The organism is Streptomyces zaomyceticus, from assembly GCF_014656215.1.
In the GTDB taxonomy this organism is placed as follows: domain Bacteria; phylum Actinomycetota; class Actinomycetes; order Streptomycetales; family Streptomycetaceae; genus Streptomyces; species Streptomyces zaomyceticus.
This window is the reverse complement of record NZ_BNBZ01000019.1, coordinates 56,381-153,266: the sequence shown is the minus strand read 5'-3', so window position 1 is coordinate 153,266 and position 96,886 is coordinate 56,381. Positions and strand designations below refer to the sequence as shown.

The window sequence follows — 96,886 nt, the reverse complement described above, 5'->3', positions numbered from 1 at the left end:
GCCCCGTGCGCCCCTCGGGGCGCACGGGGCTCGCTCTCGCTCCCGGGTGCCGTGGGGCCGGTCGGCGCTACCTTCCCGCCGGCCGGACCACCATCGCCGACCCGCCACCCCTGCGGACCGTCTCCGCGGCGGCCACCCAGCGGCCGTCCGGCAGTCGCTGCACGCCGGTCGCCGCGCCGATCTCCGGGTTCTGCCGGAATCCGTGCCCGATGGCTTCGAGCTCCGCCCTGACCGGGCTGTTCCAGAGGCCGGGTTCGAGTTCGGTGGTCGTCTGGTTGCGCTGGCTGGCCCGCGGCGCGGCGATCGCGTCGACGAGCGGCAGCCCCCGGTCGACGACCCCGGTGAGGGTCTGCAGGACCGTGGTGATGATGGTCGCCCCGCCCGGGGAGCCGAGCGCGAGGACCGGCCGGTCGTGACCGTCGAGGACGATCGTCGGGGAGATCGACGAGCGCGGCCGCTTGCCGGGACCGGGCAGGTTCGGGTCGTGCACGGCCGGGTTCGCCGGGGCGAAGGAGAAGTCGGTCAGCTCGTTGTTGAGCAGGAAGCCCCGGCCGGGCACGGTGATTCCGCTGCCGCCGGTGGACTCGATGGTGAGGGTGTAGGCGACGACGTTGCCCCACTTGTCGGCCACCGTGAGGTGGGTCGTGTTCTCGCCCTCGAACGTGGTGGGGGCCGCCGTACCGCCGCTCGCGCACGGCACCGGGCTGCTCGGGTCGCCGGGCGGCAGGGGGCTGGTCAGGACGGCGTCGTCGCGGATCAGGCAGCCGCGCGAGTCGGCGTACCGCTGGGAGAGCAGACCGCGGGTCGGCACGGACTCGAAGGCCGGGTCGCCGACCCAGCGGCCCCGGTCGGCGAAGGCGATACGGCTGGCCTCGATGAAGCGGTGGAGGTAGCGGGCCCGGGAGGCGGCGGCCAGGTCGGTGCCCTCCAGGATGTTGAGCGCCTCGCCGACGCTCGTACCGCCGGACGAGGAGGGGGCCATGCCGTAGACGTCGAGCCCCCGGTACGAGACCTTCGTCGGCCTGCGGGACTCCGTGCGGTACGCGGCGAGATCGCGTTCCGTCAGATCGCCGGCCCGGACCTTGCGGGTGGCTCCCTCCCGGACCGGGGGCGTCCGGACGGTGTTCACGATGTCCCGGGCGATCGGCCCCCGGTAGAGCGCGCCGACGCCCTCGCGGCCGAGCGTCTTGTACGTACGGGCCAGGTCGGGGTTCTTGAAGACCGAGCCGACCACGGGCAGCTGCCCGCCCGGCAGGAAGAGCCGGGACGTATCCGGGAAGTCCCGGAACCGCGCCTCGTTGGCCGCGGTCTGGGCGCGGAAGGTGGGATCGACGGTGAAACCCTCGCGGGCGAGTCGCTCGGCGGGTTCGAGCAGGGTGCCGAGGCGCTTGCTGCCCCAGGCGTCCAGCGCGGCCCTCCAGGTCGCCGGGGTTCCGGGGGTGCCGACGCCGAGACCGCTGGTCATGCCCTCTTCGAACGGGATGGGCGCGCCGTTCTCCACGAACAGGTTCGTGCCGGCGGAGCGGGGCGCGGTCTCGCGCCCGTCGACGGTGTGCACCGTGCGGCTCTTCGCGTCGTAGTACACGAAGTAGCCACCGCCCCCGATGCCCGCCGAGTAGGGCTCGGTGACCCCGAGGGCGGCCGCGACGGCGACGGCGGCGTCCACGGCGTTGCCGCCCTTGCGGAGGACCTCGACCCCGGCGGCGGAGGCGTCGGCGTCGACACTGGCGACGGCGCCGCCGTACCCGACGGCGACGGGTTCCTTGACCGGGGGTGGCGGGGCGGTCGCCGGAGCCGAGGGCGGAGCGGCGGCCCCCATCGAGAGCACCGTCGCCGTGACGGCGAGAACGGAGACCTTCCCAGCGGTGGAGCGACGCATTCCCTACCTCCAGTCAATGACCGTCCGCGCAGCGTAACTTCCCCCGGCACCTCCCGTCAGGACCGCCTCGAACAGAGGGCCGTTTCCCCGCTAGCATGCGCGCCCATGAACGAAGACCTGCGGAACATCGCGCTCGGAGTGCTCGCGACGGGGCTCAGCGCCTCGTTCGGCTGGCTGGGCCGCACGTACTCCTGGCGTCGCAAGCTCCGCCGCAAGCGGGAGTTCTTCGGGCTCCCGGGGAGCTCCGAGTGCCTGCTCGTGGTCAACAAGGAGGCCGGCGGGAGCGGCGCCGTGCACCGCTTCGACGTCTTCGCCCTGCTCGAACTGTCGACGCTCATCAAGGAGTGCGGCGCGCACGCGCGCATACTGCCGCACGACCAGACGCACCAGGGCTTCGGCGACCGTACGGAGTTCTGCGTCGGCGGACCGGGGTCCAACCGTCGCACCGCGGCCCATCTGGCCACCCTGCTGCCGGGCCTGACGGTGAACGTGGAGACGGAACGGGGCCCCGACCAGGGGTCGTTCCTGATCGGCTCGGAGCGCTACCGGATGGACTCCGGCGTCGACGAGTACGTGATCCTGGCCCGGCTCACCGCAGGTGAGGGCCGCCGGCCCGTCTTCCTCGTCTGCGGTCAGCGCGCCATCACCAACCAGGCCGCGACCCGCTATCTCGCCCGCCACCACGAGGAGTTGGCGCGCCGCCACCGCTCCGGTTCCTTCGTACTGCTCCTGAAGGTGATCAACTCACAGGCGTACGGGCCCGATGTGGTGGAGCTGGTGGCCGATGTCACGCGCGTGGCGCGAACGGCTCCCGCAGCCGAACCGGCAACGACTTGACGCCGTTGATGAAGTTGGAGACGAGGCGCCGGGGCGGTCCGGCCAGTTCCAGGCCGGCGCAGGCCCCGCGCACCTCTTCGTGGAGCACCCTGAGCTGAAGCCGGGCGAAGTGGGCACCGAGGCAGACGTGCGGACCGCCACCGAAGGAGACGTGCGGGTTCGGGGTCCGGCCGAGGTCGAGGCGGTGCGGGTCGGGGAAGACGCGCTCGTCGTGGTTGGCGGAGGCGTGGAAGACGACCACCTTGTCGCCGCGCCGGATCTTCTGCCCGGCGAGCTCGGTGTCATGGGCGGCCGTGCGCCGGAAGGAGAGCACGGGCGGGTGTACGCGAAGGAGTTCGTCGACCGCCGTGTCGGTGCCGACCTCGCCGGTCCACAACCTCCGCTGCTCGTCCCGGTGTTCGGCGAGGGCGAGCAGGCCGCCGGGGGCGGCGCTGCGGACCGTGTCGTTCCCGGCGACGGTCAGGAGGAAGAAGAACATCTCCAGCTCGGCGTCGGCGAGTTCGGAGGCGGCGAGCGCGGTCATCACGTCGTCGGCGGGATGCGCGCGCTTGTGTGCGGCGAGTTCCTGCGCGTAGTCGAACATCTCGGCGAGCATCGCGGGCGAGCGTGGATTGAGCGGCCGCCCCTCGGCGTCCAGGACGGGCGGCTCGTCGGGGTCCTGGTACGCGATGACCCGCTCGGTCCAGGTGTGCAGCAGCCCCCGGTCGCTCGGGGGCACTCCGAGCAGATCGGTGAGGTTGAGCAGGGCGTAGTCGTCGGTGACGGCCCGGACGAGGTCCGGCTCGCCCCCGGCCTCGATCGCCCCGGCGAACAGACTCCGGGCCCGCTCCCGGGCGGTGACGGCGAACCGCTCGATCCGTCCCGGTGTGAAGGCCCTGCTGACGAGCCGCCGCAGCCGGCCGTGGTCCGGCGGGTCCTGATTGAGCATCATGCGCCGGATGAAGGGAAGATCGGCGGGGTCGGGGTCCCGGATCTGGGTGGCGCCGAGACAGGACGAGTACGTGGCGGAGTCCTTCAGCACCCGGACGACATCGGCATGCCGGGTGACGGCCCAGAACCCGGAACCCGCGGGCCAGCCCAGGATCTCGGGCTCCTCCTGCCGGGCGACGGGCGCGCGGTCGCGCAGGACCCGGAAACGGTCGTGCGGGATCCCGATCGCGTAGATCCGTGGATCGAAGACGTCCGGTACGCCGCCCGACTCCTGCACCGCGCCTCCCGGTCAGAGGTGAAGACGGACCCATCATGTCAGGCCCTGGACGGGGCCACGCGCCCACCAATCGTTACTCGCACGTAACATACCGACCGGTTACCACGGGTAAGCCGTCGCGGTTACCGTCGGGTCACTTTCACTGCCCCCCATCAGTGCCCGTACTGCCGCCCCAGCAGTACCCCAGTGAGGAGTGACCCGTGCGACGCACACCCCTGACCCTCGCCGTCTCGGCCGCCCTCGTGGCCGGGACGACCCTCGGGCTCGCACCCGCCGCCCAGGCCGCCGAAGCCGGAGAGACCGCCGGCACCGGCATCCGCTTCGTCGACATCGCCGGGGAGGGCGGCACCGTCCTCAAGGCCAACGTCGTCACCCCCGCCGGTTCCACCGACACCACCCGCCACCCCCTGATCGTGCTGCCCACCAGCTGGGCCATGCCCCAGATCGAGTACCTCGCGCAGGCCAAGAAGCTCGCCGACTCCGGCTACATCGTGGTGAGTTACAACTCGCGCGGCTTCTGGCAGTCCGGCGGGGAGATCGAGACCGCCGGCCCCAAGGACATCGCCGACGCCTCCAAGGTGATCGACTGGGCACTGGCCAACACCGGCGCCGACCCCGCCCACATCGGCATGGCGGGCGTCTCGTACGGAGCCGGGATCAGTCTCCTGGCGGCCGCCCACGACCCGCGGATCAAGGCCGTCGCGGCGCTCAGCGGCTGGGCCGACCTCATCGAGTCCATCTACAGCGGCCGCACCCAGCACCTCCAGGCGGCCGCCCTGCTCGGTGGCGCCGGTTACCTCACCGGCCGCCCCGGCCCCGAACTCCAGCAGATCCTGGGCGACTTCCTCTCCTCCAACCTGGACAAGGAGGAGGACATGATCGCCTGGGGCCGCAAGCGCTCCCCCGCCGAACAGCTGGACCGGATCAACGCCAACGGCGCCGCGATCATGCTCGGCAACGCCTGGGGCGACACCATCTTCCCGCCCAACCAGTACGCGAGCTTCTTCGAGAAGCTCACCGGTCCCAAGCGGCTGGAGTTCCGGCCCGGCGACCACGCCACCGCCGAGGCCACCGGCCTGTTCGGCCTGCCCAACGACACCTGGACCAGCGCCCACCGCTGGTTCGACCGCTATCTGAAGGGCGTCGACAACGGCATCGACCGCGAACAGCCGGTCCAGCTCAAGTCCCGTTCCGCCAACGGCTACGAGGGCTACGCGGACTGGAAGTCCGTCCACGCGAACCAGCGGAAGTTCGACCTCGGCGGTACGCAGCGGGTCTGGGCGAACATCGACTCCGGCGCCAACGGCGGCATCACCCTCCTCACCAACGCCCTCGACCAGTTCCTCCGCACCCCGCCCGTCGTCTCCGTCCCCCTGCTCCCCCGCGCCTTCGCCGGTGTCTGGCAGTCCGAGCGGTACGACACCCCGCAGCGGGTGCGCGGCACGGTGAAGGTGCACACCACGGTCTCCTCCACCAAGGAGAGCGGCACCCTCGTGGCGTACCTCTACGACGTGGGCCCGCTCGGCGTCGGCAAGCTGGTCGGCAACGCCCCGTACACCTTCCACGACCGGACCCCGGGGAAGCCGTTCGGCGTCGACCTGGAGCTGTTCTCCACGGCGTACGACGTACCGGCGGGCCACCGGCTCGCGCTGGTCGTCGACACCGTCGACCCGCTCTACATCGAGCACAACCCGACCGGCGCGCAGCTGACCTTCTCCTCCCCCTCGGCCGACCCGTCGTACGTGTCGGTACCACTGCGGAAGGAGTGATCACCGGCTGCTGCCGGGCGGGTGCGGCTCTCGCTCGCTACTGCGGTCCCGGCAGCAGCGTCTGGGGTTCGGCCGGAGCGACCTTCGCGGCCTTGGTCTTCGGGCTGCGGCGCTCTCTCCGGGCCACCCAGGTGGCGAACCAGGAGAGCAGCATGCACATCCCGATGTAGATCGGTGAGATCACCATGACGACCGGGATGAACGGCAGATCGTAGTCCAGGTTCGAGGCGATCAGCTTGCCCGCGTGCAGGAACTCCTCGTAGGTGATGAGGTATCCGAGCGAGGTGTCCTTGAGGGCCACCACCAGCTGGCTGATGATGGTCGGCAGCATGGCGCGGACGGCCTGCGGCGCCAGGACGTAGGTCATGACCTGCGTCTTGCGCATGCCGAGCGCGTACGCGGCCTCGCCCTGGCCGCGTGCCACGGAGTGAATGCCGGTGCGGAAGACCTCCGCGAGCACGGAGCCGTTGTAGAGGGTCAGCCCGGCGACGAGCGCGGGCAGCGCCTGCACCTTGAGCGCCACGAAGATGAAGAAGATCATCACGAGGACGGGCATGGCGCGGAAGAACTCGACGAGCACGGTCGAGATCCAGCGCGGCACCCGGTGTTCGGAGAGGCGCCCGGTGGCGAGCACCGCGCCGAGGGCGAGCGAGAGCACCGAGGCGTAGGCGAAGGCCTTGAGGGTGTTGCCGAGTCCTTCGAGCAGCAGCTCCTGAATGCCCTTGTAGAGGAAGGGCGACCACTTGGTGGAGGTGAACTGGTCGTTGTCGAAGAGGAGATAGAGGATCCAGCCGAGCAGCGCGAGGATCACCGCGGTGGAGGCGAGGCCGTAGAGGAGGTGACGCCGCCGGGCGTGCGGCCCGGGGATGTCGTAGAGGGCGGTGGACTCGGTCATCGGGCGACTCCCCAGCGCTTCTCCATGACGTGGAAGAGGGCGCTGATGGTGAGGGTGATGATGAGGTATCCGACGGCGATCCAGACGAAGGTCCAGACGATGTTGTAGCCGAGTTCGCTCAAGGTCTTGTAGGTGCCGAGGAGTTCGGTGACGCTGAACGCACCGGCGATCGCCGAGTTCTTGGCGAGGGCGATCAGGGTGGAGCCGATCGGTGGGATGACCGTGCGGAAGGCCTGCGGCAGGACGACCGTGCCGAGGGTCTGGGTGAAGGTCATGCCGAGACTGCGGGCCGCCTCGCCCTGGCCGCGCGGGACGGTGTTGATGCCGGAGCGGAGCGCCTCGCAGATGAACGCGGAGGTGTAGCAGCCGAGTGCGAGGACCGCGAACACCTCGAAGGGCAGCACGAGGCCGAACCGGGGCAGGCCCAGCATGACCGCGAAGAAGAGCAGGGTCAGCGGGGTGTTGCGCAGGACGGTGACCCAGACCGTGCCGAAGACCCGGAAGGAGCCCACGGGCGCGACCCGGAACGAGGCCATCAGGAAGCCCAGGACGAGGGCCAACGCGGAGGCGTAGACGGTGAGTTCCACGGTGCCGAGGAACCCTTCGCCGTAGAGCGAGAAGTTGTCGGTCAGGACGTCCATGTCGGGAGGTTCCTCCGGTCAGCTCGCCGGATAGCGGTCGATGGCGGGCGGCGTCGGGGCGGGGACCCCGGAGAGGCCGAGGGTGGCGTCGTAGGCCTTCTTCCAGTCGCCGTTCTTCTCGTGGGCGGCGAGGGCGTCGTCGAGCGCGAAGCGCAGGGCGTTGTCGTCGCGCGGGACGCCGATGCCGTACGGCTCCTCGGAGAACGGCTCGCCGACCACCTTGAGTTCGTCGGGGACCTTGGCGGCATAGCCCATCAGGATCGTGTCGTCGGTGGTGACCGCGTCGACCTGATAGGTCAGCAGGTTGTCCACACAGGCGGAGTAGGTGTCGTAGGAGACGAGTTCGGCCTCCGGGTGGTCCTTCTCGATCCGCTGGTACGGGGTGGAGCCCGCGGCCGAGCAGACTCGCTTGCCCGCCAGGTCCTGGGGGCCCTTGATGTCGTTCTCGTCGCTGCGGACCAGGAGGGACTGGCCGGCCAGGTAGTAGGGCCCGGCGAAACCGACGAGCTTCTTGCGGTTGTCGTTGATGGTGTACGTGCCGACGTAGTAGTCGATCTGGCCGTTCTGCAGGGCGGTCTCGCGGTTGGCCGAGGCGATCGTGCGGAAGGAGATGCCGGCCGGGTCGAAGCCGAGGGAGGCCGCCATCATCCTGGCGATCTCGATGTCGAAGCCGGAGTAGCGGTCGGTGGCCGGGTCCCGCTCCCCCATGTAGGGCTGGTCCTCCTTGGCGCCGACGACGAGGTGCCCGCGCTTCTTCGCCCGCTCCCAGGTGGGGGAATCGGGCAGGGAGAAGTCCTTGTCCACCTGGTAGACCGGGAGTTGGTCGGGCTGCGGGCCCTTGACGGGCGGGCTGCCCTCCCTTCCGCAGCCACCGAGCACGGCCGTCGTCGCGGCGAGCAGCAGGGCGAGCGCGGCCGGGGCGCGGTGCGTACGCTGCATGGTTCCCACCCCGCTCAGTGCTTGAGGATCTTGGAGAGGAAGTCCTTGGCGCGCTCGCTGCGCGGGGCGGTGAAGAAGTCCTCCGGCGCGCGGTCCTCGACGATCTTCCCGTCGGCCATGAAGACGACCCGGTTGGCGGCCGAGCGGGCGAAGCCCATCTCGTGGGTGACGACCACCATCGTCATTCCCTCGTGGGCGAGTTGCTGCATGACCTCCAGGACCTCGTTGATCATCTCGGGGTCGAGGGCCGAGGTCGGCTCGTCGAAGAGGAGCGCCTTGGGGTCCATGGCGAGGGCGCGGGCGATGGCCACGCGCTGCTGCTGTCCGCCGGAGAGCTGGGCCGGATACTTGTCGGAGTGCGCGGCGAGCCCGACCCGCTCCAGGAGTTCGCGCGAGCGCCGGTCCGCCTCGTCCTTCCTCCGCTTGCGGACCTTGATCTGCGCGAGGGAGACGTTGGCGAGGACGGTCTTGTGCGCGAAGAGGTTGAACGACTGGAAGACCATGCCGACCTCGGCGCGCAGTGCGGCGAGCGCCTTGCCCTCCTCGGGGAGGGGCCGTCCGTCGATGACGATCTCGCCCGACTCGACCCGCTCCAGTCGGTTCATCGCCCGGCAGAGGGTGGACTTGCCGGATCCCGACGGACCGATGACGACGACCACTTCGCCCCGGCCGACGGTCAGATCGATGGACTGGAGGACGTGCAACGTGCCGTAGTGCTTGTTGACGCCACGCAGTTCGATCAGCGGATCCACGACGGCCATACGCTGCCCTGCCCCATTTCTCAGCGGTGTCGAGTCAGCGCAAACTATCCACCAGAAAAGGGACTTCACGCCCGACACGCATGAAACAGGAATAAGCCGTATTTACTGCAAAAGGGTGGTGCGGAAGGTGATGCGGAAGGTGGTGCGCACCCGGCCGGAGGGGGGTCGCGGCCTCACTGCTCGGCGGCCTCCGCGTACACCTGGAAGAGCTCCGGGGCGCCCGTCATCGCCCAGTCGAGACCCGCTTCGACCACCTGGATCTCCCGGCCCGAGGCGAGCCGGACCACCGGGCCGCCGCCCGGCCACACCTGCCAGCGGGCACCCGGCACGTTCCGGACGACCACGGTGCCGAGGTAGAGCCCCGCGTCGTTCCCGATCCAGGGCAGCTCCTCCGGATCGTCGCGCCAGCGGGGCGGCAGCTGGTCGAGCTCCTGGAGGGAGCGCGGGGTGTCGTCGAGCGTCACCCCGGACTCCGCGACACGGGCGCGCAGCAGCTCGCACTCGGCGAGCAGCGCGGCCACTCCCTCGGGGTCACGGTCGAAAGCCGCCACCAGCGGGGAGCCGGCCGACTCGGGTTCGTGCCGCTTGCGCCAGTTGTCCAGAAACGGGATGTTCATCCGAACAGCCTCGCACCGCCACCTCCCGGTCGACCACCCGGCGCGCGGAGATCGTTTCCGCCGCCGGGGGTCCGGGCCGGGCGTCGCCGCCGGATCCGGACCCCAGGCCGGGGGCTACACGTCGAGGTCGACGACGACCGGCGCGTGGTCCGACGCGCCCTTGCCCTTGCGCTCCTCGCGGTCCACGAAGCTGTCACTGACCGCCTCGGCGAACGGCTTGTTGCCGTAGACCAGGTCGATGCGCATGCCCTTGTTCTTCGGGAAGCAGAGCTGGCGGTAGTCCCAGTACGTGAAGGGGTGGTCGTACTTGAGGGGGCGCGGGACGACATCGCCCAGACCGGTCTCACGGAGACCCGCGAGCGCGGCCCGCTCCGGATCCGTCACATGCGTGGCGCCCTCGAAGACGCCGATGTCCCACACGTCGTCGTCGGTCGGCGCGATGTTGTAGTCACCGAGGACCGCGAAGGGACGCTCCCCCGCCGCGTCCTCCGCGACGGCCGCCTTCAGGGCCTCCAGCCAGCGCAGCTTGTACGCGTAGTGCTCGTGGGCGACCTCCCGGCCGTTCGGCACGTAGACCGACCAGACGCGGACCGGGCCGCAGGTCGCGGAGATCGCCCGGGGCTCCTCGGCCCCGTCGTACTCCGGACCGCCGGGCAGACCGGTGACCACGTCCGCGAGACCGACGCGGGAGAGCAGTGCCACGCCGTTCCACCGGCCCGTGGCGTTGACCACGGACTCGTACCCGAGGGCGCGCAGCTCCTCGGTGGGGAACTGCTCGGCGGTGCACTTGGTCTCCTGGATGCACAGCACGTCCGTGCCGCTGCTCTCCAGCCAGGCGAGGAGTCGGGGCAGTCGGGCGGTGATGGAATTGACGTTCCAGGTGGCGATGCGCATGCTCGCCAGCCTACGTGCGGGGTCCGACAATCGGTGCCTCGCCGGGCTGCCGCCCCGTCCGGCTCAGAGCTCGGTGGAGGCCCCGGGGGCGAGCCGGCCGTGGTCCGTGCCGCCGAGCGCGCCGATCTGGCGGTCATAGATGGGCCGGGCGAGATCCGTCAGCAGGGCGTCGTGGATGTCGTAGGCCCGCCGCGGCTTGAGCTCGCGGACGTAGTCGATGACCTCGGAGATCTTGTTCCAGGGGGCCATGACGGGCAGCAGCAGCGTGTCCACGGGAGCGTCGGGCACCGTGAGCGCGTCGCCGGGGTGGAAGACGGCGCCGTCGACGAGATAGCCGACGTTGGTGATGCGCGGGATGTCCGGGTGGATCACCGCGTGCAGCTCGCCGTGCACCTGGACGTCGAAGCCGGCGGCCGTGAAGCGGTCGCCGTGCCCGACGGTGTGCACCCGTCCCGGGAAGGCCGCCGAGAGCTGGTCGGCGACGCTGCGCAGCGTCCAGATCTCGGCGGCCGGATTGGCCTCCAGGGCCGCCCGCAGCCGGCCCGCGTCGAAGTGGTCGGGGTGCTCGTGCGTGACGAGCAGGGCGTCGGCCCCCAGGACCGCGTCCTCCTCGGTGAACATCCCGGGGTCCAGGACGAGCGTCCGTCCGTCCTTCTCGAGACGCACACAGGCGTGGGACTTCTTCGTCAGCTTCACGGGCCCCAGATTACGCCGTCGGGCATCGACCAGGTCGTCTCTTCCGGCGCGGGCCGGACAAGATCCGGAAGAGACGGCCTAGGCCGGAGGAGTCGTCTCCTCCTCGACGACGCGGGCCACCACCCGCAGCGCGGTCTCGGCGGCGGGGAAGCCGACGTACACGCCCGCGTGGAGCACGATCTCGCGCAGTTCCTCGGCCGACAGACCGTTGCGGAGGGCCGCGCGGGTGTGGTCGGCGAGGGCCTCGCGGTGGCCGCCGGCGATGAGGGCGGTGAGGGTGACGACGCTGCGGGTACGCCGGTCGAGACCGTCCCGGCTCCAGACCTCGCCCCAGGCGTACCGGGTGACCAGGTCCTGGAAGGCCCCGCCCGGGTCACCGGCGAGGGCCTGGTCGACATGGGCGTCGCCGAGGACCTCGCGGCGCAGTCCGAGCCCCTTCTCGTACGGGTCGGGGCGACCGGCCTCGGTGGGTTCGGCGGCCGGCGCCGGCTCGGCGGCGGGCACCGGGGCCGCGGGCAGCGGCGGCACGGTCAGCGGGCCGCTGGTGTCCGGCGCGGTGCCGGCGAAGTGCTCGATGAGCAGGTCGGTGACGGCGGCGGGCTGCTCGACGGGGGCCAGGTGCGAGGCGCCGGGGACGACGGCGAGCCGGGCGTCGGCGATACCGGCGACCAGGGTGCGGGCCTCGGCGGGGCCGGTGACCTGGTCCTCCGAGCCGACGAGGACGAGGGCGGGGACGCCGATCCGGTCGAGGGCCTCCCGCACGTCGAACACGGCGAGGGCCTCGCAGGCGGCGATGTAGCAGGCGGGGTCGGTCGTCCGGACCATCTGGACGGCCCAGTCCACGATCGCGGGCTGGGCACCGGCGAACAGCGAGGTGAACCACTGCTCGGGGGCGGTGCGCGCCATCGGCTCCAGACCGTTGGCGCGGACGATGACACCGCGCTGGCGGAACTCGTCGGCGGTGCCGAACCGCGGAGAGGTGGCGACCAGGGCGAGGGAGGCGACCCGGTGGGGCGCGCGCAGGGCCAGGTCGAGGCCGACGGCCCCGCCGAGAGAGCAGCCCGCGTACCCGAAGCGCTGGACGCCGATCGCGTCGAGGGTGGCGAGCAGCCGGTCCCCGAGTTCGGCGACGGAGGTGAAGGGCTCGGCGGGGGCGCCGCCGTGCCCGGGAAGGTCGAAACGGACGATCCGCCAGTCCCGGGTGAGTTCGGGTATCTGCCGATCCCACATGTGCCAGGTCGTCCCCAGCGAGGGCCCCAGAACGAGGACCGGGGCGTCCTCGCGCCCGTCGAGTCGGTATTGCAGGGTGTTCGTCGGTGTCTCACTCACCCGCAAGACCCTCTCATCTCTCACCGCCGCGCCCGTGACCGGGGCGGCGGCCGTACGGGTCCGGCCGGGCGTCGGACCTCCCGGGCAGCGTATCGGCCGGGGCGGGTCCGGATCCCGGCCTCCTCGATACCTCCTCGGTCGGCGACTCGGGTGCGCGGGCGACGCACCCGGCGTACCCCGGCCGGCGGCCGTCCCCCCGGCCTTCCCTTGCGGACGGTAGCTGTCCGCAAGGGGTGTCAACGTGGGTGCGTGGCCGGAAGGACCGGCCGCGGACGGCGCGGGGAGACGGACATGACGATTCTGGTGGCGGGCGCGACCGGCACGGTCGGGCGACAGGTCGTGGCGGCGCTGCGGGAGGCCGGTGCGCCGGTGCGGGCACTGACCCGGCGGCCCGGGGCGGCGGCCCTCGGTCCGGGAGTGGAGGTCGTCGGGGGCGACCTCACCGACGCGGCGTCCCTGGAGTCCGCGCTGCACGGCGTGATCGCCGTGCATCTGATCAACTTCGGGGGCGACGGCTACGCGCCGCTGGAGAACGGCGCGGAGCTGACGGCGGCGATCGAAGCCGCGGGGGTGCGCCGGGTCACCATGCTGGCCGGCTGGTCGGAGTCGACACTGGAGCCGGCGGTGCGGGCCTCGGGCCTCGCGTGGACCGCGGTGGCGCCGACCGAGATCATGGCCAACGCCCTGGAGTGGGCGGACGAGGTGCGCGCGGGGCGGGTCGAGCGGCCGTACGGGGACTCCCGTACGGCGATGGTGCACGAGGGGGACATCGGCGCGGTGGCCGCGACGGCGTTGCTGCACGAGGGCCACGGGGGCGCGGAGTACCTGCTGACCGGTCCCGAGCGGATCTCGCTGCGGGAGAAGATCGCCGCACTGGGCGCCGCGGCCGGGCGGACGGTGGAGTTCGCGGAGCTGACACCGGACGAGGCGCGGGCGGCGATGCGGAAGCAGGGCGTGCCGGAACACATGATCGACTTCCAGCTGGAGGTCTTCGCCGACCCGCCGGCCGAGTACAACACCCCGAACGGAGTGATCGAGAAGGTGACGGGCCGCCCGGCGCACACGTTCGCGCGGTGGGCCCGGGAGAACGCGGCCGCGTTCCGCTGAGCACCCGGGTCCGAGGGCCCGCCGTCGGCGGCCGTCGCCGGTCGACTCCCCCTTCGCGCGAAGCCCACCGGAGCACACGCTCTCCGGTGGGGCTTCGGCGTCCGGCCGATGTCAGCCGGCGGCCACCTTCTCCGGGACGACGGCCGCGGGAGCCGGGGCCGGAGTCGTACGGGAGGCCGGGCGGCCTCGCAGGCCCAGACCCGCTATCGCCGCCACCAGCGCGAAGGCCGTGGCCCCGATCCAGAAGGTGAGGGTGAAGCCGGACTCGGCGGGGAGGGGCGGGACTCCGGCGGGGAGGTGCTCCAGGGTCTGCGAGGCGAGGATCGTGGTGACGACGGCGCTGCCGATCGCGCTGCCCGTGGAGCGGGAGATGGAGTTGATGCCGTTGGCGATGCCGCTCTGGTGGTGCGGGACGCTCGCCATGATGACGGCCGGCATGGCCGCGTAACCGAAGCTGACGGCCGCGCCGACGACGATGCCCGCGCCGATCACCGACGCCGTGTGGCCGTGGTCGAGGCCGAGCCAGGCGAAGCCCACGGCGCCGAGGGCGGCGGCCAGGGCGAGGGCCGTGCGGGGGCCGCGGTGGCGGACCAGCTGGCCGCCGATCGGGGAGGCGAGCAGCGAGACGATCGCGCCGGGCAGCAGGAACTGCACGGAGGCACGCAGGATGGACGCGTCGAAGCCGTAGCCGGTCAGGGCCTCCGGCATCTGGACGAGGTAGGAGACACCCAGGAAGTTCGCGAACATGCCGAAGCCGACGAGGATGCCGGCCAGGTTGGCCATGAGGACCGGCCGGTGCACGAACATCTTCATGTCGACGAGGGGTTCGCGGACCTTCCGCTCCACGAGGACCCAGACGACGGTCATGACGGCCGCGCCGGCGAAGCTGCCGAGCGTGCGGGCCGAGGTCCAGCCCCACTCGTGGCCCTGGGAGATGGGCAGCAGGAGCAGCAGCAGGGTGAGGCCGAGGGTCAGCGCGCCGAGGAAGTCGGTGCGGCCGCCGGTCTTGTGGCGGGTCGCGGGGACCAGGAGGACGACGGCGAGCAGGGCGAGCGCGGCGAAGCCGGTCGCCATCCAGAAGGCGCTGCGGTAGTCGGCGCCGGAGCCGGAGGTGAGCAGGCCGGTCGCGACGAGCGCGAGGCCGCTGCCGAAGGCGAGGGTGCCGCTGACCAGCGACATGGCGCCGGGCAGCTTCTGCGGCCGGACCTCCTCGCGCAGGACGGACAGGGCGAGCGGGAAGATCGCGGTGGCGGCGCCCTGGAGGACGCGGCCGAGGATCAGCAGGGGCAGCGAGGTGGCGAGGGCGGCGACGACGGAGCCGAGGACCATGACGCCGAGCACGGCGACGAGGGTGGGCTTCTTGCCGTGCTGGTCGCCGAAGCGGCCGAGCAGCGGGGTGAAGACGGCGGCGGAGAGCAGCGTGGCGGTGGTCACCCAGCTCACGTTGGCGGTCGAGGTGCCGAGGTCGGTGCGGATGAGGCCGAGGATCGGGACCGGCAGGGTCTGCATCATCGACACGACCATGGCGGCGAGGCTCAGGGCGAAGACGATGCGCGTCTCGCGCCGGGGATCGGCGGTGGGCGGCGCGGGGGTGTGGCTCATGACAGGGGAGGCCTTCTCAGTGCTTCGGCAACGTCGGCGCTTCGGAGCGTCACTGCTTCAGATCGTCGATGTTTGATGTCATCAAGTACTTCGCCGAAGGTAGACCCCGATACTTGAGGTGGTCAAGTAAACAATTGATAATGTCAAGTGTTCTGAGTAGGCTCGGCCCATGACCGCGACGACCTCCCCGGCCCCCACCAAGCTCCAGCTCATGGAGCTCCTCGCCGCGATCGGCACGGCCCAGTGGCGCGACTTCGCCGCCGCCGCGGCCCACCACGGCCTGACGTCCACCCAGGCCAAGGTCCTCGCTCAGCTCGACGGCCCGCTGCCGATGCGCGCCCTCGCCACCCTGCTCGTGTGCGACGCGTCCAACGTCACCGGCATCATCGACCGCCTGGAGGCCCGCGCCCTGGTCCGCCGCGAACCCGACCCCTCCGACCGTCGGGTCAAGAACGTCGTGGCGACCGACGAGGGCCGGGACGTCATCCGTCGCGTCCGCGAGGAGATGCAGGCCACCCGCGGGGCCCTCGACACCCTCGACGCGGACGAGAGCGCGACCCTCCACACCCTGCTCGCCCGGCTGCGGCCGGGCATGGAGAAGAGCGCCTGACCGTCGGGGGACGGCCGGCGCTCCTGCGGTCCCCCGGAAGCGGCGTCACGGAAGCGGCGTCGCCCGACCGGGAGGGACGGTCGACGCTCGCGCGGTCCCCCGGAAGCGGGACCCGGCGGGTCAGGGGCTGGTCGCCGAGACCGCGTACACCCGGGGGAAAGCCGGGTCGGTGAGGTCGACCGTCAGGTCGGTCGTCGGACGCGGCTCCTCGCGCTTCACCGTCGTGCCCGCCCAGGTCATGCCCTCGGCGAAGGTCCAGCCGGCGATGTCGGCATCGCGCTCGCCGATCGTGATCCGGCCCGGGGTGAGGGCCGCACGGCCGGTGCCGGACTCCGCCAGGAAGGCGTCGAGGCCGGTGGCGGTCGTCGTGAACTGCACGTACAGCCGGCTCGTCTTCCAGTTGCTGGTCTCGTAGTACGCGACGTCCCAGGCACCGCCCGGGATCGGGACCTCGAAGACCCGGCGCTTCATCAGCGAGGGCCAGTTGTCCTGGAGCCCGGCCGCCGAGGACTCGCGCTCCTTGTCACGGCCGCTGTCACGGCTCTGACCGGCGGAGATGACCAGATAGCCGGCCGGGATCCCCACGAGCAGCACGATGATGATCGCCGTCAGCCAGCGGCGGCGGATCATGTGCCGTCGGTCCTCGGGCATCTTGTCCTGCGGGGTGCGCGGAAGGGTGGGCTGGTGGGGCAGGGTCATGAAGGCGGGTCCTCGGGGGTACGGGCGGCCCGGCCCGAGGTCCCGTTGCGGAGGGCCTGGGCGTAACGCTCGTACCGTTCGTACCGCTCCACCCGGCGCCGGTTGGCGCGGCGGAAGCGGCGGGCGACGAGCCGGGCGAGGTCGGCGGCGCCGACCATCCCGGCCTCGGGGCCGAGCTGGGCACGGGTGATGCGGGCCTCGGGACGGTAGCCGCGGCCGGTGAGGTGGCGGCGGAAGGAGTCCCTCGCGGGGCCGATGAGCAGGTCGTCGGCGGCCGAGACGCCACCGCCGATGACGAAGCAGGAGGGGTCGAGGGCGGCGGCGAGGTTGGCGATGCCGACGCCGAGCCACTGGCCGATGTCCTGGAACAGCTCGACGCACATGGCGTCGCCCTCACGGGCCAGCTCGGTGATGAGCGGTCCGGTGATCTCCGGGACGTTCCCCTTGACCCGTTCGATGAGCCCGTACGCGACCGGGGAGTCGGCGGCGGCCAGCTCGCGGGCCTCACGGACCAGCGCGTTCCCGGAGCTGTACTGCTCCCAGCAGCCGCGGTTCCCGCAGGGGCAGCGGTGCCCGCCGGGGACGACCTGCATATGGCCGAACTCGCCGGCCACCCCGTACTTGCCGCGCTTGACCTGACCGCCCTCCAGGATGGCGCCGCCGATGCCCGTGCCGAGGGTGATCATGACGAGGTGGTCCTCGCCGCGTCCGGCGCCGAAGCGCCATTCGGCCCAGGCCGCGGTGTTCGCGTCGTTGTCCACCATGACGGGGACGGCGAGCCGGCCCTGGAGGGCGTCACGGAGGGGCTCGTTGCGCCAGGCCAGGTGCGGGGCGAACAGCACCGTGGCGCGCTCGGCGTCGACCCAGCCGGCCGCGCCGATGCCGACGGCGTGCACATCGTGCCGGTCGGAGAGGTCCAGGACCAGTTCGACGATGGTGTCCTCGACGACCTTGGGGCTCTTGGACTTGTCGGGGGTCTCCGTACGGAGCTTCTCCAGGATGTTGCCGTCGGCGTCGACGACGCCGGCCATCACCTTCGTACCGCCGATGTCGATGCCGACGGTCGGCACCCGGGGCGCCGTCAGATGGGAGCGCCGCTCCCGGGTGCCGACGGTCCGCAGCACGGTGCCGCGGGCGGAGCCCCGGTGCGCGAGGTCACGGTAGGTACTCATCGGCTCCGATTCTGCCAGGTCGGGTGTCAAGGGGCCGTTCGATCACGGCCGCGTCCGTCACGTCCCGGACGGCCGCTCCAGTTCGTGCCGGAGGTCCTCCAGCTCGGTGCCGCCGGCCATCTGCCGGGTCAACTCGTCGAGCGTGACGGAGTCCTTGGTGTGGCTGCCGGCCATCACTCCGCGCTTGAGCAGGACGAAACGGTCGCCGACGAGGTAGGCGTGGTGCGGGTTGTGGGTGATGAGGACCACGCCGAGACCCTGGTCCCGGGCGGCGGCCACGTACTTCAGGACGACGCCGGACTGCTTGACGCCGAGCGCGGCGGTCGGCTCGTCGAGGACGAGGACCTTCGCGCCGAAGTGGACCGCGCGGGCGATGGCCACGCACTGGCGCTCGCCGCCGGAGAGGGTGCCGATCGGCTGGTCGACGTCGCGCAGGTCGATGCCCATGCGGAGCAGCGCCTCACGCGTGGTGTCGCGCATCAGACCGACGTCGAGCCGCTTGAAGGGGCCGGAGCCCCTGGTGGGCTCGGAGCCGAGGAAGAAGTTCCGCCAGACCGGCATCAGGGGGACCACGGCGAGGTCCTGGTAGACGGTGGCGATGCCCCGGTCGAGGGCGTCGCGCGGATTGGCGAGGGTGACCTCCTCGCCCTCGATGCGGAAGGTGCCCGCGTCGTGCCGGTGCAGCCCGGCGACGATCTTGATGAGGGTGGACTTGCCGGCGCCGTTGTCGCCGAGTACGCAGGAGATCTCTCCGGAGCGGACCTCCAGGGACACCCCTTCGAGGGCGCGGATGTTGCCGTAGTACTTGCTGACGTCGTCGAGCTCGACGAGAGGAGCGGACTCGGTCTTCGTGGCCGTCGTCACTTGGTGGCCTCCACGCGCTTGCGGATCCAGGCGTTCAGCAGGGTCGCCAGGAGGAGCATCGCTCCCAGGAAGAACTTGAACCAGTCCGGGTTCCACTCGGCGTACACGATGCCCTTGCTGGTCATGCCGAAGATGAGGGCACCGACCGCCGAACCGATCGCGGAGCCGTATCCGCCGGTGATCAGACAGCCGCCGATGACGGCCGCGATGATGTAGATCAGTTCGTTGCCGACGCCTTCGCCCGACTGGACGACGTCGAAGGAGAAGAGCAGGTGCTGGCCGGAGATCCAGGCGCAGAACGCCACGCCCATGTAGAGGCCGATCTTCGTCCGGTACACGGGGACACCGACCGCGCGGGCCGCGTCGGAGCCACCGCCGACCGCGAAGATCCAGTTGCCGAAGCGGGTCCGGAGCAGGATCCAGGTGGCGAGCGCGACCAGGCCGAACCACCACAGGATGGTGACCTTGAACTCGACGCCGCCGATGGTCAGCTGCGAGGCGAAGAGCTTGCGGGCGGAGGAGAAGCCCTCCATGTCGGCGATGGTCTTGGTGGAGACGGTGCCGCTGATCAGCTTGGTGAGCCCCAGGTTCAGCCCCGTCAGCATCAGGAAGGTGCCGAGCGTGATGATGAAACTGGGCAGTCGGGTACGGGTCAGCATGAAGCCGTTGAAGACGCCGATCGCCAGGGTGACGAGCAGCGAGACACCGACGCCGACCCAGACGTTCGCCGTCATCTGGTAGCTGAACATCGACGAGATCAGGGCCGAGCTGGTGACCAGGACACCGGCGGACAGGTCGAACTCGCCGCCGATCATCAGCAGGGCGACGGGGACCGCCATGATGCCGATGGTGGAGGCCGCGTAGAGCACGGTCCCGAGGCTGGAGGGCTTCAGGAAGCTGTCGGCGACCACCGAGAAGAAGACGAAGACGGCGATCGCGCCGACGACCGAGCCGAGCTCGGGGCGGGCCAGGAGCTTCTTCAGCGGGGTGGTGCGCAGGAGCCGCTCGTCGACGTGGTCGATGCCGGACGGCCCGGACGCCGGGGCGGTGGAACTCATCGGGTGCCCCGCTCCGCGTACTCGACGAGCTTCGCGGCGTCGTCCTTGGTGATGATCTGCGGGCCGGTCAGGACCGGCTTGCCGCCGCCGAGGACGTTGGCGTTGTAGCGGTACAGCCAGATCAGGTCGACCGCCTCGTAGCCCTGGAGGTACGGCTGCTGGTCGACGGCGAAGCCGAGGGTGCCGTCCCGCAGGGAGGTCGCGACCTTGGCGTTGAGGTCGAAGGTGTCGACCTCGGCCTTGCTCCCGGCGCTCTTCGCGGCCTGGACGGCGGCGTCGGCGAAGGGCGCGCCGAGGGTGACGACGGCGTCCACGTCCTTGTCCGACTGGAGCTTGGCCTCGATGGACGCCTTCACGTCGGGCATGTTGGTGCCGTCGACGTAGAGGTTGACCAGCTCGCCGCCGAAGGTCTTCTTCGTCCCGGCGCAGCGCTGCTCGTGGCCGACGTTGCCCTGCTCGTGCAGGACGCAGAGCGCCTTCTTCTTCCCCCGCTTGTCGAGCTCCTCGCCGACGGCCTCACCGGCGACGGTCTCGTCCTGGCCGATGTGGGTGAGCGCCCCGTACGCCTTGGACTGCTCGGCGCCGGAGTTCACGGTGATGACCGGGATGCCCGCCTTGACGGCCTTCTCGACGGCGGCCTTCATGGCGTCGGGCTTGGCGAGGGTGACGATCAGACCGTCGACGCCCTTGGCGACGTACGAGTCGATCAGCTGCGCCTGCTGCTGTGCCTCGTCGCTGTGGGCGTAGAGGAAGTTGATGTTGTCCTTGACGGCGGCCTGCTTGGCGCCCTTCTGGACGATGTCCCAGAAGGTGTCGCCGTCACCCGAGTGGGTCACCATGGCGACGGTCCAGCGGGGGGTGTCGACGGCCGCCCTGCCCTGGGCCTCGGCGGCCTTGCGGGCGTCCTCCGCCCGCTTTCCGCCGGTGCTGCTGCACCCGGCGAGCGCCCCGGTGAGCGCGAGCGCGAGCACGGCGCCGACTGCGGCGCGTACCCCTCCTGTCCGAAGCCTGGTCACGAGGCCGTGCCCTCCTTTGTGTCCTTCTGCGTGCATTGCAGTCGTGCATTGCAGTATCGGTCATGCGGATCGTGGCGCTTGTCAGGGGGCGGGTGTCCGGCCACTTCGCCGGTGTGCACCGGCTACGGACGGACCATCAGCTGGAACTCGAAGGAGTAGCGGGCGGCCCGGTAGAGGTGTGAGCCGTACTCGACGGCACGGCCGGTGTCGTCGAAGGTGACGCGCTCCATCGTCAGCAGCGGGGCACCCTCCCGCTCGTCGAGCAGCGCCGCCTCCGCCGCGGTCGCGGCGCGGGCGCCGACGGCCTGACGGGCGCTGTGCAGGGTGAGCGCGGCGGAGCGGAGCATCCGGTAGAGACCGGTGGTCTCCAGGCGTTCGGTGTCGGGGTCCACGAGTCCGGCCGGCAGGTGGTTGCGCAGGTACGCCATGGGCTCGCCGTGCGCCGTGCGGAGCCGTTCCAGGTAGAGGACCTCGCTGCCCTCGGGTACGGCGAGGGCGGCGGCGACCGGTCCGGTGGCGGGTTCGACACGGTTGACCAGGACCCGGGTGGCGGGGAGCTGTCCGGCCGCGTCCAGGTCGTCGTAGAGGCTGCTCAGCTCCAGCGGCCGGCGGACCGTGCTGTGCACGACCTGGGTGCCGACGCCCCGGCGGCGGACCAGGAGGCCTTTGTCGACGAGGGTCTGGATGGCCTGGCGGACGGTGGGGCGGGAGAGTCCGAGACGGGTGGCGAGGTCGATCTCGTTGCCGAGGAGAGTGCCCGGGGTCAGTGTCCCGTTCTCCACGGCGCTCTCCAGCTGCTGGGCCAGCTGGTAGTAGAGCGGGACCGGGCTGGTGCGGTCCACGGAGAGCGGGGGCAGTGAGGAGCCGGACTGCTTGGACACGGGGGGAGCGTAGCCCGGTGCGCTCATGACGGGAAGTCGTGACGTCCGGTTGTCCTGACAAATCCTTGACACCGGTGACGGACGGCTCCACGGTGGGGCCATGCGCATCGGACTCATCGGTACGGGACGGATCGGGAGCTTCCACGCGGGTGTGCTGGCCCGCCACCCGGAGGTCGGGTCCCTGGTCGTGGCGGACATGGACGCCGGCCGGGCGGCCGGGGTCGCGGGAGCGCTCGGGGCGGAGGCGGCACCCGATGTGACGGCGCTGTTCGGACACGCCCTGGACGCCGTGGTGATCGCCTCGGCGACGGCCGCGCACGCGGAGCTCATCGCCCGCGCCGCGCGCTCCGGACTCCCGGCCTTCTGCGAGAAGCCGATCGCGCTGGACGTCCCGGGGACCAGGACCGCGCTCGCGGCGGTGGCCGAGGCGGGGACGGAGCTCCAGCTCGGGTTCATGCGGCGCTTCGACACGGGGTACCGGGCGGCACGGGAGGCCGTGCGCTCGGGGCGGCTCGGCCGGCTGCACACCGTGCGGGCGGCGACCTCCGACCCGGAACCGCCGCCGGCCGCGTACCTGCCGCTCTCCGGCGGTCTCTTCCGCGACTGCCTGGTGCACGACTTCGACATCGTGCGCTGGGTGACCGGGCGGGAGGTCGTGGAGGTGTACGCGACGGGTTCGGACGCCGGCCCCGCCATGTTCCGCGAGGCGGGGGACGTGTCCTCGGCCGCCGCGCTCCTCACCCTGGACGACGGCACGCTGGTCACGGCGACGGCGACCCGCTGCAACGGCGCCGGGTACGACGTCCGGATGGAGCTGGCGGGCGACCGGGACCAGATCACGGTGGGCCTGGACGACCGCACCCCGCTCACCTCGGTGGAACCGCAGGGGCCGGCCGCGCCGGGAAAGCCCTGGCCCGGGTTCCTGGAGCGGTTCGGCCCGGCGTACGAGGCGGAGCTCGACGCGTTCGTACGCCTGGTCCGCGGCGAGGCGGCCAACCCGTGCGACGGCCGGGAGGCCCTGGCGGCGCTGCGGATCGCCGACGCGTGCGAGACCTCGCGCCGGGAGCGGCGTCCGGTACGGCTGGACGGCGCCCCCTGAGAACGCGTCCGGTTCACCACCGGGCGGGTTCCCCTCCGGTTCGCCACCGGACCGTGCGCCGGTTCACCACCTGACCGGGAGGTGCCGGACTCCGCGCATCAGGAGGCCGGGGAGCCACTCCCAGGGCTCGCCCTCGGGGTCGAGCTCCAGACGGGGGAAGCGGTCCAGGAGCGTCCGGAGGGCGATCCGGCCCTCCAGCCGGGCCAGCGGGGCACCCAGGCAGTAGTGGACGCCGTGGCCGAAGGCGAGGTGGCCGCGGGTGTCCCGGCGGATGTCGAAGCGGTCGGGGTCGGGGAAGCGGGCCGGATCGCGGTCGAGCGCCCCGATGCCGACGAGGACGCTCTGCCCCGCCGGGATCTCGGTGCCGCCGAGGGTGACGGCCTCCCGGGTGAAGCGGAAGGTGCCCGTCTCCACCGGCCCGTCGTACCGCAGGGACTCCTCGATCGCCCCGTCCAGGAGGCCGGGGTCGGCGCGCAGCGCGGCGAGCTGATCGGGATGGGTGAGCAGGTTGCGGACGGTGTTGGCGATCAGGTTGACGGTCGTCTCGTGGCCCGCGATGAGCAGCAGATAGGCCATGGCCCGCAGTTCGGGACCGGAGAGCCGGTCGCCGTCCTCGGCGCGGGCGGCGATCAGGCCGGAGAGCAGATCGTCGGCGGGGCCCGCGGCCCGCTTGTCCTCGATGAGTTCGTCGAGGTATCCGGCGAAGCCCCGCATGGCCTCGGCCATGGTGTTCTCGTCGCCCGGGGTGACGAGCTCGGTCGACCAGCGGCGGAAGGTGTCGCGGTCCTCGGCGGGGACGCCGAGGAGCTCGCAGATGACGGTGATGGGCAGCGGGTACGCGTAGGCGTCGACGAGGTCGGCGCGGCCCGCCGGCTCCATCGCGTCGGCGAGCTCCGCGGTGAGCCGCTCGACGCGGGGGCGCAGGCTCTCCACCCGGCGGCCGGTGAACTCGCCCGTGACCAGGCGGCGCAGCCGGGTGTGGTCGGGCGCGTCGGCCCCGAGGAGGTGGACGCCGATGATGTCCTCCTCCGGCGGCCGGACGCCGATCACGGAGGGGGACTTGGCGAATCTCGGGTCGGCGAGCGCCGCGCGCCCCTCGTCGTGGCCGACGATCAGCCAGAACCGGTAACCGTCGGGCATCCGGGCCTCGTGGACGGGGCCTGACGCGCGGAACTTCGCGTAGTAGGGGTACGGGTTCGCGGTGAAGTCCGCGCCGTACTCCCCCAGTTCGATGACGGACATCGAGTCAGCGTAACCGACCTGCCCGAGGCCGACCCGGTGGGTCGGGGTCGGTTCGGCGGGTCGAGGTCGGTGCGTCGGGGCCCGTTCCGGTGGGTCGAGGTCGGTGGCGGGCGGCACGGGCGGTCCCGGGCGGCACGGACCGTGGTTCCGGGTTTCGCCCGGCCGGCCGGGCCGCACGGCGGTCAGTTCTGGTCGTCCTCCTCCAGGAGGCCGGCGTCGTGGACGAGGAGGGCGATCTGGACCCGGTTGTTGAGGCCGAGCTTGGCGAGGACGCGTGAGACATGGGTCTTGACCGTCGGCACGCTCATGTACAGCGCGGCGGCGATCTCCGCGTTGGACAGACCGCGGCCGACGGCGACCGCCACCTCCCGCTCACGGTCGGCGAGTTCGGCCAGACGACCGGCGGCCGCGGTGCGCGGGGGCTGTTCCGGCTGTCCGGCGACATGGCTCATGAGCTGACGGGTGACGGCCGGGGAGAGCACCGGGTCACCGGCGGCGACCCGGCGTACGGCCGCGACGATCTCGGCCGGTGGGGTGTCCTTGAGGACGAACCCGGCGGCGCCGGCGCGCAGGGCGCGCAGCACCTGCTCGTCGGCGTGGAAGGTGGTGAGGACGACGACCTCGGGGGCTCCGGGTTCGGCGCGGAGGCGTTCGGTGGCGGTGAGCCCGTCCACCTGGGGCATGCGGATGTCCATGAGGATGACGTCGGGGCTGAGACGGGCGACGAGTTCGGGGACCTCGCGGCCGTCGGCGCCCTCCCCGACGATCGCCAGTCCCTCGGCGCCGCCGAGCATGAGGGTGAGGCCCGCGCGGACCAGGGGGTCGTCGTCGACGATGAGCAGCCGGATGGTCATGGGGGCCACGGTAGCCAGGCGTGCAGCGCGAATCCGCCGTCGGGGGCCGGGCCGTGCTCCATTCGGCCACCGGCGAGGGCCGCGCGCTCGGTGAGTCCGATGAGGCCCTGGCCGGAGCCGGGGACGTGCGGGACCGCTCCGGCGGGCGCCGGGTTGTGGATGTCGACGGTGAGGCCCTCCCCGGGGCGGCCGCGCACGGTGACGGTGACGGTGGTGCCGGGGGCGTGCTTCCGGGCGTTGGTGAGGCCCTCCTGGGCGATGCGGTAGACGGTGCGGCCGGTGGCCGCGGGCACGGTGGACGGGTCGTCCACGGTGGTGTCGAGCACGACCTCCGCCCCGGCCTCGCGGGACTCGTCGATCAGCGCGCCGAGGGTGGCGAGGGTGGGCTGGGGGCGGTCTCCACCGTCGCCGTTCTCGCCGGGTGCGCGCAGGACTCCGATGATCTCGCGGAGGTCCTGGAGGGCTTCGTGGGCGCTGTCGCGGATGACCCCGGCGGCGCGGGCGACCTGCTCGGGCGGGGCGTCGGGCCGGAACTCCAGGGCGCCGGCGTGCACGCTGAGCAGGGTGAGCCGGTGGGCGAGGACGTCGTGCATCTCGCGGGCGATGGCCTCGCGGGCGAGCCGCTGCGCCTGGGCGGCGCGCAGTTCGGCCTCGGCCTCGGCGCGCCGGGCGCGTTCCCTGAGGGCCTCGACGAGCTGGCGGCGGGAGCGGACGAGCATGCCCCAGGCGGTGACGAGCAGGATGAGGATGAAGCCGATGCCGATCGACAGCCCGGTGTTGGTGGTGGGGTCGGGGCGGACGAAGGCCTGCACGGTGGAGGCGGCGACGGCGAGCGCCCCGATCCAGGCGACCTCGCGGAAGGGGCGGCGGACGGCGACGCTGAACAGGCTCGCGAGGAGGGCGCCCGCGGCGACCGGGGCCACGACGTTCAGCAGCGAGAGAGCGATGGCGAGTCCGGTGGGCCAGCGGCGGCGCAGCCAGAGGGCGCAGCAGGCGGCGGCGCCGAGAAGCTGGTCGACGAGGGTGACGGCCTCGCTGGTGTACTCCGCGCTGGTGTCGGCGGCGACGAGGCCGACGAAGGCCGCGAGAAGGAAGAGCGAGGTGTCCACGACCCAGTCGCGGACGGTACGGCGGGGCCGGGCCGCCCCGCTCCCGCCCGGTCCCGCCAGGTGGGAGGGGAGCAGCCAGCGCTGCCGGTCCGTGCGATTCATATCCGCAATGTACGCAGCCGGGGGCGCGGTGCAGGGCATGGTCGGACCGGGACGGTACCGAAGTCGCGGAGGTCGATACTTCGGTCGCGGGGACGGTGGACCGGCGGCGGACGCGACCGGCCGTCCGGCCGCGCCATGATCACTTCATGAAGAGGTTTCTGGAGGTCACCGGTTTTCTGCTCGCTCTCGTCGGCGTCGCCGGGGTGGTGCGCGAGCTGACGGACGGCTGGTTCCGCCTGCTCGGCGCGACCCGGTTCCTCACCGAGAACGTGTGGTTCCTGGAGGGCCGGGAGCTGTTCGCCAACATCGTGATCGCGGTCCTCGGCCTGGTCCTCATGATCGTGTCGGGCCGGGTGGCGAAGTCCTGAGCCGTCCGTCGCCGTGGCGGGCGGGCAGGCGCCCGTCCGCCACCGAGTCGGTCAGCCGCTCGCCGAGTCGAGACGGGTGACCTCGGCGAGGTGCTCGGCCATGCGGTGCGAGACGGCACCGCTGGTGTAGAGGGCGCCACCGACGACGGCGAAGGGGAGGGAGCCGCCGAGGAGCGCGACGAGTCCGGGCCAGTCGCGTGCCTCGACGCAGTCGTCGTCGTGGACGTACTCACTGGTGAGCAGCGAGGGGCAGGGGCTGCCGCCGCCGTCGCCGTCCTCGTACGGGGTGACGAGGAGGACGGCGAACCAGACCCAGAGCAGCCCGGCCACGGTCAGCAGGCCGAGGCCCCAGCCCTGGGTGCGCCGGGCACGCGCGCGGAACTCGTTGTCGTACGCAATTGAACGCATGATCGAAGAACCTACCGGGCGTCCCGGCCGGCGGCCCCCCGGCCCCAACTGGTGCCCGCCAGAACGAGGATCGCGCCCGCGAGCCCGAGGAGGCCCGGACGGTCACCGGCGATGGCGATCCCCGCGGCGGCGGCCCAGAGCGGTTCCGTACCGAGGAGGAGGCTGACCCGGGAAGGGGAGGTGCGGCGGACCGCCCACATCTGCACGAAGAAGGCGAAGAGCGTGCAGAAGACGGAGAGGAACAGGAGCCCGGCCCACTCGCGCGGACCGAAGTCGAGGGCCACCGCCCAGGGCGAGGCACCGGTGCCGGGGAAGGCCGCGATCACGGCGAAGACCGCGACGGCGGAGCCGAGCTGCACGGTGGTCAGGGAGAGCGAGTCGGCGGACCGGACCGCCTTGATCCGGGACATCGCCAGGACGTGGACGGTGCGGGCGAGGGCGGCGAGCAGCATGAGCAGGTCGCCGAGCGAGGGGGTGGTGAAGCCGCCGCCCTGGGTGAGGAGCACGACGCCCGCGACGGAGAGCGCGGCGGCGCCGAGGAACGCGCGGGGCGGTCCGACCCTGGTGACGGCGGCCTCGGCGAGCGGGGTGAAGATCATGGTGAGGCTGATGATCAGACCCGCGTTGGTGGCGGAGGTGTGGACGACGCCGTAGGTCTCCAGGAGGAAGATCCCGCCGAGGATCAGCCCGAGGGTGCCCGCGCCGCGCCACTGGGCCGCGCTCAGCGCCCGGAGCCTGGTCCAGCCGGCGACGACGAGGACGGGCAGGACCACCGCGAACCGCAGGACGAGCACCGCGATGACGGTGTGGGTGGTGGTGATGCCCTTGGCCGCGAGGTAGCTGGCACCCCAGACGACGGCGACGAGCAGCACGGGCAGGTCGGTGAGCCAGGCCCGGCGCGGGGCGCCTAGCGACACGGGGGTGGCAAAGGAGGACGAAGCTGCCATGGCGGGCCGGTCTCCAACTCTCGAAGCGGGGTGGAGACTTCGACGGCTCGCACACGGAGCGATCACGCTACCCGGACGGGCCCGTGGTGGCTACACCTTTCAGTGGACCGGGGTGGCGGAGCCGGCCGGCCCGGCCGCCGTGACGATGACACCCCTGCCGGCTGCCGCTACGCCCCGCGCCCCGCGCCAAGGATCCCGGTTCAGTCGCCGTAGCTGCCGTACCGGGGGCGGCCCTCCAGCTCGTACGTGTGGACGGCGACGCCCGCGCCCGTGGTGCGGGCGGCGGTCTGCCGGAAGGCGGTGGGACGCACTCCGTCGGAGAAGAGGCGGCGGCCGGCGCCGAGGACCACGGGGAAGACGAGCAGGTGCAGGGTGTCGATGAGGTCGTGGTCGAGGAGGGTGCGGGCGAGACCGGCGCTGCCGTGCATCTGGATCTCGCCGTCGGTGCGCTCCTTGAGGGCGGCGACCTCCTCGACGACATCGCCGCGGAGCAGGGTGGTCCCGGCCCAGTCGGCGGAGTCGAGGGTGGTGGTGGCGACGTACTTGGGGAGGGCGTTGAGCTTGGTGGCGACGGGATCGGCGGGGTCGGCGTGCTTCGGCCAGTAGCCGGCGAAGATCTCGTACGTACGGCGCCCGAGGAGGAAGGCGGTCGGCCGGGCGAAGACCTCGTCGACGAACCGTCCGAAGTCCTCGTCCCCGTACGGAACGGACCAGCCGCCGTGCTCGAATCCGCCGCTGCGGTCCTCGTCCGGGCCGCCGGGGGCCTGGTGGACGCCGTCGAGGGTCAGGAACTGGGTGAGGCTCAGCGTGGCCATGGTGGTGCCTTTCGTCTCCGGTCCATCGTGTCCCACGCGTGCAGACGGCACAGCTCGGCGGAACTCATCGGCGATCGGGGGCGCGGGTGATCGGGCACGGGACGGCGAGCGGGTCCCCGTCCGATTCCCGCCAGCTCCGGGGCGCCCCGGCGACTTTCATTGAACCCGCAACCACTTTTGGCTTCTCCCCACGGAGGTTTCGGGATGTCCACGATGAACGGCACGGCGGTTCTGGTGACGGGCGGCAGTCGCGGGATCGGCGCGGCCACGGCCGTGCGCCTCGCACGGGAGGGCGCCGACGTCGCCTTCACCTACGCCCGGGACGAGGCACGGGCCGAGGAGGTCGCCGCGCGGATCGCGGCGACCGGACGGAAGGCGCTGCCCCTGCGGGCCGACGCGGCCGACGCCGGGGACGCCGCGGGGGCGGTCGAATGGGCCGCGGACGCCCTGGGCCGGCTGGACGTCCTGGTCAACAACGCCGGTGTCGGGGTCCTCGGCCCGCTGGAGTCGCTGGCCCTCGCCGATGTGGACCGGGTCCTCGCGGTGAACGTCCGGGCGGCCTTCCTCGCCTCGCAGGCGGCGGCCGGGCGCCTGCCGGACGGCGGGCGGATCATCACGATCGGCAGCTGCATGGCCCTGCGGGTGCCGGGGCCCGGCGGATCCCTGTACGCGATGAGCAAGTCGGCCCTGACCGGCCTCACCAAGGCGCTCGCCCGGGACCTGGGCGGTCGCGGCATCACGGCGAATCTCGTCCACCCCGGCCCGATCGACACCGACATGAATCCCGCGGACGGGCCGTACGCGGAGGGCCAGGCGGCCCTGACGGCGCTGGGCCGCTTCGGCACCCCGGACGAGGTGGCCTCCCTGGTCGCCTTCCTGGCGGGACCGGAGGGGCGGTACGTGACGGGCGCCGAGTTCTCGGTGGACGGCGGGTACGCGGCGTGACCCCGGAAAGGGTTCGCGAGGGCGCACCGGTGCTGTCGTTCCGGTGCGCCCTCGCGGGCCGGGCGGGGTGTCGTACCCGCCCAGTTCTCGGGTGACCGGGAGCCCTGGGGGTCGGGCGGTGTCGGCCGCCCGACCCCGGAGTCCCGGGACGGCCGGGCGTACCCGGCCTGTCGGTGGTCCCGTCGGCGTCAGCCGCCCAGTTCCTGGTGGCGGGCGGTCAGACGGGCCGCGCCGGCCTCCGTGAGGGAGCCGAAGAGACGCAGGCGGGAGATGCCGCCGTCCGGGTAGATGTCGATCCGCACCCGGGAGCCGACCGCCGGCGTGCCGAGCACGAAGCGGTGGTTGGCGTCGGGCTGGAGGCGGGTCCGGGGCAGGATCTCGGTCCACTCCTCCGAGCCCTCGGCGGCGACGGAGAGCGCGGCCCAGCCGGCGCTGTTGCCCTTGAGGTAGGCGGTGTCGATCTCGACGGCGCGGATCTCGGACTCGGCGACCAGCTGGTAGCGGATCCAGTCGTTGCCCTTGTCGCGGCGGCGGCGGGTCTCCCAGCCGTCGTCCATCTTGCGGGAGCGGCCCGGCTGGATGGTGTTGGTGGCCGGGGAGTAGAAGCGGTCGGAGGCGTCCTCGACCTGGCCGCCGTTCTCCAGGGCCGCGAGGTCGAAGGTGCCGAGGACCCCGAGCCACGCCGGGTCGGGGGCGACCTCGCCGTAGACCCGGAGGCGGGCGATGCCGCCGTCGGGGTGCTGGTTGACGCGCAGGTGCGTGAAGCGCTGCTCGACGTCGACGGCGAAGCCGTTGGCGGCGTGACCGCCGACGGCGGTGCGCGGAACGAGCGTCGTCCACTTCACGTCGTCGGCGAGGAGCTCCTCGGGCGAGGGCGAGCCGGCGACGGAGGCGGCCTCGACGGAGACGGCCTGCGGGTAGTTGCCGCGGAAGTGGGCCGTGTCGAGGACGATGCCGCGGACGACACCGGGCGCGCCGAGCCGTACGAGGGCCCAGTCGTGGTCGTCCTCGGTGGGGTGCGGCTGCTGGGCCGAGACGCCGCGGCGGCGGCGGGTCTCCCAGCCGTCCATGATCTTGCCCTTGTGGCCGAAGTGCTCGGGGTCGAACTCGGCGGCCTCGGGCTTGAGCAGGTTCTCGCGCTCGGCGAAGAACTCGTCGTTGGCGGCGATCACGCCCGCGCCGAGGCGCCGGTCGGCGAGGTCGGCGTACTGGGTGAAGGGGAAGTCGGCCGTCCGGTAGTCGGCGTACGGGTCGCCGCCGCCGTAGGGGCTCGCGTCACCGGTGAAGCTGGGTATGGCGGACACGTCAGTTGTTCCTTTCGAGGAGGCGGCCGGAGGGCTCGGCGAGGGTGCCGTTGTCGGCGATCCGCTCTCCACGCAGCCAGGTGGAAGTGACGACGCCGTGGAGGGTCTTGCCCGCGTAGGCGGTGATGCGGTTGCGGTGCTGGAGGTCGGCCGGGTCGACCGTGAAGGTCGCCTCGGGAGCGAGGACGGCGAAGTCGGCGTCGCGGCCGGCCTCGATGGCGCCCTTGCGGGTGAGTCCGGCGAGCCGGGCAGGGCCCTCGGACATCCAGCGGACGACGTCCGTGAGGTCGAAGCCGCGGCGGCGGGCCTCGGTCCAGATCGCGGGCAGGCCGAGCTGGAGGGAGGAGATGCCGCCCCAGGCGGACGCGAAGTCGGGCGTCTTGAGGTCGGCCGTGGACGGGGAGTGGTCGGAGACGATGCAGTCGATCGTGCCGTCCGCGAGTCCCTGCCACAGCGCGTCCTGGTTGACGGCCTCACGGATGGGCGGGCAGCACTTGAACTCGGTGGCGCCGTCCGGGATCTCCTCGGCGGTGAGCGTGAGGAAGTGCGGACAGGACTCGACCGTGATCTTCACGCCCTCGGCCTTGGCGGCGGCGATGACCGGCAGCGCGTCCGAGGAGGAGAGGTGGAGGACGTGGACGCGGGCGTCGAGCCGGCGGGCCTGGTTGATCAGGTTCTCGATCGCCGTGTTCTCGGCGTCCCGGGGACGGGAGGCGAGGAAGTCGGCGTAGGCGCCGCCCGGGCGCTGGGGCGCTGCGGCGAGGTGGTGCGGGTCCTCGGCGTGCACGATCATCAGGCCGTCGAAGCCGGAGATCTCGGCGAGCGAGGTCGCCAGCCGCTCCTGGTCGAGCTCGGGGAACTCCTCGACGCCGGAGGGCGACAGGAAGCACTTGAAGCCGAAGACCCCGGCGTCGTGGAGCGGACGCAGGTCCTTGACGTTGTCGGGCAGGGCGCCGCCCCAGAAGCCGACGTCGACGTGGGCCTTGGCGCGGGCGACCTCCTGCTTGACCCGCAGGTTCTCCACCGTGGTGGTCGGCGGCAGCGAGTTGAGCGGCATGTCGAGGAGTGTGGTGATGCCACCGGCGGCGGCCGCGCGGGTGGCGGTCCAGAAGCCCTCCCACTCGGTGCGGCCGGGGTCGTTCACATGCACGTGGGTGTCGACGAGTCCGGGCAGGACGACGTCGTCGCCGACGTCCTCCAGCCGGGCACCGGCGGGTACCTCGGCCTCGTACGGCAGCACGGCCGCGATCGTCCCTCCGGAGACGGCGATCGACGCCGGGCGGGTCCCCTCGGGGGTGATGACACGCGTCGAGCGCAGGACCAGGTTGACGTCCACCCGTACCCCTTCTTCAAGTGCTTCGGCGAGGACCGGGTGCTTCGGCGAGGAACCACCCGGCAGGAAATTCAACGAACTGTTGAAGGAGTCTTCACTTCCGGACGACATGTCGTCAAGGGCACAATTCCAGGATCGCCCGTCGGCGAACCCTGCTTGGATGTTTCCACGAAGTGGAATGTAAATTTCGTACAGTAGAACGTAGCTCCACACAGGTGGGGCCGAGCCGGACCGCTCAGGACCGCCGCCGACACCGGACAAACAGGCCCTGACCGGCCCGGACGCCGACACCGGGACCATGTGCCCCGATCGACGGGCCGGTAGGCTGCTGACTTGCCCGCCTGCCCCGAAAGGACCGTTGCCGTGCCGACGTCCAGCGCCAGCACCACCGACGCCGCCAAGCCCGCCGCGAGCGGGGGCGTCCAGTCCCTTGAGCGTGCCTTCGACCTCCTCGAGCGGATGGCCGACGCCGGGGGCGAGGTCGGGCTGAGCGAGCTCTCCGCCAGCAGCGGACTCCCGCTCCCCACCATCCACCGCCTGATGCGCACCCTGGTCGCCTGCGGCTATGTGCGCCAGCAGCCCAACCGGCGGTACGCGCTCGGACCCCGGCTCATCCGGCTCGGCGAATCGGCCTCCCGCCTCCTCGGCACCTGGGCCCGCCCGTATCTGGCGCGCCTCGTCGAGGAGACCGGCGAGACCGCGAACATGGCCCTGCTCGACGGCGACGAGATCGTGTACGTCGCGCAGGTGCCGTCCAAGCACTCGATGCGCATGTTCACCGAGGTCGGCCGACGGGTGCTGCCGCACTCGACCGGCGTCGGCAAGGCGCTCCTCGCCCACACCCCGGCGGAGGAGGTCCGCGCGCTGCTCGCCCGTACCGGCATGCCGGCCGCGACGGAGAAGACCATCACCACGCCGGACGGCTTCCTCGACGCGCTCGTCGCGGTCCGCGAGACGGGCTACGCGGTCGACGACAACGAGCAGGAGATAGGAGTCCGCTGCCTCGCGGTGTCGGTACCGGACTCCCCCACCGCCGCGGCGATCTCGATCTCGGGCCCCGCGGGCCGGGTGACCGAGGCGGCCACGGAGAAGATCGTCCCGATCCTCCAGGAGGTCGCCCGGGAACTCTCGGCGGCGCTGGCGAACACCTCGGGCAACGGCGGGGCGTGACGCCCGGGCCGGACGCCTGATCCCCGGCCCGGGCTTCACATCCGGACGCCCGATCCACCGGCCCGGGCTTCACGTCCCGGGCCGGGGCCCTGGTCCGGGGATCAGACCCCGACGGTCCGTTCGGAGAGTCGTCCGTCGCGGACCTCGACCACGCGGTCCGCGCGGGCGACGTGCGTGCGGTCGTGGGTGACGAGGACCGTGGCCGTGCCACGCTCCCCCGTCAGGCCCGCCAGGAGCTCCACCACCGCGGCTCCCCGCTCGTGGTCGAGCGCGCTGGTGGGCTCGTCGACGAGGAGCACCGCGGGTTCGTTCACGAGGGCCCGCGCGATGTTGACGCGCTGCCGCTGCCCGCCGGACAGCTGGTGCGGCCTTCGCCCGGCCAGATCCGCGAGGCCCACCGCGTCCAGCAGTTCCAGGGCGCGGCTCCGGGCCTCCTTCGGGGCCCGGCCGGACAGGTGTGCCATCACCTGGAGCTGTTCGGCCGCCGTGAGCGAGGGCAGCAGATTGGGCTGCTGGAAGACGATCCCGATCCGCTCCCGCCGCAGTGCCGCCCGCCCTGCCGCGTCCAGCGCTCCCGTGTCCGTACCGGCGACGAGGACCCCGCCGCGGTCGGGGGTCACCAGGGTCGCGGCGACCGCGAGCAGGCTGGACTTGCCGGAGCCGGAGGGGCCGACGACGGCCGTGAGCGTACCGGCGGGTACGTCGAGGGAGACGGCGTCGAGGGCGGTGAGCCGGCCGTCCCCGTCGGGGTAGGTGAGGGTGACGGCGTCGAGGACGAGACTCATCGGGCGCTCCCGAGGGCGGTGAGGGGGTCGACGGCGGTGATCCGCCGGATGGACAGGGCCGCGCCGAGCACGCCGAGCACCACGATGACGGCCGCCGGCCCGAGGACGGTCAGCGGCTCCAGGACGAAGGGCACGTTCCCGCCGCTGACCAGCGCGCCGATGCCGACGGCGAGCGCCGTGCCGAGCAGGGTGCCCGCCGTGAGCATGAGCACGGCCTGCCCGAGGGCGTCCTTGAGGAGGTACGGGGTCGAGGCCCCGAGCGCCTTGAGGACGGCGACGTCGCCGCTGCGCTGGATGGTCCAGACGGTGAAGAAGGCTCCTATGACGAGGGCCGAGATGGCGAAGAGGAAGCCGCGCATCAGCTGGAGGGAGCCGTTCTCCGCCTGGTAGGACCCTATGGCGGTGAGGGCACCGTCGACGGTCCGCGCCTCGGTGCCGACGGCCTTGTCGCCGGCCGCCCAGTCGGTCTGCCCGTCGCCCCGGAGCGCGATGACGGTCGCCTGTTCCTCCACCGTGGTGCCGGTGTGGCCGAGCCGCTGCCAGTCGTCGAGCGAGGTCCACACCACCGGGGTGTGGCTGTACGAGGCGTCGCCCGCGACGGCCGCGACGGTGAGGTCGAGCGGGCCGAGGCGGACCGCGTCACCCGTCGAGACGCCCAGCTCCCGGGCCGCCGACTCGGAGAGGACGGCCTTCCCCCGGGCGGGTGCCACCGGAGCGAGTCCGGCCTCCGGCTCCGTACCGAAGGCGGAGACGGCGGCGGTACGGTCCCCGGCGGCGCCGTTGAGCGTACGGATGCCGAGGGGCGCCGCGGCCGTCACTCCGGGCCGATCCGCCCAGCGGCGCCACTGCTCCTCCGTCACCGTCGAGTTGGTGAAGGAGACCGACTGCCCCGACGGCGGCGCCGCGAAGGCCAGCCGGTCGGCGGACAGGCCGGTGACCGCGGAGATGTTCTCCCGCGCGAGCCCGGCGGTCAGCCCTGACAGCAGCCCCACGAGCAGGGTGATCAGGACGATCACGGTGCCCATGAGGGCGAATCGCCCCTTGGCGAATCTGAGGTCTCTCCATGCCACGAACATGCTGACCAGAGTGGTCCGGGCGAGGGCCGCCGGGCATCGCGCCACGGATGGCTCCGCAATCAAACTTTCGGTTGAGTCCGGATTGTCTGCCGCTGTCTAGGCTGGAGGGGACATGGATCTCCCCGCCTCCCTCCTCCACCCCGCCCGGGCTCCCCTCGCCCCCGCCCTGCGCGTGCTGCGCCTCTGTCTCCACCTCCTGATGGCGGGCCTGCTCGCCCTCGCCGCGCTGCGGGCCGATTCGGCCGCCGGAACGGTGCTGGCGCTGGTGACGGGCGCGGTCTACGCGGCCGGGTCGTACCTGCCGTCCGTACGGGAGTCGCAACGGGCCGCCGCCGTGTGGCTCGGCGCCCTCGGCGTCTCCTGGCTGGCGATGCTCTGCCTGACCCCGGAGGCGCTCTGGGTGGCCTTCCCGCTCTACTTCCTGCAGCTGCACCTGCTGCCCGTCCGCTGGTCGCTGCCCGCGGTGACGCTGACGGCGGTCGCGGCGATCCTCTCGTACGTGGGACACGGCGCCGCCCTCAACCCGGGGGTCTTCATCGGGCCGCTGCTCGGTGCGGCGGTCGCGGTGGCGACGGTCCTCGGCTACCAGGCGCTCTACCGGGAGAGCGAGCGGCGGCGCCGTCTCATCGAAGAGCTGATCGCGACGCGGGCGGAGCTGGCGGCGGCGGAACGGCACGCGGGGACGCTCGCCGAGCGGGAACGGCTCGCCCGCGAGATCCACGACACGCTGGCCCAGGGCCTCTCCTCGATCCAGCTGCTGCTGCGGGCGGCCGAGCGGGCCCTGCCGCCGGGTTCTCCGGCCGCCGGGCACATCGACCGGGCGCGGCAGGCGGCCCAGGACAACCTGGCGGAGGCGAGGCGCTTCGTACGGGCGCTGTCGCCGCCGGACCTGGAGCACGGTTCCCTCGCCGCGGCCCTGGAACGGCTGTGCGAGCCGGGGGTGGGTGACTACGGGCCGGCGGCGGGGCCGTACGGACCGGGGGCCGGGCCTCGGGTCCGGTTCTCGGTGAGCGGTACGCCGGTGGAGCTGCCGACCCCGTACGAGGTGGCGCTGCTGAGGATCGCGCAGTCGGCGCTCGCGAACACGGTGCGGCACGCGGCGGCCTCGCGGGCGGAGATCACGCTGTCCTTCATGGACGCCTCCGTGACCCTCGACGTCGTCGACGACGGTACGGGCTTCGAGCCGGTCTCCGTGCGCCCGTCGTCCGACGGCGGCTTCGGGCTTCCGGCGATGCGCTCGCGCGCGGAGTCGCTGGGCGGCACGTTCACCGTCGAGTCCGCCCCCGGCCAGGGCACGGCCGTCGCCGTCTCCCTCCCCCTTCCCGCAGGAGTCTGAAGCATGACCATCCACCTCCTCCTCGCCGACGACCACCCGGTGGTACGGGCCGGCCTGCGCGCGGTCCTGGACACCGAGCCGGACTTCACCGTCGTCGGGGAGGCGGCGACCGCCGAGCGCGCGGTGGAGCTGGCCGCCGCCGGGGGTGTGGACGTGGTCCTGATGGATCTGCAGTTCGGCTCCGGGATGCACGGTTCGGAGGCGACGGCGGCGATCACGGCGGCCCCCGGCGGGCCGAAGGTGCTCGTGCTGACGACGTACGACACGGACGCGGACATCCTGGCGGCGGTGGAGGCGGGCGCCTCCGGCTACCTCCTGAAGGACGCGCCGCCGGAGGAGCTGGCGGCGGCGGTGCGGACGGCGGCGGCCGGGCAGTCGGCGCTCGCCCCGGCGGTGGCGCACCGGCTGATGGACCGGATGCGGACGCCGGCGGAGGCGCTGACCAAGCGTGAGCTGGAGGTGCTCCAGCTGGTGGGCGAGGGCCTGTCGAACCAGCAGATCAGCAAGGTGCTGTTCCTGAGCCAGGCGACGGTGAAATCGCATCTGGTGCACATCTTCGCGAAGCTGGGCGTGGACTCGCGCACGGCGGCGGTGGCGACGGCGACGGCACGCCGGCTGATCCGGCGGTAGGTTCCGCTTCCGGCGCGGCCCCGGCGGCTCCGGCTCCCGGTTCCGGGGTCAGTCCAGGGGTTCCCTGGGCGGGGGCGGACCGAAGAGTTCCACCGCGCGCCGGACCCCTGCGAGGCCCTCGGCGAGGGCGCTGACGGAGCCGACGGAGCCCGCGACGATCAGCAGGGAGCGGCGCAGCCGCCGAACCTCGGGGGCGCCGCTGAGCGCCATGGCGTCGAGCGCGGCGAGTTCGCCCTCGGCTATGCCCCGATCGGCGAACTCGACCCGGTGGGCCGCCAGTTCGCGTCGGAGCCGGGACACGGCGGACCGCAGTTCGGCCACCCTGGGGTCCACACCCTCGCCGGTCACTCGCCTCTGCCCCACGCTTCGCAACATGGTTCTCCCCCTCGCACGACACTGTGCGCAGAACTCCACACTCCGAACACTCCGAGCCGACCCGTCGGACGATGGTCGGGCGCCGTGAGTCGCGGTCAGTTAACTCCTTCGCCACCCCGGCGCGCCACCCTCCGAGGGCGGAATTCAGGCGACCGTGTGATTCCGCCCGATGCGGTATGCAGTCCCCATGACAACTGCGCATGATCGAACCGATGTCCGCGCACCCGTGGTCGCGGGTCTCCTGCTCGCCGCCGGCGGCGGGCGGCGGCTCGGCGGACGGCCCAAGGCACTGCTCTCCCACCGCGGGCGCCCGCTCGTCGAGTACGCGGTGGGGGTGCTGCGCGCGGCCGGCTGCGAGGTGGTGCACGTGGTGCTCGGCGCGTCGGCCGGCGCCGTACGGGAGCGGGCGGAGCTGCCCGGGTGCGTGCTGGTGGACAACCCGGAGTGGGCCGAGGGGATGGGTTCCTCGCTGCGGGCCGGGCTCGCCTCGCTGGCCGCCGACGGGCGCGGGGTGGACGCGGCGCTGGTCCTGCTGGTGGACCAGCCGGGGATCGGGGCGGAGGCGGTGGGCCGGGTGCGGGCGGCGTACACGTCGCGCGATTCGCTGGCGGCCGCCTCGTACGACGGGCAGCGGGGGCATCCGGTGCTCTTCGGGGCCGGGCACTGGGCGGGGATCGCCGAGCTGGCGGTGGGCGACCGGGGCGCGCGGGACTATCTGGCGGCGCACCGGGATGCGATCACGCCGGTGGACTGTTCGGATGTGGCCGAGCCCTACGACATCGACACGGAGGCCGATCTGGCGCACCTGGAGTGAAGGCGATGGCACCCAGCGCCATGTTGTGTCGATCCGGAGAATCTCGACATCAACAAACCATTGAACTTCCACCATGAGGAAACTAGTATCCACTGTTCAGAAGCGCCTGCTAGTTCAGAGGGCGCTCGCGGCCGTATCTCGGCGCCTGCGGCACTCCGTGCCGTCCCGCGCGACGCCCGGCGGCCGCCTGGCACGCCCGTGAAGTCCGCTGAAGGAAGTGACAGTTCATGTCCGCACCAGCGCCGTCCCCCCTGGCCGTCGTCGATGCCGAGCCCCTGCCGCGTCAGGAAGAGGTGCTCACCGAGGCCGCCCTGGCCTTCGTCGCCGAACTGCACCGGCGGTTCACCCCGCGCCGGGACGAGCTCCTCGCCCGCCGAGCGGAGCGTCGCGCCGAGATCGCCCGCACCTCCACCCTGGACTTCCTCCCGGAGACCGCCGCGATCCGCGCCGACGACTCCTGGAAGGTCGCGCCGGCCCCGGCGGCCCTGAACGACCGCCGTGTCGAGATCACCGGCCCGACCGACCGCAAGATGACGATCAACGCGCTCAACTCCGGCGCGCGCGTCTGGCTCGCCGACTTCGAGGACGCCTCCGCGCCGACCTGGGAGAACGTGGTCCTGGGCCAGGTCAACCTGATCGACGCGTACGACCGGAAGATCGACTTCACGGACCCGCGCTCGGGCAAGTCGTACGCCCTCAAGCCCGCCGACGAGCTGGCCACGGTCGTCATGCGGCCCCGCGGCTGGCACCTGGAGGAGCGTCACCTCACCTTCGACGGCCGCCCGGTGCCGGGTGCGCTCGTCGACTTCGGGCTGTACTTCTTCCACAACGCCCAGCGTCTGATCGACCTCGGCAAGGGTCCGTACTTCTACCTGCCGAAGACGGAGTCCCACCTGGAGGCCCGCCTCTGGAACGAGATCTTCGTCTTCGCCCAGGACTACGTCGGCATCCCGCAGGGCACCGTCCGCGCCACGGTCCTCATCGAGACGATCACGGCCGCGTACGAGATGGAGGAGATCCTCTACGAGCTCCGCGACCACGCCGCCGGGCTCAACGCCGGCCGCTGGGACTACCTCTTCTCCATCGTCAAGAACTTCCGTGACGGCGGGCCCAAGTTCGTCCTGCCGGACCGCAACGCGGTCACGATGACGGCCCCGTTCATGCGCGCGTACACCGAACTCCTCGTGCGCACCTGCCACAAGCGCGGCGCGCACGCGATCGGCGGCATGGCGGCGTTCATCCCGTCCCGCAAGGACGCCGAGGTCAACAAGGTCGCCTTCGAGAAGGTCAAGGCCGACAAGGACCGCGAGGCCGGCGACGGCTTCGACGGCTCCTGGGTCGCCCACCCCGACCTGGTCCCGATCGCGATGGCCTCCTTCGACGCCGTCCTCGGCGAGAAGCCGAACCAGAAGGACCGCCTCCGCGAGGACGTGTCCGTCGCGGCCGGCGACCTCATCGCCATCGACTCGCTGGACGCCAGGCCCACCTATGCGGGCCTGGTGAGCGCCGTGCAGGTCGGCACGCGCTACATCGAGGCGTGGCTGCGCGGCCTCGGCGCCGTCGCCATCTTCAACCTGATGGAGGACGCGGCCACCGCCGAGATCTCGCGCTCGCAGATCTGGCAGTGGATCAACGCGGGTGTCGAATTCGAGCACGGCGGAAAGACCGTGAAGGCCACCCCGGAGCTGGCCCGCAAGGTCGCCGCCGAGGAACTGGACGCGATCCGCGCCGAGATCGGCGAGGAGGCCTTCGCGGCCGGCAAGTGGCAGCAGGCCCACGACCTGCTGCTGCACGTCTCGCTCGACGCGGACTACGCGGACTTCCTGACGCTGCCGGCGTACGAGCAGCTGGTCGGCTGACCTCGGAGGAGTACGGCTGACCCGGCAGCCCGCACAGCGGTCGGACAGCATCAGGACAGGGCTTCGTCCCCGGTGTCGCACAGCACCGGAGGCGGGGCCCTGTCTCCGTTCCCGGCCCGCTCCCCGCCCCCGTTCCCGGCCGCTCCCCCGCCCCCGCCCGGCCCGCTCCCCACCTCCGTTCCTGTGGGTCCACAGGGGACGTGACGGAACCGAGATATGCAGCTACCTAGCGGTAATAAGCCGGGGGGTGACAGATTCCGCCATGCCACCGGCCGGCGGCTGTCCCCCACGTCACTGCGTACCGCAGGAGCACAGCCATGCCTTCGACCCCCCACCGTGCGCTGCGCGCACTCCTGGCACTGTGTACCGCCGCCGGGCTCGCCTCCGTCGCCGCCCCCGCCGCCCACGCCTCCCCCGGCACGGGTCCCACCGCCGTCGTCACCATGGGCGACAGCTACATCTCCGGCGAGGCCGGCCGCTGGCTCGGCAACAGCCTGACCAACTCCGGCAGCCGCAACGGCACCGACCGGGCCTGGACGGGCAGCGCCTACGACCCGTCCCGGGTGTACGGCACCACCGCGGGCGGCTGTCACCGCTCGGACACCGCCGAGGTCAGGAGCGCCGGGCCGATCGCGAGCTCCCTGATCAACCTGGCCTGCTCCGGGGCGACCACGAAGAACGTCTTCCGCGCCTCGCAGGGTGGCCAGGCCTACCGCGGCGAGGCGCCCCAGGCCGACCAGCTGGCGGCCGTGGCCGCCTCCCACGACGTGGAGCTGATCGCGCTGTCCGTCGGCGGCAACGACCTCGGCTTCGCCGACATCATCAGAGCCTGCGCGACCGACTACATCGTCTGGTACTCGTACTGCCACGACGACCAGCAGGGTGAGGTCGACGCCAGGATCGACGGCGTCATGGCGGACGTCGGCCGCTCGGTCGACGAGATCCGCGCGGTCATGACGGGCGCCGGATACAGCGCCTCCGACTACCGGATCGTCCTCCAGTCGTACCCCTCCCCCATCCCGCGCTCCTCCGAGAACCGGTACGTCGAGAGCGGCTGGTCCCGTACCAACACGGGCGGCTGCCCCTTCTGGAACGCCGACTCCGACTGGGCCCGCGACTCCCTCGTCCCCCAGCTCGCCAACCGGCTGAAGGGCGTCGCGGCGGCCAAGGGCGTGCAGTTCATGGACCTGCGGGACGCCCTCCAGGGGCGTGAGGTGTGCGCCAGGGCGAGCCGTCAGGTGACCTCGACCGCGCCGGCGTCGGGGACGAGCAGCGAGTGGGCGCGCTGGATCGACAGCCAGAGCACGCAGGGACTCGTCCAGGAGTCCATGCACCCGAACGCCTACGGCCAGCAGGCCCTCGGCCGCTGTCTGGCGCTGGTCCACGCCCGCCCGACCGGAAACCACAGCTGCCGGAACACGGCGGGGGCGGGGCCGTCGGGGATGTACCTCACGACGGGCTGACGCACCTCGGTACAGGTGCCGACACGCGTCGGCACCTGTACCGGCCGGAGCGTCCCTCGGCGTACCCGGGTCTCAGTGCGGGACGAGACCGAGCGGGCCGAGCACCCGCTCCGTCTCATGCCGGTCGGCCGCGGCCATCGCCCGGACCAGGGCGGCGGAACCGCCCGGCCAGGACGCGGCCGCCGTGTCGAAGGCGGTACGGCGGGACTCCAGGGGCCCCTGCTTGGCCGGCAGCGCGTCGAGCAGGAACAGCGCCCGCGCCGAGATCCGTACCTGGATCAGGTCGGAGGGCTCGCCCCGCCCCCGCAGGGCCTGATGGGCGTACGCGCCGACCACCGGGTCGCGCAGGGCGCCCCGCAGGGCGTCGGGCGGGGCGGTGGAGGTGTCCAGGGCGGCGAAGAGCCCACGGACGGCGGCGGCGTCGGAGGTGCCGGCGTGGACGGTGCCGAGCGCGGCGAGCAGCTGGGACCAGGCGTCGGAGCCGTCCCCGCGCGCGTGGAGCCAGTCGGCGAGCACGCACGAGGCGACGGAGGCCGGCCAGCCACCGGCGGCGGCCACGACGTCGGGCGCGGCCCATCCCGTGACCTCGGTGACGTCGGGGGCGGCGATCCCCCGCACCCCGAGCAGATAGCGCACGACCCCGGCACCGCGCGGGGTGAGCCCGAAGGCGTCCCCGGCACGGAAGACCAGGCCGGTGGCGGCGAGCCGGTCCACGACGACGGCCAGGTCGCGGGCGGGTCCTTCGAGCCGGGCCCGGTCGGCCTCGGTCAGGTCCGCCGCGCCCACGAGTCGCACGAGCTCCGGCAGGGGCGGGGGCGTGTACGGCCCGGGCGGCACCTCGGCCGGTACGGGTACGGGCACGTCCTCCAGGTCCGGATCGACGGCCCAGTCCTCGTACTCGGCGGCCTTGCGGGCGACGGACTCGGCCGAACAGCCGCGCCGGTAGACCACGTACAGCAGATGCGGGGCCTCCCCGCCGTACGGCTCGAACTCCTCCTCCGTCAGCTCCTCGACGGCGGCGATGAGGGCGTCCGCGTCCGCCTCGAAGGGCCCGGCCTCGACGGCGGGCGGCGGGGGTACGGGGAGGGCGACGTCCCCGTAGTGGTCCAGGTGCTCGTCCAGAAGGGCGTCGGCCAGGACGAGGTGCGGAAAGGCGTCGGGCCCGGGCGCGAAGCGCGCGTACGGCCCGGCGAGCTGTTCGGCCAGCCCGGCGGCGGTCCACCGGTCCTGGAGGGCGGCGGCCACCTGCGCGATCCCGGTCGCGACGGCGTGGTCGGTGAGCAGCGGCCCGGCGGCGGGCGGCGCCTCGGCATCCCGTACGTACGCGCGTGTGAGGGCCTCGGAGAGCAGGACGTCCGCGAGCGCCGTCCGCCCCATCAGGTCGGCCCGGTGGACACCGTCGGGCAGCGGCGCCCCGTCGAGGGCTGCGAGGCGGCGCCGGACGTCCTCGGGGTCGGCGAGGTCGGCGCCGCAGGTGCGCAGCAGCGAGGCGTACCAGCGGTGCCAGGTGAGGTTCCCGGGGTCGGTCATGGCCCGCTCGAAGTCGCCGGTGGTCTCGCCGAGCGCGACGGCGACGCGCTCCCCCCGTTCTCCGTCGAAGCGCGCCGCGAGACGCCCGACGACGGCGGGGTAGGCGGCGAGCGTTCCGGGCGGGGCGTAGACGAACGTCGGCAGGTCCTCGACCAGGAGCTGTCGGACCAGACCGGGCGTGGGCTCGGGCACCCCGCTCTCCCGGTCGGCCCCTCGGAGGGCCAACAGGCCCAGCACCGCTTCGGCGGCACGCACGAAAACGGGATCGCGGCGCTCGGGTGCTCCGTCGAGGAAGCTGTCGAGCCCGGTGTTGGTGAGAACGGTCTCGGCCACGCTTCCCAGGGTAGTTCGGCGGGGACGAATCGGGCGTACGACGCAGGCGACGGGGCTGAATCAGGGGCGGAATCCCCCGGCGGGGAGACGGCGGGCCGAGATGTGACGGTCCGACGCCCCGGTCGAACACGTCAGCGCACCACCACCGTCCGGGGTGCCGAGAAGTCGCCCCAGGTGCCGTCGGGGAGCCGGGCGCGGAGGGTGACGGTGTAGCGGGTGCCCGGGGGGTCCTGGACCGGGAAGGTGTAGGTGGCGCGGCCGGGGGGCGGGGTGGTGCCCCAGATGATGGTGGTGGCGAAGCGGCCGTTGAGGTGGAGTTCGTGATGGGTCACCGGGGCGCCCGCGTCCGGTGGGGTCCAGGTGACGGTGATCTCGCTCCTGACCGCGGTGACGGCGAGGCGGGTGGGGGCCGTGTTCGCCGGTGCGCCCGGGGACGGGACGGTGGTGAGGTCGGCGGGGGCGCTGTCCGCGGAGGAGTTCTCGGCGGCGTCGCGGGCGCGGACGGTGAACGCGTAGGCGGTGCCGGGGCGCAGTCCGGTGACGTGGGCGGTGGTGGCGGTGCCGGGGACGGTGTGGATGCGGGTGTCGGCCTGGTAGATGTCGTAGGCGGTGACCCGGGTGTCGTCCTTGGAGGCGGACCAGCGGAGGGTGACGGCACGGCCGCCGTCGGGGGTGGCACGGAGCGCGGACGGCGTGGTGGGGGGTGTGCGGTCCTCGGCGGCGGCGCGGAGGGTGGTCGCGGTGACGGTGGCACTCGGGGGCGAGACGTTGCCGGCGGCGTCGTGGGCGCGGACCGTGAAGCGGTGGACGGTGGCGGGGGCGAGTCCGACGACGTCGGTCATGAGGGTGGTGGCGGGGAGCGTCCTGACCTTGCGTCCCTCGCTGTAGACCGCGTATCCGGTGACGGCGCGGTCGTCGGTGGCCGCGCTCCACATCACGTGGACGGTGCTCGCGCTGCCCGCGGTCGCGGTGACGCCGGTGGGAATGGTGGGGGCCCGGGTGTCCTCGACCTCGGGGGCGGCGGCGGCCGAGCACCCGGTGAGGGCGAGCGTGAGCAGGAGGGTGATCAACAGGCTTGCGGGGAGCGGGCGTTGTGGGGGGTGCACGATCCGGCCTCCGTCCGTCGGAAAGGTCTGGACCTATATCCCACAGGCGGGACGACCCCGGCAAGAGGGCGTTGTCAGTGGCGTGCGCTTCACTGAGAACATCACTCTCCGTAGTCGAATCTGGGGGAATCATGACGGACCGTACGACCTATGTGACGCTCGCCGGGGTTCGCCGCCGGGGCTGGACCGACACGATGGTCCGGGACCTGCTCGGCACGCCCGACGTCCAGGGCCGCGACCCGCGTCGCTGGTCCCTCGCGCCCCTGCGGCTCTACCTCCTGGCCCGGGTCGAAACGGTGGAGCGGACACCCGAGTTCGCGGAGACGTCGACGCTCTCCCCGGCCCGGTCCTCGGCCGCCGCGGCGTACGCCGAGCGGCGCCGTGGCGCCGTCCTGGCCGCGATCCGCGCGGAACCGATCGAGGTCCCCCGGCTTCCCGGGCCCGAACTGGAGCGCCGGGCGGTGCGCCATCGACAACTGCTGGGGGCGCGGAGCCCCGGGACGCCCGCCGGCGCGCCCCGGCCTGCCACGGAGGCGATGCCGAAGGGCGCCCGCGACGCGCCGCAGGTGGCCATCGCCGAGACGTCGGGGGCGCGCACCGGGGTGCCGCCGAAGGCTCGTACCGAGGCGCCGTCGAAGACCCCCGCCGAACTGCCCCGCGGGGCGCTCGCGCGGTGGCAGGTGAGCTATCTGCGCCATGCGCTGTCGCGTTACGAGGCGCTGCTCGACGGGCTGTACGGGGAGACGGGCCGCGGTGAGGCCGAGCGGCTGCTGCGGCGGCGGCTGTACGAGGCGATCGCCGCCGCGTACCCCGCGCTGGAGGGCGAGTGCCGGCGCCGGATCGCGGTGGAGGGGCGAGCGGGCGCGCGGCCGAGGACCTCTTCGCCCGCGCCGCCGGCCGTACCTCCGACACCCTCGGAACCCCCGGTGCCCGCGATGCCTCCGGTGCCTGCGATGCCTGCGGGCGTCAGCCGGACAGCCGACGGACGATCGCCCGGCATGCCGCCGGGATCGGGGCCACGATCCTGACCGCGCAGCGGGAGCGGAGCTCCTCCGCGGCCTCGCCGAGCGGGCCGCCGCCGATCACGACGGCGCGTGCCCCGTCGCGTTCCGCACAGGCGCGGACCGCCCGTTCGAGTGCGTCGAGGAGCAACTCGGGGTGGGCGGAGAGGTGTTCGGGGGTGCCCGGGGTGAGCCGCAGGCCCGTGTACCGGTCGGTGAGGCCGAGGGCCGTCACCTGGGCCGTGATGGAGTCGGCCAGAAGCGGTGTCGTGGTGGCGATGCCGAAGGGGGTCCCGCCCGCGGCCGCCTCGGTGAGGGCGGCCTCGCCGAGCCCGATGACGGGCAGGTCGGTCGCCCCGCGCAGCTCCGCGACGCCCGGGTCGCCGAAGGCGGCGACGAGGAGCGCGGCGCTGTCGCCGCCGGCCGCGGCGCGGAGGCCGGCGGCGAGGACCTCGGGGGCGGCGGCGCGCAGGGCCGCCGGGTCGGTGAGCATGCGCGGTCCACCGGACACGGTGACGCCCCGGACGGCGAGGGCCCGGCCCAGGGTGCGCCGGGCGACGGCGGTCATCATCGCGGTCGTGGCGGTGGAGGTGTTGGGGTTGATCAGCACCACGGCCCCGGGCCCCGCGGCGTGCGCGGGGACCGGGGCTGGCGGTGGGGCGACGGGGCGGTTCAGTGGACGTGCGCCGCCTTGGCCGAGTGGCTGCCCGAGATCTCGTCGCCGGGCTCCATCGGGGCGGTGACCTCGTCGTCGTCCCGGCCTCGGCCCAGGTGGTTGAAGACCACGTTGAGCAGGACCGCGGCGACGCAGCCGGTCGAGATGCCGGAGTCCAGGATGATCTTCGCCGTCTCGGGGAAGGCGTGGTAGAACTCCGGCGCGGTGATCGGGATGATGCCGACGGCGAGTGAGACGGCCACGATCAGCACGTTGTTGTCCTTCTCCAGACCGGCCTTGACGAGGGTCTGGATGCCGCTGGCGGCGACCGAGCCGAAGAGGACGACGCCCGCACCGCCCAGGACCGGCCGGGGGACGACCGAGATCAGGGAGGCGGCGACCGGCGAGAGGCCCATCAGGACCAGGAAGCCACCGCCGCAGGCGACGACGAAGCGGCTGCGGATCCGGGTCATCGCGACCAGGCCGATGTTCTGCGCGAAGGCGCTGCACATGAAGCCGTTGAAGAACGGGCTGATCGCGGAGCCGAGGGTGTCGGCGCGCAGTCCGGCCGCGATGGTCTTCTCGTCGGCGGGCCGTTCGACGATCTCGCCGAGCGCCAGCATGTCGGCGGTCGACTCGGTCATGGAGACCAGCATGACCACGCACATGGAGATGATCGCGGCGAGGGCGAACTGCGGGCCGCCGAAGTGGAACGGCGTCGGGAAGCCGACGATGTCCGCCTCGGTCACCGGGGAGAAGTCGGTGACGCCGAACGGGATGGCGATCAGCGTGCCGATGACGAGGCCGACGAGAACGGCGATCTGCTTGAGGAAGCCGCGGGTGAAGCGACGGATCAGCAGGACGACGACCAGGGTGATGCCTGCGAGGGAGAGGAACGTGGTCGAACCGTAGTCCTCGGCCGCGGGGTTGGGGCCCTGCGCCCAGCCGAAGGCGACCGGGAGGAGGGACACGCCTATCAGGGTGATCACGGTGCCGGTGACGACCGGTGGGAAGAACCGCACGAGGCGGGAGAACCACGGGGCGGCGAGGAAGCCGAGGAGTCCGGCCACGATGATCGCGCCGAAGATGACGGGGAGCGCGTCGGCCTTGTCGTCGGTGGTGTCGACGATGGCGAGCATCGGTGCGACGCCGGCGAAGGTGACGCCGTTGACGAACGGCAGCCGGGCGCCGATCTTCCAGACCCCGAGCGTCTGGAGGAAGGTGGCGAGACCCGCGGTGAAGAGGCTGGCGCCGGTCAGGAAGGTGAGTTCGGTGCCGGAGAGGCCGACGGCCGCTCCGACGATCAGGGGCGGGGCGACGACCCCGGCATACATGGCGGCCACGTGCTGGAGGCCGCTGGTGACCATCTTCAGTGGGGGCAACGTCTCGTCGACCGGATGTGTCTCGCGGTCGTCGGGGGCGGAGCCTGCGTCTTGTGCATTGCGAACCTGGGGCTTGGCGGCCACGGCGGTTCCTCCGGTCGGTTACACGTCGGCGGTGACGCGGGGTTCAGGGAGGTGGTGCGATGCGGTGCGGGGTGCAGGAGGTGCGGCTCGTTGCGGGGTGGTGCGGGGTGCGCGCGGGGAGTCGCGGCGCGGGACGGAATGCCCGGTGAGGGCGCCCGGTGGGGGCGCGGGCGCACATCACCGTTCCGGGAGGTGCCGAGGTCTTCTGCGCTCGGCACCTCCCGGTCGGGCTGCCGCGGACCCCGCTCGGGTCCGCGGCGACCGACCGAGGGCCGTCCCCCTCGGTCGGACTCCATGGGGAGGGTCAGCCCTGGGCCGCGATGCGGGCCAGACGCTGTGCCTCCGCGCGCGCTTCGCGCGCGATGGTGTCCTCATCGACGGTGAGCAGCCGGTCGTTCTCGACGATCTGCTTGCCGTTGACGAAGGAGGCCGTGACCGGGGCCGCCGCGCCGAAGACGATGGCGGTGACCGGGTCGGCGATGGTGGAGTGGCCGAGGCCGTCGATCTTCCACAGGACGAAGTCGGCGAGCTTGCCGGCCTCGAGGGAGCCGATGTTGTCGGCGCGGCCGAGGACCTGGGCTCCGCCGAAGGTGCCGAGGCGCAGGGCCTGGCGGGCGTTGAGCGCGGCCTCGCGGTGGGCGCCGAGCCGGTTGATGAGGAGCGCGTTGCGCAGCTCGGTGTGGAGCTCGCCGGACTCGTTGGAGGCGGTGCCGTCGACACCGAGGCCGACGGGTACGCCCGCCTTCAGCATGTCGGGGACGCGGGCGATGCCGGCGGCCAGACGCGCGTTGGAGGAGGGGCAGTGCGCCACACCGGTCTTGGTGCGGGCGAAGGCCGCGATGTCGGAGTCGTTCATGTGGACGCAGTGCGCCATCCACACGTCCTCGCCGAGGAAGCCGGTGGACTCGAAGTAGTCCGTCGGGCCCATGCCGAAGAGCTCGTGGCAGAACTTCTCCTCCTCCACGGTCTCCGAGCCGTGGGTGTGCATGCGCACGCCCAGACGACGGCCGAGCGCCGCGCCCTCCCGGAGGAGCTCGGTGGAGATGGAGAAGGGCGAACAGGGCGCCACGGCGATCTGGGTCATCGCGTCGAAGGAGGCGTCGTGGTACTTCTTCACCGTCTCCTCGGTCGCGGCGAGCGCGCCCTCGGTGGTCTCGACGGCGAAGTCCGGCGGCAGGCCGCCGTCCTTCTCGCTGCGGTCCATGGAGCCGCGGGCGAGGGTGAAGCGGACCCCCATCTCGGAGGCCGCGCCGATGATGGCGCCGGAGAGGTCGCCGGAGTTCACCGGGTACACGTAGTGGTGGTCCATCGCGGTGGTCACACCACCGCGGGCCATCATGGCCAGCGAACCCCGGGCGGCGGCACGCACCATCTGCTCGTCGATCCGCGCCCACGTCGGGTAGAGCGCGACCAGCCAGTTGAAGAGGTTGTGGTCGGTCGCCAGTCCCCGGGTGATCCACTGGTAGAAGTGGTGGTGGGTGTTGACGAGACCGGGCGTGACGAGGTGGCCGGTGGCGTCGATGCGCCGGACCACGTTCTCCAGGCCCTCGGGAGCCTTGCCGGCACCGATGGACTCGATCTTGTTGTCGGCGACGACGAGGTAGCCGGAGGCGTACTCGGTGTCGTTCGCGTCGACGGTCGCGATCGCCGCGTTCTCGATGACGATGCGCTGGGCTGCCGCAGGTGCTGCCATGGCGGTGGTTCCTTCATTCCTCTGGGGTGGAGTGGGCACGGCAGGACCCTAGGAGGATTTGAGTGCCGGGGCCGTGTGACGGCTCCGGGTGCCGAGATGGTGGAAGAACAGATTCAGCAGGACGGCGACGAGCGCGCCCGCGCTGATGCCGGAGCCGAGCACGGTCTGCGCCCAGGCGGGGAATTCGGCGTAGAAGGTGGGAGCGGCGAGCGGGATGATGCCCGCTCCGAGCGCGACGGCCACCAGGATGATGTTGGAGCTGTCGTCGAGTCCGGCTTCCGACAGGGTGCGGATGCCGCTGACCGCGATCGAGCCGAAGAGGACGATGCCTGCGCCGCCGAGGACGGGCATCGGGACCGTCGAGACGACCGCGCCGAGCACGGGGAAGGCGCCGAGGACCAGCAGGGCTCCGCCGGCGACGGCGACCACGTACCGGGAGCGCACCCGGGTCAGCGAGACGACGCCGACGTTCTGGGCGAAGGCCGAGGTCGGGAAGCCGCCGAAGACGGGGCCGAGCAGGGTGGCGATGCCGTCGGTGCGCAGTCCGCGGGTGATGGTCCGGCCGTCGCTGCGCCGCTCGCAGATCTCGCCGAGGGCGAGCATGCCGGCGCTGGACTCGGTCATGAGGACCAGCATGACGATGCACAGGGAGAGGATCGCGGCGGGCTGGAACTCGGGGGCGCCGAAGGCGAAGGGGGCGGGCAGGGCCGCGACGGGCGCCTCGCGCAGGGCGGTGAAGTCGGCCATCCCGAAGGGGATCGCGGCGAGGGTGCCGATGAAGAGGCCGAGCAGCAGGGCGATCTGCTTGACGAAGCCCTTGCCGAAGCGCTGGAAGAGCAGGATGACGACGAGGGTGAAGCCGGCGAGCGCCAGGTACTTCATGGCGCCGAAGTCGGCGGCGGTCCGGTCGCCGCCCTGCGCCCAGCCGACGGGCACGGGCATCAGGGTGACCCCGATGAGGGTGATCACGACGCCGGTGACGAGCGGCGGGAAGAAGCGCAGGAGCCTGCCGAAGAAGGGGCCGACGGCGAGGCAGAAGACTCCGGCGACCATCACCGCGCCGTAGATGGCGGGGAGTTGGTGGCCGGGGGCGCTGGTCTCGGCGATGGCGAGCATCGGCGCGATTCCGGCGGAGGAGGCGGCGTTGACGAACGGCAGCCGGTTGCCGGCGAAGCGGCGGATGCCGAGGGTCTGCAGGATGGTCGCGCAGCCGGCGATGAGCAGACTGGCGGCGATGAGCCGGGTCATCCCGGCCGCGTCCAGGCCGACGGCCTGGCCGATGATCAGCGGAGGGGTGACCACGCCGGCGTACATCGCGGCGATGTGCTGGAGCGCCGCGGGGACGAGCCGCGAGGCGGGAAGCTTTTCGTCCACCGGATGGACCTGCGGGGTGGTGTCCGGCGGGGTGGAACACGGGCCTTCGGCGTGCGCCGGCCCCTTTGCGGGCTGTGCCATGAGAATCCCTCCGGTCCGGTGCGGCCCCCGCCCGACTGCGGGCGGGCCGGGGGCCGCACTCAGATGCCGCTTAGAGGTTGGTCATGTCGACCGGGATCTGCGCCGTGGCTCCGTCGCGGAGGACGGTGGCCTCGATGAGGCCGTACATGCGGTCGGCGGCGTAGTAGACCTCGTTGTCGTTCTTGAGGCCGAAGGGCTCGAGGTCGACCAGGAAGTGGTGCTTGTTCGGGAGCGAGAAGCGGACTTCGTCGATCTCCGAGCGGTGGTTGATGATGCGCGTGGCCATCTGGTACAGCGTCTGCTGGAGGGAGTACGAGTACGTCTCCGAGAAGGCCTCGAGCATGTGCTTCCTGGTCTGCTCGTAGGACCGCTCCCAGTTGGGCATCCGCTGGTCGTCGTCGGTCCAGTTGAAGCGCCAGCGGGCGGACACCTGCGTGGCCAGGATGCGGTCGTACGCCTCCTGGAGCGTCGTGTACTGGTCCTTGATGTAGCCCCAGAACTCCGAGTTGGTGGAGTTCATGACGACGAGGTCCTTGAGGCCGGAGATGATCTCCCAGCGCTCGCCGTCGTAGGTGATCTGGGTGACCCGCGTCTCCTGGCCCTTGCGGGCGAAGGAGTGGTTGACCTCTTCGGCCCCGATGAACTTGGAGTTGGCCTCGGAGGACGCGATGCGCTCCCAGGAGTACTCCTCGATCCGGATGCGCGCCTTCTTGATCGGCTCCTGGCTCGTCACGAAGTGGCGGGCGAGGTGGATGCCGAACTGCTCGGCGGACTCGATGCCGTACTCCTTGGCGAACGCGAAGACGGTGTTCTTCGTCGTGTCGGTGGGGAGGCAGTGGGCGTTGGAGCCGGTGAGGTGGACGTCGTCGAGGTCGCCGGAGAGGGCGACGGAGACGTTCAGGTCCTTGATGTGGTGGGTGTCGCCGTCCCGCGTGATCTTGACGACGCGGTTCTCTGCTTTGCCGTACTGGTTCTGGCCGAGAATCGTGGGCATGTCTGCTAGCTCCCTCGGTATACGGAGTAGCCGAACGGGTTGAGCAGCAGCGGTACGTGGTAGTGCTCACCCGGGGTGACGGCGAACGTGATCGCCACCTCGGGGAAGAACGCACCGCTGTCCCTTACGCGGGGGGCGTCCTGCTGCGCCTCGGCTTGCTTCTTGGAGAAGTACGTCTCGACCTCGAAGTCGAGGCGTACGTGGGTGGTGCCCTCCGGCAGCGCCGGCAGGTCCTTGCAACGTCCGTCCGCGTCGGTGGCCGAACCTCCGAGCGCGACCCACTCCGCGTCGGAGCCGCTGCGGGCCGCGAGCGTGATGGAGACGCCCTCGGCAGGGCGGCCGACGCTGGTGTCCAGGATGTGGGTGGACACCGAGGCCGTGGTGTCGGTGCTCATGCGGAGCTCTCTTCCTCTACGAGTCGGTTCAGCCGGATGCGGTTGATCTTGCCCAGTTCGGTGCGGACGATCTCCCGCTCCTCCTCGGGCGAGTTGCCGATCCGCTGCCGGAGCGCGTCGCGCATCTGCTCGCCGGTCAGGCCGGTGGCACAGATGAGGAAGACGTGTCCGAACCGGTCCTGGTAGGCCAGGTTGAGTTCGAGCATCTCGGTCTTGAGCTCCGCGGAGGCGTCGGCCATCCCGCTCTGTTCGCGGGAGGAGGTCGGGTCCCCGGCCTTCGGACGACCGATCGGCGGGTGCCCCGCCATCGCTTCGGCAAGGTCCTCGGCGGTCAGTTCGGCCATGGCGGCGTCGCCTGCGAGGAAGAGAGCTTCGGCGGTGGTGTACGGGCGCTGGGCGAGGATCTTGCTCCCCCACGCCGAACTGGAACACACCTCGTGGAGCGCGGCGAGGGCCTCGCTGTCCGCCGAGGTGTTGAACCGGGTGAGGCCCGGTGTCGTACCTGAAGTCACGGGAAGCCTCCGTGGCTGTTTTTCGCTGTGCGTCGGACGGGCTGCGGATAGCTAACGCCCTCCGCAACACAACGTCAACACTTTGTTGAAAACTCGGCCACGCAAAAGCCGTCGTCCCGACATCCGGACGACGGCTTACGGTCACACATGATCAACTACTCGCCCTTGGCGGCCTTTTCCCTGCTCAGGGCGGTCTCCCTGTTGAGGTAGTTGTACACGGTGAAGCGGCTGACACCCAGTGCACCCGCCACCGTCTCCACTCCGTGGCGCACCGAGAAAGCCCCTCGGGCCTCCAGGAGCCGGACGGCTTCCTGCTTGGCCTTGCGGTCCAGCTCGGCCAGCGGCATCCCGTGCCGCCGCTCCATCGCCGCCAGGATGTGATCGAGGGATTCGGACAGCTGGGGCAGGCGTACGGCGAGCACGTCCTCGCCCTCCCAGGCCAGGACGACGTCGTCGGCCTCCGCCTGCGCGGGGACGAGGAGCTCGGCGCCCATGGCGTCGACCAGGGGCTTCACCGCGGCGACCAAGGGGTGCTCGTTCACTTCTCGCCCTCCCCGATCACGTTCACCTGGAGCGAGACACGGGTGGCCCCGGCGGCGAGCGACTCGCGCAGCAGCGCGTCGACGGCGGTGAGCACCTCGTCGGCGCCCCCTTCCGCCGTATTGCCGAAGGGGCCGACGTCGACCGCATCCAGCTCCGCCGACTGGATGACCTCACGGGCCACGACCGCGTGCGCCGGCGCCTCGTCGAGGTCGAACGGCTCGGTCGTGAACTCCACTCTCAAACGCACCATGGCCCCACGCTACGGCCCCACTCCCGCCTACGGGAGCCCCGGACCTGCGGGGACCTCTTGACAAGCACCTCGCCCTCCTTGCAACATTCCGTCAGACAGAAACTTACTTCCGCGATACGGAAGGAGCGCCGCCCCTCATGGGATTCACGGACCAGCGCTTCGATGTGAACCTGTCGATCCTCTTCACGGAACTCCCGCTCCTGGAGCGCCCCGCGGCCGCCGCCGCGGCGGGCTTCACCGCGGTCGAGCTGTGGTGGCCCTGGATCGACACCGCCACCCCCGAGCAGAGCGAGCTCGACGCCCTCAGGAAAGCCCTTGAGGACGCCGGCACCCAGCTGGTGGGCCTGAACTTCTACGCCGGGCAGCTCCCCGGCCCGGACCGCGGAGCCCTCTCCGTGCCCGGGGACGAGTCGGACCGCTTCCGCACCAACATCGAGGTGGCCGCCGACTTCGCCGCCTCGGTCGGCTGCAAGGCGCTCAACGCGCTCTACGGCAACCGCGTGGAGGGCGTCGACCCGCAGATCCAGGACACCCTCGCCCTGGAGAACCTGGTCCTGGCCGCCCGCGCGGCCGACCGGATCGGTGCGATCCTCCTCGTCGAGACCCTCAACAAGCCGGAGTCGCCGCTCTACCCGCTGGTGAGCGCCCCCTCCGCGATCGAGGTCGTCGACAAGGTCAACGCGGCGACCGGGCTCGGCAACGCCAAGTTCCTCCTCGACATCTACCACCTGTCGATGAACGGCGAGGACGTCGGCCAGGTCATCGCCCAGTACGCGGCGAAGACCGGCCACGTCCAGATCGCGGACAACCCGGGCCGCGGCGCGCCGGGCACCGGCGACCTGCCGCTCGAGCAGCTCCTCGACGAGCTGAAGAAGGCCGGGTACGAGGGCTGGATCGGCCTGGAGTACAAGGCCGCCGACGCCGCCGCGTCCTTCGAGTGGCTCCCGGCCGAGGCCCGCCCGGCCCGCTGACCGGCCGCCCCGCCGGACGGCCGCCCCGCTGACCGGCAGGCCGAGACCCTCCCCCGTACCACCTTGTTTTGAGAGGCACCCTCATGAGCAACCTCCCCAAGATCGCTTGGATCGGCCTCGGCATCATGGGCTCCCCCATGTCCGAGAACCTGATCAAGGCCGGTTACTCCGTCACCGGCTTCACACTGGAGCAGGACAAGCTGGACCGCCTCACCGCGGCCGGCGGCACCTCCGCCGCGTCGATCGCCGAGGCCGTCAAGGACGCCGACGTGATCATCACGATGGTGCCCGCCTCCCCGCAGGTCGAGGCCATCTCCTACGGCCCCGACGGCATCCTGGAGAACGCCAGGCAGGGCGCGCTGATCGTCGACATGTCCTCGATCACCCCGCAGACCTCGGTCGACCTGGCCAAGAACGCCAAGGAGAAGGGCATCCGCGTCATCGACGCGCCCGTCTCCGGCGGCGAGGCCGGCGCCATCGAGGCCGTCCTCTCGATCATGGTCGGTGGCGAGAAGGCCGACTTCGACGAGGCCCTCCCGATCCTCGAGGCCCTCGGCAAGACCATCGTCCTGTGCGGCCCGCACGGCTCCGGCCAGACGGTGAAGGCCGCCAACCAGCTGATCGTCGCGGTCAACATCCAGGCCTGCGCCGAGGCCGTGGTCTTCCTCGAGAAGTCCGGTGTGGACCTCGTGGCCGCCCTCGACGTCCTCAACGGCGGTCTGGCCGGCTCGACCGTGCTGACCCGCAAGAAGGACAACTTCCTGAACCGGGACTTCAAGCCCGGCTTCCGGATCGACCTGCACCACAAGGACATGGGCATCGTCACCGACGCCGCCCGCAATGTCGGTGCGGCCCTCCCGGTCGGCGCGGTCGTCGCCCAGCTCGTGGCCTCGCTGCGCGCCCAGGGTGACGGCGGCCTGGACCACTCGGCCCTGCTCCGCGCCGTCGAGCGTCTCTCCGGCCAGCAGGTCTGACCCGTCGCCCCCGTGAGCGGGGGCCCCAGATTTCCGGTCGGCGGCGGCGCTGACACCTGTCCTGTCGCGCCCAGGCGTCGCCGCCGACCGGAACACCACACTTCCTTTTCAACAAACTGTTGACGTCACGTTCGAGCCGAATTTACGCTCCTCGCACCGTCAGCAGAGCTCCCGTACGGAAGGTCACGATGTCGAAGCGCGTGCTTACGACCGAGTCCGGCGCCCCCGTCGCCGACAACCAGAACTCCGCCACCGCCGGCGTCGGTGGCCCTCTCCTCCTCCAGGACCAGCACCTGCTGGAGAAGCTCGCGCGCTTCAACCGTGAGCGGATCCCGGAGCGCGTGGTCCACGCCCGCGGCTCCGGCGCGTACGGCTACTTCGAGGTGACCGACGACGTCACCGGCTTCACCAAGGCGAACTTCCTCGGCGAGGTCGGCAGGAAGACCGAGACGTTCATCCGCTTCTCCACCGTCGCCGACTCGCTCGGTGGCGCGGACGCGGTCCGTGACCCGCGCGGCTTCGCGCTGAAGTTCTACACCGAAGAGGGCAACTACGACCTCGTCGGCAACAACACCCCGGTGTTCTTCATCAAGGACCCGATCAAGTTCCCCGACTTCATCCACTCCCAGAAGCGCGACCCCTTCACGGGCAAGCAGGAGGCGGACAACGTCTGGGACTTCTGGGCGCACGCCCCCGAGGCCACCCACCAGATCACCTGGCTCATGGGCGACCGCGGCATCCCGGCCTCGTACCGTCACATGAACGGCTACGGCTCGCACACCTACCAGTGGACCAACGAGGCGGGCGAGGCCTTCTTCGTCAAGTACCACTTCAAGACGAACCAGGGCATCCGCAGCCTCTCCGCCGACCAGGCCGCCGAGCTCGTCGGCAAGGACGCGAACTCGCACCAGACCGACCTGCTGCAGGCCATCGAGCGCGGTGTGAACCCCTCGTGGACCCTGTACGTACAGGTGATGCCGGCCGCCGAGGCCGTGGACTACCGCTTCAACCCCTTCGACCTCACCAAGGTGTGGCCGCACAGCGACTACCCGCTGCAGCGCGTGGGCCGGCTGGTCCTCGACCGCAACCCGGACAACGTCTTCGCCGAGGTCGAGCAGGCCGCGTTCTCCCCGAACAACTTCGTCCCGGGCATCGGCCCCTCGCCGGACAAGATGCTCCAGGGCCGTCTCTTCGCCTACGCGGACGCCCACCGCTACCGCCTCGGTGTCAACCACACCCAGCTCGCGGTGAACGCCCCCAAGGCGACCGTCGCGGAGAACTACGGCCGGGACGGCGCCATGGCCACCCGCCAGGGCTCGCGCCACGACAAGAACTACGAGCCCAACTCGTACCAGGGCCCGACCCAGACCGACGCGGCGCTCTCCGCCCCGCTCGCGATCCACGGCTGGACCGGCACCCACGAGGCGCCGCAGCACACCAAGGACGACGACTTCTTCCAGGCCGGTGAGCTCTACCGGCTGATGTCCGAGGACGAGAAGAAGCGCCTCGTCGCCAACATCGCGGGCGGTCTCTCCCAGGTGTCCCGCGAGGACGTCATCGAGAAGAACCTCGCGCACTTCGCCGCCGCCGACGCGGACTACGGCAAGCGCGTGGCCGAAGCCGTCAACGCCCTGCGCGAGGACTGACCGACCAGCAACACCCAGACTGCGTACGACACCTGACGGGAGGTCAGTGTCGTACGTGGTCCGGATCGCCGACCCGGATGAGGGGTGGCCGGTGATCCGGACAAGCGTGAGGACCGCGGCGGCGTCGAGCCAGTGCGGTGGTAAGGGCGCCGATCCCCCTTCTTGACCTGAAAGAAGGGGACCACCGGCCGCCCGTCGGCACCGCCGCGGTCCCAACGCCCCCTCCCCGGGGAGGCAGAGCACCACCCGAAGACTCCGCCCGGCGGCGCGAACGTCCTGTCGCGCCAGCCTCGTGCCGTCGGGCGGGTACAAGCCGGAGGGCGCGGAACCAGGTTTACGGTCCCTGGTTCCGCGCTCTTCTTGTGTGCGCGGGCCTGCCAGCGCATCGTTTCTGCGGTGAAGATCCGCACCCGCTCGGGCGATCGCACCGCGATTCGGGCCCACCGCGTCCCGCCGTGGGCGCTATCCACTCGTAGGTGATCAAGAACCTGTTGCGCGGGCTCACCCCGCTCGCCCTCATCCTGTCCCCGCTCGCCGCCCCCTCCCCCGCCCTCTCCGCGAACGTCGTGATGCTGCCCGACGCGCTCGCCGAGCTCACCGAGGCGGCCGAGGAGCCGGACGGCTTCCAGGCCGGCGCGTTCCCGCACTGGAACGCCGGTCTCGACGCGACGGACGGCTGCGACACCCGCTCCGAGGTCCTGCTCGCCGAGGCCGTCGACGCGCCGAAGACCGGCGAGGGCTGCACGCTGACCGGCGGCCGCTGGATCTCGTACTACGACGGCCAGAGCGTCTCCGACCCCGCCGCCCTCGGCGTCGACCACCTCGTCCCGCTCACCGAGGCCTGGGAGTCGGGGGCCTCCGGCTGGACGGCCGCCCGGCGCGAGAGGTTCGCCAACGACCAGGGCGCCACCGCGACCCTCGTCGCCGTCACCGCCCGCAGCAAGCAGGACAAGGCGGGGCGGGACCCGGCCGACTGGGTGCCCTCGGACGCCGCCCGGTACTGCCGTTACGTCGGAGAGTGGGTGTCCACCAAGCTGCGCTGGGGTCTGTCGGCCGACAAGGACGAGGTGGAGGCGCTCAAACTGTTCGCCGACGGTCCCTGCGAGGAGACGGTCGTGATCCGCTCGGCGGCACCGGAGTAGGGTCCTGCGCCCTCGCCTCGGCCCGGGCCAGCGAGAACGTCACGCCGAGCGAGGCGAGAGCGAGCAGCACCATCCCGGTGCGCGGCGACGTGTACTGGGCGAGGGTGCCGGCGAGCGCCGCGCTCACCCCCTGAAGGGCGAGCATCCCCGAGCTGTGCAGGCCGAGGGCGTGACCGCTCAGTTCCTCCGGCACCAGGGCCATCAGCCGCTCCTGGTGCAGGAGGCTCGCCCCGTACCCGATCGCCGAGACCGTCACCGCGAGCAGCGCGAGTGGCAGCGCCGGGTCCAGGGCGAAGACCAGGAACGGGGCCGCCAGCAGCGCCTGGAGCGGGAAACGGAGCCGGCCCCGCAGCCGCGCCGGTACGAAACGGCCGACCGCGGTGTCCCCGGCCAGCATCCCCAGCGCGGCGCAGGCGAAGAGGAGCCCGGCGCGCTCGGGGTCGTACGGCACGAAGAGCGACTCGCAGCCCACGATCAGGCCGTTCGGCACCCAGAGGGCGAGATAGGCGCGCCGCCGCGCCGGCGCGGACAGCAGCCTGCGGTTGGTGCGCCAGGTCTCGCCGACCGAGGCCCGGCCCGCGGCGCGGGGCGGCCGCACCCCGAGGCCGAGGCGGGCGAGGAGCGCGGCGGCGAGGTAGAGCCCGGCGCCCACGAGGACCGTGCCGCGTGGCGCGAGGACGGCGATCAGGACACCGCCGGCGGCGAAGCCGAGGATCTGGCAGACGCCGACGGACATGTTCGTCACCGAGCGCCCGAGCAGGTAGTCCTCGCGGGCGAGGATCTCGTTCAGGAGGCCGTGGCGCACCCCGCCGCCGAGCGAGGCCGCGAGCCCCTCGGCGAGGAGGACCGCGAAGACCGCCCAGGTGGGAAGCCCGGGGATCGCGAGGGCGGCGGTGCCGACGGAGAAGAACAGCGCGATCCCGGCGATGGCCGCGCGCGGCGGCAGCCGGTCGGCCGCCGAGAGCAGGGTCGTCGCCCCGAGCAGGTGGGCGAGGGAGGGCCCGAAGAGCGCGAGCGCGGAGAGGAGCGGGGAGCCGGTCGCGCGGAACACGAGCGTGGCGAGCCCGAGCCCGACGACCGTCTGGGCGGCGGTGTGGACGGCGCCGGTGAGGAAGAGCGGGGTGAATTCGGGGGTACGGAAGAGATCGCGGTAGCAGGGCATGCGGGGAGTCTCGGGGAGCGCCCCGACCGCCGGTACTGTTTCGCGGGGAGGCGAAACGTGGGCTGGTGGCAGATCGGTACGGACACCCTGGCGGGGAGCGGTTTCGTCTTCTCGCCGCTCGCCGAGACGGTCGCCTCGCTCAAGACCCTGCACGCGGGGGCGATGACGCACCCGGGCGAGCGCGCCTGGCTCGACCGGCACCTGTCCGCGTACCGGGAGCGGCTCGCGGCCGATCCGCTCGACGGGCTGCTGGTGCGGGCGGCCATCGGACCCACCTGGAACGCGGACTTCCTCACCCCCACCCCGACGGGCGACCGCGAGCGGAGCTTCGAGGAGGAGGTCGAGGCGGTCCTCGCGACCGGACCGGCGGATGCCGTCGACCAGTTGGCCGTGGCGATCGGCGGTCCGGTGCCGGAGCCGCTGCGCTCGGCCCGCGACCTGCCGCGGCGGCTCGCGGGCGTACTCGGCTGGGTGTGGCGGGAGACGGTGCTGCCGGAGTGGACACGGCGGCGACGCGTGCTGGAGGCCGATGTGACGGCACGGACGGCACGGCTGAGCCGCTCGGGCTGGGCGGCGGCGCTCGACGAGCTGTGCCCGGGGAAGACGCGCTGGCTCGGCGACGGCCGGCTCCAGGTCAACACCCGCGACTACCCCGCGCGTTCGTTCGTCGAGGGGCGGCTGCTGCTCGTACCGGTGACGCCGGCCACCGGCTGGGTGTCGTGGGAGGGGACGGAGCGGAGCGCGATCGTCTATCCCTGCGCGGGCGTTCTGGCCGACGTGGCGGGCCCTGCCGTGCCCGAGGCGCTCGGGACCCTGCTCGGGCAGGCACGCGCGGGGGTGCTGGTCCGGCTCGGATCACCGCTGTCCACCAGCCAGTTGGTGGCACTCACCGGTCAGGGACTCGGTTCGGTGGGACGCCATCTGAAGGTACTGCTCGACGCCGGGCTCGTACGGCGGGGACGGGCGGGCCGTTCGGTGCTGTACGAGTGGACGGAGGCGGGGGCGGTGCTGGTGGCGGCACAGGGAGACCCCCGCCCCGGTGCTCCTCGGGGCGGGGGTCGGTCCCTCTGACGAGGGGGACGATCAGACCGCGAGGGCCTTGATCGCGGTCGGCGCGTGGCCGGGCTCGGTGGCCAGCTCCTCGAACTCGGTGACATCGCTCATGTCGACCGTCTTGCTCATCGCGATGTTCGTGATGCGCTCCAGGATGGCCTCGACGACGACGGGGACCTGGTGCTCGACGGCCAGCTTCTTGGCCTCCTCGAACGCCTCGCCCAGCTTGTCGGGGTCGGTGACGCGGATCGCCTTGACGCCCAGGCCCTCGGCGACCTTGACGTGGTCGACGCCGTAGACGCCGATCTCCGGGGTGTTGATGTTCTCGAACTCGAGGTTGACCTCGAAGTTGATCCCCAGACCGCCCTGCGCCTGACGGATCAGGCCCAGGTAGGCGTTGTTCACCAGGACGTGGACGTAGGGGACCTTGTGCTGGGCGGCGACCGCCAGCTCCTCGATCATGAACTGGAAGTCGTAGTCGCCGGAGAGGGCGACGATCGGGGTCTCGGGGTCGGCGGTGGCGGCGCCGATGGCGGCCGGGATGGTCCAGCCGAGCGGGCCGGCCTGGCCGCAGTTGATCCAGTTGCGCGGCTTGTAGACGTGCAGGAACTGGGCCGCCGCGATCTGGGAGAGACCGATGGTGGTGACGTAGCGGGTCTCCGGGCCGAAGGCCTTGTTCATCTCCTCGTAGACGCGCTGCGGCTTCAGGGGGATGTTGTCGAAGTGCGTACGGCGCTGCAGGGTCGCCTTGCGCTCCTGCGCGGAGGCGGCCCAGGCGGAGAAGTCCGGGAGCCGGCCCGCGGCCTTGAGCTCCTTGGCGATCTCGACGAAGAGCTCCAGCGCGGCCTTGGCGTCGGAGGCGAAGCCGTAGTCCGGGGCGAAGATCTTCCCGATCTGGGTGGGCTCGATGTCCACGTGGACGAACTTGCGGCCCTTGGTGTACGCGTCCAGGTTGTAGCCGGTGTGGCGGTTGGCCCAGCGGTTGCCGATGCCGAGGACGAAGTCCGACTCCAGGAAGGTCGCGTTGCCGTAGCGGTGCGCGGTCTGGACACCGACCATGCCGGCGGCCAGCTCGTGGTCGTCCGGGATGGTGCCCCAGCCCATCAGGGTGGAGATGACCGGGATGCCGGTCACCTCGGCGAACTCGACCAGCAGGTCGGTGGCGTCGGCGTTGATGATGCCGCCGCCGGCGACGATCAGCGGGCGCTCGGACTCCAGGAGGAAGTTCAGCGCCTTCTCGGCCTGGGCGCGGGTGGCGCGCGGCTTGTAGACCGGCAGCGGCTCGTAGGCCTCCGGGTCGAACTCGATCTCGGTCAGCTGGACGTCGATCGGCAGGTCGATGAGGACCGGGCCCGGACGGCCGGAGCGCATCAGGTGGAAGGCCTCCTGGAAGACGCCCGGGACCTGCGCGGCCTCCAGGACCGTGGTGGCCTTCTTGGTGACGGGCTTGGCGATCGAGGCGATGTCGACGGCCTGGAAGTCCTCCTTGTGGAGCTTCGAGACCGGGGCCTGGCCCGTGATGCAGAGGATCGGGATCGAGTCGGCGATCGCCGAGTACAGGCCGGTGATCATGTCGGTGCCGGCCGGGCCGGACGTACCGATGCAGACACCGATGTTGCCGGCCTTGGCACGGGTGTAGCCCTCGGCCATGTGGGAGGCGCCCTCGACGTGGCGGGCCAGCGTGTGGCCGATGCCGCCGACGTTCTTGAGCTCGCGGTAGAAGGGGTTGATCGCCGCGCCGGGCACGCCGAACGCGGTGGTGACGCCTTCGCGCTTGAGGATCTCAACGGCCGCTGCGGCGGCGGTCATACGAGGCATGGGAGTGCTCCTGCTTCGGCCGGGCGGATCCAAGCCCACCGGTCGGCTCAGGACCCCGGGGCGGCTTGTTTCCGTAATGCGGAAATACTGTTCTGCTATACGGAAGCAATGTAGGTCGGGCTCCGGAGAGCCGTCAAGAGAAGTCCGCGCTGCGGGATCACGGAAGTGGCCGAACACCCTCCCCCGAGGCAGTCGATGGGTGGACGATGGGACCGAACGACAGGGGGTTGGTTGTGGGCGAGTCGGTACCGGTGCGCTGCCCGGAATGCCTGCGCACGCAGGCATACGCGGCACCCGTCTTCCCCTGCGCGTGCGGAAGCCCGGTGGCGCCACCGGTCACGGCGGGCGCGACGGCGGAACCCATCACCCACCGGAACTGGACGGACGAATGGGTCACCGTCCGCTGCGGTGCCTGCGGCCGCGAGGACGACTGGCCCCACCCGGAACTGGGCTGCAGCTGCGGAACGGTCCTGCGGGTGCCGGTCAGGGCGGTGGACGCGTCGGACGGGACGGAGGCGGTGGCCCGTACGGCGGGCGAGGCCGCGGGGCCGCCCTACCGGACGGGACCTCTCGGCACGACAGCCGAAACCGGACAGCCGGGCCGGGACACGGCACCGGGTGTCCCCGGCCGCCCCGGCGACCCGCCGTTCCACGTCCCCGGAGCGCGCGGTCCGGCCGGTGGCTCCGGCGGCTCGGGCGGAACCGCCGGGTCGTGGCCGGAAGCGGGTGCCGCCCCGACGGGAACGGGCGGCGGTACGGGAGCGGGTGCGGGTCCGGGCGCGCTCGGCGGGCCGGGCGTGAGCGGCAGCGGCACGGACGAGCGCGGTGCGAGCGGGACCGGCGGGGGCGGCCACGGCACGGAGGGGTCCTTCCCCGGCCGGCACCGAGCCGACTCGGGCGGGACGGCGGCCGGGGGCAGGGGTACGGGCGCCGGCGCGGACGCCACGAGCAGGGGCTTCGCGGGTGGGACCGGGGGCGGTTTCGACGGAGCCCGTGGGGCCGGCGGGGCCGGTGCCGAGGACGGTTCTTCCACAGGTCGGACGCCGTTCTCCCCTTCGGACCCGGACGCCGACCCCCTCTCGCCCTCCGGCCCGGCCGCCGCGGACGGGCCCCGCACGCCCGGTGCGGACGGCTCCGCCGATACGGCACACCACCGGGCCGTCGAGCCCGGCTCGGCGTGGTTCGGTACGGGCCCCTCGGGCGGGCGAGGTACCACCGCGTCCACCGGCCCGGGCACCGGCACCGGACACGGTGGCGGACTCGGTGGCGGGGAGACGGGTCTCGGGGCTGCGGATACGGGCCCCGGCAGCACGGATCCGGGGACCGGCAGCGCGGGGACGGGTCCCGGCAGCGCCGGGCGAGGGTCCGGTGTCCCCGGGGCCGGCTCCGCTCCCGGGTCCGCCGCACACCGGCGCCCCACGACGCCGCCCCGCACGGGCGGGCCCCGCACGTTCGCCGAGCGGTACCCCTCCCACATCCCGCTGCCCCCGACCGCCCCGCGCCCCGCCCCGGTGCGCGGGACGTTCCGGCCGCTGACGATCCGGACCGCGCGGGACGCGGTCGCCGCGGCGGCCGGGTACCTGCGCTGGCTGGGGTTCCGGGACGTCGTGCAGCCCGAGGAGCGCCCCGCGTCCGGGGTGGATCTGCGGGCTCCGGGTCTTGTCGCACAGGTCGACCCCAGCACCCGGCCCACCGGTTTGCGGGCCGTCGAGTGCCTGTGGCTGAACGGATTGAGCACCTCCGCGGTGAGCGTGTTCTTCTCGCTCGCCGGCTACACCCCTGAGGCCCGCTCGCGGGCCGCCGAGATCGGGCTCCCGCTCTTCGTCCTCGACCTGACCGGCACCCCGCAGCCGGTGAACACCGCCGCCGACGACCTGGCCTCGGGCGGCGCCTGAGGCACGGGGCGGCACGTCGGAGGGCGCCGGGGCCCGGAACCGTACCGCACACAACACCTCGGCATCCGAATCCGGCCATTCACGCGTGACGATCACGCTCCTCCGGGCACAACACCTTCGGGGGGTGGGCGTCATGCCGACAGGGATGTGGTGGTTCATCGGTGCGGCCTGCGGACAACTACTGTTCGCCGCCGTGCTGTTGCGAACCCGCAGCGAGGAAAGCGAAGAGACGGACCCGGACGGCGTGCCGCAGCCGCAGGCCCTGGCGCTGCTGCGGGGCGGGCGGCGGGCGGCCGTGACCGTGGCGCTCGTGGCGCTGCATCAGCGGGGCGCCGTCGCCGCGGGCCGCAAACATACGATTCGGGCCAACGGCGGACCGGGCCGCACCCGGGACCCCGTGCAGCTGGGAGTGCACGGGGCGCTGCACCGGGCCTTCGCGCTGCGCGACCTCACACTGCGCCCCGAGGCACGGCGGGCGGTGGACGCGCTGCGCGGGGACCTGCGCGGCGCGGGACTTCTGCGGCCGCCCGCACGGTGGTGGGCGGCCAGGGCGCTGCTGGGGTGCGTACCGCTGACGGTGGCGGTGGGGGCGTACGTGACGGGGGCGTCGGGTGCGGGGCTGGCGGGGACGCTGGCGGTGGGCGCCGTTCCGGTGCTCGTGGCGGTGGCGCTGCTGCGGCTGCCACCGGCCACGCGGACGGCGCGGCGGCTGCTCTCGGGGCTGCGGGAGCGGTACCCGCTGCCGGCGCATCGGCGCGAGGTGACGGACGGCCGGCTGGTCCAGCTGTACGTGGCGCTGTACGGCGATCCGGCGCTCGCCCTGTTCCTGCCCCGGTTCTCGCGGGACGGCGGGCTGCTGGACCGGCCGGGCGAGGTGGATCCGAACCGGCCGCCGCAGGAACGTGGTCCGGTGACGGGCGACGGCGCGGGGTGAGGCCGCGCCATACTGTCGTATGCGCATCAGAGCGGCCGCTCCGGCCGAACTCCCGCTGCTCCAGGACATCGAACGGGCGGCGGGCGAGCCGTTCCGCACGCTCGGCATGGCGGCGATCGCCGACGACGATCCGCTGCCGCTGGACGTCCTGGAGTCCTATCGCTGTGCGGGCCGGGCGTGGGTGGCGGTGGACGCCGCCGACCGCCCGGTCGCGTATCTGCTCACCGACACGGTCGACGGTGCCGCCCACATCGAGCAGGTCTCGGTGCATCCGGACGCCGCGCGCCGGGGCGTCGGCCGGGCGCTGATCGAGCATCTGGCGGCGTCGGCCGGGGAGCAGGGCCTGGCGGCGCTGACCCTGACGACGTTCACCGAGGTGCCGTGGAACGCCCCGTACTACGCGCGGCTCGGCTTCCGCCCGCTCACCGACTCCGACCCGGCGCTCACGGAGGGGCTGCGGGCGATCAGCCGCGCGGAGGCCGACCACGGCCTCTCGGTCTGGCCGCGGGTCTGCATGCGCCGGGAGGTGGGCGCCCCGTAGGGGCACCCGCGCCGCCCGGCGGGAACCGGAGGGGACGACTCAGCCCTGGTCCCCGTACCGCTGCCGCAGTTCCACCTTCCGCACCTTCCCGCTCACCGTCATCGGGAACTCCGCGAGGATCTCCACCCTGCGCGGGATCTTGTAGTGGGCGAGCCGGTCGCGGCAGAAGGCGGTGATGTCCTCCAGGGTGGGCGGGGCGGCCGGGTCGCGGGGGATGACGCAGGCCAGGATCTCCTCGCCGTAGCGTTCGTCGGGCACACCCACGACCTGGACGTCGGCGATGCCGGGGTGACCGTAGAGGAACTCCTCGATCTCGCGCGGGTACACGTTCTCCCCGCCCCTGATGATCATGTCCTTGATGCGGCCGACGATCTGGACGTAGCCGTCGTCCCGCATCACGGCCAGGTCGCCGGTGTGCATCCAGCGGCCGGCGTCGATCGCCTCCGCGGTCTTCTCCGGCTCGTCCCAGTAGCCGAGCATGACGCTGTAGCCGCGGGTGCACAGCTCTCCCGCCGTGCCGCGCCCGACGGTCAGCCCGGTCGCCGGGTCGACGACCTTCACCTCGACGTGCGGCATGACCCGTCCGACCGTGCCGGTCCGGCGCTCCAGGTCGTCGTCGCGGCGGGTCTGGGTGGAGACGGGAGAGGTCTCGGTCATGCCGTAACAGATCGACACCTCGGCCATGTTCATCTCGGCGACGACCCGCTTCATCACCTCCACCGGGCAGGGGGAGCCGGCCATGATGCCGGTGCGCAGGCTCGTCAGGTCGTAGGTGGCGAAGTCGGGAAGGTTGAGCTCCGCGATGAACATCGTCGGCACCCCGTAGAGCGAGGTGCAGCGCTCCTCCTGCACCGCCCTGAGCGTGGCCGCCGGGTCGAAGGAGGGCGCGGGGATCACCATGCAGGCGCCGTGCGAGGTGGCGGCCAGGTTTCCCATGACCATGCCGAAACAGTGGTAGAAGGGCACCGGGATGCAGATCCGGTCCTGCTCGGAGTAGGCGATCATCTCGCCCACGAAATAGCCGTTGTTGAGGATGTTGTGGTGGGAGAGGGTGGCCCCCTTGGGGAAGCCCGTCGTGCCCGAGGTGTACTGGATGTTGACGGGTTCGTCGCAGGAGAGCGGTTCGGGGCGCAGCTCGCCGGGCGTGCGGGCGAGGAACGCGTCCCAGCCCGGGTCCCCGAAGTAGACCGCCTCCCTCAAGTCAGGGCAGTCGTAACGGACTTGCTCGACCATCGCCCGGTAGTCGCTCGTCTTGTGGGCGAGCGAGGCGAAGAGCAGGGTGATCCCCGCCTGGTTGAGCACATACGCCAACTCGTGTGCGCGGTAGGCCGGGTTGATGTTCACCATGACGGCGCCGATGCGGGCGGTGGCGTACTGGACGAGGACCCACTCGGCGCAGTTGACCGCCCAGATGCCGACCCGGTCGCCCTTGCGGACCCCGCTGCCGAGCAGGGAACCGGCCAGCCGGTCGACGTCCGCGCCGAATCGGGCGTACGTCCAGCGCCGTCCGGTGGCAACGTCGACGAGCGCCTCGCGCTCGGGCCAGGCGGCGACGGCCCGGTCCAGGTTGGCGCCGATGGTGTCGCCGAGGAGGGCTGTGGCGGACACTCCGTGGGCGTACGAGATCTCCGTGGTCGCGTTCATGCGAGGTCCCCCTCCGTGTACTCCGTGCCGCCGCCCTCGGCGGTGAGCCGGCGCAGCTCCACCCGCCGGATCTTGCCCGACACCGTCTTGGGCAGCTCGGCGAACTCGATCCGCCGGACCCGCTTGTACGGGGCGAGGACCGCGCGCGAGTGGGCGAAGAGGAGCTTCGCCGTCTCCTCGCCGGGCTCCCAGCCCGCCGCGAGGACCACGTACGCCTTGGGGACGGCGAGCCGCAGCGGGTCGGGGGCCGGGACGACGGCCGCCTCGGCGACGGCCTCGTGCTCCAGGAGGGCGCTCTCCAGCTCGAAGGGGCTGATCTTGTAGTCGGAGGCCTTGAAGACGTCGTCGGCGCGCCCGATGTAGGTGAGGTACCCGTCCGCGTCCCGGGAGCCGATGTCGCCGGTGCGGTAGTAGCCGCCCGCCATCGCCTCCGCCGTGCGCTCGGGATCGCCGTGGTAGCCGGTCATCAGGCCCACCGGGTGGGTGGACAGGTCGAGACAGATCTCGCCCTCCTCCACGTCCGGCGTGCCGCTCACCGGGTCGACCAGGGTGACCCGGAAGCCGGGGCTCGGGCGCCCCATGGAGCCTTCCTTGAGCCGCTGACCGGGGCTGTTGGAGACCTGGACGGCGGTCTCGGTCTGGCCGAACCCGTCCCTGACCGTGACGCCCCAGGCGCGCCGCACCGACTCGATGACCTCGGGGTTGAGCGGTTCTCCGGCGGCGACCACCTCGCGCGGCGGGGTCTTCAGACGGGTCAGATCCGCCTGGATCAGCATCCGCCACACCGTCGGCGGGGCACAGAAGCCGGTGACGCCGTTCCGCTCCATCTCGTCCATCAGCCGGGCCGGGTCGAAGCGCGTGTAGTTGTGGATGAAGACGGTGGCCTCCGCGTTCCACGGGGCGAAGAGGTTGGACCAGGCGTGCTTGGCCCAGCCGGGCGAGGAGATGTTGAGGTGTACGTCACCGGGCTTGAGACCGATCCAGTACATCGTCGAGAGGTGCCCGACCGGGTACGAGGTGTGGGTCTGCTCGACGAGCTTGGGCCGGGCGGTCGTCCCGGAGGTGAAGTACAGCATCAGGGTGTCGTCGGCGAGCGTGACGCCCTCGGGCTCGAACACCTCCGACTCGCCGCGGGAGAGCTCGTACCCCAGCCAGCCCACTCCGTCGCCGCCGACCGCGATCCGGGTGTACTCCCCGGGGACGTCGTCGAACTTGCCGGTGTCCTCGGCGCGCACGATCACATGGCGGGCGTGGCCCCGGTCGACGCGGTCGCGCAGATCGGCGGGGCCGAGGAGCGGGGTGGCGGGGATGACGACGGCGCGCAGCTTCATCGCGGCGAGCACGGTCTCCCAGAGCTCGACCTGGTTGCCGAGCATCAGGATGATCCGGTCGCCCGGGCGCACGCCCTGGGACCGCAGCCAGTTCGCGACACGGTTCGAGCGGGCGGACATCTCGGCGAAGGACACCTTCGTCTCGGAGCCGTCCTCCTCGACGAGGTGGAGCGCCGTCCGGTCGTTGCCCTCGGCGATGACGTCGAACCATTCGAGCGCCCAGTTGAACCGGTCGGACCGGGGCCAGGCGAAGCCCTCGTAGGCCGTCTCGTAGTCCTCGCGATGCTGGAGCAGGAAGTCCCGGGCGGCCCGGAACCTCTCCGTCGCGCTGGTCGCGCTCGTCGCCGTCATACGTCCTCCTCGTTGCGGGACCGGTCCCGGACATCGTGTAATCAGTGACCCAGGTCTCACTACCCCCGTTCGGGGGTGAAGGCGGCAAGGATCCGTGGCGGGATCGACGAGAACCTCCCGGCGCGCGGTCGGCGAGAACCTCCCGGCGCGAGATCGGCCGGGAGAACGGCCGGAGATCGGCGGGAGAACGGCCGGAGCCTTCCGGCACGAGGGCGGCGAAGGAGGACACGGTGCGCGAGCAGGGCGAATCGGTGGAGCTGCGCGGCGCGCTGCTGCGGCTGCGGCGCACCACCGGCCTTCCGGTCGTGTTCGGCGGACTGCTGCACGAAGGGCGCGGGCTGCGGATCGGTGAACTGAACGGCGCCGTGACCCCGGCCCTCCACGGCCTCGCGATCTCGGCCGGCTCCGGCCTGGGCGGAAAGTGCCTGGCCCTGGCCCGGCCGTGCGCGGTGACCGACTACCCCTCGGCCCAGCACATCACCCACGAGTACGACCGCCCGGTCTCGGCGGAGGGGCTGCGCTCGGTGATCGCGGTACCGGTGGTCGTACGGCGGAAGGTGCGCGGAGTGCTGTACGGGGCACTGCGCGACGCCCTGCCGATCGGCGAGCGGATCTTCGACGCGGCGGTCGCGGCGGCCCGTGACGTCGAGCAGGCCCTGGCCGTACGGGAAGAGGTCCAGCAGCTCCTGACGCCGACGCCCTCGGGACCGTCCTGGGAGGAGGTCCGCCAGGCGTACGGGGAGCTGCGCGAACTGGCGCCCCGGGTCGCGGACCCGGAGCTGCGCGCACGGCTGCTCGCGGTCTGCGGCCGCCTGGAATCGGCCTCCGGCACCTCGGCCCCCGCCCCGGGGGTGACCCTGACCCCCCGGGAGACGGACGTCCTGGCGGCGGTCGCGTCCGGGGCGACGAACGCGACGGCGGCGGCGCGCCTCGGTCTGCGCCCCGAGACGGTGAAGGGCTATCTGCGCTCGGCGATGCGGAAGCTGGGCGCGCACACCCGTCTGGAGGCGGTGGTCGCGGCACGACGGGCGGGGGCGCTGCCGTAGCGGGCCGGGGCGCTCAGGACGCGGGCGCGCCGATCTCGATGTCGTACGGGGTGTCCGGCGAGGTCATGAGCCGGAGGGTCCGCTCGGCCTCCGCGGTGAGGGCGGCGCGCTGGGCGCGTGTCACGTGCCCGAAGGGCTCGACGGTGAGCCTGGTGCGGTCCTTCTGCTCGTCGAGCTGCCAGAGCCCGGCGAGGAAGCCGTCGAGCAGGAAGACGCGGTGGGCCTGGTTGCCGGTCCAGGTGCGGCCCCGGTGCTCGGTGGGCACGACGCGGGAGCGGTCGGCGTGCGACAGCAGGAGGTTGTCGAACTCGGGCAGGAGACGCGGCGGGGCCGGGGTGTCCTCGTCGGGGCGGGGCGCGTCGGGCAGGTCGAAGAGCTCGGTGCCGGCCTCGTCCTGGAAGACCAGGAGCCGGGACCGCAGCCGTTCGAAGGCGGGGCGGAGCCGGGTGAGGCCGCACCAGGTCTGCATGTCCTTGACGGAGGCGGGGCCGAAGGCGCCGAGGTAGCGCAGTACGGTCTCGTCGAGATCGGCGGCCTCCCGCTCCTGACCGGGGAACCATACGTCTGTGGTGGTGAGCGCGACCTGTCCGCTGCGGCCCCAGAGACCGCGGGGGGTGACCTGCACCATCACGAGCAGACAGCGGGCGGCGATGCCGAGCGACTGGGGGTCGGCGTCGGGCCACTCGCTCGAAAGGTGCTCGCGCAGCTCCTTCGGGGTGCGGGGCCGCTCCTCGACGAACGCGGTGGCGAGCGCGACGAGCCGGTCGAGGTCGACGCCGTCGAGCCCCTTGCGGAACATCTTGAGCTCCCGGTCGACGGCCCCGGCCTGGACGAGGCGGCGCAGGGCGTCGGCGTCACCGGCGGTGTGGGTGTGCACGGTGGAGCGCAGGGAGACGATCCGCGCGACCCGGCGGGACTCCATGAGCTCGGACAGGTCCTCGGGCCGGAAGCCGTCGAGGCGGGCGGCCAGGGCGTAGTACGGCGGCTTGGTGTTCTGCGCCTGGAGTCCGAGGAGGTGGCCGACGGCCTCCGTGACACCCATCGGGGAGGGCCGCAGGAGCAGCTGGCGGTCGAGGGTGGCACGGTTCAGGGCGCGGGGACCGAGCACGGGGTGGGTCGTCTTGAGGGCCATGAAAGGCACGCTACTCGGGCTTGCGGACAGATATGGTCCGCAAGGCCCGGAAGAGGCGTACGACGCACGGGGCGGAGCCCGCGCTGCAACCATTCACCCCATATATCCTGCCGTGGAACGCCCGCGACCCCGCAGACCACCGCCTCGCCCCACCGTCCACCACCCACCACCCCACGCTCGACCGCCCACGCCCCGCCCCACCGCCCAGCGTCCCGCCGGAGACCGAGGAGGCATGCGAGATGTCCGACCGACGCCCGCGCGCGGGGTGGCGCCGCCCTCCGGCCGAGCAGCCCGCGGCCACGCCCCCGGAACCGCCGGCCGAACCGCCGGCGGAGCGACCGGGTGTGGTGCAGGCCGGCCTGTACCGGGACGGCCGCCGGGTCTCGTCCCCCACGACACTCGCGGAGACGTTCCGGCAGCTGCGCGAGCATCCGGACGGCATGGCGTGGATCGGCCTCCAGCGGCCGACCGAGGAGGAACTCCACTCCCTGGCAGCGGAGTTCGACCTCCATGAGCTCGCCGTGGAGGACGCGATGGAGGCCCACCAGCGCCCGAAGCTGGAGAGATACGGCGACACCCTCTTCGTGGTCCTGCGGGCCGCCCGCTATCTGGACGCGCAGGAGGAGGTCGACTTCGGCGAACTCCATGTCTTCGTCGGCCCGGACTTCCTGATCACGGTCCGCCACGGAGCCGCCCCGGACCTGTCCACGGTCCGCCGCCGCATGGAGAAGGACCCCGAACTCCTCGCCCTGGGACCGGAAGCGGTCCTCTACGCGATCCTCGACGCGGTGGTCGACGGCTACGCCCCGGTGGTGGCGGGCGTCCAGAACGACATCGACGAGATCGAGACGGAGGTCTTCGGCGGCGACCCGGCGGTCTCCCGCCGCATCTACGAACTCTCCCGGGAAATGGTCGAGTTCCAGCGCGCGACCCGCCCCCTGGTGGGCATGCTCCACGGCCTGATGGCCGGCTTCGCGAAGTACGGCACGGACGAGGAACTCCAGCGCTACCTCCGCGACGTGGCCGACCACGTCACCCACACCAGCGAACGAGTGGACGGCTTCCGCCAGGCACTCGCGGACATCCTGACGGTCAACGCGACCCTGGTCACGCAACAACAGAACGCGGAGATGCGGGCGTTGGCAGAGGCGGGCTTCGAACAGAACGAGGAGATCAAGAAGATCTCCTCGTGGGCGGCAATCTTGTTTGCACCCACACTCGTGGGAACCATCTACGGCATGAACTTCGACAACATGCCGGAGCTGCACTGGGCGGGAGGCTATCCCTTCGCGGTGGTGCTGATGGCGGTGGTCTGCACGAGTCTGTACGTGGTCTTCAAGAAGCGGGACTGGCTGTAGCAGAACCGGACGCCGCCCACGCTCTCAGGACGACGTACACACCGGCTCAGAGCGACGCCTCGACTCCGAGGCTTCCGGCGCCGATGGCTCCCCTCAGCACGTGGGCGATCTCCTCGGGCTTGAGGTCGATGCCGTCGAGCCCCTCCAAGGTCAGTGGGACCTCCTCCAGCACGTATTCGCCGCGGCCCTCGGCACTGAACTCGGGGCCGGTGCGGTCGTCGAAGGACCAGGTCGCGATGCGGGCGAGGTAGAAGAGCTGGCGCTCGTCGTCGGTCTCCGTCGTGTGGAGGAGGCGGATGATGTCCGCCTTTCCCGCGATCTCCTCATGGATCTCCCGGTGGAGGGCGGCCTCCCGGGACGCGTCACTGGGTTCGACACCGCCGCCGGGCAGGACCCAGTACTCGGGGATGCCGGGCTTGGTTCGGCGGATGACCAGCATCGTGTCGTCGGCGGTGACGAGGACGGCGCGGACTCGCTCGATCATTTCGGTTCGTCTCCTTGCTTGTTGACGGTCTCATTGGAGCAGCCGGCCGCCGTCGACGCGGACGGACCACCCCGTGATGAACGAGGCGGAGGGGCCCACGAGGAGCGCCACCAGGGCCGCGACGTCCTCGGGCCGGTCACGGCGCGGGACGCGCCGGTCCGATGGGGGTCGACCGGCGCGTCGTCGGCGGGTCGGCGCCGTAGGGGGCGGTCATCCCACGATGGGGCGGACCACGGCGGTCCGCCGCTGCTCCCGCTCCCGACAGCCGATGGGAAGCCGCCCGTGCTGGACGCCCTGGGAATCACCGCGCCGCAGGAACAGCTCTACGAGGCCCTCCTGCGCCGGCCGGAACAGACGGCGGCCGCGCCGGCCGAGGCGAGCGGGCAGCCGCCCACGGCCGTACGGCGCAACCTCCAGGAGCTGCAGGGCCATGGACTGGTGGTCAGGACCCCCCACCCGGCCCTCGACTTTCCGCCCCGCGCCAGCGGACCTGGCGATCTCGGTCCTGGCGAGCAGCCTCCGCCAACGCACCGACGAGCCAAGCCGGCCGCCGCCGATCTCACCGACCTGTGGCAGCAGGGCCGCATCGAGTCCGAGGCGCGCTTCGCAGGCCCCTCACGGTCGCGTGGCCTTCGGCCGGCTCGTCGTTCGTATCGCGTCCCTGATCAGGTCGGCGACCCGGGTGGGCTCGGAGAGGACGACGGCGTGGGAGGCGTCCGGGAGTTCGACGACGGCGGCGGTCGCCCGTGCGGCGCCGAACCGTTGAACCTCGGGGTCTATCATGCGGTCCGCCCCGGCCACCAGGGCCCAGGACGGCTTGGTGCGCCACGCCGCGGCGGACGCCTTCTCGGTGAAGGCGGCTGTGGCGAGCGGGCGTTGGGACGCTGCCAGGGCGCCGGCGACGTCCTGGGGGAGGTCCGCCGCGAAGACGGAGGGAAAGGCGGCCTCCTCGATCGTGACCTCGACCGCCGAGTCGCCGTCGGGGAGCGGGTACGTCCACTCCTTCAGACGGCCCGTCGACGAGGCCCCGGGGAAGCCCTCTTGGAACTGGGCGAGGCTTTCGCTCTCGTCGGGCACGTAGGCGGCCACGTAGACGAGTGCGACGACGTTCTCCGCGGTGCCGGCCACGGTGATCGGCGCACCGCCGTAGTCGTGGCCGACGAGTACGACCGGGCCGTCGAGCTGCGCCAGGACGGAGGCGAGGTAGGCGGCGTCCGCTGTCAGGCCCCTCAGCGGGTTCGACGGAGCGATCACCGGGACACCGCTGCTCCGCAGTTCCGAGATGACTCCTATCCAGCCCGTCGCGTCGGCGAAGGCCCCGTGCACGAGGACGACGGTGGGATCGGTCATGCGAGTTCTCTTCTCGGTGTCGGGCCGCGTGTGGGGGGCGTCGTCACGACGGCCGGGGCGGACCGGGATTCGGCCGGAGGTCCGTGCGACGGTTGCTCACGGTAGGGCCGTGGCACCGGCGCCCCTTGTACGTGTACGCATCCGCGCTGTCATGGCGGCGCACACGCGGCTCAGCGTCTCGGCCCGTCCTGGGCGTCGGGAGCGGTCGGTGCGACGGCCGAGGTCGCCAGCGCCTGCCATTCGCTGGGGCTCATGCCGTAGGCCCCGCGGAACGTACGGCTGAAGTGCGAGGGGCTGCTGAAGCCCCATCGGTGGGCCACCGCCGCCATGGTGATTCTCCGGCGGGAGCGGCCCAGTTCGAGCCTGCAGAACTCGAGTCTGCGCCGACGCACCCACTGGCTCACCGTGCTGCGGTCGTTCTGGAAGAGCTTCTGCAGGTACCGGACGGAGATGTGGTGGGCGCGCGCGATCGACTCCGGTGAGAGGTCCGGGTCCATCAGGTGCTCCTCGATGTAGGCGTGGATGCGGGGCAGCATCTCGTGGACGGTCCCGGAGGCGTCGTCGGCCTCGTCCGTCGTGTCCGCTTCGAGGAGCTCCATGACCAGGACGGAGAGCAGGTGCACGGCCGTCCGGGCGCGCCGGTCCCCGATCGCGGACCGGCGGGACTCCGTCGTGGCGGCGAGCGCGGTCAGGAAGTCGGACACCAGCGCCCCGATCCCCTCGCCGCCGCGTACGGGTACGCCGAGCACCTGGTTCAGTTCCGGCTCCGTGACGCCCAGATACCAGCGGGGCACCCGGAAGAAGATCATCCGGCAGTCCTCGCCGAACTGCAGCAGGTGCCGTCGGGACGCGTCGCAGAAGACCAGGTCGTTGGGCTCCAGCAGGATCTGGGCGCGCTTGTGGACGACGGTGACGCGCCCATGGACGTGGACGCCGAGGTAGACGTGGTTCCGGTCGTTCGTGTCCGGCATCCCGGAGAGCATCTGGACCAGCCGCCCCGGGCGGGAGGAGGGCGGCGTCGGATCGGACGCCTGCCGGGGCACCCGTACGGGTGCACATGACGTCGGTGTGAGGGGCATGGGGATTCCTGGGTATAGGCGCGTGCGGGCGGAAGGCGGATTCACGCCGCGTTCGCCGGCTCCTCGGCCAGGAACTTCTCCACCACGGCGTTGAAGGCGGGTGGGTTCTCCAGGAAGGGGAAGTGCGAGTTCGCCACGTCGGAGGGGAAGACGTGCAGGCGTGCGCCGGGAATCCGCTCGGCGACGAAGCGCTGCGAATCGGGGTGCACATGGCTTCCCTCGCAGCCGATCACCAGGGTCGGCACGTCGATCCGGGGAAGCACGTCGCGCCAGTCCTGGGCACAGTGGTCGAACAGCAGCCGTACGCCGGCGTGGGCGGGTGTCGACCTGATCTCCTCGTCGACGAAGGCCAGCACCTCGGGGTCGGGCTCGCCGGAGAACATGCCGCGCACGAACTCGGCGCGGACCGTGTCGCCCTCCGGTCCCGAGAGGGCCGCGCCCAGGTACAGCAGCCCCGACACATCGAAGATGGCGCCGGAGTCCCGCTGTTCCCGCTCGGTCGTCCAGGGCACGGCGGCGACCGCCGCGGGCTGGTCGACGGCGACGAAGCGCCGGATCCGTCCGGTCCCGTACTGGTCGATGAAGCTCCACCACACCGAGACGCCCATGGACCAGCCCAGTGCGTCGAAGCGGTCGAGACCGAGATGGTCGACGAGTTCGAGCACGTCGCGCGAGAGCCGCGCGACGCGGTGGCCGTGCTGCGGCCTGCCGGACTTCCCGTGGCCGCGGAGGTCGACGGTGACGATGCGACGACCGGGCGCCAACCCCTCGACCTGATGGCGGAACATCGCCTGCGTCTGCCCCCAGCCGTGCAACATCACCAGGGGGACGCCCTCGCCGCCGGTGTCCTGGTACGCGAGCCGCGCGCCGTCCGTCGTGATCAGTTGTTCCATGACCTCTCCCCTGGTCAGAGGCGGTATGTCGATCCCCGCCCGTCCCGAACATCATCGAATGGGGCCCGCCGCCCGCACCACCGCGAGCTGTAGGAATCGGGCCGTGGATCCTCCTCGCTCTGTCGAAGCGGGCAGGAGGTCAGGCGGCTCCGTCGACGCCGGGGGCGAGGAGTTCCTCGACCCTGAGGCCGAGGTGGAGCGTGAGCCGGTGGGCGCCGTCGTCGAGGTCGAGTCCGGTGATCTCCTGGATCCGGCGCAGGCGGTAGTAGAGCGAGGTGCGGTGGATTCCGAGCGTGTCCGCGGTCCGGGGAATCGATCCCGCGTGTTCGAGGAAGCAGCGCAGGGTGTCCCGCAGGCGGTCGCCGCCGTGCGACCCGGTCAGGGTGCGGAGCGGCTTCGGGACGAGGGACGTGTTCAGGGCGCGATCGGGGAGCTGGAGCAGCACCGCGAGTTCCCCGAGGAGTTCCCAGTCGCCGGCGCCCCTCAGGGCGGGCAGTCGGCGTGCCGCGCGCGCCGCCACGAGCGCCTGCTCGTACGACGTCCGTGCCTCGTCCAGGCCGGGGTGGCGGCCACCGACGCCGATCACGGGGGCCGCCGACGGGCCCAGGAAGGTGTGGAGTTCGTCCAGGATGCGAGCGGACTGCGCGGTGACCTCGTCCTGGCCGGGTGGACGGTCGCGCAGCTGGAGAAGTGTCGCCCGCTCCTGGCCGATCGCGATGAGGCCCTGTGCCGAACGCGTCTGCCGGAACCCCTCGAGCGCCCCCCACAGGGCCGCCTCTGACTGTCGCACGAGCTCGGTCGCGCAGCTCAGCCGGACGACGGTGACCAGGACGTGCTCGGCCGCTCCGAGCAGTCCGAGTTCCCTGCCTCGCCGGCGTGCGGTGGTACGGGCGGCGTCGTCGGTGCCGACGAGTTCGAGGACGAGGTCCCGCTCGTCGGACTTCCGGGTGTCGGTGGCGATGTGCTCCGCGTACATCTGGGCGGCCATGGCGTCCGCGGCCCGGGCGACGGCGCGCGTCTCGTGCTCCTCGAGCCTCTTCTCGGGCACGACCACCAGGAGGAGTCCGAGGAGGTGCCCGCGTACGCGCAGGGGCACGATGTATCGGGGCAGCAGTCCGAGGTCGTCACGGCCGTCGAGGAATCCGGCTCCGGACCACCGGGTCACGCCCTGGGCCAGGACGTAGCGGATGCTCGCGTTGTCGGCGCGGCCCTGCAGCAGGGTGCCGATGCGGACCGGGTCCTCGTCGCCGAAGTGGCGGCTCGTACAGACCATGCGGACCAGCGGGTCGTCGACGGCGACGGACCGGCCGAGCCGCTCCGCGAGCTCGTCGACAAGTGCCTGGAGCTCGGGGCTGCCGGGGCGGGCTCGCTGGAGCCTTGCGGTCATGCGCTGTTCCTCTCTCGACCGACGGTGCCCCGCGGATCTCCACTCCGCGGCGCTTGATCATTCTGAGGAAGCGACGACGCCGGCACATCGCGCGAATCGTCCATTGCCAGGACGCCCGCGCGGGATACGAAGCGACTACTCTCCGCTGTCGCGGTCCTTCACCAGCCGACTCAGTTCCCCGCGCGAGGTGATGTCCAGCTTGGTGAAGGCCCGGCGCAGGTGCGAACTCACCGTGTGCGGGGAGAGGGAGAGGTGTGCGGCCACCTGCTGGTTGGTCAGCCCTCGCGCCACCAGGCGCGCCACGCGCAGCTCGGCGGCCGTCAGCTCGGGCCATGTGTCGGAGAGTCCGGGCGTCGAGGGCCGGCGGCGGACACCGGCCGCCCGCAGGCGCCGGCGGACACGTGCGACGTCCCGTTCGGCGCCCGCTCGCGCGTAGAGCGCGAGGGCCGTGTCGAAGTACGGCACCGCTTCGGACGTACGCGTGGCCGCCAGCTTGCGTCCGGCGTCCTCCAGGGCCGACGCCCGGGCCAGGGGCCGAGGGCAGTCCTCGTACAGCCGGACGGCGCGTACGAGAGGGGCGAGGTCGTTGTCGAGGAGCCCCCGGGCGTGTGCGGCGGTGGCGGCGAGGAAGGTGAGGTCGGGGTTGAGCACGGCCAGTCGCTCGGCCAGGGCCACGGCCTGTGCGGCCCGTTCGGGTGCGCCGGCACGCAGCGCCAGGCGGACGAGGACGGGTGCGTCGGCCGGGTCGACCAGACCGGCGTAGGCCGGCCGGTCCGCGGCGGGCGACGTCATCACCTCGTCGAGTTCGGCCATGGCACGGTCGGGCCGGCCTTCGGAGTCGGCCATCAGGGCCAGCATCCAGGCGCCGAACTGACGGACGACGGGCGCGCCGTCGCTGCGCATGCGCCTCGCCTCCGCCGCGTACGCCCGCGCGGTCCGCCGGTCGTCGGTGTGGAGGGCGACGCGCATCATCACGTACCGGAGCGTGACGTCGGCGAGGTTGCCCGGGCCTGGATCGGCGGCCGTCGCGGACGCGGCTTCGGCGTCTGCCCTGGCCTCCGTCAGCCGTCCGGCCTCCAGGAGTATGCGGGAGCGGGTCATGAGCCACATGCGGGTTGCGGTGGTCCGGCCCTGCTCCCCGGTGATCCGGATGCCCTCCTCCGTGGCGGCGAGCGCCTCCGCCGAGCGTCCGGTGGTGTTCGACAGGAGGGCGTGCCACAGGGCCTCCGGAACCCACAGCGAGGTGCTGACTCCCAGGGCGTCGGCCAGCGCGGCGGACCGCTCGGCCTGCCGGAACGCCTCGGCCAGGTCCATGCGGTGGAAGCTCACGGCCGAACGGACCGTCGTCAGCGTGGCCTCGGCGGAGCGGTCCCCCGCCGCCGCCGCGGTCTCCCACGCCTCCGCGGCGACCCGCTCGGCCGCCGTGTGCTCGCCCGACATCGACAGGCCGACGGCGAGCACGGCGAGCAGCCGCCCCCTCACACCGTCGGGGATCCCGGGCAGTGCCGCCCCGGCGCGGGCCTGCCGGACCGCCTCGGAGAAGTCGAACGGTGCGGCGAGGCGGGCCAGGGCGAGGCGTATGCGCGCCTCGTCCTCGGGTCCGAGACCGCCGGTCGCCAGGGCGGAGGCGCCCAGCTCACGGGCCTGGGCGGCGTGGCCCGTCTGCCAGAGCAGCGGGATCGTCTCCGCGATGACCCGCGGCCGCTCGGGAGCGTCCGCCGCGGTGAGTTCCAGGGCTCTGAGGCTGCGTTCCGCGGCGGGTCCGGGAGCGGTGACCGCGAGTTCCGCCGCGGCGGTGCGCAGCCGGTCGGCCTCGGTCGCGTCCCGCGGCCGCGCGCTGCCGTCCTCCGCGTCTGTCGGTGCCTTCCCGGCCCACGGTCCGGGACGCCGTACGGGGGCGGCCGCGCTCCCCGGCGCCGGCTCGGCCGCTTGACCGCGCAGGGCCCGGCGCAGGGGCAGGGGAAGGCCTGCTTCCACCGCCTCGCGGACCAGGTCGTGGCGGAAGGCGAGCCGATCGCCGCTCTCGGTGAGCAGATCGGCGTCGAGGGATTCCCGTACCGCTGTGATGAGCGCCGCCGAGGACCTGCCGAGGAGTTCGCCCAGCAGCGCGACGGTGACCGGGCCGCCCGCGGCGGCCGCCGTCTGCACCAGCTCCCTTGCCTCGTCGGACAGTTGGTCGAGGCGGCGTGCCACGGCGGGGAGTTCGCGCGGGGCCGGGGGTCCGGCCGGCAGCCCGGCCGTGCCGTTCACGATCACCACCGCCTCCCGCAGCGAGTCGAGCAGCTCGACCAGCAGCTGTGGCACCCCCTCGGCGCGGTGGGCGAGACGGAGGACGTCGGGGCCGGGAGGGGCGCCCAGTACGTCCTCGGTGATCCGTGCGGTCGCCCGGTCGTCCAGCGCTCCCAGGGCCAGCTCGTGCGCGCCCGCCTGCCGGATCCTGTCCAGGGTGGTGCGCACTCCCGACGGCACGCTGCCGCCGCGCACGGCGACCAGCCACAGGATGGCATGCGAGGAGAGTCCGGCCGCGAGGGTGTTGAAGGTGAGAAGGGTCAGGTCGTCGCACCACTGGAGGTCGTCGAGGACGACGAGCAGGGGGCCGTTCCGGGCCGTCTCCCGCAGGCGGTCCCCCAGTTCCTGGAGCAGCCAGAAGCGCTGGCCGGGCGTCGTGGCGAGGTCCTTGAGGCGGCCGGCGCCCGACAGCGGTTCCTCTCCGGAGAGCAGACCGTCGAGGAGCGGGCCGAGCGGCACGAACTGTGCGTCGGGGTCCGCCGCTCCCTCGAACACCCTGGTCCCGCGCCGCCTCGCGGCTGCCGCGGCCTCCGCGAGGATCCTGGACCTGCCGATGCCGACGGGGCCCTCGACGCGGATGATCCCGCCTTCGCCCCGGTCGAGCGCGTCGAGCCGCGCCTCGATGAAAGCCAGTTCGGCGTCCCTGCCGCGGAGGGGCGTGCGGGCACCGTCGGGGTCCTCGGGCACGGTGCTTGTCGTCACTCGGTTCACGCTCATACGGCGGATCAGTATGAACCATGTGAACCACCCCGCCGTCGCCCGGGCCGGGGGCCCGTCTCAGTCGAAGCGCAGGTCGGCGATCTGCCGTTCGAGGACGGTGACGTCGTCCGTGGTCTCCTCCGCGACCGGGCGCGCCGCCATCAGCGCGGCGAGCTCGACGCCCGCCCGGCGGACGCGGCCGGGCAGGCCGTCGGTGTACTCGTCGCCGCTCGAGCCCCAGTCCTCGGAGGCCGCGAACACGGCGGTGGGGACGACGACGGCGCGGAGATGGGCGAAGAGGGGGCGCACGGCGTGGTCGAGGACCAGGGAGTGGCGCGCGGTGCCGCCCGTCGCAGCGATCAGGACCGGCTTCCCGGAGAGGGTGTCCGGATCGATCACGTCGAAGAAGGACTTGAAGAGACCGCTGTAGGAGGCCGCGAACACGGGAGTCACGACGATCAGGCCGTCGGCCGTCGTCACCGCGTCGATCGCGGCGCCGAGTCGCGGCGGTGGGAATCCGGTCACGAGGTGCTTGGCGATGTCACCGGCCAGTTCGCGCAGTTCCACGACCTCGGCCGATGGCGGGTGCCCCCGGGCGGCGAGTTCGTCTCGGGCCGCCTCGGCAAGCCGGTCCGCGAGCAGGCGGGTGGAGGAGGGGGTGCTCAGCCCCGCGGAGACGACGACGGTCTTCATACGGCGGACACCTCCCGGGCGGCTCGGAGGGACGCGTGAGTGGGGGCCTCCGGCACGTCGGCCGGACGGCCCACGGCGAATTCCCTCCGCAGTACGGGCACGACCTCTTCGCCGAGGATGTCGAGCTGTTCGAGGACGGTCTTCAGGGGCAGGCCCGCGTGGTCCATGAGGAACAGCTGGCGCTGGTAGTCGCCGACGGTCTCCCGGAACGACAGGGTCCGCTCGATGACCTGCTGGGGGGAGCCCACCGTCAGCGGGGTCTGCTCGGTGAACTCCTCGAGCGACGGGCCGTGTCCGTACACGGGCGCGTTGTCGAAGTAGGGCCGGAACTCGCGTACGGCGTCCTGGGAATTCCCGCGCATGAAGACCTGCCCGCCGAGGCCGACGACGGCGTCCTCCGGCCGCCCGTGGCCGTGGTGTGCGAACCGGCGCCGGTAGAGCTGCACCATGCGCCTGGTGTGGTCGGCGGGCCAGAAGATGTTGTTGTGGAAGAAGCCGTCGCCGTGGAAGGCGGCCTGCTCCGCGATCTCGGGCGACCTGATGGACCCGTGCCAGACGAAGGGCGGCACACCGTCGAGGGGACGCGGTGTCGAGGTGAAGGCCTGGAGCGGGGTACGGAAGGTGCCCTCCCAGTCCACGACGTCCTCGCGCCACAGCCGGCGCAGCAGCGCGTAGTTCTCCCTGGCGAGGTCGATGCCCCGGCGGATGTCCTGTCCGAACCACGGGTAGACCGGACCGGTGTTGCCGCGCCCCAGCATGAGGTCGACCCGGCCGTCGGCCAGGTGCTGGAGCATCGCGTAGTCCTCGGCGATCTTCACCGGGTCGTTGGTGGTGATCAGCGTCGTGGACGTGGAGAGGATCAGTTTCTCGGTGCGGGCGGCGATGTGGCCGAGCACGGTCGTCGGCGACGAGGGCACGAACGGCGGGTTGTGGTGCTCGCCGATCGCGAAGACGTCCAGGCCGACCTCCTCGGCCTTGAGCGCGATGGCGACCATCGCCTTGATGCGCTCGTGTTCGGTCGGAGTGCGACCGGTGGTGGGGTCGGGGGTCACGTCCCCGACGGTGAAGATGCCGAACTGCATGGGGTGTCCGCTCTCCTGGGCTCGTCCGGTTCCCGGGCCGGGGAACCGGGGCCGGGTGACGCCGGGGGCTCCGGCGTCACCCGGCGGGTCAACGGTGCGGCGTCACTTCGCCAGGAAGGCGAGGAGGGCGGCGTTGACCTCCTCGGCGTGGGTCCACAGCAGACCGTGCGGGGCGCCCTCGACCTCGACGTAGTCGGCCGACGGGAGCGCCTTGTGGAAGGGCCGCGCGGTGCCCTCGGCCGGCAGGATGCGGTCGGCGGTGCCGTGCAGGATCAGGGCCGGGACGTCGACGGCGGGGATGTCGGCGCGGAAGTCGGTGTACCAGGTCGCCGGCGCGGCGGACGCGGCGAAGGAGCCGCCGCGGGCCGCGGTGTCCCAGCTGTGGCGGACGGCCTCCTCGCTGATGCGGCTGCCCAGGTTCTCGTCGAGGTTGTAGAAGTCGTTGAAGAAGGCCGTGTAGTAGGCGTAGCGGTCGGCCTTGACGGCGGCGACGACGCCGTCGAAGAACTCCTTCGGGGCGACGCCGTCCGGGTTGTCGTCGCTCTTGAGCAGGCAGGGCTCGAGGGAGGCCAGGAAGGCGACCTTGGCGACCCGGCCGGAGCCGTACGTGGACACGTAGCGGGCTACCTCGCCGGTGCCCATGGAGAAGCCGACCAGGACGGCGTCGTTCAGGTCGAGCGTCTCCATCACGGTGTTCAGGTCGGCCGCGAAGGTGTCGTAGTCGTAGCCGGTGGCCGGCTGCGAGGACTGGCCGAAACCGCGGCGGTCGTATGTGATCACGCGGTGGCCGGCGTCGAGCAGTGCGGCGCTCTGGCGTTCCCAGGAGCGGCCGTCGAGCGGGAAGCCGTGGATGAGGACGACGGGCTGCCCGGCCCCCTGGTCCTCGAAGTACAGCTCGACGGGGTTGGTGTTCTCCTGGCCCACGGTGATGTACGGCATGGGGTTGCTTCCTCGCTTCGGGGTGGCTGGTCCGCGCGTCGGGGCGGCGCGGTACTCCCGTCACGCTAGGACCGGCTCCGCACCCCGTGTTGTCGTCGCGCGCACCGCACCTTGCACGGGGGCGCAGAGGTCACTCAGCCTCCGCCGGCCGGCGCGGTGTCGCCCTCCGCGAGCACGATCCGCGCCAGGTGGACCCTCGATCGCACCGAGAGCTTGCGGAAGATCGATGCCAGATGGGTGTTGACCGTGTGCGGGGAGACGACGAGGGCCTCCGCGGCCGACCGGTTGGTGTGGCCCGCGGCGATCAGCCGGGCCACCTTGCGTTCCGTGGCCGTGAGCGCGTCCCAGCCCTGTTCGGGGCGTGGTCGGAGGCCTCCGGCCCGCCGGCCGGAGCGGCTGGTGGCCCGCGCCGGATCGGCTCGGACCCGGTCGGCCTCGACGTCCGCCCCCGCCGCCGCGTAGATGTCGTACGCCCTGTTCAGGGCGGGTACCGCGGCGGTGTCGCCCGCGCTCTGCAGCGCACGCCCGAGGTCGGCGGAGGCCGCGGCGAGGGGCAGCGGCCGGGGGCCGGTGGCGAGGACGCGGACCGCGCGCTCCAGGAGTTCGCGGTCGGCGTTCAGCAGGCCGGCCGCGTGGGCGGCCGTCCCCTGTGCGGTCGGCACGGAGGGGTTGCGGGCGGCGTGCTCCGCCGCTTGGGCCACGAGGTCCTCGGCCAGGGTCCGGTCCCCGGCGCGCAGGGCGATCCGCACGGCCTGGACGACATGGGGGCGCAGCAGTCGCCACCGGAGGAAGGGGTGGTCCCGCTGCGCGGACCGGAGCAGTTCGCCCGCTGCCGCGTGGTCGCCGTCGGCGTCGGCGAGGACGGCCTCGAGGTACTGGTGCGTGGCGTGGTTGCCCGTGTTCGGCCGGTCGGCCACGGTCGTCCTCACGACGTCCAGGTGTTCCCCGGCGGCTTCGCGGTCGCCCCGCAGCATCGCGAGGAGGCCGCGGTTGACGCGGATGTTGACCAGGTTGCCGGGTACCCGGAGGTCCGCTTCAAGCCGTTCGGCAGTGACGAGGTCGGCGTCCGCGTCGTCGAGCCTGCCGAGCCCCATGTTCAGGGTGCCCTGGGCCCAGATCAGCATGGCGGGGCGCAGAGGGGCGTCGCCCGCCGTCCGGAGCAGTCGCCGTACGGTGTCGAAGTCGTCCGTGTGGATCCGTGCGACGGCCTCCTCGGGGAGGAAGGCCGCGTCGAACACGCTCAGTGCCGTGTGGTGTTCGACGGCGGCGGCGCCGTCGCCCGCGTTGAGGGCCGTCTCGCCGAGGCCCCACAGCGCGAGGACGCGGGCCTCCCGGTCGCCGGCCGACTCCGCCTCGGCGAGCGCCCGTTCGCCGGTCTCGCGAGCGGCCGCGAGGTCGCGTCCACGGGACCGGGCCAGGGCCTGCCGGGCGGTCAGCCGGGCGCGGATCACCGGATCGGTGACGACCGCCAGCGCCGCCGTGGAGCGGCGGGTCAGCTCGTGGACGTCGTCGAGATGCCACAGCGTGTCGCCGAGGACGGACTGCAGACGGGCGAAGACGTCCAGCGGAGGCTGCCGGGAGAGCAGCGCGTCGCCGGTCTCCCGCGCCCGGGTGTACCGGCCCGCGCGGGTCAGCGCGACGATGGCCTGTTCTCCCACGTCGAACACCGTGGGCGCGCGGGGCGGGACGAGTTCCAGGGCGCGTACGGCCAGGTCGGCGGCGAGGTCGGGCATCACGGCGATCACGTCCGCGGCCGCCGTGCCGAGCAGCGTGATCGCCTCCTGGTCCCCGGGTTCGGCGCTCTTCAGCAGATGCGGGACCGCGTCGGTGGAGCTGTGGCCCGCCGCGACGAGGCGGCTGGCGGCCTCCCGGTGGAGTGCCCGGCGTACGGAGGGGGTGAGGTCGGCGTACACCGCCTGGCGGAGCAGGTCGTGGCGGAAGCGGAGGCGTTCGCCGTCGTCGTGGAGAAGCTGGGCGGAGATCGCCTCGTCCAGTTCGGCGCCGAGTCCGGAGGCGGGCCGGCCGCACAGGGCCGCGGCGTCGGCGAGCCTGAACGCGCTGCCGAGGACCGAGCCGACCCGCAGGAAGTGGAGGGTGTCCGGCCGGAGGTCGGCCAGCCGGTCGCGTACACCGAGGACCAGTCTCCGGGGCGGTTGCGGCCCGTCCGCGCCCGACGCGGCGATGCCCGTGAGCATCTCGGCCGCGAGGAAGGGGTTGCCTCCCGCTCCGTCGAGGAGCTCCGCGACCCGATGCGGCACCTCCCCGCCCAGGGCGTCGCGTGCCAGCTCGGCCAGGGCCGTGTCGGACAGCGGCCGGAGGTGAAGGGTCGTGGTCCGCGGGCCCCGCCCGTACAGTTCCGGGTCGTTCCTGCCCGCGAGCAGCCAGAGGACCGGGGAGCTGAGCAGCCTTGCCGGCAGGACGCTCAGGGCGAACCGGCTCAGCGGGTCGGCCCAGTGGACGTCGTCGACCGCGATCAGTACGGGCGTGCCCGCCGAGCGCTCCTCGATGAGCTGGGCCAGCCGTTCGACGAGCCAGATGCGCTGGTCGTGGCGGTCCGCGAGGTCCCCGAAGTCCGTGCTGGACAGCAGCGGCGGGTCACCGTGCAGGAGCCCCGAGGCCAGTGAGGCGAGGGGTGCCAGCTCGTGCAGTTCCTCGGCGCGTCCATGGCTGACGAGGAATCCGTGGGCGCGTGCGATCGACTCGGTCTCCCGCAGCAGTACGGTCTTGCCGATCCCGGGCTCGCCCAGGAGCAGTGCGATCGCTCCTCCCTCGCCGTCGCGCACCGCCTGGACCAGGGCGCGCAGCCGCTCCAGCTCGGCTTCGCGGCCCCGCAGCCCGGCCCGGCCGACCCTTGCAGCCCCGCCGTGCTCCTCCGGTTCCTCGGGCCGGTCGGGGCTCATCCCTTGACCGATCCGGCGAGCAGTCCCCGTGCGAAGTGCCGCCGGAGGGAGAGGAAGACGAGCAGCGGGACGGACGCCGCCACGAAGGCTCCCGCGGTGAGCCGCTGCCACTCGTTGCCGTACGTCCCGGCCAGGCTCACCAGTCCGACCGTCATCGGCGCGGTCTCGGCCGTTCCTCCCGACAGCGTCAGTGCCACGAGGAGGTCGTTCCACACCCAGATGAACTGGATGACGGCGAAGGTGACCAGGGCGGGGCGGGCCAGTGGCAGCACGATCCGGAGCAGCAGCGTCCCGTGCGACGCGCCGTCGACGCGGGCGGCCTCGATGAGGTCCCGGGGCAGCCCGGCCAGGACGTTGTGCAGGAGGAACACCGCGAACGGCAGCGCGAAGACCGTGTGGGCGAACCACACCTGGCCGAACCGCGCGGGCCCGGTGAGGTGCCAGGCGGGCAGGAACAGCCAGCCCTCGGAGAAGAGCTTCAGGAGGGGAACGAGCGCCATCTGGAGCGGCACGATCTGGAGCGCGAAGATGCCGACGACGAGCGCGTCCCGCCCCCTGAAGTCGACCCACGCCAGGGCGTACGCCGCGAGGAAGGCGAGGACGAGCGGGAACAGCACCGAGGGAAGGGCGATGACGACGGAGTTGACGAAGTGCTCCGCGAGCCGCCCCGACCCGTTCCCGCCGCCGGACAGCACCTCGGCGTAGTTGTCGAGCGTGAGGCGCGGCGTACCGAACACGCTCCACCAGCCCGTCGTCCTGATCTCCTCCTCGGGTCGGAACGAGGAGAGCAGGACACCGAGGGTCGGTGTCGTCCAGAGGACCGCGATCACCACGGCGATCGCTGTGAAGGCACGGGAGGCCAGGCGCTCCCGGACGCAGGTCACCCCGTCCTCCGCCGCGCCCGGACCTGGTGGGCGACGAAGGGGGTGACGAGGAGAAAGAGGACCACGGCGAGCGCCGCGCCGCGGCCCGTCTCGCCGTAACGGAAGGCCTGGTCGTACATCTCGTGGGCGATGACGCCCGTGCCGAACTGTCCGCCGGTCATGGTCTTGACGATGTCGAAGGCCTTGAAGGTGCCGATCGCCTGGGCGAGGACCACGACGAGCAGAGTGGGCCTGATCGACGGCACGGTGATCCGCCAGAAGATCTGCCGGGGGGACGCGCCGTCGAGCCGGGCCGCCTCGGTGAGCTCACCGGGAACGGCCCTGATCGCGCCGGCCAGCAGGACGGCCGCGAAGCCCGCCTGCGTCCACACCATCGCCACGATGAGGAACATGACGTTCCAGGGGGAGTCCACGAGCCATTGCCGCGGTTCGCCGCCGAACGCGACGACGAGCCGGTTCAGCAGCCCGATCTGCTCGACCGCCGCGGGACGGTAGGCGTACACGAACTTCCAGACGACACCCGCGCCGACGAAGGAGATCGCCATCGGCATCAGGAGGAGGGACAGCGCGAAGGTCCTGAACCGTGACCGCACGACGGCCCCCGCGTAGAGCAGACCGACCGCGGTCGTCAGCGACGGCACGAGCACCACCCAGGCCAGGGTGTTGCGCAGCACCACCAGGGCCCGGGGGTCGGTGACCATCCAGACGTAGTTGTCGAGGCCCGCCCACGTGTCTCCCCCGTCGTCGGTGAACGACAGCGCCAGGGTGCGCAGGCCGGGCAGGAGAAGACCGACCGTGAGGAGCAGCAGCGCGGGGGCCAGCAGGATCAGGGCCGCGGCCCTCCTCCGTACCGGCGCCCGGTGCAGTGCGAGGAGGATCACGGAGACCACCGCCGCGAAGGCGGCGAGGCCCTGGAGAAGGTACATCAGCTTGGGCTGCTGGGCTACGGCGTCGAACGACATCAGTTCTCCGGCCAGGACCGTTCGACGGAGTCGGCGACCTGCCGGGTGCTCGCGCCGCCGATCCAGTCGACGGCTCCCCTCCAGAACGTGCCGGCGCCGACCGACGCCGGCATCAGGTCCGAACCGTCGAACCTGAACTGTGTCCTGGGGTCCTGGAGGAGCTGGATCGAGAGCCGGTCGACCGGGGTCGCGGCGTTCGCCGGATCCACTCCCCTGTTCGCGGAGACGAACGGGCCCTTCTTCATGCGCGCGTTCGCGAAGTCCGCGGTGGCCAGGTACTCCTGGAACGCCCGCACCTCGGGGCGGTCGGCGAACGCCGCGGTGAACACCCCTCCGCCCAGCACGGGGCGGCTCGTCCGATCGGCCCCCGGAAGGAGGAAGGTGTGGACGTCCCCGTCCGGCCCGATCTCGGTGCCCTTCGGCCACAGGTCGGCGTAGAACGAGGCCTGGCGGTGCATCGCGCAGTCACCGGAGAGTACGGGTGTGCCCGCCTCCTGGAAGGAGATCGACGCCATCGACCGGGCCGGACCGAAACCGCCGTTGGCGTACCGGTCGTTCTTGAGGACGGACCCCACGGTGTCCATGGCCCTGATCACCCGGGGATCGTTGAACGGGATCTCGTGGGCGACCCACTGGTCGTACACGTCCGTGCCCTGCTGACGCAGCAGGACCTCCTCGATCCAGTCGGTCACGGGCCAGCCGGTCGCCTCGGCGGACTCGATGCCCGCGCACCACGGCTTGACGCCCGACGCCGCGACCTTCTCCGTCACGGCCATCAGCTCGGACCAGGTGCGGGGAACGCTCAGTCCCCTGTCGCGGAAGAACCTGGGCGAGTACCAGACGAGCGACTTCACGTTCGCGACCAGCGGTGTGCCGTAGAGGGTGCCGTCCACGGTCGCGTAGCCGTTCCAGTCGGCCGACCAGCCCTGCTTCGCGAGGGCCACGACCCCGGCGCTCGCGGGCTTGAGCCTCCCCGCCTTCGCGAAGCGTTCCAGGAGCCCGGGCTGGGGGAAGAACGCCACGTCCGGCGCGTTTCCGCCGTCGACCCGGAGCTGGATCCGGGCCTCGAACTCTCCGTCCCCCTCGTACTGGACGTCGATTCCCGTGCAGTCCGCGAAGGCCGCCCAGGTCTCTTCGAAAAGGTCGGCCTCCCGGTCCCGGTTCTCCGCGTAGACGGTGACCTCGGTGCCGGGGTGCTCGCCGTACCGGGCGTACGGTCCGCAGTCCGCGGTGGTGTGCGCCCGTGAATCGCTGCTCCGCGGGGTGCCGCAGGCGGTGACGGTGACGACGAGGGTGATGACCGCGAGAGCGAGCCTCGCGCCGAACCTCATGGGTGTATCTCCTCCGATTGCCCGCCGAAAGGTTCTCGGGGCGATCAGAAGTTATCAGCGCTCGAACAATATCGACTAATCGTTCGAACTTGAACGATCGGGTCAGTGGGCGGTGGCCCGGACCGCGTCCTGGATCAGCTGCGCCACGGCCTCGGGGCGGGCGAGCATGACCAGGTGGGAGGAGTCGACCTCGACGGTCGTCATACCGGCACGCTCGTACCCGTAGCGCTCCACATCGGGGTTGATCGTGCGGTCGGAGGAGGCGACCAGGCCCCACGAGGGCTTGGTCCTCCACGCCGCGACGGGCGCCTTCTCCGAGAAGGCACGTGCGGCCAGGGGGCGCTGGGAGACGGCGAGCACCGCGGCGAGGCCGGGATCGACGTCCGCCGCGAAGAGGGCGGGGAACTTCTCGACCGCCACCGAGACATCGGTGCCGGTCTCGGTGGAACCGGCCACCGGGAACGGGGTGTGGACGAGCGCGTCGGCGAGTCCGGAGTCCGGGAAACGGCCTTGCAGCTCGCCCAGGCTCTCGCCCTCCTCCAGCGCGTATCCCGCGAGGTACACCAGGGCGCGGACGTTGTCCTCCGCGCCGGCGAGGGTGATGACGGCACCGCCGTAGGAGTGCCCGACCAGGATCACGGGACCCTCCACGGCGCGGATCACCGAGGCGATGTAGGCGGCGTCGTCGACGAGGCCGCGGTTGGGCACCGCCGGAGCCATCACGGCCAAGCCGGCGGCGGACAGTTCGGGAATGACGCGGGAGAAGCCGGAGGCGTCGGCGAAGGCGCCGTGGACCAGGACGACGGTGGGACGGGCGTGTCGGGGCATGGGGGAACTCCTCGGTGCGTGACGGGGGACGGTGCTGGTGACGGGAGAGGTGGATCTGTGGTGCTCGTGTGGTGCTTCACAGGCCGAAGCGGGCGCGCCTCGCCTCGGGCACCAGGTCGGTGTACTCGGGGTGCTTGCCGATCCAGCCCCGGACGAAGGGGCAGTACGGCAGGACCCGCAGCCCGCGGGCCCGGGCGTCGTCGAGCGCTCCCCGGGCGAGGAGACCGCCCAGGCCCCGACCGGCGAACCGACCGTCGATCTCGGTGTGGATGAAGGCGATCTCGCCCTCCGAGAGGTGGTACTCGGCGAAGCCGGCGGTCTCGGTGCCGTCGTCACCGGCGAGGATCTCGTACCGGGACTTCTCCGGCCGGTCCGTCACCTGCGGTTCCATGGGTGCTCCTGTGCTGTCGAGGTGTGACGGGGTGGATGGGTGCGATCAGAGCGTGCGGCGCACACCCGCCTGGCGTTCCAGGTTGCGGAGCTGGACGGACAGGTCGCCCTCCACGGCGAGGTGGGCGGGGCCGCTGCGGCCGATGGGCAGGACCTGCTCGCTGCGCATGTCCTCCAGCATCAGGGCGAACGCCGTGTACATCGCGACCACCGCCACCACGAGGCCCAGGGCGCCGGATGTACGCGTCAGCCATTCGGCGCCGGTGATGCCCGCGAGGCCGGTGGCCGCCCAGCGGGGCAGGGAGACCGCGAGGACCAGCCACAGCGCGCGCTTGGGCCCGGTGACGGCGGTCATCAGGGCCCCGAAGCAGAGGAGCGCCAGGTTGAACACCCCGAGGACCTGAAGGCCGTCGGGCGCGCCGCTGAGCATGACGAGCGCGTAGGGCAGCCAGCTCCCGGCGAACACCGCCATCAGCGTCGCCGCGATCACGTCGCGGGCGCCGAAGGCGAGGACACTCACGAGGAGTTGGAGGACGAAGGCCGGCAGCACGGTGAAGGCGACGGCGGCGCGGGCCGCCTCGTCGAACAGTCCGAGCTGGAGGCAGCCCGTCATCACGGAGGCGATGGCGATCGTGAAGAAGCCGAGCGGCATGGGTGAGGCGATGGGGCGCAGATTGATCCGTGTCATCGGCCGGAGGTCCGGCTCGAAGCGGCGTCCCGGCGGGGCGGCCGGGTCTTCGTCGCCGCCGTCGGCGGCGGGGGAGGCTGTACTCATCGTGTGGGCTCTTCCCGTGTCTTTCAGTGGGTGAAGCAGGGGTCGACGAAGGACGGCGCCGTCTCGGGTACGGATCCGCGCGCGACGCGCCACCGGCGGTGCTGCTCGGACTCGGCGACGGCCTCTGCCACCGCCGACGCCTGGAGGGCACCGCTCCGGTAGCCGCCGAAGTGGGCGACCGGGCTCCACTCCGGGGTCACCGGCGGGAGGGCCTCGTCGAGCCCCTCGTACTCGGCCGTCGCGTAGACGATGCGCCCGCCGACGACGGTGAGGACGGACTCGATGTCGGGAATGACGTCCTCGGGCACGGTGAGGAAGTCGTCGGACAGGATCGCGAGATCGCCGTAACAGCCCTCGCGCAGGGTTCCCTTGACGTCCTGCTCGCCGGTGAGCCGTGCTCCGCCCCGGGTGTAGAGGCCGAGGGCGGTCTCCCGGTCGATCAGGTTCCCGGCCGGGTAGAGGGCCGTACCGCCGACGGTGCGCCCGGTGACCAGCCAGTGGAGCGCGACCCACGGGTTGTACGAGGAGACGCGGGTGGCGTCGGTTCCCGCGGCGACGGTCAGGCCCCGGTCGAGCATGGCCCGGACCGGCGGGGTGTGGGCGGCGGCCTCGGAGCCGTGGCGGTCGAGGAACGCGGCGCCCTGGAAGGACATCCGGTTCTGCACGGAGAGGGCGCCGCCGAGGGCCGCGATCCGGTCGAGGCTGTCCGCGGAGACGGTCTCCGCGTGGTCGAAGAGCCAGCGGTTGCCGCCGGGGAACAGGCCCTCCGCCGCGAGCTTCTCGAAGACGGCCAGGTCGCGGCGGATCGTCTCGTCGTAGGTCGCGTGGAGCCGGAATCCCCAGCCGTTCTCCATCAGGAGCCGGACGGCGCTCTCGAACTCGGTCTCGTAGCCGGCGGCGAGTTCGGGCCGGGGCTCGGAGAAGTTCTCGAAGTCGGCGGCGGCCCAGGTCAGGTTCTCCCCCGCGCCGTTGAGCCGGAGCCACTCGTCCCCGTCCCCGGGCTTGACCATCTCGGTCCAGCGCTTCAGATCGGCGAGCTCCTGCCCGGCCGTCTGGGGGAAGAGGTGGTAGGCGATCCGGAGGGTCGACTCCCCCGACCTGGCGAGGTCGACGACCGTGGCGTAGTTGTCGGGGAAGTTCTGGAACCCTCCAGCGGCGTCGACCGCGGACGTCAGTCCGAAGCGGTTCAGCTCGCGCAGGAAGTGGCGCGTCGACGTCCGCCTGTCGGCCTCGTCGAGGGCCGGCGCCTTGGCCAGGGTCGAATACAGGATGAGGGCGCTCGGCGCGGCGAGGAGCACCCCGTTGGGGTCGCCGTCCCGGCCGCGTACGATCTGCCCGCCGCGCGGGTCGGGGGTCTCCCGGGTGAATCCGGCGGCCTTGACGGCGGCCCGGTTCATCAGCGCCGACTGGTACAGGTGCAGGACGAACACCGGTGTGTCGGGGGCGGCGGCGTTCAGTTCCGCGACGGTCGGCATCCTGCGCTCGGCGAACTGTTCGGCGGTCCAGCCGCCCACGACGCGGATCCACTGCCCCTTGGGGGTGCGGCCGGCCTGCTCGCGCAGCATCGCGAGGGCGTGGCGGAGGCTGCGTACGCCGTCCCAGCGCAGCTCCAGGACGTAGTTCAGACCCCCCCGGATGACATGCAGGTGCGAGTCGTTGAGGCCGGGGATCACCCGGCGGCCGAGGGCGTCGACGACCTTCGTCCCCGGCCCGACGAGGTGGGCGAGGTCGTGGTCGTCGCCGAGGGCCGCGACCCGGCCGTCGCGGATCGCGACGGCGCGGGCCCCGGGCCGGTCGGGGTCACCGGTGAAGACCTTGGCGTTGCGGACGAGGAGATCGGCGTGCCCGTCCTCCCGAACCGGGGCGGGAACGAGGCCCGCGACCGGCATGCTCGTCGACGGCCCGGTCATGCGAGGGCCTTGCGGAGGGTGTCGGTGGCGAGCCCGATGGCGAGTTCGGCGGCCCGGGTCTCGCGCAGCGCGTTCAGCATGACGAAGTCGTGGATGGCGCCCTGGACGCGCAGGGCGGTGACGGGGACGCCCGCGGCGCGGAGCTTGGCCGCGTACGCCTCGCCCTCGTCGCACAGGACGTCGGCCTCCGCCGTGACGACCAGGGCCGGCGGCAGACCGGTGAGCTGCTCGGTGGAGGCCCGCAGCGGGGAGGCGGTGATCTGGGCGCGCTCGGCCTCGTCGGTCGTGTACTGGTCCCAGAACCACTTCATGGCGTCGCGGCGCAGGAAGTAGCCCTCGCCGAACCGGTGGTACGAGTCGGTGTCGAAGCTCGCGTCCGTGACCGGGTAGAAGAGGACCTGGTGGACGAGGGCCACGTCGCCGCGCTGCTTGGCCATGAGGGTGAGGGCGGCGGTCATGTTGCCGCCGACCGAGTCGCCCGCGACGGCGATCCGGCTGCCGTCGAGGTCCTTGTGGTGCCCCTCGCGGGCGATCCACTGGGCGACGCCGTAGTTCTGCTCGATCGCGACGGGGTAGCGCGCCTCGGGCGACAGGTCGTACTCGGGGAACACCACGGCAGCCCCGGTGCCGACGGCGAGCTCGCGGACGAGCCGGCCGTGGGTGTGGGCGTTGCCGAAGACCCAGCCCGCGCCGTGGATGTAGAGGATGACGGGAAGCGGGCCGGTGGCGCCTCGCGGCCGGACGATCCAGGCGCGGACGTCGCCGGTCGGGCCGCCGTGGACGGTGATCCACTCCTCGTCGACGTCGGGCAGGGGAACACCGTCGTCGCTCTGGACGTCGTCCACGGCCTTCCGGCCTTCGGCCACGGGGATCTGGTAGAGGTACGGCGGCCGGGCGGTGGCGTCCGCGAAGGCCTGGGCGGCGGGTTCGAGTACAGGACGGTTCTTCATGAGGGGTTCTCCTTCTGGGGATGTACGGGGGGGCGGGGCGGGGCTCGGCAGGGCCTTGCCCGGCACGTACGCACGGGGGGGGACACGCGCCGCCGTCCGCCTGGGCCTCGACGACGTCGCGGGTGCGTCAGCCGCGCACCAGCGGGGTGTCCACCAGGTGCTCGGCCAGGAACCACACCTGCGCCTCGCCGGTACGGACGACATCGGAGACGAGCAGGTCGGCGCTGCCCTCGTCGCCCTCCCCGGACAGCCGGGCTGCGGCGTCCCGGGCGTCGATCAGGATCCGCTCGTGCGCGTCGAGGAGCCGCGACAGCATGACGGGCACCGGCTCGACGCCGTCCGGCGGACGGGGGACGGATGTCAGCTCCGCGACGTGGCGCGGGTCCCCGACGGCGACGCCGCCGAGGCTCTGGACCCGCTCGGCCAGCGCGTCCACGATGGCCAGTTGGGCCTCCGCGTGCTTGTCCAGCATGAGGTGCAGCGAATAGAACGTGGCCCCGCGCATGAGCCAGTGGTGCTTCTTGTAGAGGGAGTAGAGGATCTGTGTGTCGGCGAGGACGCGGTTCAGCCGCTGACAGCCGTACATGCGGGTGTCGTGGCCGAGGCCGATCGGCAGCTGCTTGAGCGTGCCGAACGCCTGGGTCTCGGCGCCCTTCTGGTGCAGCAGCGGCTGGCCGCCGCCGTGCGGGGTCGTGAGGGTGTCCATCGAGTGCTCCTGTTCGGAAAGAGGGTGGGAAGGGCCCGGCCGCCCGGTCGGGGGAACACGGGCGGCCGGACCCGGTCTGTGTGGTCGGCGGGGACGTGGGCCGCCGGGACCCGGTCCGTGCTGTGGCGGGTACGCGGGCCGCCGGGACCCGGTCCTCGTGCTCGCGGGTACGCGGGCCGCCGGACCCGGCCGGTGGTCACGGGTACGCGGATCGCCGAGCCCTGCCCGCGTGCTCGCGCTCAGTGCTCGGCGGGCTCCGGGGCGGCGGGCCGGTGCAGGACGAGCCGGGTGAGGAGTCCGCTGCCAAGACCGGCCGCGAGCGCGAGGGCGGCCCACCACAGCGGGTACGGCGTGAGGCCGAGGGCCGCGTCGAGGGACCGGGCGCCGGGGCCGGTGGCGGCGAGGGCGGAAGCCGTGCCGATGAGGACGAGCGGGTACTCGTATCCGTCGTTCTGCACCCAGAGCCCGTGGCGCCACTTCACGGTGAGCGCGACCGTCATGACCCCGATGACCCCGGTCGCGGCGAGCGGGGTCAGAAGGCCGGCCGCGAGCAGCAGGCCCGATCCGATCTGACCCCCGCCCGCGGCCAGGGCGGTGAGGGCGCCGCCGCGGAAGCCGTCGGCACGGAACTCCGCGGTGCCGCCCCGGAGTCCCCTGCCGCCCAGGTGCGAGCTGACCTTCTGCACGCCGTGGCCGGCGACGAGCAGTCCCACCAGCAGACGCAGGATCAGAATGCCGGTGTCCACAGGGGTCAGCCGGCCGCGTGCGCGCCGATGACGCTCTGCGCGTACACGACGCCCAGACCGTAGGCGCCCGCGTGGGCCTTGACGATCTCCATGACGGCGCCGTACGTCTCCTGGCGCGCCCAGTCGCGCTGGAGTTCCAGGAGGACCTGGACCCAGGTCACGGGCACCGCGCCGGCGGCGATCATCCGCTGGAGCGCGTGCTCGTGGGCGGCCGGGCTGACGCCACCGGAGGCGTCGGTCACGACGTACACCTCGTAACCCTGCTCGAGCGCCGAGAGCGCGGGCAGCACGAGGCAGACCTCGGTCCACAGACCCGACAGAACGATCTTCTTCCGGCCGGTCGCCTTGACCGCCGCGACGAGCGCCTCGTCCTCCCAGGCGTTCATGGTGGTGCGGTCGATGACCTCGTTCTTGGGGAACACCTCGGCGAGCTGCGGCAGCAGGGGGCCGGAGAACGACTCGGCGGCGACCGTGGTGAGGACGGCCGGCACGTCGAAGGCCGCAGCGGCCTTGGCGAGACCCACGGTGCTGTTGATGATCGCGGTCCGGTCACCGCTGCCGGTGCCGAAGAACATCTGCGGCTGGTGGTCCACGAAGAGCATGACCGCGTTGTCGGGCGTGAGCAGATCCTTGCTCGGGGCGGCCTGCACCTTGTCGATGTCGAACATGAGGGGTCCTCTCGAAGCAATCGGTGACGTGCCCGTTGCCTCGCGGCTCGGCACTTCCTCAAGCTACGAGCGACCCGGCCGGACGTGTTGACCTCCTGCGCCCAGGGGTTGGCACGACAGCGCACAACCGGTACGGGCGGCGACACCTCGCCGTCACGAGGTCACCCCCCGCCCGTCACGCCGTCGCCTCCGCGCGGGCCGCGGCCCGTGCGAAGACCAGTTCCGGGTCGGTGATGCTGCCGGAGCGCAGCAGCTTGACGTCGTCCCGGTAGTCCATCGAGGTCAGCCACGGCATCCGGTCGCCCTGCCGAGGCAGGGAGTCGACGGCGCGCCGGACGTAGCCGGCCCCGAAGTCCAGGAACGGACGGGTCGGCATCCCCGGGTCCGACGGCTCGGGCCGGCAGCTGTCGTGGCCGTGGGTGTCCATATGGGCCAGGAGCCGGCAGAAGTGCTCGCAGAGCAGGCCGATCTTCAGCGTCCAGGAGGAGTTGGTGTAGCCGATC

90 protein-coding genes and 1 pseudogene (1 of these 91 only partly in view) are annotated in these 96,886 nt (G+C 72.2%); 24 read left to right on the top strand and 67 right to left on the bottom strand.

Annotated elements, in window-relative coordinates:
* Positions 1-67 precede the first annotated feature (67 nt).
* Positions 68-1,879: a gamma-glutamyltransferase gene (gene ggt, locus IE311_RS23985; RefSeq protein ID WP_189833850.1), complete on the bottom strand. Its 1,812-nt coding sequence runs from the start codon at positions 1,877-1,879 to the stop codon at positions 68-70.
* 105 nt (positions 1,880-1,984) lie between these two features.
* Between ggt and IE311_RS23980 the strand changes: the two genes are divergently transcribed.
* Positions 1,985-2,716: a hypothetical protein gene (locus tag IE311_RS23980; RefSeq protein ID WP_189833849.1), complete on the top strand. Its 732-nt coding sequence runs from the start codon at positions 1,985-1,987 to the stop codon at positions 2,714-2,716.
* Here IE311_RS23980 and IE311_RS23975 read toward each other — a convergent pair.
* The gene (locus IE311_RS23975; protein ID WP_189833848.1) at positions 2,667-3,923 is read right to left on the bottom strand and encodes a cytochrome P450; all 1,257 of its coding nucleotides are present in this window, start codon (positions 3,921-3,923) and stop codon (positions 2,667-2,669) included. The genes IE311_RS23980 and IE311_RS23975 overlap by 50 nt on opposite strands.
* Positions 3,924-4,123: 200 nt before the next feature.
* Here IE311_RS23975 and IE311_RS23970 point away from each other — a divergent pair, with 200 nt between their 5' ends.
* Positions 4,124-5,692: an alpha/beta fold hydrolase gene (locus IE311_RS23970; RefSeq protein WP_189833847.1), complete on the top strand. Its 1,569-nt coding sequence runs from the start codon at positions 4,124-4,126 to the stop codon at positions 5,690-5,692.
* 37 nt (positions 5,693-5,729) lie between these two features.
* On the opposite strand, the gene IE311_RS23965 is transcribed toward IE311_RS23970, so the two are convergent.
* The 8 genes from IE311_RS23965 to pcaDC form a co-directional block, all read right to left on the bottom strand.
* Positions 5,730-6,587: an amino acid ABC transporter permease gene (locus IE311_RS23965; protein WP_189833846.1), complete on the bottom strand. Its 858-nt coding sequence runs from the start codon at positions 6,585-6,587 to the stop codon at positions 5,730-5,732.
* Complete coding sequence (locus tag IE311_RS23960; RefSeq protein WP_189833845.1) at positions 6,584-7,228, bottom strand: amino acid ABC transporter permease; 645 nt, start codon at positions 7,226-7,228, stop codon at positions 6,584-6,586. The genes IE311_RS23965 and IE311_RS23960 overlap by 4 nt, the downstream gene beginning before the upstream one ends.
* Before the next feature lie 18 nt (positions 7,229-7,246).
* Positions 7,247-8,167 (bottom strand): glutamate ABC transporter substrate-binding protein, encoded by a 921-nt coding sequence (locus IE311_RS23955; protein WP_189833844.1) that lies wholly within the window; start codon positions 8,165-8,167, stop codon positions 7,247-7,249.
* A gap of 14 nt (positions 8,168-8,181) precedes the next feature.
* Complete coding sequence (locus tag IE311_RS23950) at positions 8,182-8,928, bottom strand: amino acid ABC transporter ATP-binding protein (protein WP_189833843.1); 747 nt, start codon at positions 8,926-8,928, stop codon at positions 8,182-8,184.
* Positions 8,929-9,101: 173 nt separating this feature from the next.
* On the bottom strand, positions 9,102-9,545 hold the full coding sequence (locus tag IE311_RS23945) for a DUF6278 family protein (RefSeq protein ID WP_189833842.1): 444 nt from the start codon (positions 9,543-9,545) through the stop codon (positions 9,102-9,104).
* 114 nt (positions 9,546-9,659) lie between these two features.
* Positions 9,660-10,439: an exodeoxyribonuclease III gene (locus IE311_RS23940; RefSeq protein WP_189833841.1), complete on the bottom strand. Its 780-nt coding sequence runs from the start codon at positions 10,437-10,439 to the stop codon at positions 9,660-9,662.
* A gap of 63 nt (positions 10,440-10,502) precedes the next feature.
* Positions 10,503-11,135: an MBL fold metallo-hydrolase gene (locus IE311_RS23935; RefSeq protein ID WP_189833840.1), complete on the bottom strand. Its 633-nt coding sequence runs from the start codon at positions 11,133-11,135 to the stop codon at positions 10,503-10,505.
* 78 nt (positions 11,136-11,213) lie between these two features.
* The gene (pcaDC, locus tag IE311_RS23930) at positions 11,214-12,464 is read right to left on the bottom strand and encodes a bifunctional 3-oxoadipate enol-lactonase/4-carboxymuconolactone decarboxylase PcaDC (RefSeq protein ID WP_189833839.1); all 1,251 of its coding nucleotides are present in this window, start codon (positions 12,462-12,464) and stop codon (positions 11,214-11,216) included.
* 291 nt (positions 12,465-12,755) lie between these two features.
* Here pcaDC and IE311_RS23925 point away from each other — a divergent pair, with 291 nt between their 5' ends.
* Positions 12,756-13,571, top strand: a complete 816-nt coding sequence (locus IE311_RS23925) for an NmrA family NAD(P)-binding protein (protein ID WP_189833838.1) — start codon at positions 12,756-12,758, stop codon at positions 13,569-13,571.
* 111 nt (positions 13,572-13,682) lie between these two features.
* On the opposite strand, the gene IE311_RS23920 is transcribed toward IE311_RS23925, so the two are convergent.
* Positions 13,683-15,173, bottom strand: coding sequence for an MFS transporter (locus IE311_RS23920; protein WP_189833837.1), 1,491 nt, complete (start codon positions 15,171-15,173; stop codon positions 13,683-13,685).
* A 169-nt stretch (positions 15,174-15,342) separates the two neighbouring features.
* Here IE311_RS23920 and IE311_RS23915 point away from each other — a divergent pair, with 169 nt between their 5' ends.
* On the top strand, positions 15,343-15,783 hold the full coding sequence (locus IE311_RS23915) for a MarR family winged helix-turn-helix transcriptional regulator (RefSeq protein WP_189833836.1): 441 nt from the start codon (positions 15,343-15,345) through the stop codon (positions 15,781-15,783).
* Between the two features lie 120 nt (positions 15,784-15,903).
* Here IE311_RS23915 and IE311_RS23910 read toward each other — a convergent pair whose 3' ends face one another.
* From IE311_RS23910 to IE311_RS23885, 6 genes are all read right to left on the bottom strand, one after another.
* Entirely contained in the window at positions 15,904-16,482 is a 579-nt protein-coding gene (locus IE311_RS23910) for a hypothetical protein (RefSeq protein WP_189833835.1), read from the bottom strand.
* Positions 16,479-17,654 (bottom strand): ROK family glucokinase, encoded by a 1,176-nt coding sequence (locus tag IE311_RS23905; protein ID WP_189833834.1) that lies wholly within the window; start codon positions 17,652-17,654, stop codon positions 16,479-16,481. Before IE311_RS23905 ends, IE311_RS23910 begins: the two co-directional genes overlap by 4 nt.
* A 57-nt stretch (positions 17,655-17,711) precedes the next feature.
* Positions 17,712-18,518, bottom strand: coding sequence for an ATP-binding cassette domain-containing protein (locus tag IE311_RS23900; RefSeq protein WP_189833833.1), 807 nt, complete (start codon positions 18,516-18,518; stop codon positions 17,712-17,714).
* Positions 18,515-19,576: an ABC transporter permease gene (locus IE311_RS23895; RefSeq protein ID WP_189833832.1), complete on the bottom strand. Its 1,062-nt coding sequence runs from the start codon at positions 19,574-19,576 to the stop codon at positions 18,515-18,517. Before IE311_RS23895 ends, IE311_RS23900 begins: the two co-directional genes overlap by 4 nt.
* Complete coding sequence (locus tag IE311_RS23890) at positions 19,573-20,592, bottom strand: sugar ABC transporter substrate-binding protein (RefSeq protein ID WP_189833831.1); 1,020 nt, start codon at positions 20,590-20,592, stop codon at positions 19,573-19,575. The genes IE311_RS23895 and IE311_RS23890 overlap by 4 nt, the downstream gene beginning before the upstream one ends.
* Positions 20,593-20,714: 122 nt before the next feature.
* Positions 20,715-21,434, bottom strand: a complete 720-nt coding sequence (locus IE311_RS23885) for a GntR family transcriptional regulator (protein WP_308439826.1) — start codon at positions 21,432-21,434, stop codon at positions 20,715-20,717.
* Between the two features lie 139 nt (positions 21,435-21,573).
* Between IE311_RS23885 and IE311_RS23880 the strand changes: the two genes are divergently transcribed.
* Positions 21,574-22,572 (top strand): Gfo/Idh/MocA family protein, encoded by a 999-nt coding sequence (locus IE311_RS23880; RefSeq protein ID WP_189833829.1) that lies wholly within the window; start codon positions 21,574-21,576, stop codon positions 22,570-22,572.
* Between the two features lie 63 nt (positions 22,573-22,635).
* Here IE311_RS23880 and IE311_RS23875 read toward each other — a convergent pair whose 3' ends face one another.
* From IE311_RS23875 to IE311_RS23865, 3 genes are all read right to left on the bottom strand, one after another.
* Positions 22,636-23,814, bottom strand: coding sequence for a cytochrome P450 family protein (locus IE311_RS23875; protein ID WP_189833828.1), 1,179 nt, complete (start codon positions 23,812-23,814; stop codon positions 22,636-22,638).
* A gap of 182 nt (positions 23,815-23,996) precedes the next feature.
* Entirely contained in the window at positions 23,997-24,668 is a 672-nt protein-coding gene (locus IE311_RS23870) for a response regulator (protein WP_189833827.1), read from the bottom strand.
* A complete protein-coding gene (locus tag IE311_RS23865; protein WP_189833826.1) occupies positions 24,665-25,879 on the bottom strand; it encodes a sensor histidine kinase in 1,215 nt (404 codons plus the stop codon). The genes IE311_RS23870 and IE311_RS23865 overlap by 4 nt, the downstream gene beginning before the upstream one ends.
* A 146-nt stretch (positions 25,880-26,025) precedes the next feature.
* Between IE311_RS23865 and IE311_RS23860 the strand changes: the two genes are divergently transcribed.
* Positions 26,026-26,247, top strand: coding sequence for a hypothetical protein (locus tag IE311_RS23860; RefSeq protein WP_189833825.1), 222 nt, complete (start codon positions 26,026-26,028; stop codon positions 26,245-26,247).
* 51 nt (positions 26,248-26,298) lie between these two features.
* Here the strand turns inward: IE311_RS23860 and IE311_RS23855 are convergent, their stop codons facing one another.
* From IE311_RS23855 to IE311_RS23845, 3 genes are all read right to left on the bottom strand, one after another.
* The gene (locus IE311_RS23855) at positions 26,299-26,655 is read right to left on the bottom strand and encodes a hypothetical protein (RefSeq protein WP_189833824.1); all 357 of its coding nucleotides are present in this window, start codon (positions 26,653-26,655) and stop codon (positions 26,299-26,301) included.
* A gap of 11 nt (positions 26,656-26,666) precedes the next feature.
* On the bottom strand, positions 26,667-27,602 hold the full coding sequence (locus IE311_RS23850) for a DMT family transporter (RefSeq protein WP_189833823.1): 936 nt from the start codon (positions 27,600-27,602) through the stop codon (positions 26,667-26,669).
* Positions 27,603-27,802: 200 nt separating this feature from the next.
* Entirely contained in the window at positions 27,803-28,417 is a 615-nt protein-coding gene (locus IE311_RS23845; protein ID WP_189833822.1) for a dihydrofolate reductase family protein, read from the bottom strand.
* Between the two features lie 204 nt (positions 28,418-28,621).
* Here IE311_RS23845 and IE311_RS23840 point away from each other — a divergent pair, with 204 nt between their 5' ends.
* Positions 28,622-29,362: an SDR family NAD(P)-dependent oxidoreductase gene (locus IE311_RS23840; protein WP_189833821.1), complete on the top strand. Its 741-nt coding sequence runs from the start codon at positions 28,622-28,624 to the stop codon at positions 29,360-29,362.
* Between the two features lie 188 nt (positions 29,363-29,550).
* On the opposite strand, the gene alc is transcribed toward IE311_RS23840, so the two are convergent.
* Together alc and allB are read right to left on the bottom strand one after the other, a co-directional pair.
* A complete protein-coding gene (alc, locus tag IE311_RS23835) occupies positions 29,551-30,666 on the bottom strand; it encodes an allantoicase (protein WP_189833820.1) in 1,116 nt (371 codons plus the stop codon).
* A gap of 1 nt (position 30,667) precedes the next feature.
* Positions 30,668-32,002 (bottom strand): allantoinase AllB, encoded by a 1,335-nt coding sequence (gene allB, locus IE311_RS23830; RefSeq protein ID WP_189833819.1) that lies wholly within the window; start codon positions 32,000-32,002, stop codon positions 30,668-30,670.
* A gap of 360 nt (positions 32,003-32,362) precedes the next feature.
* Between allB and IE311_RS23825 the strand changes: the two genes are divergently transcribed.
* Positions 32,363-33,169, top strand: a complete 807-nt coding sequence (locus IE311_RS23825) for an IclR family transcriptional regulator (RefSeq protein WP_189833818.1) — start codon at positions 32,363-32,365, stop codon at positions 33,167-33,169.
* Positions 33,170-33,270: 101 nt separating this feature from the next.
* Here the strand turns inward: IE311_RS23825 and IE311_RS23820 are convergent, their stop codons facing one another.
* Both IE311_RS23820 and IE311_RS23815 read right to left on the bottom strand, forming a co-directional pair.
* Entirely contained in the window at positions 33,271-33,954 is a 684-nt protein-coding gene (locus IE311_RS23820; protein WP_189833817.1) for an ABC transporter ATP-binding protein, read from the bottom strand.
* Positions 33,951-35,030, bottom strand: coding sequence for an ABC transporter permease (locus IE311_RS23815; RefSeq protein WP_189833816.1), 1,080 nt, complete (start codon positions 35,028-35,030; stop codon positions 33,951-33,953). The genes IE311_RS23820 and IE311_RS23815 overlap by 4 nt, the downstream gene beginning before the upstream one ends.
* A 112-nt stretch (positions 35,031-35,142) precedes the next feature.
* Between IE311_RS23815 and IE311_RS23810 the strand changes: the two genes are divergently transcribed.
* Entirely contained in the window at positions 35,143-36,366 is a 1,224-nt protein-coding gene (locus IE311_RS23810; protein ID WP_189833815.1) for a sensor histidine kinase, read from the top strand.
* 3 nt (positions 36,367-36,369) lie between these two features.
* Positions 36,370-36,996 (top strand): response regulator, encoded by a 627-nt coding sequence (locus IE311_RS23805; protein ID WP_189833814.1) that lies wholly within the window; start codon positions 36,370-36,372, stop codon positions 36,994-36,996.
* Between the two features lie 48 nt (positions 36,997-37,044).
* Here the strand turns inward: IE311_RS23805 and IE311_RS23800 are convergent, their stop codons facing one another.
* Positions 37,045-37,371: a DUF5955 family protein gene (locus tag IE311_RS23800; protein ID WP_189833813.1), complete on the bottom strand. Its 327-nt coding sequence runs from the start codon at positions 37,369-37,371 to the stop codon at positions 37,045-37,047.
* Between the two features lie 187 nt (positions 37,372-37,558).
* On the opposite strand from IE311_RS23800, the gene IE311_RS23795 reads away from it, so the two are divergent.
* The 3 genes from IE311_RS23795 to IE311_RS23785 all read left to right on the top strand — a co-directional run bounded on the left by IE311_RS23795 (position 37,559) and on the right by IE311_RS23785 (position 41,507).
* Positions 37,559-38,185: a nucleotidyltransferase family protein gene (locus tag IE311_RS23795; RefSeq protein WP_189833812.1), complete on the top strand. Its 627-nt coding sequence runs from the start codon at positions 37,559-37,561 to the stop codon at positions 38,183-38,185.
* 227 nt (positions 38,186-38,412) lie between these two features.
* Positions 38,413-40,044, top strand: a complete 1,632-nt coding sequence (gene aceB, locus IE311_RS23790; protein ID WP_189833811.1) for a malate synthase A — start codon at positions 38,413-38,415, stop codon at positions 40,042-40,044.
* A 317-nt stretch (positions 40,045-40,361) separates the two neighbouring features.
* On the top strand, positions 40,362-41,507 hold the full coding sequence (locus IE311_RS23785; protein ID WP_189833810.1) for a GDSL-type esterase/lipase family protein: 1,146 nt from the start codon (positions 40,362-40,364) through the stop codon (positions 41,505-41,507).
* Positions 41,508-41,579: 72 nt separating this feature from the next.
* Here IE311_RS23785 and IE311_RS23780 read toward each other — a convergent pair whose 3' ends face one another.
* Positions 41,580-43,370 (bottom strand): hypothetical protein, encoded by a 1,791-nt coding sequence (locus IE311_RS23780; protein ID WP_189833809.1) that lies wholly within the window; start codon positions 43,368-43,370, stop codon positions 41,580-41,582.
* A gap of 131 nt (positions 43,371-43,501) precedes the next feature.
* Positions 43,502-44,476, bottom strand: coding sequence for a fibronectin type III domain-containing protein (locus tag IE311_RS23775; protein WP_229902107.1), 975 nt, complete (start codon positions 44,474-44,476; stop codon positions 43,502-43,504).
* 131 nt (positions 44,477-44,607) lie between these two features.
* Here IE311_RS23775 and IE311_RS36810 point away from each other — a divergent pair, with 131 nt between their 5' ends.
* Complete coding sequence (locus tag IE311_RS36810) at positions 44,608-45,504, top strand: hypothetical protein (RefSeq protein WP_229902106.1); 897 nt, start codon at positions 44,608-44,610, stop codon at positions 45,502-45,504.
* On the opposite strand, the gene IE311_RS23760 is transcribed toward IE311_RS36810, so the two are convergent.
* The 9 genes from IE311_RS23760 to IE311_RS23720 all read right to left on the bottom strand — a co-directional run bounded on the left by IE311_RS23760 (position 45,443) and on the right by IE311_RS23720 (position 53,437).
* Entirely contained in the window at positions 45,443-46,090 is a 648-nt protein-coding gene (locus IE311_RS23760) for an aspartate/glutamate racemase family protein (RefSeq protein ID WP_189833808.1), read from the bottom strand. The two genes, IE311_RS36810 and IE311_RS23760, sit on opposite strands and share 62 nt — an antisense overlap.
* A gap of 59 nt (positions 46,091-46,149) precedes the next feature.
* Positions 46,150-47,598, bottom strand: a complete 1,449-nt coding sequence (locus tag IE311_RS23755) for a nucleobase:cation symporter-2 family protein (protein ID WP_189833807.1) — start codon at positions 47,596-47,598, stop codon at positions 46,150-46,152.
* Positions 47,599-47,902: 304 nt separating this feature from the next.
* The gene (locus tag IE311_RS23750; protein WP_189833806.1) at positions 47,903-49,291 is read right to left on the bottom strand and encodes an 8-oxoguanine deaminase; all 1,389 of its coding nucleotides are present in this window, start codon (positions 49,289-49,291) and stop codon (positions 47,903-47,905) included.
* A gap of 48 nt (positions 49,292-49,339) precedes the next feature.
* Positions 49,340-50,746 carry a nucleobase:cation symporter-2 family protein gene (locus tag IE311_RS23745; protein WP_189833805.1) on the bottom strand — a complete coding sequence of 469 codons (1,407 nt, stop codon included), beginning with the start codon at positions 50,744-50,746 and terminating at the stop codon, positions 49,340-49,342.
* A 70-nt stretch (positions 50,747-50,816) separates the two neighbouring features.
* The gene (pucL, locus tag IE311_RS23740) at positions 50,817-51,740 is read right to left on the bottom strand and encodes a factor-independent urate hydroxylase (protein WP_189833804.1); all 924 of its coding nucleotides are present in this window, start codon (positions 51,738-51,740) and stop codon (positions 50,817-50,819) included.
* Between the two features lie 5 nt (positions 51,741-51,745).
* The gene (uraH, locus tag IE311_RS23735) at positions 51,746-52,135 is read right to left on the bottom strand and encodes a hydroxyisourate hydrolase (protein WP_189833803.1); all 390 of its coding nucleotides are present in this window, start codon (positions 52,133-52,135) and stop codon (positions 51,746-51,748) included.
* Positions 52,132-52,647 carry a 2-oxo-4-hydroxy-4-carboxy-5-ureidoimidazoline decarboxylase gene (gene uraD / locus IE311_RS23730; RefSeq protein ID WP_189833802.1) on the bottom strand — a complete coding sequence of 172 codons (516 nt, stop codon included), beginning with the start codon at positions 52,645-52,647 and terminating at the stop codon, positions 52,132-52,134. The genes uraH and uraD overlap by 4 nt, the downstream gene beginning before the upstream one ends.
* 155 nt (positions 52,648-52,802) lie before the next feature.
* Entirely contained in the window at positions 52,803-53,141 is a 339-nt protein-coding gene (locus tag IE311_RS23725) for a helix-turn-helix domain-containing protein (protein ID WP_229902109.1), read from the bottom strand.
* 44 nt (positions 53,142-53,185) lie between these two features.
* A complete protein-coding gene (locus IE311_RS23720; RefSeq protein WP_073907685.1) occupies positions 53,186-53,437 on the bottom strand; it encodes a thiamine-binding protein in 252 nt (83 codons plus the stop codon).
* Positions 53,438-53,577: 140 nt separating this feature from the next.
* Here IE311_RS23720 and IE311_RS23715 point away from each other — a divergent pair, with 140 nt between their 5' ends.
* From IE311_RS23715 to IE311_RS23700, 4 genes are all read left to right on the top strand, one after another.
* Positions 53,578-54,411 carry a TIM barrel protein gene (locus IE311_RS23715; protein WP_189833800.1) on the top strand — a complete coding sequence of 278 codons (834 nt, stop codon included), beginning with the start codon at positions 53,578-53,580 and terminating at the stop codon, positions 54,409-54,411.
* An 83-nt stretch (positions 54,412-54,494) separates the two neighbouring features.
* Positions 54,495-55,385, top strand: a complete 891-nt coding sequence (locus IE311_RS23710; RefSeq protein WP_189833799.1) for a 2-hydroxy-3-oxopropionate reductase — start codon at positions 54,495-54,497, stop codon at positions 55,383-55,385.
* A 188-nt stretch (positions 55,386-55,573) separates the two neighbouring features.
* Complete coding sequence (locus IE311_RS23705) at positions 55,574-57,031, top strand: catalase (protein ID WP_189833798.1); 1,458 nt, start codon at positions 55,574-55,576, stop codon at positions 57,029-57,031.
* 476 nt (positions 57,032-57,507) lie between these two features.
* Positions 57,508-58,173, top strand: coding sequence for an HNH endonuclease (locus IE311_RS23700; protein WP_189833797.1), 666 nt, complete (start codon positions 57,508-57,510; stop codon positions 58,171-58,173).
* Here IE311_RS23700 and IE311_RS23695 read toward each other — a convergent pair.
* Positions 58,109-59,335, bottom strand: coding sequence for an MFS transporter (locus IE311_RS23695; protein ID WP_189833796.1), 1,227 nt, complete (start codon positions 59,333-59,335; stop codon positions 58,109-58,111). The two genes, IE311_RS23700 and IE311_RS23695, sit on opposite strands and share 65 nt — an antisense overlap.
* Positions 59,336-59,392: 57 nt before the next feature.
* On the opposite strand from IE311_RS23695, the gene IE311_RS23690 reads away from it, so the two are divergent.
* A complete protein-coding gene (locus tag IE311_RS23690) occupies positions 59,393-60,406 on the top strand; it encodes an ArsR/SmtB family transcription factor (RefSeq protein ID WP_189833795.1) in 1,014 nt (337 codons plus the stop codon).
* 12 nt (positions 60,407-60,418) lie between these two features.
* Here the strand turns inward: IE311_RS23690 and gcl are convergent, their stop codons facing one another.
* The gene (gene gcl, locus IE311_RS23685; RefSeq protein ID WP_189833856.1) at positions 60,419-62,197 is read right to left on the bottom strand and encodes a glyoxylate carboligase; all 1,779 of its coding nucleotides are present in this window, start codon (positions 62,195-62,197) and stop codon (positions 60,419-60,421) included.
* Positions 62,198-63,597: 1,400 nt separating this feature from the next.
* On the opposite strand from gcl, the pseudogene IE311_RS23675 reads away from it, so the two are divergent.
* From IE311_RS23675 to IE311_RS23665, 3 genes and pseudogenes are all read left to right on the top strand, one after another.
* Positions 63,598-64,101: pseudogene (locus tag IE311_RS23675) on the top strand (hypothetical protein); the annotation flags it as partial.
* Between the two features lie 133 nt (positions 64,102-64,234).
* Complete coding sequence (locus tag IE311_RS23670) at positions 64,235-65,035, top strand: TIGR04222 domain-containing membrane protein (protein WP_189833794.1); 801 nt, start codon at positions 64,235-64,237, stop codon at positions 65,033-65,035.
* Positions 65,036-65,054: 19 nt separating this feature from the next.
* Positions 65,055-65,576 (top strand): GNAT family N-acetyltransferase, encoded by a 522-nt coding sequence (locus tag IE311_RS23665; protein WP_189833793.1) that lies wholly within the window; start codon positions 65,055-65,057, stop codon positions 65,574-65,576.
* A 39-nt stretch (positions 65,577-65,615) separates the two neighbouring features.
* On the opposite strand, the gene IE311_RS23660 is transcribed toward IE311_RS23665, so the two are convergent.
* Positions 65,616-67,220 carry an AMP-binding protein gene (locus IE311_RS23660; protein ID WP_189833792.1) on the bottom strand — a complete coding sequence of 535 codons (1,605 nt, stop codon included), beginning with the start codon at positions 67,218-67,220 and terminating at the stop codon, positions 65,616-65,618.
* The gene (locus IE311_RS23655; RefSeq protein ID WP_189833791.1) at positions 67,217-68,902 is read right to left on the bottom strand and encodes an AMP-binding protein; all 1,686 of its coding nucleotides are present in this window, start codon (positions 68,900-68,902) and stop codon (positions 67,217-67,219) included. Before IE311_RS23655 ends, IE311_RS23660 begins: the two co-directional genes overlap by 4 nt.
* A 230-nt stretch (positions 68,903-69,132) precedes the next feature.
* Between IE311_RS23655 and IE311_RS23650 the strand changes: the two genes are divergently transcribed.
* The gene (locus IE311_RS23650; RefSeq protein ID WP_189833790.1) at positions 69,133-69,948 is read left to right on the top strand and encodes a helix-turn-helix transcriptional regulator; all 816 of its coding nucleotides are present in this window, start codon (positions 69,133-69,135) and stop codon (positions 69,946-69,948) included.
* Positions 69,949-69,961: 13 nt separating this feature from the next.
* Here IE311_RS23650 and IE311_RS23645 read toward each other — a convergent pair whose 3' ends face one another.
* On the bottom strand, positions 69,962-71,080 hold the full coding sequence (locus tag IE311_RS23645; RefSeq protein WP_189833789.1) for a winged helix DNA-binding domain-containing protein: 1,119 nt from the start codon (positions 71,078-71,080) through the stop codon (positions 69,962-69,964).
* Between the two features lie 239 nt (positions 71,081-71,319).
* On the opposite strand from IE311_RS23645, the gene IE311_RS23640 reads away from it, so the two are divergent.
* A complete protein-coding gene (locus tag IE311_RS23640; protein ID WP_189833788.1) occupies positions 71,320-72,438 on the top strand; it encodes a magnesium and cobalt transport protein CorA in 1,119 nt (372 codons plus the stop codon).
* A 46-nt stretch (positions 72,439-72,484) separates the two neighbouring features.
* Here IE311_RS23640 and IE311_RS23635 read toward each other — a convergent pair whose 3' ends face one another.
* The 23 genes from IE311_RS23635 to IE311_RS23525 all read right to left on the bottom strand — a co-directional run.
* Positions 72,485-72,922, bottom strand: coding sequence for an NUDIX hydrolase (locus IE311_RS23635; protein ID WP_189833787.1), 438 nt, complete (start codon positions 72,920-72,922; stop codon positions 72,485-72,487).
* Positions 72,923-73,132: 210 nt separating this feature from the next.
* Positions 73,133-73,354 carry a hypothetical protein gene (locus IE311_RS23630; protein WP_189833786.1) on the bottom strand — a complete coding sequence of 74 codons (222 nt, stop codon included), beginning with the start codon at positions 73,352-73,354 and terminating at the stop codon, positions 73,133-73,135.
* 183 nt (positions 73,355-73,537) lie between these two features.
* Complete coding sequence (locus IE311_RS23625) at positions 73,538-74,272, bottom strand: alpha/beta fold hydrolase (protein ID WP_189833785.1); 735 nt, start codon at positions 74,270-74,272, stop codon at positions 73,538-73,540.
* Between the two features lie 170 nt (positions 74,273-74,442).
* Complete coding sequence (locus IE311_RS23620; RefSeq protein ID WP_229902105.1) at positions 74,443-75,243, bottom strand: helix-turn-helix domain-containing protein; 801 nt, start codon at positions 75,241-75,243, stop codon at positions 74,443-74,445.
* Positions 75,244-75,392: 149 nt separating this feature from the next.
* Positions 75,393-76,244: an alpha/beta fold hydrolase gene (locus tag IE311_RS23615; RefSeq protein ID WP_189833783.1), complete on the bottom strand. Its 852-nt coding sequence runs from the start codon at positions 76,242-76,244 to the stop codon at positions 75,393-75,395.
* Between the two features lie 139 nt (positions 76,245-76,383).
* Positions 76,384-77,631 carry a PucR family transcriptional regulator gene (locus IE311_RS23610; protein ID WP_189833782.1) on the bottom strand — a complete coding sequence of 416 codons (1,248 nt, stop codon included), beginning with the start codon at positions 77,629-77,631 and terminating at the stop codon, positions 76,384-76,386.
* A 135-nt stretch (positions 77,632-77,766) separates the two neighbouring features.
* Positions 77,767-80,622 carry a helix-turn-helix transcriptional regulator gene (locus IE311_RS23605; protein WP_308439825.1) on the bottom strand — a complete coding sequence of 952 codons (2,856 nt, stop codon included), beginning with the start codon at positions 80,620-80,622 and terminating at the stop codon, positions 77,767-77,769.
* Between the two features lie 75 nt (positions 80,623-80,697).
* Positions 80,698-81,312 (bottom strand): FMN reductase, encoded by a 615-nt coding sequence (locus IE311_RS23600; protein WP_189833780.1) that lies wholly within the window; start codon positions 81,310-81,312, stop codon positions 80,698-80,700.
* Positions 81,309-82,394 (bottom strand): LLM class flavin-dependent oxidoreductase, encoded by a 1,086-nt coding sequence (locus IE311_RS23595; protein WP_189833779.1) that lies wholly within the window; start codon positions 82,392-82,394, stop codon positions 81,309-81,311. Before IE311_RS23595 ends, IE311_RS23600 begins: the two co-directional genes overlap by 4 nt.
* A 102-nt stretch (positions 82,395-82,496) precedes the next feature.
* Positions 82,497-83,333 carry an alpha/beta fold hydrolase gene (locus IE311_RS23590; protein ID WP_189833778.1) on the bottom strand — a complete coding sequence of 279 codons (837 nt, stop codon included), beginning with the start codon at positions 83,331-83,333 and terminating at the stop codon, positions 82,497-82,499.
* A gap of 134 nt (positions 83,334-83,467) precedes the next feature.
* Positions 83,468-86,233: a helix-turn-helix transcriptional regulator gene (locus IE311_RS23585; RefSeq protein WP_189833777.1), complete on the bottom strand. Its 2,766-nt coding sequence runs from the start codon at positions 86,231-86,233 to the stop codon at positions 83,468-83,470.
* On the bottom strand, positions 86,230-87,117 hold the full coding sequence (locus tag IE311_RS23580; protein ID WP_189833776.1) for a carbohydrate ABC transporter permease: 888 nt from the start codon (positions 87,115-87,117) through the stop codon (positions 86,230-86,232). Before IE311_RS23580 ends, IE311_RS23585 begins: the two co-directional genes overlap by 4 nt.
* Positions 87,114-88,079 (bottom strand): carbohydrate ABC transporter permease, encoded by a 966-nt coding sequence (locus tag IE311_RS23575; protein WP_189833775.1) that lies wholly within the window; start codon positions 88,077-88,079, stop codon positions 87,114-87,116. Before IE311_RS23575 ends, IE311_RS23580 begins: the two co-directional genes overlap by 4 nt.
* Complete coding sequence (locus IE311_RS23570; protein ID WP_189833774.1) at positions 88,079-89,410, bottom strand: ABC transporter substrate-binding protein; 1,332 nt, start codon at positions 89,408-89,410, stop codon at positions 88,079-88,081. The genes IE311_RS23575 and IE311_RS23570 overlap by 1 nt, the downstream gene beginning before the upstream one ends.
* 102 nt (positions 89,411-89,512) lie before the next feature.
* A complete protein-coding gene (locus IE311_RS23565; protein ID WP_189833773.1) occupies positions 89,513-90,238 on the bottom strand; it encodes an alpha/beta fold hydrolase in 726 nt (241 codons plus the stop codon).
* 76 nt (positions 90,239-90,314) lie between these two features.
* On the bottom strand, positions 90,315-90,629 hold the full coding sequence (locus tag IE311_RS23560; protein WP_189833772.1) for a GNAT family N-acetyltransferase: 315 nt from the start codon (positions 90,627-90,629) through the stop codon (positions 90,315-90,317).
* A gap of 45 nt (positions 90,630-90,674) precedes the next feature.
* A complete protein-coding gene (locus IE311_RS23555) occupies positions 90,675-91,403 on the bottom strand; it encodes a GPR1/FUN34/YaaH family transporter (protein WP_189833771.1) in 729 nt (242 codons plus the stop codon).
* Between the two features lie 23 nt (positions 91,404-91,426).
* Entirely contained in the window at positions 91,427-93,313 is a 1,887-nt protein-coding gene (locus IE311_RS23550; RefSeq protein ID WP_189833770.1) for an amidohydrolase, read from the bottom strand.
* Positions 93,310-94,263: an alpha/beta hydrolase gene (locus IE311_RS23545; protein WP_189833769.1), complete on the bottom strand. Its 954-nt coding sequence runs from the start codon at positions 94,261-94,263 to the stop codon at positions 93,310-93,312. The genes IE311_RS23550 and IE311_RS23545 overlap by 4 nt, the downstream gene beginning before the upstream one ends.
* A 127-nt stretch (positions 94,264-94,390) precedes the next feature.
* The gene (locus IE311_RS23540) at positions 94,391-94,969 is read right to left on the bottom strand and encodes a Dps family protein (RefSeq protein WP_189833768.1); all 579 of its coding nucleotides are present in this window, start codon (positions 94,967-94,969) and stop codon (positions 94,391-94,393) included.
* Positions 94,970-95,208: 239 nt separating this feature from the next.
* The gene (locus tag IE311_RS23535) at positions 95,209-95,715 is read right to left on the bottom strand and encodes a DoxX family protein (protein WP_189833767.1); all 507 of its coding nucleotides are present in this window, start codon (positions 95,713-95,715) and stop codon (positions 95,209-95,211) included.
* A 5-nt stretch (positions 95,716-95,720) separates the two neighbouring features.
* The gene (locus IE311_RS23530; RefSeq protein WP_189833766.1) at positions 95,721-96,383 is read right to left on the bottom strand and encodes a hydrolase; all 663 of its coding nucleotides are present in this window, start codon (positions 96,381-96,383) and stop codon (positions 95,721-95,723) included.
* Between the two features lie 175 nt (positions 96,384-96,558).
* A protein-coding gene (locus tag IE311_RS23525) for a flavin-containing monooxygenase (RefSeq protein WP_229902104.1) crosses the window boundary here: on the bottom strand, positions 96,559-96,886 show its 3' portion. It continues 1,175 nt past the right edge of the window; the window shows 328 of its 1,503 coding nt (coding positions 1,176-1,503); its start codon lies off the right edge, out of view; it ends in the stop codon at positions 96,559-96,561.

Bases quoted from the DNA above. Each gene is read 5' to 3' on its own strand.
- ggt (WP_189833850.1), bottom strand. From the start codon at position 1,879: ATGCGTCGCTCCACCGCTGGGAAGGTCTCCGTTCTCGCCGTCACGGCG.
- IE311_RS23980 (WP_189833849.1), top strand. From the start codon at position 1,985: ATGAACGAAGACCTGCGGAACATCGCGCTCGGAGTGCTCGCGACGGGG.
- IE311_RS23965 (WP_189833846.1), bottom strand. From the start codon at position 6,587: ATGACCGAGTCCACCGCCCTCTACGACATCCCCGGGCCGCACGCCCGG.
- IE311_RS23960 (WP_189833845.1), bottom strand. From the start codon at position 7,228: ATGGACGTCCTGACCGACAACTTCTCGCTCTACGGCGAAGGGTTCCTC.
- IE311_RS23955 (WP_189833844.1), bottom strand. From the start codon at position 8,167: ATGCAGCGTACGCACCGCGCCCCGGCCGCGCTCGCCCTGCTGCTCGCC.
- IE311_RS23950 (WP_189833843.1), bottom strand. From the start codon at position 8,928: ATGGCCGTCGTGGATCCGCTGATCGAACTGCGTGGCGTCAACAAGCAC.
- IE311_RS23945 (WP_189833842.1), bottom strand. From the start codon at position 9,545: ATGAACATCCCGTTTCTGGACAACTGGCGCAAGCGGCACGAACCCGAG.
- IE311_RS23940 (WP_189833841.1), bottom strand. From the start codon at position 10,439: ATGCGCATCGCCACCTGGAACGTCAATTCCATCACCGCCCGACTGCCC.
- IE311_RS23925 (WP_189833838.1), top strand. From the start codon at position 12,756: ATGACGATTCTGGTGGCGGGCGCGACCGGCACGGTCGGGCGACAGGTC.
- IE311_RS23920 (WP_189833837.1), bottom strand. From the start codon at position 15,173: ATGAGCCACACCCCCGCGCCGCCCACCGCCGATCCCCGGCGCGAGACG.
- IE311_RS23915 (WP_189833836.1), top strand. From the start codon at position 15,343: ATGACCGCGACGACCTCCCCGGCCCCCACCAAGCTCCAGCTCATGGAG.
- IE311_RS23910 (WP_189833835.1), bottom strand. From the start codon at position 16,482: ATGACCCTGCCCCACCAGCCCACCCTTCCGCGCACCCCGCAGGACAAG.
- IE311_RS23905 (WP_189833834.1), bottom strand. From the start codon at position 17,654: ATGAGTACCTACCGTGACCTCGCGCACCGGGGCTCCGCCCGCGGCACC.
- IE311_RS23895 (WP_189833832.1), bottom strand. From the start codon at position 19,576: ATGAGTTCCACCGCCCCGGCGTCCGGGCCGTCCGGCATCGACCACGTC.
- IE311_RS23880 (WP_189833829.1), top strand. From the start codon at position 21,574: ATGCGCATCGGACTCATCGGTACGGGACGGATCGGGAGCTTCCACGCG.
- IE311_RS23875 (WP_189833828.1), bottom strand. From the start codon at position 23,814: ATGTCCGTCATCGAACTGGGGGAGTACGGCGCGGACTTCACCGCGAAC.
- IE311_RS23870 (WP_189833827.1), bottom strand. From the start codon at position 24,668: ATGACCATCCGGCTGCTCATCGTCGACGACGACCCCCTGGTCCGCGCG.
- IE311_RS23865 (WP_189833826.1), bottom strand. From the start codon at position 25,879: ATGAATCGCACGGACCGGCAGCGCTGGCTGCTCCCCTCCCACCTGGCG.
- IE311_RS23860 (WP_189833825.1), top strand. From the start codon at position 26,026: ATGAAGAGGTTTCTGGAGGTCACCGGTTTTCTGCTCGCTCTCGTCGGC.
- IE311_RS23855 (WP_189833824.1), bottom strand. From the start codon at position 26,655: ATGCGTTCAATTGCGTACGACAACGAGTTCCGCGCGCGTGCCCGGCGC.
- IE311_RS23850 (WP_189833823.1), bottom strand. From the start codon at position 27,602: ATGGCAGCTTCGTCCTCCTTTGCCACCCCCGTGTCGCTAGGCGCCCCG.
- IE311_RS23845 (WP_189833822.1), bottom strand. From the start codon at position 28,417: ATGGCCACGCTGAGCCTCACCCAGTTCCTGACCCTCGACGGCGTCCAC.
- IE311_RS23840 (WP_189833821.1), top strand. From the start codon at position 28,622: ATGTCCACGATGAACGGCACGGCGGTTCTGGTGACGGGCGGCAGTCGC.
- IE311_RS23820 (WP_189833817.1), bottom strand. From the start codon at position 33,954: ATGAGTCTCGTCCTCGACGCCGTCACCCTCACCTACCCCGACGGGGAC.
- IE311_RS23815 (WP_189833816.1), bottom strand. From the start codon at position 35,030: ATGTTCGTGGCATGGAGAGACCTCAGATTCGCCAAGGGGCGATTCGCC.
- IE311_RS23810 (WP_189833815.1), top strand. From the start codon at position 35,143: ATGGATCTCCCCGCCTCCCTCCTCCACCCCGCCCGGGCTCCCCTCGCC.
- IE311_RS23805 (WP_189833814.1), top strand. From the start codon at position 36,370: ATGACCATCCACCTCCTCCTCGCCGACGACCACCCGGTGGTACGGGCC.
- IE311_RS23800 (WP_189833813.1), bottom strand. From the start codon at position 37,371: ATGTTGCGAAGCGTGGGGCAGAGGCGAGTGACCGGCGAGGGTGTGGAC.
- IE311_RS23795 (WP_189833812.1), top strand. From the start codon at position 37,559: ATGACAACTGCGCATGATCGAACCGATGTCCGCGCACCCGTGGTCGCG.
- aceB (WP_189833811.1), top strand. From the start codon at position 38,413: ATGTCCGCACCAGCGCCGTCCCCCCTGGCCGTCGTCGATGCCGAGCCC.
- IE311_RS23785 (WP_189833810.1), top strand. From the start codon at position 40,362: ATGCCTTCGACCCCCCACCGTGCGCTGCGCGCACTCCTGGCACTGTGT.
- IE311_RS36810 (WP_229902106.1), top strand. From the start codon at position 44,608: ATGACGGACCGTACGACCTATGTGACGCTCGCCGGGGTTCGCCGCCGG.
- IE311_RS23750 (WP_189833806.1), bottom strand. From the start codon at position 49,291: ATGGCAGCACCTGCGGCAGCCCAGCGCATCGTCATCGAGAACGCGGCG.
- IE311_RS23745 (WP_189833805.1), bottom strand. From the start codon at position 50,746: ATGGCACAGCCCGCAAAGGGGCCGGCGCACGCCGAAGGCCCGTGTTCC.
- pucL (WP_189833804.1), bottom strand. From the start codon at position 51,740: ATGCCCACGATTCTCGGCCAGAACCAGTACGGCAAAGCAGAGAACCGC.
- uraH (WP_189833803.1), bottom strand. From the start codon at position 52,135: ATGAGCACCGACACCACGGCCTCGGTGTCCACCCACATCCTGGACACC.
- IE311_RS23725 (WP_229902109.1), bottom strand. From the start codon at position 53,141: ATGGGCGCCGAGCTCCTCGTCCCCGCGCAGGCGGAGGCCGACGACGTC.
- IE311_RS23715 (WP_189833800.1), top strand. From the start codon at position 53,578: ATGGGATTCACGGACCAGCGCTTCGATGTGAACCTGTCGATCCTCTTC.
- IE311_RS23710 (WP_189833799.1), top strand. From the start codon at position 54,495: ATGAGCAACCTCCCCAAGATCGCTTGGATCGGCCTCGGCATCATGGGC.
- IE311_RS23705 (WP_189833798.1), top strand. From the start codon at position 55,574: ATGTCGAAGCGCGTGCTTACGACCGAGTCCGGCGCCCCCGTCGCCGAC.
- IE311_RS23695 (WP_189833796.1), bottom strand. From the start codon at position 59,335: ATGCCCTGCTACCGCGATCTCTTCCGTACCCCCGAATTCACCCCGCTC.
- gcl (WP_189833856.1), bottom strand. From the start codon at position 62,197: ATGACCGCCGCCGCAGCGGCCGTTGAGATCCTCAAGCGCGAAGGCGTC.
- IE311_RS23670 (WP_189833794.1), top strand. From the start codon at position 64,235: ATGCCGACAGGGATGTGGTGGTTCATCGGTGCGGCCTGCGGACAACTA.
- IE311_RS23665 (WP_189833793.1), top strand. From the start codon at position 65,055: ATGCGCATCAGAGCGGCCGCTCCGGCCGAACTCCCGCTGCTCCAGGAC.
- IE311_RS23660 (WP_189833792.1), bottom strand. From the start codon at position 67,220: ATGAACGCGACCACGGAGATCTCGTACGCCCACGGAGTGTCCGCCACA.
- IE311_RS23655 (WP_189833791.1), bottom strand. From the start codon at position 68,902: ATGACGGCGACGAGCGCGACCAGCGCGACGGAGAGGTTCCGGGCCGCC.
- IE311_RS23645 (WP_189833789.1), bottom strand. From the start codon at position 71,080: ATGGCCCTCAAGACGACCCACCCCGTGCTCGGTCCCCGCGCCCTGAAC.
- IE311_RS23640 (WP_189833788.1), top strand. From the start codon at position 71,320: ATGTCCGACCGACGCCCGCGCGCGGGGTGGCGCCGCCCTCCGGCCGAG.
- IE311_RS23635 (WP_189833787.1), bottom strand. From the start codon at position 72,922: ATGATCGAGCGAGTCCGCGCCGTCCTCGTCACCGCCGACGACACGATG.
- IE311_RS23630 (WP_189833786.1), bottom strand. From the start codon at position 73,354: ATGGCCCTGCAGCTCCTGGAGGTTGCGCCGTACGGCCGTGGGCGGCTG.
- IE311_RS23625 (WP_189833785.1), bottom strand. From the start codon at position 74,272: ATGACCGATCCCACCGTCGTCCTCGTGCACGGGGCCTTCGCCGACGCG.
- IE311_RS23620 (WP_229902105.1), bottom strand. From the start codon at position 75,243: ATGCCGGACACGAACGACCGGAACCACGTCTACCTCGGCGTCCACGTC.
- IE311_RS23615 (WP_189833783.1), bottom strand. From the start codon at position 76,244: ATGGAACAACTGATCACGACGGACGGCGCGCGGCTCGCGTACCAGGAC.
- IE311_RS23610 (WP_189833782.1), bottom strand. From the start codon at position 77,631: ATGACCGCAAGGCTCCAGCGAGCCCGCCCCGGCAGCCCCGAGCTCCAG.
- IE311_RS23600 (WP_189833780.1), bottom strand. From the start codon at position 81,312: ATGAAGACCGTCGTCGTCTCCGCGGGGCTGAGCACCCCCTCCTCCACC.
- IE311_RS23595 (WP_189833779.1), bottom strand. From the start codon at position 82,394: ATGCAGTTCGGCATCTTCACCGTCGGGGACGTGACCCCCGACCCCACC.
- IE311_RS23590 (WP_189833778.1), bottom strand. From the start codon at position 83,333: ATGCCGTACATCACCGTGGGCCAGGAGAACACCAACCCCGTCGAGCTG.
- IE311_RS23585 (WP_189833777.1), bottom strand. From the start codon at position 86,233: ATGAGCCCCGACCGGCCCGAGGAACCGGAGGAGCACGGCGGGGCTGCA.
- IE311_RS23575 (WP_189833775.1), bottom strand. From the start codon at position 88,079: ATGTCGTTCGACGCCGTAGCCCAGCAGCCCAAGCTGATGTACCTTCTC.
- IE311_RS23570 (WP_189833774.1), bottom strand. From the start codon at position 89,410: ATGAGGTTCGGCGCGAGGCTCGCTCTCGCGGTCATCACCCTCGTCGTC.
- IE311_RS23565 (WP_189833773.1), bottom strand. From the start codon at position 90,238: ATGCCCCGACACGCCCGTCCCACCGTCGTCCTGGTCCACGGCGCCTTC.
- IE311_RS23560 (WP_189833772.1), bottom strand. From the start codon at position 90,629: ATGGAACCGCAGGTGACGGACCGGCCGGAGAAGTCCCGGTACGAGATC.
- IE311_RS23555 (WP_189833771.1), bottom strand. From the start codon at position 91,403: ATGAGTACAGCCTCCCCCGCCGCCGACGGCGGCGACGAAGACCCGGCC.
- IE311_RS23550 (WP_189833770.1), bottom strand. From the start codon at position 93,313: ATGACCGGGCCGTCGACGAGCATGCCGGTCGCGGGCCTCGTTCCCGCC.
- IE311_RS23545 (WP_189833769.1), bottom strand. From the start codon at position 94,263: ATGAAGAACCGTCCTGTACTCGAACCCGCCGCCCAGGCCTTCGCGGAC.
- IE311_RS23540 (WP_189833768.1), bottom strand. From the start codon at position 94,969: ATGGACACCCTCACGACCCCGCACGGCGGCGGCCAGCCGCTGCTGCAC.
- IE311_RS23530 (WP_189833766.1), bottom strand. From the start codon at position 96,383: ATGTTCGACATCGACAAGGTGCAGGCCGCCCCGAGCAAGGATCTGCTC.